At 46.0% G+C, this 115,343-nt stretch carries 78 protein-coding genes, 10 tRNA genes and 5 pseudogenes (1 of these 93 only partly in view); 58 read left to right on the forward strand and 35 right to left on the reverse strand.

Annotated elements, in window-relative coordinates; all coding sequences use genetic code 11:
- The 6 genes from PXH59_RS01155 to cysM form a co-directional block, all read left to right on the forward strand.
- Nucleotides 1–126 carry the 3' end of an RpoE-regulated lipoprotein gene (locus PXH59_RS01155; RefSeq protein ID WP_285809957.1) on the forward strand. Its footprint begins 450 nt before the window's first position, so only the last 126 of its 576 coding nucleotides appear in the window; its start codon lies off the left edge, out of view; it ends in the stop codon at nucleotides 124–126.
- 265 nt (nucleotides 127–391) lie between these two features.
- On the forward strand, nucleotides 392–1,429 hold the full coding sequence (locus PXH59_RS01160) for a sulfate ABC transporter substrate-binding protein (protein WP_285809958.1): 1,038 nt from the start codon (nucleotides 392–394) through the stop codon (nucleotides 1,427–1,429).
- Complete coding sequence (gene cysT / locus PXH59_RS01165) at nucleotides 1,429–2,259, forward strand: sulfate/thiosulfate ABC transporter permease CysT (protein ID WP_047767279.1); 831 nt, start codon at nucleotides 1,429–1,431, stop codon at nucleotides 2,257–2,259. The genes PXH59_RS01160 and cysT overlap by 1 nt, the downstream gene beginning before the upstream one ends.
- Nucleotides 2,259–3,104, forward strand: coding sequence for a sulfate/thiosulfate ABC transporter permease CysW (gene cysW, locus PXH59_RS01170; RefSeq protein WP_047767277.1), 846 nt, complete (start codon nucleotides 2,259–2,261; stop codon nucleotides 3,102–3,104). Before cysT ends, cysW begins: the two co-directional genes overlap by 1 nt.
- A 14-nt stretch (nucleotides 3,105–3,118) precedes the next feature.
- Nucleotides 3,119–4,207, forward strand: coding sequence for a sulfate/thiosulfate ABC transporter ATP-binding protein CysA (cysA, locus tag PXH59_RS01175; RefSeq protein ID WP_047767275.1), 1,089 nt, complete (start codon nucleotides 3,119–3,121; stop codon nucleotides 4,205–4,207).
- 132 nt (nucleotides 4,208–4,339) lie between these two features.
- Nucleotides 4,340–5,221: a cysteine synthase CysM gene (gene cysM, locus PXH59_RS01180; RefSeq protein ID WP_285809960.1), complete on the forward strand. Its 882-nt coding sequence runs from the start codon at nucleotides 4,340–4,342 to the stop codon at nucleotides 5,219–5,221.
- Nucleotides 5,222–5,370: 149 nt separating this feature from the next.
- Here cysM and crr read toward each other — a convergent pair whose 3' ends face one another.
- The 5 genes from crr to cysZ form a co-directional block, all read right to left on the reverse strand.
- Nucleotides 5,371–5,880 (reverse strand): PTS glucose transporter subunit IIA, encoded by a 510-nt coding sequence (gene crr / locus PXH59_RS01185; protein ID WP_047767273.1) that lies wholly within the window; start codon nucleotides 5,878–5,880, stop codon nucleotides 5,371–5,373.
- A gap of 45 nt (nucleotides 5,881–5,925) precedes the next feature.
- Nucleotides 5,926–7,653, reverse strand: a complete 1,728-nt coding sequence (gene ptsI / locus PXH59_RS01190; protein ID WP_285809961.1) for a phosphoenolpyruvate-protein phosphotransferase PtsI — start codon at nucleotides 7,651–7,653, stop codon at nucleotides 5,926–5,928.
- 125 nt (nucleotides 7,654–7,778) lie between these two features.
- Complete coding sequence (gene ptsH / locus PXH59_RS01195; protein WP_047767271.1) at nucleotides 7,779–8,036, reverse strand: phosphocarrier protein Hpr; 258 nt, start codon at nucleotides 8,034–8,036, stop codon at nucleotides 7,779–7,781.
- A 431-nt stretch (nucleotides 8,037–8,467) separates the two neighbouring features.
- Nucleotides 8,468–9,421 (reverse strand): cysteine synthase A, encoded by a 954-nt coding sequence (gene cysK / locus PXH59_RS01200; RefSeq protein WP_285809962.1) that lies wholly within the window; start codon nucleotides 9,419–9,421, stop codon nucleotides 8,468–8,470.
- Nucleotides 9,422–9,659: 238 nt separating this feature from the next.
- Nucleotides 9,660–10,436, reverse strand: coding sequence for a sulfate transporter CysZ (gene cysZ, locus PXH59_RS01205; RefSeq protein WP_285809964.1), 777 nt, complete (start codon nucleotides 10,434–10,436; stop codon nucleotides 9,660–9,662).
- 220 nt (nucleotides 10,437–10,656) lie between these two features.
- Between cysZ and zipA the strand changes: the two genes are divergently transcribed.
- From zipA to PXH59_RS01225, 4 genes are all read left to right on the forward strand, one after another.
- The gene (zipA, locus tag PXH59_RS01210) at nucleotides 10,657–11,586 is read left to right on the forward strand and encodes a cell division protein ZipA (RefSeq protein ID WP_047767265.1); all 930 of its coding nucleotides are present in this window, start codon (nucleotides 10,657–10,659) and stop codon (nucleotides 11,584–11,586) included.
- Nucleotides 11,587–11,647: 61 nt separating this feature from the next.
- A complete protein-coding gene (ligA, locus tag PXH59_RS01215; protein ID WP_285809966.1) occupies nucleotides 11,648–13,666 on the forward strand; it encodes an NAD-dependent DNA ligase LigA in 2,019 nt (672 codons plus the stop codon).
- Nucleotides 13,667–13,842: 176 nt separating this feature from the next.
- Nucleotides 13,843–15,033: a NupC/NupG family nucleoside CNT transporter gene (locus PXH59_RS01220; protein WP_285811842.1), complete on the forward strand. Its 1,191-nt coding sequence runs from the start codon at nucleotides 13,843–13,845 to the stop codon at nucleotides 15,031–15,033.
- A 95-nt stretch (nucleotides 15,034–15,128) separates the two neighbouring features.
- Complete coding sequence (locus tag PXH59_RS01225; RefSeq protein WP_285811843.1) at nucleotides 15,129–15,344, forward strand: DUF3820 family protein; 216 nt, start codon at nucleotides 15,129–15,131, stop codon at nucleotides 15,342–15,344.
- 29 nt (nucleotides 15,345–15,373) lie between these two features.
- Here PXH59_RS01225 and PXH59_RS01230 read toward each other — a convergent pair.
- From PXH59_RS01230 to gltX, 3 genes are all read right to left on the reverse strand, one after another.
- Nucleotides 15,374–15,449: transfer RNA gene (locus tag PXH59_RS01230), tRNA-Ala, on the reverse strand.
- A gap of 66 nt (nucleotides 15,450–15,515) precedes the next feature.
- Nucleotides 15,516–15,591, reverse strand: a tRNA-Ala gene (locus PXH59_RS01235).
- Between the two features lie 201 nt (nucleotides 15,592–15,792).
- Entirely contained in the window at nucleotides 15,793–17,208 is a 1,416-nt protein-coding gene (gene gltX / locus PXH59_RS01240; protein ID WP_285809967.1) for a glutamate--tRNA ligase, read from the reverse strand.
- 269 nt (nucleotides 17,209–17,477) lie between these two features.
- Here gltX and PXH59_RS01245 point away from each other — a divergent pair.
- The 8 genes from PXH59_RS01245 to PXH59_RS01280 all read left to right on the forward strand — a co-directional run bounded on the left by PXH59_RS01245 (nucleotide 17,478) and on the right by PXH59_RS01280 (nucleotide 18,533).
- Nucleotides 17,478–17,553 (forward strand) — tRNA-Val (locus tag PXH59_RS01245).
- A 34-nt stretch (nucleotides 17,554–17,587) separates the two neighbouring features.
- Nucleotides 17,588–17,663 (forward strand) — tRNA-Val (locus PXH59_RS01250).
- Nucleotides 17,664–17,708: 45 nt separating this feature from the next.
- Nucleotides 17,709–17,784: transfer RNA gene (locus PXH59_RS01255), tRNA-Val, on the forward strand.
- A gap of 46 nt (nucleotides 17,785–17,830) precedes the next feature.
- Nucleotides 17,831–17,906: transfer RNA gene (locus tag PXH59_RS01260), tRNA-Lys, on the forward strand.
- Nucleotides 17,907–17,936: 30 nt separating this feature from the next.
- Nucleotides 17,937–18,012, forward strand: a tRNA-Lys gene (locus PXH59_RS01265).
- Between the two features lie 30 nt (nucleotides 18,013–18,042).
- Nucleotides 18,043–18,118: transfer RNA gene (locus tag PXH59_RS01270), tRNA-Lys, on the forward strand.
- A 22-nt stretch (nucleotides 18,119–18,140) separates the two neighbouring features.
- Nucleotides 18,141–18,216: transfer RNA gene (locus PXH59_RS01275), tRNA-Val, on the forward strand.
- A gap of 131 nt (nucleotides 18,217–18,347) precedes the next feature.
- On the forward strand, nucleotides 18,348–18,533 hold the full coding sequence (locus tag PXH59_RS01280; RefSeq protein WP_285809968.1) for a hypothetical protein: 186 nt from the start codon (nucleotides 18,348–18,350) through the stop codon (nucleotides 18,531–18,533).
- 16 nt (nucleotides 18,534–18,549) lie between these two features.
- Here the strand turns inward: PXH59_RS01280 and PXH59_RS01285 are convergent, their stop codons facing one another.
- The 4 genes from PXH59_RS01285 to PXH59_RS01300 all read right to left on the reverse strand — a co-directional run bounded on the left by PXH59_RS01285 (nucleotide 18,550) and on the right by PXH59_RS01300 (nucleotide 21,823).
- Nucleotides 18,550–18,921, reverse strand: coding sequence for a YkgJ family cysteine cluster protein (locus tag PXH59_RS01285; RefSeq protein WP_285809969.1), 372 nt, complete (start codon nucleotides 18,919–18,921; stop codon nucleotides 18,550–18,552).
- 174 nt (nucleotides 18,922–19,095) lie between these two features.
- Nucleotides 19,096–20,043 (reverse strand): glycosyltransferase family 9 protein, encoded by a 948-nt coding sequence (locus PXH59_RS01290; protein ID WP_285809971.1) that lies wholly within the window; start codon nucleotides 20,041–20,043, stop codon nucleotides 19,096–19,098.
- A 568-nt stretch (nucleotides 20,044–20,611) separates the two neighbouring features.
- Nucleotides 20,612–20,764, reverse strand: a complete 153-nt coding sequence (locus PXH59_RS01295) for a hypothetical protein (protein WP_285809972.1) — start codon at nucleotides 20,762–20,764, stop codon at nucleotides 20,612–20,614.
- Nucleotides 20,765–21,241: 477 nt separating this feature from the next.
- Nucleotides 21,242–21,823, reverse strand: a complete 582-nt coding sequence (locus PXH59_RS01300) for a Fic family protein (protein WP_434223392.1) — start codon at nucleotides 21,821–21,823, stop codon at nucleotides 21,242–21,244.
- A gap of 60 nt (nucleotides 21,824–21,883) precedes the next feature.
- Here PXH59_RS01300 and PXH59_RS01305 point away from each other — a divergent pair, with 60 nt between their 5' ends.
- Nucleotides 21,884–22,207, forward strand: coding sequence for an IS630 transposase-related protein (locus tag PXH59_RS01305; RefSeq protein WP_285808283.1), 324 nt, complete (start codon nucleotides 21,884–21,886; stop codon nucleotides 22,205–22,207).
- 99 nt (nucleotides 22,208–22,306) lie between these two features.
- Nucleotides 22,307–23,013, forward strand: a protein-coding gene (locus PXH59_RS01310; protein ID WP_285808308.1) for an IS1 family transposase whose coding sequence is annotated in 2 segments (ribosomal slippage) — nucleotides 22,307–22,556 and nucleotides 22,556–23,013 — 708 coding nt in all. Because the reading frame shifts where the segments join, the coding sequence is not laid out codon by codon here.
- A gap of 488 nt (nucleotides 23,014–23,501) precedes the next feature.
- Here PXH59_RS01310 and PXH59_RS01315 read toward each other — a convergent pair.
- The 4 genes and pseudogenes from PXH59_RS01315 to PXH59_RS01330 form a co-directional block, all read right to left on the reverse strand.
- Nucleotides 23,502–23,600, reverse strand: a pseudogene (locus PXH59_RS01315) (integrase); the annotation flags it as partial.
- 22 nt (nucleotides 23,601–23,622) lie between these two features.
- Nucleotides 23,623–24,329 (reverse strand): IS1 family transposase gene (locus PXH59_RS01320; RefSeq protein ID WP_285808308.1). Its coding sequence is split into 2 segments (ribosomal slippage): nucleotides 23,623–24,080 and nucleotides 24,080–24,329, totalling 708 coding nucleotides; the frame shifts between segments, so codons are not numbered across the junction.
- A gap of 41 nt (nucleotides 24,330–24,370) precedes the next feature.
- On the reverse strand, nucleotides 24,371–25,471 hold the full coding sequence (locus tag PXH59_RS01325) for a tyrosine-type recombinase/integrase (protein ID WP_285809974.1): 1,101 nt from the start codon (nucleotides 25,469–25,471) through the stop codon (nucleotides 24,371–24,373).
- A 164-nt stretch (nucleotides 25,472–25,635) separates the two neighbouring features.
- Nucleotides 25,636–25,710, reverse strand: a tRNA-Arg gene (locus tag PXH59_RS01330).
- Nucleotides 25,711–25,894: 184 nt separating this feature from the next.
- Between PXH59_RS01330 and mlaA the strand changes: the two are divergent.
- A pseudogene (mlaA, locus tag PXH59_RS01335) lies at nucleotides 25,895–26,648 on the forward strand (phospholipid-binding lipoprotein MlaA).
- A 61-nt stretch (nucleotides 26,649–26,709) separates the two neighbouring features.
- On the opposite strand, the gene fadL reads toward mlaA, so the two are convergent.
- Complete coding sequence (fadL, locus tag PXH59_RS01340) at nucleotides 26,710–28,068, reverse strand: long-chain fatty acid transporter FadL (protein WP_285809976.1); 1,359 nt, start codon at nucleotides 28,066–28,068, stop codon at nucleotides 26,710–26,712.
- 369 nt (nucleotides 28,069–28,437) lie between these two features.
- On the opposite strand from fadL, the gene PXH59_RS01345 reads away from it, so the two are divergent.
- The 4 genes from PXH59_RS01345 to sixA all read left to right on the forward strand — a co-directional run bounded on the left by PXH59_RS01345 (nucleotide 28,438) and on the right by sixA (nucleotide 33,141).
- On the forward strand, nucleotides 28,438–28,734 hold the full coding sequence (locus PXH59_RS01345) for a YfcZ/YiiS family protein (protein ID WP_285809977.1): 297 nt from the start codon (nucleotides 28,438–28,440) through the stop codon (nucleotides 28,732–28,734).
- 290 nt (nucleotides 28,735–29,024) lie between these two features.
- The gene (fadI, locus tag PXH59_RS01350; protein ID WP_047767023.1) at nucleotides 29,025–30,335 is read left to right on the forward strand and encodes an acetyl-CoA C-acyltransferase FadI; all 1,311 of its coding nucleotides are present in this window, start codon (nucleotides 29,025–29,027) and stop codon (nucleotides 30,333–30,335) included.
- Nucleotides 30,335–32,509: a fatty acid oxidation complex subunit alpha FadJ gene (gene fadJ / locus PXH59_RS01355; protein ID WP_285809978.1), complete on the forward strand. Its 2,175-nt coding sequence runs from the start codon at nucleotides 30,335–30,337 to the stop codon at nucleotides 32,507–32,509. Before fadI ends, fadJ begins: the two co-directional genes overlap by 1 nt.
- A gap of 149 nt (nucleotides 32,510–32,658) precedes the next feature.
- Nucleotides 32,659–33,141 carry a phosphohistidine phosphatase SixA gene (gene sixA / locus PXH59_RS01360; RefSeq protein WP_047767027.1) on the forward strand — a complete coding sequence of 161 codons (483 nt, stop codon included), beginning with the start codon at nucleotides 32,659–32,661 and terminating at the stop codon, nucleotides 33,139–33,141.
- A 46-nt stretch (nucleotides 33,142–33,187) separates the two neighbouring features.
- Here sixA and smrB read toward each other — a convergent pair whose 3' ends face one another.
- Nucleotides 33,188–33,730, reverse strand: coding sequence for an endonuclease SmrB (gene smrB, locus PXH59_RS01365; RefSeq protein ID WP_285809979.1), 543 nt, complete (start codon nucleotides 33,728–33,730; stop codon nucleotides 33,188–33,190).
- A gap of 182 nt (nucleotides 33,731–33,912) precedes the next feature.
- Between smrB and hutI the strand changes: the two genes are divergently transcribed.
- The 11 genes and pseudogenes from hutI (at nucleotide 33,913) to PXH59_RS01420 (ending at nucleotide 46,190) form a co-directional block, all read left to right on the forward strand.
- Entirely contained in the window at nucleotides 33,913–35,181 is a 1,269-nt protein-coding gene (hutI, locus tag PXH59_RS01370) for an imidazolonepropionase (protein WP_285809981.1), read from the forward strand.
- Between the two features lie 19 nt (nucleotides 35,182–35,200).
- Nucleotides 35,201–36,160: a formimidoylglutamase gene (gene hutG, locus PXH59_RS01375; RefSeq protein ID WP_285809982.1), complete on the forward strand. Its 960-nt coding sequence runs from the start codon at nucleotides 35,201–35,203 to the stop codon at nucleotides 36,158–36,160.
- A 36-nt stretch (nucleotides 36,161–36,196) separates the two neighbouring features.
- Nucleotides 36,197–36,928 carry a histidine utilization transcriptional repressor HutC gene (gene hutC / locus PXH59_RS01380; protein WP_285809985.1) on the forward strand — a complete coding sequence of 244 codons (732 nt, stop codon included), beginning with the start codon at nucleotides 36,197–36,199 and terminating at the stop codon, nucleotides 36,926–36,928.
- 305 nt (nucleotides 36,929–37,233) lie between these two features.
- Entirely contained in the window at nucleotides 37,234–38,928 is a 1,695-nt protein-coding gene (gene hutU / locus PXH59_RS01385; RefSeq protein WP_285809986.1) for a urocanate hydratase, read from the forward strand.
- Nucleotides 38,929–38,942: 14 nt separating this feature from the next.
- Nucleotides 38,943–40,475, forward strand: a complete 1,533-nt coding sequence (gene hutH, locus PXH59_RS01390; RefSeq protein WP_285809987.1) for a histidine ammonia-lyase — start codon at nucleotides 38,943–38,945, stop codon at nucleotides 40,473–40,475.
- A 92-nt stretch (nucleotides 40,476–40,567) separates the two neighbouring features.
- The gene (locus PXH59_RS01395; RefSeq protein WP_285809989.1) at nucleotides 40,568–41,926 is read left to right on the forward strand and encodes an amino acid permease; all 1,359 of its coding nucleotides are present in this window, start codon (nucleotides 40,568–40,570) and stop codon (nucleotides 41,924–41,926) included.
- A gap of 167 nt (nucleotides 41,927–42,093) precedes the next feature.
- Entirely contained in the window at nucleotides 42,094–43,029 is a 936-nt protein-coding gene (prmB, locus tag PXH59_RS01400; RefSeq protein WP_285809990.1) for a 50S ribosomal protein L3 N(5)-glutamine methyltransferase, read from the forward strand.
- Between the two features lie 316 nt (nucleotides 43,030–43,345).
- Nucleotides 43,346–44,431, forward strand: coding sequence for a chorismate synthase (gene aroC, locus PXH59_RS01405; RefSeq protein ID WP_047767133.1), 1,086 nt, complete (start codon nucleotides 43,346–43,348; stop codon nucleotides 44,429–44,431).
- Nucleotides 44,432–44,517: 86 nt separating this feature from the next.
- Nucleotides 44,518–45,319: pseudogene (locus PXH59_RS01410) on the forward strand (sulfite exporter TauE/SafE family protein).
- Between the two features lie 21 nt (nucleotides 45,320–45,340).
- A complete protein-coding gene (locus tag PXH59_RS01415; protein WP_285809991.1) occupies nucleotides 45,341–45,892 on the forward strand; it encodes an elongation factor P hydroxylase in 552 nt (183 codons plus the stop codon).
- A 22-nt stretch (nucleotides 45,893–45,914) separates the two neighbouring features.
- Entirely contained in the window at nucleotides 45,915–46,190 is a 276-nt protein-coding gene (locus tag PXH59_RS01420) for a YfcL family protein (protein ID WP_047767135.1), read from the forward strand.
- A gap of 310 nt (nucleotides 46,191–46,500) precedes the next feature.
- Here PXH59_RS01420 and mnmC read toward each other — a convergent pair whose 3' ends face one another.
- Nucleotides 46,501–48,549, reverse strand: coding sequence for a bifunctional tRNA (5-methylaminomethyl-2-thiouridine)(34)-methyltransferase MnmC2/FAD-dependent 5-carboxymethylaminomethyl-2-thiouridine(34) oxidoreductase MnmC1 (gene mnmC / locus PXH59_RS01425; RefSeq protein ID WP_285809992.1), 2,049 nt, complete (start codon nucleotides 48,547–48,549; stop codon nucleotides 46,501–46,503).
- A gap of 204 nt (nucleotides 48,550–48,753) precedes the next feature.
- On the opposite strand from mnmC, the gene fabB reads away from it, so the two are divergent.
- A complete protein-coding gene (fabB, locus tag PXH59_RS01430; RefSeq protein ID WP_285809993.1) occupies nucleotides 48,754–49,968 on the forward strand; it encodes a beta-ketoacyl-ACP synthase I in 1,215 nt (404 codons plus the stop codon).
- A 60-nt stretch (nucleotides 49,969–50,028) separates the two neighbouring features.
- On the opposite strand, the gene PXH59_RS01435 is transcribed toward fabB, so the two are convergent.
- Genes PXH59_RS01435 through PXH59_RS01445 form a run of 3 tightly spaced genes read right to left on the reverse strand, consistent with a single transcriptional unit; the run spans nucleotide 50,029 to nucleotide 52,967 of the window.
- Nucleotides 50,029–51,537, reverse strand: coding sequence for a tripartite tricarboxylate transporter permease (locus tag PXH59_RS01435; RefSeq protein WP_285809994.1), 1,509 nt, complete (start codon nucleotides 51,535–51,537; stop codon nucleotides 50,029–50,031).
- Between the two features lie 10 nt (nucleotides 51,538–51,547).
- Nucleotides 51,548–51,979, reverse strand: a complete 432-nt coding sequence (locus PXH59_RS01440) for a tripartite tricarboxylate transporter TctB family protein (protein ID WP_285809995.1) — start codon at nucleotides 51,977–51,979, stop codon at nucleotides 51,548–51,550.
- Nucleotides 51,980–51,992: 13 nt separating this feature from the next.
- Entirely contained in the window at nucleotides 51,993–52,967 is a 975-nt protein-coding gene (locus tag PXH59_RS01445; protein ID WP_434223334.1) for a Bug family tripartite tricarboxylate transporter substrate binding protein, read from the reverse strand.
- 284 nt (nucleotides 52,968–53,251) lie between these two features.
- Here PXH59_RS01445 and tctD point away from each other — a divergent pair, with 284 nt between their 5' ends.
- A complete protein-coding gene (tctD, locus tag PXH59_RS01450; protein ID WP_285809996.1) occupies nucleotides 53,252–53,917 on the forward strand; it encodes a transcriptional regulator TctD in 666 nt (221 codons plus the stop codon).
- Complete coding sequence (locus tag PXH59_RS01455; RefSeq protein ID WP_285809997.1) at nucleotides 53,917–55,350, forward strand: sensor histidine kinase; 1,434 nt, start codon at nucleotides 53,917–53,919, stop codon at nucleotides 55,348–55,350. Before tctD ends, PXH59_RS01455 begins: the two co-directional genes overlap by 1 nt.
- Here the strand turns inward: PXH59_RS01455 and PXH59_RS01460 are convergent.
- Together PXH59_RS01460 and PXH59_RS01465 are read right to left on the reverse strand one after the other, a co-directional pair.
- Nucleotides 55,300–56,115 carry a DMT family transporter gene (locus tag PXH59_RS01460; protein ID WP_285809998.1) on the reverse strand — a complete coding sequence of 272 codons (816 nt, stop codon included), beginning with the start codon at nucleotides 56,113–56,115 and terminating at the stop codon, nucleotides 55,300–55,302. The two genes, PXH59_RS01455 and PXH59_RS01460, sit on opposite strands and share 51 nt — an antisense overlap.
- Nucleotides 56,116–56,126: 11 nt before the next feature.
- Nucleotides 56,127–56,833 (reverse strand): IS1 family transposase gene (locus tag PXH59_RS01465; protein WP_285808308.1). Its coding sequence is split into 2 segments (ribosomal slippage): nucleotides 56,127–56,584 and nucleotides 56,584–56,833, totalling 708 coding nucleotides; the frame shifts between segments, so codons are not numbered across the junction.
- A 243-nt stretch (nucleotides 56,834–57,076) separates the two neighbouring features.
- Here PXH59_RS01465 and pdxB point away from each other — a divergent pair.
- The 10 genes and pseudogenes from pdxB (at nucleotide 57,077) to PXH59_RS01515 (ending at nucleotide 66,714) form a co-directional block, all read left to right on the forward strand.
- Complete coding sequence (gene pdxB, locus PXH59_RS01470; RefSeq protein WP_285809999.1) at nucleotides 57,077–58,204, forward strand: 4-phosphoerythronate dehydrogenase PdxB; 1,128 nt, start codon at nucleotides 57,077–57,079, stop codon at nucleotides 58,202–58,204.
- Between the two features lie 54 nt (nucleotides 58,205–58,258).
- Nucleotides 58,259–59,269, forward strand: coding sequence for an aspartate-semialdehyde dehydrogenase (locus tag PXH59_RS01475; protein WP_285810000.1), 1,011 nt, complete (start codon nucleotides 58,259–58,261; stop codon nucleotides 59,267–59,269).
- On the forward strand, nucleotides 59,269–60,108 hold the full coding sequence (gene truA / locus PXH59_RS01480) for a tRNA pseudouridine(38-40) synthase TruA (protein WP_285810001.1): 840 nt from the start codon (nucleotides 59,269–59,271) through the stop codon (nucleotides 60,106–60,108). The genes PXH59_RS01475 and truA overlap by 1 nt, the downstream gene beginning before the upstream one ends.
- Before the next feature lie 46 nt (nucleotides 60,109–60,154).
- On the forward strand, nucleotides 60,155–60,853 hold the full coding sequence (locus PXH59_RS01485; RefSeq protein WP_285810002.1) for a DedA family protein: 699 nt from the start codon (nucleotides 60,155–60,157) through the stop codon (nucleotides 60,851–60,853).
- A gap of 128 nt (nucleotides 60,854–60,981) precedes the next feature.
- Nucleotides 60,982–61,929: an acetyl-CoA carboxylase, carboxyltransferase subunit beta gene (gene accD, locus PXH59_RS01490; RefSeq protein ID WP_047767072.1), complete on the forward strand. Its 948-nt coding sequence runs from the start codon at nucleotides 60,982–60,984 to the stop codon at nucleotides 61,927–61,929.
- Nucleotides 61,922–63,220, forward strand: a complete 1,299-nt coding sequence (gene folC, locus PXH59_RS01495) for a bifunctional tetrahydrofolate synthase/dihydrofolate synthase (RefSeq protein ID WP_285810003.1) — start codon at nucleotides 61,922–61,924, stop codon at nucleotides 63,218–63,220. Before accD ends, folC begins: the two co-directional genes overlap by 8 nt.
- Nucleotides 63,210–63,897 (forward strand): annotated as a pseudogene (gene dedD / locus PXH59_RS01500) (cell division protein DedD). The gene folC and the pseudogene dedD overlap by 11 nt, the downstream one beginning before the upstream one ends.
- A gap of 141 nt (nucleotides 63,898–64,038) precedes the next feature.
- Nucleotides 64,039–64,527 carry a colicin V production protein gene (gene cvpA / locus PXH59_RS01505; RefSeq protein ID WP_047767079.1) on the forward strand — a complete coding sequence of 163 codons (489 nt, stop codon included), beginning with the start codon at nucleotides 64,039–64,041 and terminating at the stop codon, nucleotides 64,525–64,527.
- Nucleotides 64,528–64,559: 32 nt separating this feature from the next.
- Nucleotides 64,560–66,078 (forward strand): annotated as a pseudogene (gene purF / locus PXH59_RS01510) (amidophosphoribosyltransferase).
- 45 nt (nucleotides 66,079–66,123) lie between these two features.
- Nucleotides 66,124–66,714 (forward strand): UbiX family flavin prenyltransferase, encoded by a 591-nt coding sequence (locus tag PXH59_RS01515; protein WP_047767082.1) that lies wholly within the window; start codon nucleotides 66,124–66,126, stop codon nucleotides 66,712–66,714.
- Between the two features lie 64 nt (nucleotides 66,715–66,778).
- Here the strand turns inward: PXH59_RS01515 and PXH59_RS01520 are convergent, their stop codons facing one another.
- The gene (locus tag PXH59_RS01520) at nucleotides 66,779–67,699 is read right to left on the reverse strand and encodes a TIGR01777 family oxidoreductase (protein WP_285810005.1); all 921 of its coding nucleotides are present in this window, start codon (nucleotides 67,697–67,699) and stop codon (nucleotides 66,779–66,781) included.
- A gap of 148 nt (nucleotides 67,700–67,847) precedes the next feature.
- A complete protein-coding gene (locus tag PXH59_RS01525) occupies nucleotides 67,848–68,468 on the reverse strand; it encodes a glutathione binding-like protein (protein WP_285810006.1) in 621 nt (206 codons plus the stop codon).
- Between the two features lie 124 nt (nucleotides 68,469–68,592).
- Here PXH59_RS01525 and yfcD point away from each other — a divergent pair, with 124 nt between their 5' ends.
- Nucleotides 68,593–69,111, forward strand: a complete 519-nt coding sequence (yfcD, locus tag PXH59_RS01530; protein ID WP_285810007.1) for an NUDIX hydrolase YfcD — start codon at nucleotides 68,593–68,595, stop codon at nucleotides 69,109–69,111.
- 160 nt (nucleotides 69,112–69,271) lie between these two features.
- Here yfcD and PXH59_RS01535 read toward each other — a convergent pair whose 3' ends face one another.
- The 5 genes from PXH59_RS01535 to PXH59_RS01555 form a co-directional block, all read right to left on the reverse strand.
- Nucleotides 69,272–80,041, reverse strand: coding sequence for a non-ribosomal peptide synthetase (locus PXH59_RS01535; protein WP_285810008.1), 10,770 nt, complete (start codon nucleotides 80,039–80,041; stop codon nucleotides 69,272–69,274).
- 4 nt (nucleotides 80,042–80,045) lie between these two features.
- Nucleotides 80,046–90,014, reverse strand: a complete 9,969-nt coding sequence (locus PXH59_RS01540; RefSeq protein WP_285810009.1) for a non-ribosomal peptide synthetase — start codon at nucleotides 90,012–90,014, stop codon at nucleotides 80,046–80,048.
- A 36-nt stretch (nucleotides 90,015–90,050) separates the two neighbouring features.
- Entirely contained in the window at nucleotides 90,051–93,290 is a 3,240-nt protein-coding gene (locus tag PXH59_RS01545; RefSeq protein WP_285810010.1) for a non-ribosomal peptide synthetase, read from the reverse strand.
- A gap of 453 nt (nucleotides 93,291–93,743) precedes the next feature.
- On the reverse strand, nucleotides 93,744–95,378 hold the full coding sequence (locus PXH59_RS01550) for a cyclic peptide export ABC transporter (protein ID WP_285810011.1): 1,635 nt from the start codon (nucleotides 95,376–95,378) through the stop codon (nucleotides 93,744–93,746).
- Nucleotides 95,379–96,214: 836 nt separating this feature from the next.
- On the reverse strand, nucleotides 96,215–98,950 hold the full coding sequence (locus PXH59_RS01555; protein ID WP_285810012.1) for an alpha-L-rhamnosidase: 2,736 nt from the start codon (nucleotides 98,948–98,950) through the stop codon (nucleotides 96,215–96,217).
- 659 nt (nucleotides 98,951–99,609) lie between these two features.
- On the opposite strand from PXH59_RS01555, the gene PXH59_RS01560 reads away from it, so the two are divergent.
- The 5 genes from PXH59_RS01560 (at nucleotide 99,610) to astE (ending at nucleotide 105,870) form a co-directional block, all read left to right on the forward strand.
- Nucleotides 99,610–100,821, forward strand: coding sequence for an aspartate aminotransferase family protein (locus tag PXH59_RS01560; protein ID WP_285810013.1), 1,212 nt, complete (start codon nucleotides 99,610–99,612; stop codon nucleotides 100,819–100,821).
- 23 nt (nucleotides 100,822–100,844) lie between these two features.
- Nucleotides 100,845–101,873: an arginine N-succinyltransferase gene (gene astA, locus PXH59_RS01565; protein WP_285811845.1), complete on the forward strand. Its 1,029-nt coding sequence runs from the start codon at nucleotides 100,845–100,847 to the stop codon at nucleotides 101,871–101,873.
- A gap of 90 nt (nucleotides 101,874–101,963) precedes the next feature.
- Nucleotides 101,964–103,484, forward strand: coding sequence for a succinylglutamate-semialdehyde dehydrogenase (gene astD, locus PXH59_RS01570; protein ID WP_285810014.1), 1,521 nt, complete (start codon nucleotides 101,964–101,966; stop codon nucleotides 103,482–103,484).
- Nucleotides 103,471–104,814 (forward strand): N-succinylarginine dihydrolase, encoded by a 1,344-nt coding sequence (gene astB / locus PXH59_RS01575; protein ID WP_285810015.1) that lies wholly within the window; start codon nucleotides 103,471–103,473, stop codon nucleotides 104,812–104,814. Before astD ends, astB begins: the two co-directional genes overlap by 14 nt.
- A gap of 12 nt (nucleotides 104,815–104,826) precedes the next feature.
- Nucleotides 104,827–105,870: a succinylglutamate desuccinylase gene (gene astE, locus PXH59_RS01580; RefSeq protein ID WP_285810016.1), complete on the forward strand. Its 1,044-nt coding sequence runs from the start codon at nucleotides 104,827–104,829 to the stop codon at nucleotides 105,868–105,870.
- Between the two features lie 164 nt (nucleotides 105,871–106,034).
- Here the strand turns inward: astE and pta are convergent, their stop codons facing one another.
- Both pta and ackA read right to left on the reverse strand, forming a co-directional pair.
- Nucleotides 106,035–108,179, reverse strand: a complete 2,145-nt coding sequence (pta, locus tag PXH59_RS01585) for a phosphate acetyltransferase (protein ID WP_285810017.1) — start codon at nucleotides 108,177–108,179, stop codon at nucleotides 106,035–106,037.
- Nucleotides 108,180–108,279: 100 nt separating this feature from the next.
- Nucleotides 108,280–109,482 (reverse strand): acetate kinase, encoded by a 1,203-nt coding sequence (gene ackA / locus PXH59_RS01590; RefSeq protein ID WP_285810018.1) that lies wholly within the window; start codon nucleotides 109,480–109,482, stop codon nucleotides 108,280–108,282.
- A 263-nt stretch (nucleotides 109,483–109,745) separates the two neighbouring features.
- Between ackA and yfbV the strand changes: the two genes are divergently transcribed.
- The 3 genes from yfbV to PXH59_RS01605 all read left to right on the forward strand — a co-directional run bounded on the left by yfbV (nucleotide 109,746) and on the right by PXH59_RS01605 (nucleotide 113,024).
- Nucleotides 109,746–110,201, forward strand: coding sequence for a terminus macrodomain insulation protein YfbV (gene yfbV / locus PXH59_RS01595; protein ID WP_285810019.1), 456 nt, complete (start codon nucleotides 109,746–109,748; stop codon nucleotides 110,199–110,201).
- Between the two features lie 77 nt (nucleotides 110,202–110,278).
- Nucleotides 110,279–110,938: a sugar phosphatase gene (locus PXH59_RS01600; protein ID WP_285810020.1), complete on the forward strand. Its 660-nt coding sequence runs from the start codon at nucleotides 110,279–110,281 to the stop codon at nucleotides 110,936–110,938.
- A gap of 256 nt (nucleotides 110,939–111,194) precedes the next feature.
- Nucleotides 111,195–113,024 (forward strand): SLC13 family permease, encoded by a 1,830-nt coding sequence (locus PXH59_RS01605; RefSeq protein WP_285810021.1) that lies wholly within the window; start codon nucleotides 111,195–111,197, stop codon nucleotides 113,022–113,024.
- A 61-nt stretch (nucleotides 113,025–113,085) separates the two neighbouring features.
- Here PXH59_RS01605 and yfbR read toward each other — a convergent pair whose 3' ends face one another.
- Together yfbR and PXH59_RS01615 are read right to left on the reverse strand one after the other, a co-directional pair.
- A complete protein-coding gene (gene yfbR, locus PXH59_RS01610; protein ID WP_285810022.1) occupies nucleotides 113,086–113,667 on the reverse strand; it encodes a 5'-deoxynucleotidase in 582 nt (193 codons plus the stop codon).
- Between the two features lie 227 nt (nucleotides 113,668–113,894).
- Nucleotides 113,895–115,109 carry a pyridoxal phosphate-dependent aminotransferase gene (locus PXH59_RS01615; protein ID WP_047769425.1) on the reverse strand — a complete coding sequence of 405 codons (1,215 nt, stop codon included), beginning with the start codon at nucleotides 115,107–115,109 and terminating at the stop codon, nucleotides 113,895–113,897.
- Nucleotides 115,110–115,343 lie beyond the last annotated feature (234 nt).

Consider the following 115,343-nt stretch of genomic DNA (forward strand, 5'->3'; position numbering starts at 1 on the left):
ACCGCTCCACAAAGTCAGCATGTCAGCTATGTTTTTACCGGAATTTGGGAAGGCCCTGAAGGATTAATGCCTTCAGATGATGTTTTGAAGGGCTGGAAAGTTTCGCGTATTATTTGGAAATCCTGATAAACACCTATAAATAGCGTTATATCAAGTAAAAAATCTTTTAATCCACTTGCATGATGAGGGCAGCGTGCCAGAGTTCAAACCGTTTTAGTTACTTGAAAAGCGGCTGGCACCTGTAACCTGATATTTTCTACATCTTATCGTTTTTCATCATTTCTCATAAAAATTCGGTATATAAAACAGTAGCCAGTAAACTACCCTGTTATAAAGATTCTGGATACAGTAGAGAAATTGTTGTCAAATAGCGTGCTGAGTAAGGTGTTGGATGAAAATAGTGGCAATAAAAAATAAATTATTAAACGGAGTGACTAGCTTGTTGTTTTTTGCCTGTCTCAACGTTTATAGCTCTAGCGCCTTGGCTGTTGAGTTGCTGAATAGTTCTTACGATATCGGGCGAGAATTATTCTTGAGCTTGAATCCGAAATTTGAAAAACAATGGAATGAACAGAACCCGCAGGATAAGTTGACCATTAAGCAGTCCCATGCCGGTTCATCTAAACAAGCATTGGCCATTTTGCATGGATTGCGGGCGGATGTTGTCACTTATAACCAAGTCACAGATATTCAGATCTTGCACGATCGCGGCAATCTTATTCCCGTCAATTGGCAGCAGCGTTTGCCGAATAACAGTTCTCCATATTATTCCACTATGGCGTTTCTGGTACATAAAGGTAACCCCAAACATATCCAATCTTGGGAAGACTTGGTGCGAAATGATGTGAAATTAGTTTTCCCCAATCCAAAAACGTCAGGTAATGGACGCTATACCTATTTGGCTGCATGGGGCGCTTTTCAGCAAAAAAATCCGCATGATCCTGCTAAAGTGCGCCAACTGATGCAGCACTTTTTACAGAATGTAGCGGTGTTTGATACCGGAGGCCGTGGGGCAACAACTTCCTTTATTGAACGGGGTATAGGGGACGTACTGATTAGCTTCGAATCTGAGGTCAATAACATTCGTAAACAGTATGGAGAAGATAATTACCGGGTCATTGTACCGCCGGTCAATATTTTGGCTGAATTCCCGGTGACCTGGGTGGATAAGAGTGTGCAGAAAAAAGGTACGGAAGCGGTTGCCAAAGCGTATTTAAATTATCTGTATAGCCCGTCAGCCCAGCAAATCATAGCCAGTTTTAGTTATCGTGTGATTGATCAAAATGTGATGAAAGCCCAGCAATCCCGTTTTCCTGTCACCAAACTGTTTCGCCTCGAAGAACAATTCGGTAGCTGGTCTCAAGTGATGAAAACTCACTTTAATACTGGCGGTACGCTTGATCAGTTATTGAAAGAAGGGCGCAAATAATGTGGGTATTTAGCAAACGTGTCTTGCCCGGATTTGGGCTGAGTTTAGGCTGTAGTCTGTTTTATGTCTGCCTTATCCTGCTATTGCCATTAAGCGCATTGGTCGTACAGCTTTCCAGTATGACATGGGAACAATATTGGCAAGTCATCGCTAACCCGCAGGTTGTTGCCGCTTATCAGGTGACACTGTTGGCCGCAGCGGTTGCCAGTTTATTCAATATGGTTTTTGGCATGTTGATGGCCTGGATATTAACGCGCTATCAATTTCCCGGACGTAGTTTATTAGATGGTTTGATGGATTTGCCGTTTGCTTTACCGACGGCAGTTGCGGGTTTAACGCTAGCGACACTCTTTTCTGCAACAGGGTGGTATGGGGCCTGGCTTGGTCATTTCGATATCAAAGTCGCCAATACCTGGCTGGGGATTGCGCTCGCAATGGCATTCACTAGCCTGCCGTTTGTTGTGCGTACTGTTCAGCCTGTGCTTGAAGAATTAGGCCCTGAATATGAGGAAGCAGCACAGACATTGGGAGCAAGCCGTTGGCAGACTTTTCGGCGGGTTATATTACCAGAGGTTTCACCTGCATTGATTGCCGGAACTGTGCTCTCTTTTACGCGTAGCCTGGGAGAATTTGGTGCCGTGATTTTCATTGCAGGCAATATTGCCTGGCAGACCGAAGTTGCCTCCCTGATGATCTTTGTCCGCCTGCAAGAATTTGATTATCCGGCGGCTAGTGCGATCGCTTCAGTCATCCTCGCAGCGTCGTTATTACTGCTGTTTAGCGTCAATATCTTGCAAAGCCGTTTTGGTAAACGGATAGGGGGACATTAATGACTGAATTTTCCGCATACACAGTGGCACAACGCCCCGCTATAAATTGGGGAAAATGGTTACTGATCGGCACTGGTGTACTTTTTTCCCTTCTGCTGTTGGTCATACCGATAGCATGGATTTTCTTGACCGCCTTTTCCAAAGGAATCGACATAGTTGCCCAGAATCTTTTCGATCCCGATATGCTGCACGCTATCTGGTTAACAGTGATGATTGCGCTTATCACCGTCCCCCTTAATTTAGTTTTTGGTGTGATGACGGCGTGGTTAGTGACTCGTTTCCAATTCCCCGGCAGGCAATTATTGCTGACATTAATTGATATTCCGTTTGCGATTTCGCCGGTTGTGGCTGGATTACTTTATCTGCTGTTTTATGGTGCGAATGGCTGGTTAGGAAGCTGGCTTGGGAATTATGACATCCAATTGATGTTTTCATGGCCTGGTATGGTATTGGTGACCGTGTTTGTGACATGTCCGTTTGTTGTCCGTGAATTGGTGCCGGTGATGTTGAGTCAGGGTAATCAGGAGGATGAAGCTGCCATATTGTTGGGTGCCTCTGGCTGGAAGATGTTCTGGCGCGTGACCTTGCCAAATATTCGTTGGGCATTGTTATATGGCGTCGTTTTGACCAATGCGCGGGCGATTGGGGAGTTTGGGGCTGTGTCTGTGGTATCGGGGGCAATTCGCGGTGAAACCTATACGCTGCCTTTGCAGGTTGAGCTGTTGTATCAAGATTACAACACGGTTGGCGCATTTACGGCTGCGGCCTTATTAGCGGTGATGGCGATTATTACTCTGATTGTCAAAAGTGCATTGCAATGGCGTTTAAGCCGCCAGCACGGGTAGGTTAGGAGCGGGATATGAGTATTGAAATCAATCAAATCAGTAAATCTTTTGGTCTATCTCAGATACTGAATGACATTTCACTGGATATCGAATCTGGGGAGATGGTCGCCCTGCTTGGTCCATCGGGTTCTGGCAAGACGACATTGTTGAGGATCATCGCAGGGCTGGAGCAGCAGAGTGCGGGCCAATTGAAATTCCACGGCCAGGATGTCAGCCGACTACATGCAAAAGATCGGCGTGTTGGGTTTGTATTCCAGCACTATGCCTTATTTCGCCATATGACGGTATTTGATAACGTGGCTTTTGGCCTGACGGTTCTTGCTCGTCGTCAGCGTCCCGGTGCTGAGGCGTTGCGTAGTAAGGTCATGGCATTGCTGGATATGGTGCAACTTGCCCATTTGGCAGAACGTTATCCGTCGCAACTTTCTGGTGGACAAAAACAGCGTGTAGCATTAGCAAGGGCATTGGCGGTTGAGCCACAGATCCTCTTATTGGATGAGCCTTTTGGTGCATTAGATGCTCAGGTTCGCATGGAGTTGCGTCGTTGGTTGCGCCAGCTGCATGAAGAATTGAAGTTTACCAGCGTATTTGTCACCCATGATCAGGAAGAGGCAATGGAGGTGGCTGACAGGGTGGTACTTATGAATCAAGGGCGCATTGAGCAGGTTGGTACTCCCCAGCAAGTATGGCATGAACCGGAGAGCCGATTCGTGCTTGAATTTATGGGGGAAATAAACAAACTGAATGGTGAAATTAAAGGTTCCCAACTCCGTATTGGCGGGAAAATTTTTCCATTGAATATCACACCGCTGCATCAAGGACGTGTTGATGTTTTTTTCCGACCCTGGGATATGATGCTGAGTGCCAGGCAAACACCGGCTTGCCCTTTGCCGGTACAAATCGTGGAAGTCAGCCCTCGCGGTCATTTTTTCCTGTTATCAGTGCAGCCGATAGGGTGGGGGGATGAATACCTGTCGGTGATTTGGCAGGATAATTCATCCATACCCGTTAGAGGAAATCACTATTTTATTGGGGGCACGGGTGCCCGCTTGTATGCGGGGAATTTACCCTTAAAAGTGTTGAGATTTGCTGAATCAGCCTGATTTAATTTACCTTTATATTGAATCCCTATTTTCCGTCATGCAAGGAAGTAGGGATTTTTTGCTTAATGTCTTGCTACAGTTTCCTTAATATGATTATTTGCTTATCCATTCTCATACGAACTAGGTAATGCTGTGGCAAGCTTGGAAGAATTTATAGGTAATACACCGCTGGTAAAATTACAGCGAATGACAGAAGGCATTGACGCTGAGATTTGGGTGAAGCTGGAAGGTAATAACCCGGCAGGTTCCGTAAAAGACAGGGCTGCGCTTTCGATGATCCTGCAAGCGGAATTGCGTGGGGAAATCGTCCCGGGTGATGTTTTGATTGAAGCAACGAGTGGTAATACCGGTATTGCACTGGCGATGATCGCGGCGGTAAAAGGATATCGCCTAAAATTATTGATGCCTGAAAATATGAGCGTTGAGAGACAGGCATCAATGCGGGCTTACGGTGCTGGGTTAATTTTAGTCAGTAAAGAATTGGGAATGGAAGGTGCGCGGGATTTGGCGCAAGAAATGGAGAAAAATGGGGAAGGAAAAGTTCTGGACCAATTTAATAATACGGATAATTCACTGGCTCATTTTAATACGACTGGCCCGGAAATTTGGCTGCAAACACAGGGGCGGATCACGCACTTTGTTTCCAGTATGGGAACGACAGGCACGATTACGGGGGTAAGCCGCTATTTGAAATCTCAGTCTGACAGAGTGAAAGTGACCGGATTACAACCTGCGGAAGAGAGTCATATTCCTGGTATTCGTCGTTGGACTCCAGCGTATATGCCCGGAATTTACCAGAAAGCGCTGGTGGATCAGGTCCTGGATATCACCCAAACGGAAGCGGAAGAGACTATGCGTTTGTTGGCGCAAAAGGAAGGTATTTTCTGTGGTGTCAGTTCTGGTGGGGCAGTCTCTGGGGCATTACGTATTGCTGCCGAAAACCCTGGTGCCGTCATTGTTGCGATTATTTGTGATCGTGGTGACAGGTACTTGTCTACAGGGGTATTTAATTAACCTTTTATCATTCGTAAAAAATCGTCCTGTTTTATCAGACACCCTGAACTGACTAGCCTGATAAAGCAGTGACGATTTACGAACAGTTCATCAATTAAAATGAATCGGTTAACAGAAAAAGAGGCACATATCCCGCAATGATTTTTCTGTTACTTTTTGATTCGCATGATGACTGACTCACCTACGACTACGGAGCCATTGACTTTCGTTAACTCTTTAATTTCATCCATGTTAGAAATAACCACAGGAGTTAAGGTTGATTTAGCTCTTTCTTCCAGAAATGCCAGATCAAACTCTAAAACCAAATCCCCTTTTTGTACCCGTTGACCTTCTTCGGCAATGCGTTTAAAACCTTCACCTTTCAGTTCAACGGTATCAATGCCAAAATGGACGAACAGCTCAATGCCACTATCAGATTCGATAGAAAAAGCATGATTAGTTTCGAAGATCTTACCAATGGTGCCATCAACAGGAGCGACAATTTTATTGCCGGTTGGTTTAATCGCGATACCATCACCGACGATTTTTTCGGCAAAAACAACATCTGGAACATCTTCGATGTTGACTATTTCACCTGACAATGGCGCGATAATTTCAATACTGCCACTATTTTTTTTATCGTCTGAAACCAGAGATTTCAATTTATCAAGCAGACCCATGAATCTTCTCCTAATTGTTTAATGGGACCGTATTCTGGCTAATTTTTAGCAGAGTGTTTTTTCTCTGGTAAAGGTGTCAACCAAATCCATCAATTCCTTTGCTGTTGGCTGAGTCAAGGCCTGCTCTGCCAGTGCTTTTGCATCATCATAATTAGTATTACGGATGATCTTTTTAATGCGTGGAATTGATATTGCACTCATGCTGAACTCATCCAACCCCATGCCCAGGAGCAACAGCGTGGCGCGTTCATCACCGGCAAGCTCTCCACACATGCCTGTCCATTTACCTTCGGCGTGTGAGGCATCAATAACCTGCTTGATTAAGCTCAGCACAGCTGGTGACATTGGGTTGTAGAGATGAGAAATCAGCTCATTACCACGGTCTACCGCAAGAGTATACTGAGTTAGATCGTTTGTCCCAATACTAAAAAAGTCAACCTCTTTTGCAAGATGATGAGCCATGGTTGCAGCAGCAGGCGTTTCCACCATGATGCCTACTTCAATCGATTCATCAAATGCTTTGTTTTCATTGCGTAATTGCTCTTTGAGTAACGTAAGCTCAACTTTCAATTCCCGAATTTCTTCAACTGAAATAATCATTGGGAACATAATGCGCAGTTTACCAAATGCAGAAGCTCTCAGGATAGCACGTAATTGAGAATGTAAGATCTCTTTACGGTCAAGGCAAATACGGATCGCGCGCCAGCCAAGGAATGGGTTCTCTTCTTTTGGCAGATTCATGTAAGGTAAGTCTTTATCGCCACCAATATCCATTGTACGAATAATGACGGCTTGATTACCAACAGCTTCTGCAACTGCTTTATAAGCTTCAAACTGTTCGTTTTCGGTTGGCAGAGAATCACGATCCATAAACAGAAATTCAGTACGGTATAAACCAATACCTTCGGCACCATTGCGTTCAGCGCCAGCAATGTCACGCACCGTACCGATATTGGCGCAAACCTCAACTTGGTGACCATCCAATGTGATGGCAGGTAAGTCTTTCAGCTTCGCCAGTTCGGTTTTTTCTGTCAGATACTCACTTTTCGCCGTTTTCAGTTTCTCGATTTCAGTATCAGATGGGTTCACATAAATGTGATTATTGACGGCATCCAGAATCAGGTAGCTGTCATTTTGGATTTGCTTGGTTGCATTGGTTGTGCCAACAATCGCCGGTAATTCCAGAGAGCGGGCCATAATGGAAGTGTGAGACGTTCGGCCACCAAGGTCAGTGATGAAACCTAATACCTTGTCCAGATTAAGTTGTGCGGTTTCTGATGGGGTCAGGTCACTGGCAACCAAGATGACTTCTTCTTCAATGGAACCTAAGTCGATAATTGGCATATCCAGAATATTTCTCAGTAAGCGCTTACCAATATCACGGACATCGGCGGCTCGCTCTTTCAAATATTCATCATCCAGTTCTTCCAGCGCATTGGCCTGATCTTCAATAACGGAATGAACGGCTGCATCTGCTGTTAACAGATTTTTTTTAATCAGTGTGATAATTTCCTGCTCTAGCTCTTCATCTTCCAGCAACATAATATGGCCTTCGAAGATTTCAGCCTTTTCTGCACCCAGATTTTTTTCGGCTGTTTCTCTAATGATCTCTAATTGTGCGGAAGATTTGTCACGGCCTTGCTTAAAGCGGGAAATTTCTTGTTCAACTTGTTCAGGAATAATTTTTTTATGATTGATAATGATGGGATCTTCTTTCAGTAATAACGCTTTACCGAAAGCAATGCCTGGTGATACTAAAATACCTGAAATCATATTATATGACCTTGACTGCGGGTGATTACCTTTCATTAAGACTTAGGGAAGACCCTAAATATCCCCAGATTTTATTGGCCTGGGGATAAACTGAATGGAATAGATTGGCTTAATTGAACGGACGATTATTCCAATTCACCCATTAATTTAACTAAATGTTCAACAGCCTGTTGTTCATCTTCGCCTTCAGCAGAAATCGTTACGACTGTACCTTGAGTCAATCCCAGCGTTTGTAATTTGAACAGGCTTTTTGCGCTGGCAGACTTGCCTCCAGAAGTCAGAGTAATGTCCGAAGCAAAGCCTTTTGCTTCTTTGACAAATTGTGCCGCAGGGCGAGTGTGGAGGCCATTGGGTGCAGTAATAGTAACTTCTTGCTGGAACATAGTATTTCCTCAATAACTTAAATATTCGTTGATAAGCCACAGAGAATTCCATTGGATATAGCTGAATTCTCTGTGGCTTATACGACCGTTAAAATGATAATGAAGTAAAGTGTATTCCCTTCGCTTTTCAAGTTATTGCGTGGTTAATTTTAACTTGAAATTTAGTGGGATTATAATAATCATTATCAAAAAATTAACATACTTGATGTACTCAATTGTTGATTTGGTGTTAATACACGCTATTCGAAGAATGCTTTAATTGAATAACGTCTGGTTGGCGATTAATTTCGTGCATCAAAATAATTACTGGTTAAATACTAAAGCTACCTGAATAAATCATCTAGGAAAGTTTTAAACTTTGATCTGATGCACAAAAAAGCACCCTGGAGGTGCCTTTTTGTCAATGTAGTGAAAAATTCTAAGTATAATTTTTACTCACTGAGTAAGTCAGCAAACAGGGCTGTACTGAGATAACGTTCAGCTGATGAAGGCAAAATCACCACGATGTTTTTGTCTTTGTAGGCTTCTTCTTGCGCTATTTTGACAGCCGCTGCAACAGCGGCCCCTGAAGAAATACCGGCAAGAATTCCTTCTTTTTCAGTAACTTCTCGTGCAACTTGCATCGCTTCTTCATTGCTGATTTTAAATACACGGTCAACTAATGTTAAATCTAAGTTATCAGGAATGAAACCAGCACCAATTCCCTGAATTTTATGTGGGCCTGGTTTAAGTTCTTCACCCGCCAATTTTTGGCTGATAACAGGTGAACTTTCGGGTTCTACCGCAACGATAGTAACGTGTTTGCCCTGCGTATTTTTTAAGTAACGGGCAACCCCCGTGATTGTGCCGCCAGTTCCTACGCCAGCAACAAAAACGTCTACATTACCATCGGTATCTTCCCAAATTTCAGGGCCAGTGGTTTTTTCATGAATTTCCGGGTTGGCAGGATTACTGAATTGTTGCAGAAGGATATAATGGTCAGGATTGCTGTCACGGATTTCGTTGGCTTTCTCAATCGCGCCTTTCATGCCTTTTGCACCTTCGGTCAGCACCAAATTTGCGCCGAGTACTTTCAGCAATTTACGCCGTTCAAGGCTCATTGTTTCAGGCATGGTCAGTGTCAGCTTATAACCACGAGCCGCGGCAACATAGGCAAGTGCAATCCCTGTATTACCACTGGTTGGCTCGATAAGTTCTTTATCTTTGGTCAGAATGCCACGTTTTTCAGCATCCCAAATCATATTGGCACCAATGCGGCATTTGACACTAAAACTGGGGTTACGGGATTCTACTTTTGCCAAAATGCGGCCATTTGCGAAATTTTTTAAACGTACTAGCGGAGTGTGACCAATAGTCAACGAATTATCTTCATAAATTTTGCTCATTGTTCGATTGCCCCTAACATACCGTAAATACTGATTAACCATACGCTAACATCCTATTTATGGAAATAAGGTTTCAGTCTATTCTTATTATATAAAAGAATAATTGATGGTCATTTTATATTCTTCTGATTATTTAAGATTGGCATGAATTTTTAAACAAAGCCCTCTGATATGCTTATAATTTGTCAGGGGCTTTGTTTGATGTAGTAGGCAGAAAAGTAGTCAACAGGCGGCTAAATTAGTTTGCTGATGTGCGATTCAGGGCATGTTGAGCATGGTAGCGATCAACCCACATCGCAGTAGCTCCACAAACCGCAACGGGCATGATAAACAGGTTCACAAGCGGGATCATAGTCAGAATGCTGACTGCTGCGCCGAATTGCAGGTTCTTTATTTTATTTTGGCGTAACGTATTACGCATGGTGGTAAAACTGACTTTATGGTTATCAAACGGATAATCACAATATTGGATTGTCAGCATCCAGGCACTGAAAATAAACCAAAGGAGGGGAGCGACGGTTTGGCCTATTCCTGGAATGAAGTAAAGTAACAGTAGGATAAATGCACGCGGAATATAGTAAAGAATTTTCACGCCTTCGCGTTTCAAAATACGGGGCGTGTCTTTGAGTAAGTCAATAACGCCAGTATCAGGTGTCGGAATGCCTGTTAAGTCAGCCTCCAGTTTTTCTGCCAGCAAGCCGTTGAATGGTGAAGCGATAAAATTCGCCAGTGTACTGAAAAAATAAGTAAAAAACAGCAGGATAGAGATAACTGCAATTGGCCAAATTAAATAGCTTAACCATTGCATCCAGTCTGGTATTTTATCGAGAGTCCATTGTATCCAGTCACCCAGTTTATGGTATAGCCACCAAAATGAACCCCCCAGCAATAAGATGTTAGCCAATAAAGGTAATAAAACGAATCTCTTAATGCCAGGACGGGTTATTAGTTGCCAACCTTGGGCAATATAGTGAAATCCACTCGCATGTTTTGGCAATTTTGTCGAATTCGTCATATTTTCTTATTCTCTCTTAGATGATTGAGACGGTATGATATAGGCAGGATTTTCTACTGACCAGTCGTTTTATGAGTAAAAAACATCCGAAAAAACAGAGAAATTCTCTCATTATGGTAAGAAAAGTATGTAGAGACTTGCACTTGTCCTATTTGACAAATACTCTTATCTAAAGAATATTCCGCCGTGATGGCAATTAATTTAAACAACAGAGATAGCAATGATGCAGGATTTGCGTCTGATATTAATCGTTGTTGGTGCGATAGCCATAATAGCTTTGCTATTACATGGGTTGTGGACCAGCCGTAAAGAGCGTTCATCACTCTTTCGTGATCGCCCAGTTAAACGTCATAAACAGGGGCAGCAGGAAGAGCAAAAGGATGATGATGGCGATGAACAGTTTGATAATATGCCAAAATCGAATGTTCAGGAGTCGGCCAAACCGCAGACTGAACATCGTGTAGAGCCGGTTATCGAACGTCATGCGTCAGAATCGTCGGCCATAGTGCCTGATGATGGTACTGATCCTTTACTTGCCAGGCATCAATCTGATGCTTCTACAGTCAAGGTGAAAGATGTCGATGATCAACAGGAAGAACCACAACTTGGCTTGTTTGATCCGATTGAACCCGTTGCATCGAAAGAGGCCAGGGTAGCAGACTCTGATGTTGTGGAAGGGCAGCCAAAAGCAGCGAAAAATGAAGCACAGTCTAAATCTGAACAGACTAAAAAAGAGACCGTGTTGGTGTTGCATGTGGCCGCTCATCATGGGCAGGAGCTGAATGGTGAAGTACTGTTCCAAAGCGTTTTACAGGCAGGCTTCCGGTTTGGTGAGATGAATATTTTTCATCGCCATCTAAACCCATCGGGTAGCGGTGCTGTGTTATTCAGTTTAGCTAACATGGTAAAACCTGGTTCGTTTGACCCAGACCAAATGGTCGATTTCACTACTCCTGGCGTTTCCATATTTATGCTTGTGCCTTCATATGGTGATTCCCATCAGAATTTTAAACTGATGTTACAGGCGGCACAGCGCATCGCTGCTGATGTGGGAGGTATAGTTCTGGATGGTGAACGCAAATTGCTGACACCACAGATGATCGAACTCTATAAGGCGCGTATCCGTGATACGCTCAATGTCAGTGAATAACCCCTCTTTTTTAGTATCAAGCCCCCGCTAGTCGGGGGTTTTTCATCTCTGGTGGTAAGTCATGGAAAATATTATCCAAAAAATCAATGAATTAAAAACAACATTACGTCATCACGAATATTTGTATCATGTTATGGATGCGCCAGAGATCCCTGATGCAGAATATGATCGTCTGATGAGAGAATTAAAAGCGCTGGAAGAGCAGCATCCAGAACAGGTGACTGCGGATTCTCCTACCCAGCGAGTGGGAGCAGCACCGTTAACGGCGTTTGAGCAGGTACGCCATGAGATCCCTATGTTGTCTCTGGACAACGTATTTGATGAAGAGAGCTATCTGGCATTTGACAAACGCGTTCGTGATCGTCTGAAAGATGGCCAGGATTTGGTGTTTTGTTGTGAGCTAAAACTTGATGGTTTGGCGGTCAGTTTGCTGTATGAAAATGGGGAATTGGTACAAGCTGCGACTCGTGGCGATGGGACAACGGGGGAGAATATTACCGCCAACGTCCGTACTATTTGTGCCATTCCTTTGCGTTTGAAAGGGGATAATATTCCCGCCCGCGTCGAAATCCGTGGTGAAGTCTTTATGAAACAAGCCGGGTTTGAAAGATTCAATGAAGAAGCGCGTCGTACAGGAAATAAAGTCTTCGCCAATCCCCGCAATGCGGCGGCTGGATCATTGCGCCAGCTCGACCCCCGCATTACTGCCAGGCGTCCACTGACTTTCTATTGCTATGGGGTTGGTGTGCTGGAAGGCGGAGAGTTACCAGCAAGTCACTATGAACGCCTGATGCAATTCAAGCGGTGGGGACTGCCTGTCAATGACAACGTGAAGTTATGCCAGGGCACTCAACGGGTGATGGATTTTTACCGTGACATTGAGCAGAAGCGGCCGACACTAGGCTTTGATATTGATGGAATTGTCGTCAAGGTTGATTCCCTCGAATTACAGGAAAGGTTGGGCTTTGTTGCCCGAGCGCCACGTTGGGCGACGGCTTTCAAGTTTCCGGCTCAAGAGCAGATGACTGTCATCCGTGATGTCGAGTTTCAGGTAGGGCGTACTGGCGCCATTACGCCGGTTGCTCGTCTGGAGCCTGTATTGGTGGCAGGTGTTACGGTGAGTAATGCCACGCTGCATAATGCAGATGAAATTGAACGTCTGGGACTGCGTATTGGTGATACGGTGATTATTCGTCGTGCCGGAGATGTTATCCCGCAAGTCGTGGGCGTTGTTTATGAAAACAGGCCAGCAGAAACTCAGGAAGTGATTTTTCCCGCACATTGTCCGGTTTGTGGCTCCGATATAGAGCGTGTCGAAGGTGAAGCAGTCGCTCGTTGTACAGGAGGCTTGTTCTGCGCAGCGCAGCGCAAAGAGGCACTGAAACATTTTGTTTCCCGTCGTGCTATGGATGTTGATGGCATGGGCGAAAAAATTATTGAGCAGCTTGTGGATAAAGAGTATGTCAAAACGCCAGCTGAACTTTTCCGACTGACAGCCGGGAAACTAACAGGTCTTGAGCGAATGGGACCTAAATCTGCGCAAAATATCATTAATGCCTTGGAGAAAGCGAAGAAAACCACTTTTGCACGCTTTATTTACTCTTTGGGTATTCGTGAAGTTGGCGAAGCGACAGCCGCCAACCTGGTTGCCCATTTTGGCACGTTAGAAAAATTACGTGCAGCGGACATGGAGGCACTGATTGCGGTGCAAGATGTGGGAAGTGTTGTTGCCCGCCATGTTGTGAATTTCTTTAATGAGCCACACAATCAGGTGGTGATTGATGATCTGGTTAACAATATTGGTATTCATTGGGAATCGACTGAAAGCCTGAACTTTGATGAAGTCGATAGTCCATTTGCTGGCAAGACAGTCGTATTGACGGGTTCACTGAACCGTTTATCCCGAGACGAAGCTAAAGATAAGCTGACAGCTTTAGGCGCAAAAGTGACAGGAAGCGTGTCTAAGAAAACAGATCTGGTTATTGCAGGTGAAGCTGCGGGTTCCAAATTAGCTAAGGCTAATGAGCTGGGAATTTACGTTATTGATGAAGAGGAAATGCTCCGTTTATTAGGTGAATAATATGTCTTCTATTTAGGGAGGTGATTATTAAAGTGTGATCGGGTTAGCTAAATAGAGATATGTAACCACCTAAATAGTAAATTGGTGCGACAGTAATCAAAATTTACTATCATGTGTTGCATAAAATACAGATGTAAATTTGCACAGAATCGTGTTTGGAGTTCTTCTTTATGGCTATATCTCATGTTTTACATTTTTTACTCGCATTAGTGGTCATTGGCGGCCTGGCAGTTTTGGCAAGTAATAACCGGAAGAATATTAAGATTCGTTATATTATTCAGTTGCTGATAATCGAACTCTTTCTGGCCTGGTTCTTCCTGAATTCTAACGTCGGTTTGAAAGTCGTTAAAGGATTTGACGATTTATTTGTCCATCTATTGTCTTATGCAGAGAAAGGGACCAGTTTTGTTTTTGGTGGCATGATAGAAGCGAATCTGGCTTTTTTCTTCCTGAATGTATTGTGTCCTATCATTTTTATCTCCGCCCTGATTGGTATTTTGCAACACATCAAAGTACTACCCATTGTCATTCGTGTAATAGGTACAGTGCTGTCTAAAATTAACGGCATGGGTAAACTGGAATCATTTAATGCGGTCAGTTCATTGATTCTGGGGCAATCAGAGAATTTTATTGCTTATAAAAATGTGCTGGGCAAAATGTCTGAGCGTCGGATGTATACGATGGCGGCAACGGCAATGTCTACCGTATCTATGGCTATCGTCGGTGCTTACATGACGATGCTGGATGCAAAATATGTGGTTGCGGCACTGATCCTCAACATGTTCAGCACTTTTATCATCTTATCTCTCATCAATCCTTACTCTGTTGAGAATGAAGAAGATATCCATATGAGCAACCTCCACGAAGGGCAAAGTTTCTTTGAAATGCTGGGCGATTATATTCTGGCGGGTTTCAAGGTTGCTTTGATTGTCACTGCGATGTTGATCGGTTTTATTGCCTTGATTGCAGGAATTAATGCAATTTTCCATCTGGTATTTGGTATTACTTTCCAGGAGTGTATGGGATATGTGTTTTATCCGTTTGCATGGATCATTGGTATTCCAAGTGATGAAGCGCTGAAAGTCGGCAGTATCATGGCAACCAAGTTAGTTTCTAACGAATTTGTGGCGATGCAGAGCCTGCAAGGGATGTCTGCTCAACTAAGTGAACATTCGAAAGGTATTCTGTCCGTATTTTTGGTTTCTTTCGCTAACTTCAGTTCCATTGGGATTATTTCTGGTGCTGTGAAAGGGCTGGATGAACAACAAGGTAATGCTGTTGCGCGCTTTGGCTTGAAATTGCTGTTTGGTTCAACGCTGGTGAGTTTCCTGTCCGCAGCAATTACCGGACTGATTTTGAGCGTCTAATCTGTTTCATTGGATTTGATAAAAAAACAATCGAAAGTGGCATCCTGGCAGATGCCACTTTTTTATATTCATAATGAGATAATAAGGCTGATATGATGAACAAAGAAAACTTGTTGGCAATAGCCAATACAGCTATGCCATTTGGTAAATACAAAGGGCGAATGCTAATTGATTTGCCGGAAGAGTATTTACTTTGGTTTGCCCGCAAGGGGGAGTTCCCACAGGGAAAACTGGGAAAGTTGATGGAAATGACGCTTGCAATAAAAATTGAAGGATTGGGCGGGTTGGTAAAACCGTTGAAAAATCCCTGAAAACTTACGTCTTCAGGGATTGAGAATTTTGGTGGAGCTAAGCGGGATCGAACCGCTGACCTCTTGCATGCCATGCAAGCGCTCTCCCAGCTGAGCTATAGCCCCACAAATAGGGTTCAGGTTTTGAATACCAGATACCGATTACTCTGATGAATAAGTAAGATAGGTATTTGGTGGAGCTAAGCGGGATCGAACCGCTGACCTCTTGCATGCCATGCAAGCGCTCTCCCAGCTGAGCTATAGCCCCAAATCAAAATCCTGTAGAACGGGGCGAATCATATGAAAACCGGAGAACTCTGTCAATGAATTCATTAATCTTCTCCGTGTAAGCGCTGAAAAAGCCGCCAATGACCCGTTTTGAGGACAAAAATCAAGGCACTGTAATAAGTTGAGTGCCTTGATTATTCACGCTACGTTATGACGTAACATCGGTAAATGATTATTTATTTTATTGCGCTTCACGCTGGGCAATATAAGCCAGAGCCTGATCAATACGAGCTAATGAACGTGCCTGGTTAACTGCATGGATTGTTACATCAACGCTTGGAGACTGACCCGCACCTGTAACAGCAACACGCAGTGGCATACCGACTTTACCCATGCCAACGTCCAGTTCGTCAGCCGTCGCCTGAATAGCGTGATGGATATTCTCAGGGGTCCATTCGGTAATAGCGGCCAGTTTCGCCCGGGCAACGTCTAATGGCTGGCGAGCAACCGGGCGCAGATGTTTTTTCGCCGCATCTGCATCAAATTCGGCAAATTCTTCATAGAAATAACGGCAAGATTCAGCCATTTCTTTCAGCGTCTTACAGCGCTCACCTAACAGTTTGATCAAATCAACCAGTTCTGGACCCGTGCGAGTATCAATACCTTGCTGTTCAATATGCCAGGCTAAATGTACAGCAACTTTTTCTGCTGGCAGGGTATTGATGTAGTGATGGTTCAACCATTGCAGTTTTTCCGTATTGAATGCACTGGCAGATTTACTGATGGCATCAAGGCTGAACAGTGCAGTCATCTCTTCAATGCTGAAAATTTCCTGATCGCCATGTGACCAGCCCAGACGAACCAGATAGTTCAACAGGGCTTCTGGCAGATAACCATCATCACGGTATTGCATTACGCTGACAGCGCCGTGGCGCTTGGACAGTTTTTTACCATCGTCGCCGAGGATCATAGAAACATGGGCATATTCCGGGACAGGTGCGCCAAGCGCTTTCAGGATATTGATCTGACGTGGGGTATTGTTGATATGATCTTCACCACGAATAACATGGGTAATTTCCATATCCCAATCATCAATGACCACACAGAAGTTATAAGTTGGTGAGCCGTCGGTACGGCGAATGATCAAATCGTCCAGTTCCTGGTTACTGAATTCAATCGGGCCACGAATACTGTCATTAAAAACGACAGAACCTTCTTGTGGGTTGCGGAAACGCACAACATGTGGCTCATCGTGACTGTGCTGGCACTCGTTATCACAGCATTTTCCGTCATAACGTGGCTTTTCACCATTAGCCATCTGAGTTTCACGCAATTGTTCCAAACGCTCTTTAGAGCAATAGCAGCGGTAAGCAGTACCTTGCTCTAACATTTCGTCAATAACCTGGTTATAACGGTCGAAACGTTTGGTCTGGTAATAAGGGCCTTCATCCCAATTCAGATTTAACCAGTTCATCCCGTCCATAATTGCATCGATGGCTTCTTGGGTAGAACGTTCCAGATCGGTATCTTCGATGCGAAGAACAAATTCCCCTTTATTGTGGCGACTGTATAACCAGGAATAAAGAGCAGTACGCGCACCACCAACATGCAGATAGCCAGTAGGACTTGGTGCAAAACGGGTTTTAATTTTACTCATCAGGAATTGCCTTAATTACGTTTCTCTTTATTAGAGAGCGTGTTGGATGATTGAAGTAACAACAGTGGGGGGTATTTTATCACTGCACTTCAATTCCTCAATGGCGTTAACGGCAGGTTATTGAGAAAAGCTAAAATAACCCATCTGAATGATACCATAACGTGATTACAATTATTTCATTCTGTTTAATTTTACGACGAACGATTGTTTTAGTGATAAAAAGCGTTGACTCACTTCGAACTATCCCTATAATGCGACTCCATCACGACGGGCGATTAGCTCAGTTGGTAGAGCATCTCCCTTACAAGGAGGGGGTCATCAGTTCGAATCTGGTATCGCCCACCATATTTCTCGTAGTGATAAAAATGATTTTATGATTGGGCGATTAGCTCAGTTGGTAGAGCATCTCCCTTACAAGGAGGGGGTCATCAGTTCGAATCTGGTATCGCCCACCAATCATAAATCAGTGGTATTGATGTCGTTAATAGTCATCGTGAAGTGGGCGATTAGCTCAGTTGGTAGAGCATCTCCCTTACAAGGAGGGGGTCATCAGTTCGAATCTGGTATCGCCCACCACTTCATCGGGTTGTTTCGTCTCCAGTATCACATTGATATTTAGAATGGGTCGTTAGCTCAGTCGGTAGAGCAGTTGACTTTTAATCAATTGGTCGCAGGTTCGAATCCTGCACGACCCACCATTCAAATATCAAAATCAAAATTATCTAATTGGGTCGTTAGCTCAGTCGGTAGAGCAGTTGACTTTTAATCAATTGGTCGCAGGTTCGAATCCTGCACGACCCACCATTTAGATATCAAAATCAGAATTACCTAATTGGGTCGTTAGCTCAGTCGGTAGAGCAGTTGACTTTTAATCAATTGGTCGCAGGTTCGAATCCTGCACGACCCACCATTTAGGTAGCAGGATATGAAGTGGGCGATTAGCTCAGTTGGTAGAGCATCTCCCTTACAAGGAGGGGGTCATCAGTTCGAATCTGGTATCGCCCACCACTTCGTCCAGCACTTCCTATCAGGCACTACACGATAAACCCGCCAAACCCGCCACGAAAATTCCTGACCCGGTACTCATCGCGGATATCCAAAATTTTCTCGATGATTATCAATGGAAAAGCGCAAAACGCTTGGATGTTTCGCAGTCGGCTATGCATTACGCCCTGAAACGACAGCGCTGTTTTGGTACACACGACGGGCACGCTAAAGGCCGTATTAACGTCATTGGGGCTATTCTCGAAAAGACCCTCGTCACCTTAAGTTTATTTACGGGGAACATTCATAATGCCGGTATTTTTCATGCGTGGATGACGTAAATCAAACGAGTATCAACTATGTTTGAGGTTTTGGCAAAGGGGGAAGGTCATAAGCAGCTCTGGCGCGCTCACAACTTTCATTATAATCTCCCGTTTCCCAGGCTTGGGGAAATTCTCTGCAAGGGGAGGGCCTTTTATCATAAATAGAACAGGAAACCGACTTACCAATTTCACCACATAAATTGATACATCGAGGGTGAGGTTCATTGGTGCCTTTCATACAGCGTCTGAAATCATTTAATTTTTCGGTCATAGATACGGGAACTGTGCCGCCACCATCCTCAGCTTCAGCCCAATAAAATGAAACACGAAAATACGCACAGCAAGCTCCGCAATTAATACAGGGATTGTCTTGTAACTTGGATTGAGATATTAACGTTTTACTCATACCCGATGTCACTATCTGATGTTTAAGACCTATACTTAGGAAAAATAACCTTTCCGCAAAAGCCCGTTTCCCAATGGAAATCGAGCCTTCTTAAAAATAAATTATGTTGCCAAATTATGTCTATTTTCAAGATAAATTTATATCTTTTGGATACAATTGAAATTATTTAATAGTTTACTCTTTTAGCAAAGAAAATATTGCGGGGTAAACTTTACCTAAATCAATATTGTTGACATTTTCAGGGTGATACAATGTGATGGTTGTATCTTTTGTAGCCAGTGGTGCCCAATTTTCCGGTCTTGTTACACCATAAAAGGCAACAAGCTTTTTCTGTAGCGCGGCGGCCAAATGACAAATACCACCATCACCGACAACAATGAGTGTCATGCTGTTCAATAAAGTTAAAAAAGAATCCAGAGAATCGGATACTACAACTTCACTATTTTTTCCTATACGTGATTTTAAATCTTCAGCTAAAGGAGTGTCATGCTTATACGAAGAAATAAAAAATTTTGTATCTGGGTAATTTTCCAGGATTTTATTTGCAATTAAAGTGAGGCGTTCATTATTAATAAGACTGTATTTTCTATTGTTAGATATAGAAAATAAAATCATGGGAGTCTGCTGTTCAATAGATTGAAAAGTATTTTTAAATTCGATGTAAGGAAAAGTCTCAGGAGATAATTTACTCTCATTAGGTGAAAATGTACGTAACACTTTTAATGCCTGATGGTAACCATTGACTTGCTCCTGTTTCACTGGATAGTTAACTAACTTTGCATGCCAGTGCTTATCTGTAACAACAGCATAGCGTCTTTTCGCCCCTAATAGCCATAAGAATAGATTATTTAGCTTCATAGGTGTAGGTTTGGCTGATATAGCAATCTCAAAATTCTTTCGACGAAATGCTAATGCAGTTTTGATAATAGATAGGTATTTATTGCCTCTAGGGAGGATGTGGATCTTGATTTCAGGGCACAAATAATAAGCGAGTTCAGTATTGCCAGAATCTATAAATAAGTTGATCTCTGCGTTAGGGTAAGTTTTTTGTAAAAACTTTATTAATGGCTGAGTACAAATGAGATCACCCAGTCCATTTCGACGTAGTATGGCTATTTTCATAGGGTATTGTCAGAATTAAAACTTCTACCATTTAAAGTTGATTTCATTATATACCAACTCAACTTCAAGATGCGTATTATATTTCCCCGCGCAGCGGGGAAATATAAGGCCTCGCGTCGTCTTGCGGATTGCAACTTGAAGTTTATCGGGTATATAGGTTATTTGATCCACAAAATCAATGCGGCGATTGATTTTGACTGTACTTGTGATGCCGTTGCCGTAAAAACACTCAAGTTTGTTAATTTTTAATTTCTTTCACTACAGTTCCTGACTGCCTTTAAGTAAAAGAACGAATAAGCAGAATGAAAGATCAAGCTTGTGACTAGATATCAATGAGTTACCACCTAAGCCTGAATTTGGGCTTTGCACTGTTAAAAGGTGTTGTGATTTCCTCTATACCCAAGATGGGATATCACAATTTGTGATGGTCAAAATCTTGACCATCTACAGCAACCATTGGGATTTGAACGCCATTTTAACCCTTTGATATGCCATAATTCCTGCATAGTACAGGTATTCCGGTTCTGAGCAGGAATTATGGCATATCAAAGGGTTATCTGAATACAGCTTAGGAGAAAAGTTTGATCTCTGGGTTGGGTTTTACCAGTACGTTTGCTTTTACGCTGTATGGCTGGCTTAAATCGTTAAACTTGGTTTCTGCGGGAAGCCTATCCATCAGATACAGTGCGCAATCTTTGCCATAGGGAATAACCTGTAACATATGCCGTTTTGTCAGCAGGGTTTAATGCCAAGTTCTGAACGGCTGTACTCTTCCTGTTGGATCTTGCGTAGCATCCATTTGCTGACGCGTCAGTAAGATAGCCTTGTTATCGATTTTCATACTTACACCTTTGGCGCTGATAATTTATACAGCTATAATATTGCAATAAATGCAATAAATGCAATAAATGCAATAAATGCAATATATCAAACAAATGATGCAAATAATGGAATATTATCAATTCGTCTAATTAGGAACATGCAAGGAACGGCAACACTCTGAGACGCCGCCGTTTAGCAGGGATTTAATGAAAGGAGATTGAGGAGTGAGTTATTAATATGGGGCCTATTCTCATGAGGTAAAGCCCCTGTGATGATGCTGGAAACATGAGGGTAAGATACTGGCAAATCATTTCATTTTTGATGCATGAATCCAGCCTTACTTCTCACGGCAGGAGGAGTAAGAAAAAGCATCCTACTATTTTGATATCTTATTTAGCCTACTACGTAGATCTGCGGGGGCAATATAATGAGTTGTTCGTCTTATTTTTATAGGAAGAAATATATTCATTGCCTCAAGTTCTCTGAGTAATTTTCTGGCTGTATTTTCACTAACATCATATACATTTTGAACTGATTTTACTTTAAATAATCTTCCGGGTTCTTTTACACCTTTTTTGATTAAATCTTTTTGAATGAAGTTTAGATTGCTTTTATACTTTGAATTTTCCAATACATCGACAATTTCATAAAATTCTTTTGTTTTTACTTTTAAATACTCTTGTAATTCATCAAATGCATTTAGAATAATATTCACATTAAAATCGATAAAATAAGTTAGATCCCCATAATCTTTTTGAACATAAAGATATGACATACCATAGTCTTTAGCATGCGCCTTGATAACCTTACTTATTGAAATATATTCAAAAATATCATATCCGTTCTTTAGCATATACCAATAAAATATTGCCCTTGCAGTTCTGCCATTCCCATCTCTGAATGCGTGTTCATACCCCATCATAAAATGAAGAATAATCGCTTTTATTACTGGAGGTATAGCAAAATCATACTAATATGTCATAATATCCAAATCCAAAATGACAAGGCATAAAGTGAAATGGGTTACAGTCTAGATTTTCGAAAAAGAGTACTGGCATACAAAGATAAGCATTCGTTGACTTTCGAACAAACGAGTGCCCATTTTGAGATTTCTATTCGTACCCTGTTCCGGTGGAGTCATAAAATAGAACCTTGCATGACGCGTGATAAGCCTCCCATGAAAATTCCTGATGAGGTGCTCATCGCGGATGTCCAAAATTTTCCTGATGACTATCAATGGGAAAGAGCAAAGCGCTTAGGGGTCTCACAATCGGCGATTCATTACGCGTTGAAACGGCTTCGCCTCACTCATAAAAAAAACCTTAAAACATCCTCGCGCTGATCCTCAGCTTCGTCAGGCGTTTGTCGAGCGCATCAGCGGTCATGCTCCCAATCATTAGATTGTTGTAGTAAACTCCCCACTTTTTATTACTGGTGAGATATGGCTAAAGTTGATGTGGTTTGTCGTTACTGTCACAAAGCGGAAGAGGTCAAAGGGCATGGAAAAGGAAGCAGCGGACATCAGCGTTATCACTGTTATGCCTGCCGTAAAACCTTTCAACTGAATTACACCTACCAAGCCTGCAAACCCGGAATGAAAGATCAGATTGTGGATATGGCTGCGAATAATGGCGGTATCAGAGACACCGCTCGTGTCCTGAAGGTGGGTATCAACACCGTTCTTCGTACCCTAAAAAACTCGAACCCAGACAGGTAACTACACTGCCGCTGGCCGCAAATAATATTCATATTATCTGCGAAATTGATGAACAATGGTCTTTTGTCGGTAACAAGAAGAATCAGCGCTGGCTTTGGTATGCCTGGGAACCGGAGCAAAAGCAAATAATCGCGCACGTATTGGGGGATCGCAGCAGGAAAACACTGAGCAAATTGCTGGCACTTCTGGCTCCTTTCGAAATTCAATTTTTCTGTACCGATAATTATGCCGTTTACGATTGCCTTTCTGAGGAAAAACACTTTAGAGGGAAGAAATTTACTCAACGTATCGAAAGAACCAATCTGACCTTACGTACTCGCATCAAGAGACTGAATCGGAAAACGATCTGTTATTCCAAATCCGAAGAAATGCATGACAAAGTGATAGGCACTTTCATTGAGCGTGAATACTATCTTCCAAAGGTTATCTAACTATTGGGTGCATGACCCGTACGCGTTTAATTCCTTGATTCTATTAATCTCTGCCCCTGTGCCGGAAATAAGCAAAATCAACGAGTTAGCTAAAGGTGGGATATCTCACCTTTAATTCAGCACGCTTCTGTTTCAAACGGAGGGATGAATTAACTATAGGGGTTCCTTGAGGTTGAGGAGGCTCTGATTTCAGAGGCTCACCTCTTTAAGAGGTTTGGTTTGAGCGCCGAAAATATCGGTATGCAAACTGGTGATCATTGGTTCCGACGAAATTCGTCGTTAGTCACTGAGTCACATTAAGTAACCCTGTGAGTGTAAAAGGTATGGTGGAAATCACCATACCTAAAGGTGAGATATCCCGCCTTGAAGATGGTCAAGATTTTGACCATGATTCAGATTTGAGCCATCTACGGCAACTATAGGGATTTCCTCTATAGTTGATTACTATGAAAGTCAAAGGGTAGATTGCTGTGCTATGGTGATAGTCGTTACCACCTTATTCCTGATATCCTATCAATGTAGTCAGCGAACCACTGCATCATTTCGCGGCGTTGGTCTAAATACTGTGCATGGTTATAGACGCCTCTGGTTTGGTCATGCACCCAATAGTTAGATAACCTTTGGAAGATAGTATTCACGCTCAATGAAAGTGCCTATCACTTTGTCATGCATTTCTTCGGATTTGGAATAACAGATCGTTTTCCGATTCAGTCTCTTGATGCGAGTACGTAAGGTCAGATTGGTTCTTTCGATACGTTGAGTAAATTTCTTCCCTCTAAAGTGTTTTTCCTCAGAAAGGCAATCGTAAACGGCATAATTATCGGTACAGAAAAATTGAATTTCGAAAGGAGCCAGAAGTGCCAGCAATTTGCTCAGTGTTTTCCTGCTGCGATCCCCCAATACGTGCGCGATTATTTGCTTTTGCTCCGGTTCCCAGGCATACCAAAGCCAGCGCTGATTCTTCTTGTTACCGACAAAAGACCATTGTTCATCAATTTCGCAGATAATATGAATATTATTTGCGGCCAGCGGCAGTGTAGTTACCTGTCTGGGTTCGAGTTTTTTAGGGTACGAAGAACGGTGTTGATACCCACCTTCAGGACACGAGCGGTGTCTCTGATACCGCCATTATTCGCAGCCATATCCACAATCTGATCTTTCATTCCGGGTTTGCAGGCTTGGTAGGTGTAATTCAGTTGAAAGGTTTTACGGCAGGCATAACAGTGATAACGCTGATGTCCGCTGCTTCCTTTTCCATGCCCTTTGACCTCTTCCGCTTTGTGACAGTAACGACAAACCACATCAACTTTAGCCATATCTCACCAGTAATAAAAAGTGGGGAGTTTACTACAACAATCTAATGATTGGAAGCATGACCTCTGGTTTTATTACCAACAACATGAGCTAGCTGTTTCTCAATCACATCATGATTAAATTCATGCTCATTCAATATGGTGCTGAACTGGTGGCGGAATCCATGACCGCTAGCTAGACCGTCATAGCCTATTCTCCGGATAACTAGCAGGACGGCGTTTTCGCTGATAGATTTTTTCCGGTCATTTCTACCTGGGAAGACAAAATCGGAAACACTGGAGGTTATAGGCTTCAAGTGCTGGAGCAATTTAACAACCTGATCGGACATCGGGACTATATGTAGCTGACGCCCCTTCATTACAGATGGATCGATAGTAATAAGTCGATTATCAAAATCAACGTTCTTCCATAACATACTGCGCATTTCTATTGTTCGCAGGGCGGTATATTGCAGAACTTGAGTGGCCGTTTTAGATATGACACTGCCAGAATATGATGCCAGTGCCTGATTAAATGCGGGGATCTTGTCTATGGTGAGAAATGGGTAATGCTCTTTTCTGTATCCAGTCATGGCATCGGCCAAATCTGGAGCGGGATTGTATTTCGCTCTGCCCGTCACTACCGCGTATCTGAAAACCTCTCCGCACCTTCGGCGTGCTTTGCTGGCTCTCTCCATGGCTCCGCGATCTTCGAATAACCGAATAACTTTAAGTAGAACTAAAGGTTCTATCTCTTCCATGGTCATGTGTCCAATAATAGGCAAAATATCATTTTCGAACATTGATATCATTTCCTTAGTATAACTCTCAGACCAAAATCCACTTTTGAATTCATGCCATTCTTTAAATATGTCAGCAAACGTGTCTGGAGATTCATTATCTTTCTGTTTTGGTGCTACCGGAGCCAGATCTCCGCCATTAGCAAGGACAGACTTAGCCTCAGCATGTTTTAATCGAGCGGTAACTAGTGGGACTTCTGGATACGTACCAATGACATAAGTTTGCTCTTTCCCATTTTTACGATACCTAAAACGCCAAATTTTACTTCCTGTTTTCGATACAAAAAGAAATAAACCTCCTCCATCAGCAAGGCGATAGGCTTTGTCTTTAGGTTTAGCTGACTCAATCTGCTTTATCGTTAACATGTGGGCATCCTAAGTAGGTATATGAACCGATGCCCGCAAATATGCCCACACTTTACTGGTGTAGTCAAGTTATATAGGGTAACAGCAGGTAACGCCAAATTTTTATTTAAGTGAGTTTTTTTATAAGGTTAGGTTATGCTAGGTGATGCGGGGTAACTTGATTCTGGCGTCCCCTGCAGGAATCGAACCTGCAACTAGCCCTTAGGAGGGGCTTGTTATATCCGTTTCACTAAGGGGACAGCGGAGCGCAGTATACCTGTTTTTCTTGTCAGAGATAAGGCATAACGAACTGTTTGCCTATATAATCACCACTCTTTTTTATTACCATTAATGAAAGATTGGCAGTATATTTTACATATTGGGTGCAATAGCTGGTGTACAGCACGATAATTGATATCTAAAAATAATTATATGGAGAACAATATGAAGTATCGTCTGAGCGGGGTTGCTCTTACAGCCGTCTTACTTATGGGATGTGCCAGTTCATCAAATACGATAGAGCAGGGGCGTTCTGATCCGCTGGAAGGGTTTAACCGTGTTATGTTCAACTTTAATTATGATGTTCTCGACCCATATGTACTGCGTCCTGTTGCTGTAGCCTGGCGTAATTATGTGCCGATGCCTGCACGAAATGGCATTGGTAATTTTATGAGCAACCTCGAAGAGCCAGCCAGTATGGTGAACAGTTTCTTGCGTGGTGATGTTCATGAAGGTGCAAAACACTTCAACCGTTTCTTTTTGAACACCTTGTTGGGAATGGGAGGGCTTATTGATGTTGCTTCCATGGCAAACCCCAAACTGGCAAAAGAAGATCCGGTGCGTTTTGGTAGCACATTGGGATACTATAACGTGGGGTATGGTCCGTATGCTGTTCTGCCCGGTTACGGTAGTTTTACATTGCGTGATGAAGGCGGTAACTTGGCGGATATGACTTATCCCATATTGAGTTATTTCACGGGTTGGATGTCGGTAGGCAAGTGGGTTTTCCAAGGTATAGAAACCCGTGCCCGCTTGCTGGATTCTGATGGCCTGTTAAAGAACTCTTCAGATCCTTATTTGATGATGCGCGATGCTTACTTCCAACGCCACGATTTTATGGCCAATGGCGGCATACTGGCGCCGGAAAAAAAATCCTAATGCGGCAAGTATTCAAGATGAATTGGATTCTATAGATTAGTTCGGACTTATAATCAAAAAAGGATAGCGGGCGCTATCCTTTTTGGGGTTACGGTATGTAGTTAGAACGTATAGTTAAAGTTTATACCATACAACCATGCGGTTCCTTTGGAATCGAATTCATATGATGAATTGAAAGGAGCAGGCGCGTCCTCTTGCAGTTTTTCGCTAACATGTACTTTTTTACCGCGCATATAGGAAACACCAACATCTACAGAAGCATCTTTATTGAATGCATAAGTGGTTCCTAAGCTAAACCAAAAACGATCTTGATCCGGAATGGAGATAGAACGATTTTTGGCGGGTACAGGGCTTTCATCAAAAGCGATACCGGTACGGAATGTCCAGTTATCGTCATAGTAGTAAGTTGTACCTAGTGAGATACGGTAAGCATCGCGGAAACCTTCGTGTTTGTGGAATAAGGTATTGCCGGAATCTTTGTTTTTACCACGTAATTCTTTAAATTCGCTCCAGCCTGTATACAGGAAGCTATAGTGAATTGCCCATTGTGGTGCAACGCGGTTATAGCCTGAGAATTCCCACATATCCGGTAAATTCAGATCCAATGTTCCTTTGATGGTATTACCCCCAAGGCCATTTATGCCAGGAAATCCGAGCGCCGGGTTAGCAGGAATATTAGGCAGTTCATTGCTGTAATCGCCTTTTTTAAACTTCACTTTAACTTTTGAACGGTAAGTTAAGCTATAACGATTATTTTCATCAAATTGGTACAAAAGGCCTGCATTCCAGCCATAACCCCAATCTTTGCCTTCCAAACGGGCACCTTCGGTAGTTGAAGGGATGTTAACCTTAGATTTTGGGTTAATTTTGTGAATCATTCCTGTTAATGCTGGCCCGACTTCGCCCATATGACGAACAATTTCAGCATCGGCATAAATAGCATTAACACCTAAGCCAAAGCTGAATTGATTATTAAATTTGTAAGCGCCACTCAGATTAAAGTTCACAGTCTTGAGCGATGTTTTTCCACCAATGGGACCAGCAGAATAATTATTACTGAAGTTGGTAGACAAGCCAAAGTTAGAAGTCGCAGAGGCGCCAATATACCACTGATCATTAATTGGAGCGATAAAATGCAGGTTTGGGATCCATGCATGTGGTGCGATGTTTTTAGCATTTGTGCTCTGACGCGTAACAGGTGACTTCCCGGTAATATCAACATCTGGGTTGACATACACCAGACCACCAGAAAATGACGGGCGATCAAATAAGGTCATGGCCGCAGGGTTACGGCTGCCTACGGAAGCGTTGTCTGCAACAGCACCTGCCCCAGAAAATGCACGGCCTAGTCCTGATGATGAATATTCATTCAATTGAAAACCAGCAGCACCAGCGTTGGATGAGAGAATGGCAACCGCCATTGCTAATGCTGAACGTGTAAATAGGTTTTTCTGGTCCATAACCAAACCTCATTGTCTAATTATTATTAACATGCCACTCAAGTAGCTGAGAGCGCGGGATTGTAGAGTCGATTTGTCGCAATGACAACAATGACAATAATGACAAATCAGACCAGTGCACGAAGTATAGGCTTGATAATAGAATATGTTGCAAGAATGTTTTCTAAATACAACTAAAATGATTCTTAAATTGGGACTTACTTAACAAAAAACAGACAACTTACGTTAATGAAGTGTAAACGGGTTTCTGTTGACGTGGTCAGATCAATAAACAGTGAGATAAATGGCTTCAAACAGCGTAAGTGCTGGTTATCGGTAGTCAGGAAAACGTAGAATTATCAGCAAGTTTTTTAGCCGGAGTAACTTTAAATGTCTGATGCGATTAACCGCTGTAATGCCGAAGAGACGGCAGCTTGCTGCTGTGTTGATGTGGGAACCGTTATTGATAATGAAGACCGCACCGCTTCTTATCAGTGTATTTTTGCGAGTGAACAAGACGCCGAAGTCATGCTTAATATGTTGATCAAAAAGGCAAAATCAGTGGAATCCGATCCCTGTGTTATACGCCATAGTATCGAAGCGGTTGACGGTGGAATGCAATTATCTGTGGACTTTACCTTTAGCTGCCAAGCGGAAGCCCTCATCTTTCAGTTAGGCTTGCGTTAATTCACTCTGAACAATGGTTTTCTCATTGTTTTGTCATGCCAATCAGTGAGAAAATCACTTGTAATCGATTGTAAATCATTGCCTTCTCTTTGTACTCCTGTCGCACATTCTTCGTTTAAGTTGTATAAATTATAATAATTTAAAGTTGAGTTTGTTCTCATTTTTCGTTTATTCCTATTTGCTATTTTCCAACATTGCGTTAACAATGCATCATCAGGTCTGACCTCTTATGGGGTGAGTAAATATTTTTAATCAATTGATTTAGTTAATAATAATGATTAGGAGTTGCTATGGGTCGTTCTTCAACAAAAGTAATACCGCAAAAGGAACGTGTCGCTATTGTCAGCGGGTTGCGCATTCCTTTTGCGAAACAGGCAACTTTCTACCACGGTATTCCGGCTGTTGACTTAGGAAAGGCTGTTGTAAGCGAGCTGGTCATTAGGAGCGGTTTGTCGCCTGAGAAGATCGACCAATTGGTTTTTGGACAGGTGGTTCAAATGCCGGAAGCACCGAATATTGCAAGGGAGATTGTTTTGGGGGCAGGCTTAAGTGTAAATACTGATGCCTATAGTGTTTCCCGCGCCTGTGCGACGAGTTTTCAGGCAATTGCAAATGTGGCTGAAAGTATTATGGCAGGGACAGTCAATATAGGGATCGCCGGAGGTGCGGATTCTTCATCCGTTTTGCCCATCGGAGTGACTAAGTCACTGGCGCGCACGTTAGTTGACATGAACAAAGCCAAGAGCCTCTCTCAACGATTCAAATTACTCAGCCGATTGAAACTCCGTGATTTATTGCCTGTATCCCCTGCCGTTGCTGAATATTCTACAGGGTTGAGAATGGGGGATACCGCTGAACAGATGGCAAAAACGTATCATATCAGTCGTGAAGATCAGGATGCACTTGCGCATCGCTCCCACGTATTAGCCGCTAAAGCCTGGGAGCAAGGGCTTTTGCAAAAGGAAATGATATCGGCATATTTCCCGCCATACAGTAAGACATTGGCAGAAGATAACAATATCAGAAAAAACTCCACCTTAGCTTCTTATGCCAAATTGCGCCCGGCTTTTGATCGTAAATATGGCACAGTTACCGCAGCAAACAGTACACCATTGACTGATGGTGCAGCGGCAGTAATGTTAATGCGTGAATCGGTTGCCAAAGAACTCGGTATGGTTCCATTGGGGTATTTACGCAGTTATGCATTTTCTGCCATTGATGTTTGGCAGGACATGTTACTGGGACCGTCCTATGCAACCCCGCTGGCACTGGATCGTGCGGGTATCACCCTGAATGAGCTTACTCTTATCGACATGCATGAAGCATTTGCTGCCCAAACATTAACGAATTTAAACATGTTTGCCAGTGAGAAATTTGCCCGTGAAAAGTTAGGGCGTTCTCAGGCAATAGGTGAAGTGGATATGGATAAATTCAATGTATTGGGTGGATCAATTGCTTATGGGCATCCCTTCGCGGCGACAGGCGCCAGAATGGTTACCCAGACGTTGAATGAATTGCATCGCCGTGGTGGTGGTCTTGGGTTAACAACAGCTTGTGCCGCGGGTGGTTTGGGTGCAGCAATGGTATTGGAGGTAGAATAATGGCTCAGGCTGAAAAAGAAACGGTTATGTCAGCAGCAATGCAACCGGAGCAATCGGTATTTCGTTTTTCTGTCAGGGACGACAAGGTGGGAATTATCACCATTGATGTACCCGGAGAGAAAGTCAACACACTGAAAGCTGAATTTGTTGAACAGTTCCTGATCATGTTTGAAAAAGCGCAACAAGTTTCAAACTTGAAAGGGCTAGTTATTGTATCCGGCAAGGCAGATACCTTCATTGCTGGTGCTGATATTAGCATGATAGCTCACTGCCAATCTCAGGAAGAAGCGACAGCATTGGCTGAAAAAGGTCAAAAACTGTTTGCGCAGATTGCCAGTTACCCTTTACCGATTGTGGCCGCGATCCATGGCACATGTTTAGGTGGTGGGCTGGAGTTGGCATTGGCTTGTCATGCGCGAATCTGTTCTTTGGATGAGAAAACCCGTCTTGGTTTGCCGGAAGTTCAGCTTGGGTTATTACCCGGTTCAGGCGGAACGCAAAGATTGCCTCGTTTGATTGGTGTCAGTGCTGCGTTAGACATCATATTGACCGGCCGTCAGCTTAAAGCAAAACAGGCGCAACGGCTGGGCGTTGTGGATGACGCCGTTCCTTTAGATATCTTGCTGGATGTTGCTGTGCAGTATGTTAAAAAAGGCATCGTGAAACGTAAGCCATTGGCATGGTCACAGCGCATACTGGCAAGTGCATTAGGCAGGCCGTTGTTATTCCAGATGGTTCATAAAAAAACGCGCGAAAAAACTCGTGGCCATTATCCCGCACCAGAAAAAATCATCAATGTGATTCGTGCCGGCCTGGAAAAAGGCTCTGAGAAAGGTTTTCAGCTTGAAGCCAGGGCGTTTGGTGAACTGGCGATGACACAAGAATCAGAAGCATTGCGGAGTCTGTTTTTTGCTTCTACAACGTTGAAGAATGAAACTGGCTCTTCAGAACCGCCCGCCGAAATCAGACATGTGGGGATTTTGGGGGGCGGCCTGATGGGGGGCGGTATTGCCAATGTGACCGTGACGCGAGGAAATTTGCCTGCTCGCATTAAAGATATTAATGAAAAAGGCATTAATCAGGCCTTGAAATATACCTGGGATCTCCTTTCTAAGCGGGTAAAACAGCGTCGGTTGCAATCAAGTGAGCGTTCTCGTCAGATGTCTCTATTGACAGGAACGACCGATTACAGTGGGTTTAAGCAAGCTGATATTGTGGTTGAAGCGGTATTTGAAGATTTAGTCCTGAAACGCAAAATGGTTGCAGAGATTGAAGAGAATACAAAACCCGAAACCATTTTTGCGTCTAACACTTCTTCATTGCCAATCCATAAGATCGCTGAAGCGGCGACTCGGCCAGCGCAGGTGATCGGTCTTCACTATTTCAGTCCGGTAGACAAAATGCCGCTGGTGGAAGTCATTCCACATGAGGGAACGAGTGAAAAAACGATCGCCACTGCCGTAGCGTTAGCCAAGAAACAGGGAAAAACAGCGATTGTAGTCGGGGATAAAGCGGGTTTTTATGTGAACCGAATTCTAACACCTTACATTAATGAGGCAGGTTATTGTTTATTGGAAGGTGAGCCGGTTGAACATATCGATAATGCTTTGCTGAATTTTGGTTTTCCTATTGGTCCCATCAATCTGCTGGATGAAGTTGGCATAGATGTGGGTACTAAAATCATCCCTATTTTAGTAGAAGAATTAGGCAGTCGATTTGCGGCACCAGAGATTTTGGCTGCAATTTTGCAAGATGACCGAAAGGGCAGGAAGAATGGCCGCGGTTTCTATTTATATACGAGTAGAAAATTATATACGAGTAGAAAAAAATCCAAAGAAGTGGATGCTTCGATTTATTCCTTATTAAAGATCAAACCCGCGATAAAGATGTTGCCTGCTGACATTGCCCAGCGTTGTGTGATGCTCATGCTCAATGAAGCCGTGCGTTGTTTGGATGAGGGGATTATCAGAAGTCCACGTGATGGTGATATTGGTGCTGTATTTGGCATTGGGTTCCCACCGTTCCTGGGCGGGCCATTCCGTTATATTGATAAGCTTGGCAGTGACAAAGTTGTAGAAATTTTACGTCGTCTGGAGACGCAATATGGCGAAAGATTTACGCCCTGTGAGGGTTTAATTCGGATGGCAGAACAGAAAAAGAAATTTCACGTATAGCTTGAATTTCATTGGTTAAAACAGTCAGGTCGGCTCTTGTCATTAAGGGCCGATTTTTTATAGGAAATAATTAATTGTTTATTCATGGTTTGAAAAGCTAAAGTGTGGGTTATTTTGAGACAGATTCACAATTAACTTAACGGTGGATTATGTACGTTTTTATTATGCGTCATGGTGATGCTGCTTTGAATGCCATCAGTGATGCAGCGCGGGAACTGACCTCCAGAGGATATCAAGAATCACAGCAAATGGCTCATGGGCTTTCGCAACAATCGCCTGACATCGACTGTGTTCTGGTCAGTCCTTATATCCGGGCAGAACAAACATTGAAGGCGGTACGAGAAAACCTGGTGCTTCCCGACAATGAAGAAATACTGGCTGAGTTAACGCCATCGGGAGATGTAATGTTGGTTGCCAGCTACTTGCACGTTTTGTCAACGCAAGGGTATCAATCTGTATTGATAGTTTCTCATTTACCGTTGGTCGGCTATTTGGTGTCTGAGCTTTGTCCGGGGCAAACTCCGCCGATGTTTGCGACATCCAGCATTGCTTGTGTCGAGTTGGATCACCAAACGGAAAAAGGGTGTCTGTTATGGCAAACATCCCCTGCACAATTAGCGGCGAAATCCTGACCAGACACCTTAATTCTTAGGCAATTTAATTAAAGAGAAAAACAAGTTAGCGCTGCGTAAATTCATCCATCTCTACCAAAATGAGTAACGCAGCGCTCCCTCCCCACGTTTTGGGCGCTTGATGGAAGGCAATAATATCAGGATGTTGGGCAAGCCATAGCGGGGCTTGTTGTTTGAGAATATGTTTACCATGTCCATGCATAACGCAGGCACAATAGACATGCTCTCGACGGCAGGCAGCGATTAATGCCCCCATTTCTTGTTTGGCCTGTAACTGAGTCAGCCCATGTAAATCCAGAAACAGTTCAGGGGAATAATCGCCACGTCGCAATTTCTTTAATTCATAATGGCTGGCATCTTCCCGAATGTAGCGGGTCGGGCCTTCCATATCCAAATTTGGCTGGAATTCATCGGAAAAATAATAACTGGCATCAGCTTGCTCTTGCTTCAAGCGTTCAGGGGCAATACGGTTAATTTTTTTTCTCTTCGGGGGATGGGAAACCGTATCTTGTGCAATGCGCCGGGTTCCCGTGACAGACGTCCTGAATAGGCTGATGTCTTCTGTGTTTAATTGATATTTTTTCTTCATTACACGTTCATTTACTCACAACTTTTAGCAAGTGTACCTGATTTTTTGTGATTTTTCCTGATAGTTATCATTTAAAGTAACAACATGTTCACAAAATAATTTGACAATGATGTCTGGTTATAAAATAAATGTATATACAACATGAGTTCTGATACAAACAACAAAAATAACAGGATAGTACAATGTCGATTGAACTAAGAGACACTGATGTCATATGGCGCAATGCCAAACTTGCCACAATGGATCCTGCAATTAAAGACATGGCTGGTGAAAGCAATTATGGCATGTTAGAGCAGCATGACCTTATTGTGCGGGGCGAAAAAATCTTAGCGATTGTGCCGACAGATAGCGTCCCCGCCAACCAATGTAAGGTCATTGACGCAGAGCAGCGCCTGATCACCCCTGGCTTAATCGATTGCCACACTCACTTAGTTTTTGGCGGTAATAGAGCCTCTGAGTGGGAACAGCGCCTGAATGGGGTTTCTTATGAAGAAATGAGTGCCAAAGGGGGAGGGATTAATTCGACAGTGAATGCCACCCGCAACAGTTCAGCTCAACAGTTGGAAAGTGTCTCCCAGAAACGTCTCAATGCACTGATGGCCGAAGGCGTGACAACGATTGAGATGAAATCCGGTTATGGGCTGGATCTGATAAATGAAGAGAAACAGTTAAATGTCGTGCGGGCATTGGCACAGAAAAATCCCATCGAAATTAGCCCGACATTACTTTCTGCCCATGCCGTCCCACCTGAATATAAACATGATCCTGATGCCTATATTGATTTAGTGTGTGGCTCCATCCTGCCTACTCTTTGGCAAAAACAGTTATTCGAAGCTGTAGATGTATTTTGTGAAACGGTTGGTTTCAATCTGGAACAGACCAAACGCCTTTTTGCAACCGCAAAGCGCCTGAATATCCCCGTAAAAGGTCATGTTGAGCAACTTTCCAATTTGGGCGGAAGTGAACTGGTTGCTGAATATCAAGGTTTATCAGTGGATCACATTGAGCATTTGGATGAAAAAGGAATTGAGGCTCTCAGTCGTAGTGGAACCGTGGCTGTGTTACTGCCGGGAGCATTTTACTTCCTGAAAGAAACTCAACGTCCCCCGATTGCATTATTGCGCCAATATGGCGTTCCAATGGCTATTTCGACAGATTTTAATCCCGGCACGAGTCCTTTTGCCTCTTTGCGTCTGATGATGAATATGGCTTGCGTACAATTTGGTTTGACACCGGAAGAAGTATGGCAGGGAGTCACCATTCACGCAGCCAGCGCACTGGGACGAGCGGGTAGTCACGGTCAATTAGCTGCGGGTTTTACGGCAGACTTTGTCGTTTGGGATGCCCGGGATCCGGTGGATATCTTATATGAACTGGGACATAACCCGTTGGTTTATCGTATTTATCATGGTGAAATGACGCATCGTGATGACTTAAATGGCTTTAATTAATGGTGGTGAGGGAAAAAATATGAATTTATGGCATCCAGCATCAGAAAATAGTTGGCAGGGGCGTAATGATCTTGCAGAAGCCAATAATGCCTTACGGATATTCCAGACAATAAAGCAGCCCACCAGTTTCTCCCCAGCTGAATTTCCTCACCACATTGCGCTATTGGGATTTGAATGCGATGAAGGTGTTAAGCTGAATCAGGGGCGTCCGGGAGCAAAACTGGGAGCAGAATATCTGCGCCAATCGCTGGCAAATCTGGCGAGCTATGACGGCCATGATAGGTTAGTGGATTTGGGAAATATTCGCGCTGATTCAGGCGAACTGAGTGAAGCCCAGCAGGCGCTCAGTGATGCTGTCTATGAATGCCAGCAGCATAATATGAAAACGCTGATTTTTGGTGGTGGGCATGAAACGGCTTTTGCACATGGGATGGGAATTTACCGTGCGTTCCCGGAGCAGCGAGTTGGTATCATCAATTTTGATGCCCATTTGGATCTGCGCCATTCACCGCAGCCTACATCAGGCACTCCATTTCGGCAACTTGCGCATTACTGCCAGCAACACCAGCGTCCATTTAATTACAGTTGTGTTGGCGCCAGCCTGGCATCAAATACCCAGGCATTACTGGATGAAGCCAATCATCTTGATGTCACGATTATTTGGGATACCCACTGTGTTGAATCCCTGTTGGATAAGGTACAGCAGCAATTACAAGATATCATTAATCAGGTTGATATCATTTATATGACTATCGACTTGGATGTGCTGCCAATTTGGCAAATGCCGGCCGTTTCTGCGCCTGCGGCATTGGGAGTTCCGCTGGCGCGTTTATTGCCATTGGTTCAACTCATCTGTCAGAGCAAAAAATTGCAGGCCGTGGATTTAGTGGAGCTTAACCCTTTGTATGATATTCAGGGAATGGGGGGGAAAGCGGCCGCTCGCCTTGCCTGGCAGTTGGTGCACTGGTGGAATAACTAACGGGTGGGGAGCGTAAAAAGTGAGAAGGAAGGGACAGTGACAGACGACTTACCAGATACCTATGCCAAACCGGTGCCCTTGTATGCAAAAGTCAAACAAGCGATTATTGAAAAGATCTATACAGGGAAATGGAAACCGCATGATCGGGTTCCTTCGGAAGCGGAATTAGTCAAACAATTTAGCTGTAGTCGTATGACGGCTAATCGGGCATTGAGGGAGTTAATGGCAGAAGGTTTCCTATTTCGTTTGCAGGGGGTGGGATCGTTTGTCTCTGAGCCAAAAGGACAATCTGCGTTATTTGAAATTCACAGTATCGCAGATGAAATTGCTTCCCGCTCTAACCGACATAGTTGCAAGGTGCTGAAACTCGCTGAAGTGACCGCCAATATCACTCAGGCTGTGGAGTTCAGTATTGCAGCAGGGGCACCTCTCTACCATTCCATCATTTTGCATTATGAAAATGAGATACCTGTGCAAATTGAAGATCGCTATGTCAATGTTCAGGCGGCACCGGAATATTTGCGGCAAGATTTTCGGCAACAAACCGCCCATGATTATTTATCTCAGGTAGCGCCATTAACCGAAGGGGAGCATATTGTTGAAGCTGTGGCGGGAGATGCCCTTTCTTGTCGGTTATTACAAATTGAAGCAAGCACACCTTGTTTATTAATTAGCCGCCGAACCTGGTCGAAAGCGTTTATTGTTTCCAGTGCCAGATTATTGTTTCCTGGTCATCGATATAAATTAAAAGGGCGGTTTAATTCATAGTCTTCCTGTAAGTTATAAAAAATTACGCTACAAAAACCTCTTTTTCCTTATTGGGAGGGAGAGGTTTTCCATTAATTATTGTGACAATAATGTAAAATCAATGTGATATTAAACACAAAACCAGTAAAAATATCTCCCCGTTTATTACGAAATAAATCAATATCATCTTATTGATTTTTATCACAAATAGTGTTGTGCTCCGCATCATCAACTTTATCTGTGTCACATTTTTGCCTATTGAATATACATGTATATACAACTATAAAATTAACAAAATTCACAAAAATGAAATAGGAAAAAAAACCGTGACGACGCAAAATAATAAATTCAGCAACGTAACCATCCGCTCTCCCAGGGGGCCACAACTCACAGCAAAAAGCTGGCTAACCGAAGCACCACTTCGTATGCTCATGAATAATCTTGATCCCGATGTGGCGGAAAATCCCTGCGAATTGGTAGTTTATGGTGGCATTGGCCGTGCCGCCAGAAACTGGGAATGCTATGAAAAAATCGTTGAAACCTTAAAAAATCTGGACAATGACGAAACCCTGTTGGTGCAATCAGGTAAACCGGTGGGGGTGTTTAAAACACATGAAAATGCCCCGCGTGTATTAATTGCCAACTCGAATTTGGTGCCCCATTGGGCAACATGGGAACATTTTAACGAGCTGGATGCCAAAGGGCTGGCTATGTATGGTCAGATGACCGCCGGTAGCTGGATTTACATTGGAAGTCAGGGCATTGTACAGGGAACTTACGAAACGTTTGTCGAAGCAGGCCGCCAACACTACAACGGCAACTTGACCGGCCGCTGGATATTGACGGCAGGCCTGGGAGGGATGGGAGGAGCACAGCCACTGGCTGCAACATTGGCTGGTGCCTCTTCATTAACCATAGAGTGCCAACAAAGCCGCCTTGATTTTCGTTTGCGTACCAAATATGTGGATGAACAGGCCGTTGATCTGGATGATGCTTTGGCGCGTATTGAGCGTTATACCCGGGAAGGTAAAGCCATCTCAATCGCATTATGTGGTAACGCTTCAGAAATCTTACCTGAGTTAGTACGCCGTGGTGTACGTCCTGATATGGTGACAGACCAAACCAGCTCCCATGATCCATTACATGGTTATTTGCCAGCTGGTTGGACATGGGACGAATATTGTCGTCGGGCTGAAAGTGAGCCAGAAATGGTGATCCGGGCGGCAAAAGCGTCAATGGCCGCACATGTTGAAGCCATGCTGGCTTTCCAGAAACAAGGTGTGCCTACCTTCGATTATGGCAATAATATCCGCCAAATGGCGAAAGAATCGGGTGTTGAAAACGCCTTTGATTTTCCCGGATTTGTTCCTGCTTACATTCGCCCTCTGTTCTGTCGCGGTATAGGACCTTTCCGTTGGGTGGCACTTTCCGGTGATCCTGAGGATATTTATAAAACCGATGCCAAGGTAAAAGAGCTGCTGCCGAATGATGACCATTTACACCGCTGGCTAGATATGGCGAGAGCGCGCATCAGTTTTCAGGGCTTGCCTGCCCGTATTTGTTGGGTGGGATTGGGCGATCGCGCCAAATTAGGCTTGGCATTCAATGAAATGGTTCGCCGTGGGGAGCTTTCTGCACCAATCGTCATTGGTCGTGACCATCTGGATTCCGGCTCGGTCGCCAGCCCTAATCGTGAAACTGAAGCCATGCAAGATGGTTCTGACGCAGTGTCTGACTGGCCATTGCTGAATGCCTTACTGAATACTGCCAGTGGTGCGACGTGGGTTTCCTTGCATCATGGCGGTGGCGTTGGTATGGGATTCTCTCAGCATTCCGGCATGGTCATTGTTTGTGATGGAACGGATGAAGCGGCTGCACGTATTGCCCGCGTCTTACACAATGATCCGGCAACCGGCGTTATGCGCCATGCGGATGCGGGCTATGAATTGGCTATCCAGTGTGCGAAAGAACAGGAACTAAACCTGCCAATGTTAAACCTGCCAGTGGCTGATGCAAAATAAGGAGCGTTGTTAAAATGAAAAACATTACTATTCATCCGGGAAAAATGACACTTGAAGAACTACGTCATGTTTATCAGCACCCTGTTCAGATTCGTCTGGACGAACAGTGCGTTCCGGCCATTGAGAGCAGTGTCGCTTGTGTGAATCGCATTATCAGTGAAAATAAAACCGCGTATGGTATCAATACCGGTTTTGGCTTGCTGGCGAATACCCGTATTGCAGAGCAGGATTTAGAAGAGTTGCAGCGTTCTATCGTGTTGTCACATGCGGCGGGCGTGGGTGAGCCTCTGCCGGATGAAATTGTCCGATTGATTATGGTGTTGAAAATTAATAGCCTTGCCCGTGGTTATTCCGGCATTCGTCCGGCCGTGATTCAGGGATTGATTGCCCTGGTCAACGCTGAAGTGTATCCCTGTATTCCAGGCAAAGGTTCAGTAGGGGCTTCCGGTGATCTGGCACCATTAGCGCATATGAGCTTGTTATTGTTGGGAGAAGGTCAGGCCCGTTATCGTGGCGAATGGCTCCCGGCAAAAGTGGCACTGGAAAAAGCAGGACTTGAGCCGATGTGTCTTGTCGCAAAAGAAGGATTGGCACTGCTCAACGGTACACAAGTTTCGACCGCCTTTGCCTTAAAAGGGCTATTTGCCGCCGACGATTTACTCGCCTCAGCGATTGTTTGCGGCACCTTGTCTGTTGAAGCCGCTCTTGGCTCCCGTAAACCTTTTGATGCTCGTATTCATGAAGTCCGTGGACAGAAAGGTCAGATTGATGTGGCCGCCCTTTACCGTCTGGTATTGGAAGAACAAAGTGAGATTTCTGCCTCTCATCAAAACTGCCCGAAAGTTCAGGATCCTTATTCGTTGCGTTGCCAGCCACAGGTGATGGGGGCCTGTTTAACCCAAATCCGCCATGCGGCTGATGTCATTATGGTTGAAGCCAATGCCGTTTCTGATAATCCCCTGGTCTTTACCGAAGAAGATGAGGTGATTTCTGGTGGTAATTTCCACGCTGAACCGGTTGCTATGGCAGCGGATAATCTGGCTATTGCTTTGGCAGAAATCGGTTCATTGTCAGAACGCCGCATTGCTTTGCTGATGGATAGCAATATGTCGCAGTTACCGCCATTCTTGGTCGAAAACAGCGGAGTTAACTCCGGTTTCATGATTGCGCAGGTGACGGCGGCGGCGCTGGCAAGTGAGAACAAGGCACTGGCACATCCTTCGAGTGTCGATAGTCTGCCAACGTCTGCCAATCAAGAAGATCACGTTTCAATGGCACCTGCCGCAGGCCGTCGCTTATGGGAAATGGCAGATAATGTGCGCGGTATTTTAGCGATAGAATGGTTGACGGCTTGCCAGGGCATAGATTTTCGTCATGGTTTGGAAAGTAGTCCGATATTGGAAAAAGCCCGCCATATTCTCCGCGATAAAGTTGCACATTATGATAAAGACCGCTTTTTCGCCCCGGATATTGATGTAGCAATCCAGTTGTTGGCCGAGCAGCAACTTTCTGCCTTGTTGCCTGCCGGAAGTATCTTAGAAAATTAAGTAAAAACACATCGTATAAGGCCGGATTTTATCCGGCCTTATCGTAGTATTTATCTTTTCCAATCTAATAATAAAAGACACAAGGATAAATCATGCAAAGCATCTCACAACTCAAGCGAGGGTTGAGCGTTCGCCACATTCGATTTATGGCACTGGGTTCGGCAATTGGTACAGGTCTTTTCTATGGTTCGGCAGGTGCCATTAAAGCCGCAGGGCCAGCGGTATTGCTGGCTTATGCAATGGGGGGTGCCGCCGTTTTTATGGTCATGCGGGCTTTGGGGGAAATGGCGGTTCATCGCTCTGCACCAGGCTCTTTCTCTTACTATGCCACTCATTACTTAGGGCCATTGGCGGGTTTTCTGACCGGATGGACTTATGTCTTTGAAATGCTGGTTGTTTGTCTTGCTGATGTCACCGCATTTGGTATCTACATGAAGCTCTGGTTTCCCCATGTTGACCAGTGGATTTGGGTACTTGGCATTGTCTTTTTTATTGGTGCCATCAACCTGTGTAATGTCAAAGTATTTGGTGAAATGGAGTTTTGGCTGTCTATCATCAAGGTTGTTGCAATTATCGCTATGATCGTCGGCGGTTTTGCCATCATGATGTATGGGTTTGGTCAGGCGTCTGAGCATGCCACAGGCCTGTCGAACTTATGGGATCATGGCGGATTTATGCCAAACGGCCTCGCGGGAGTCATTGCTTCGCTCACCGTCGTTATGTTTGCTTTTGGTGGTATTGAAGTCATCGGCATTACTGCCAGTGAAGCTAAAAACCCGGAAAAATCCATTCCGCGTGCAATTAATGCGGTTCCGTTGCGTATCTTACTGTTCTATGTCCTTACGCTGTTTGTTTTGATGTGCATTTATCCGTGGAATCAAGTGGGACAAAATGGCAGCCCGTTTGTCCAGATATTTTCCAGTCTGGGCATTGATTCCGCCGCCAATATTTTAAATGTTGTCGTCATTACCGCCGCCATTTCCGCGATTAACAGTGATATTTTTGGCGCAGGACGGATGATGTATGGCATGGCACAAGAAAAACAGGCACCTGCCTCGTTTACTCAACTGACTAAAAACGGTGTACCGTGGGTAACAGTGCTGGTGATGTCAGGGATCTTGCTGGTGGGCGTGCTTTTAAATTATTTATTGCCGGAAAAAATTTTTATCATCATTGCGTCTATTGCAACATTTGCAACCGTCTGGGTATGGCTGATGATTTTGCTGTCACAATATATCATGCGTCGAAAAATGCCGGCAGAAGAGGCCAGACAGCTCAAATTCCCCGTGCCTTTCTGGCCTGTCGCACCGGCTTTGACTATTGCTTTTATGGCCTTTGTTATTGCGGTATTAGGTTATTTCCCCAATACCCGCATCGCCTTGTACGTTGGGATAGTATGGATAGCATTATTGACCATAAGCTATTACCTATGGGCGAAAAAGAATAAATAATCACCAGATAACCTAAACATGCCACCCTGCCTGTGTAGGGTGGTTTCGTATTATCACTCTCCTTTTCAATTCCTAAGATAATTCATCTATTCAGAAAGCTGATTTGTGTCCGGGAACGTGGCAAACTAACGAGTTGATATATCTTTTTTGTTGTTTGGAGGTGTTTTTTGGATAAGATTTTAGTCGATGAGGCTGTTGCAGAGCTGCGTACCATTTTAGATATGTTGCGTTGGTCTACCAGCCGTTTTAGCGAATCGGATATCTATTGTGGACATACGGCATGTAATCCGTGGGATGAGGCTTTGCAATTAATTCTCCCCTCATTGCGTTTGCCTATGGATGTCCCTGATTCAATGCTGGCTTCACGCCTGACATCAACAGAGCGCAAACGCATCGTGGAACTTGTCTTGCGTCGTATTAATGAACGTGTTCCTGTTGCTTATTTGATAAATCGCGCTTGGTTCTGTGGTCATGAATTTTATGTCGATGAGCGAGTTTTGATTCCACGTTCACTGATTAGAGATGTGATTGAAAACCATTTTGAAGGATTTATCTCACGTCAGCCATCGACAATTTTGGATCTTTGTACAGGAAGCGGTTGTATTGCAATTGCTTGTGCCCATGCCTTCCCAGAAGCCGAAGTTGATGCTGTTGATATTTCTCCTGATGCTTTGGAAGTTGCAGAAATAAATATAGAAAATCATAAGCTTTCTCACCGTGTCATCCCGATTCGTTCAAATCTATTTCATGATATACCATCGATGAAATACGACATCATTGTGACTAATCCTCCTTATGTCGATGAAGAAGATATGAGTGATTTTCCTCAGGAATACGATCATGAACCTGAATTAGCCTTGGCAGCAGGTATTGACGGGTTGGATTTGGTTCGTCGTATTCTGGCAACTGCCCCGGATTTCCTTTCAGAAGAGGGAATACTGGTATGTGAAGTAGGTAACAGTATGGTACACCTGATTGAGCAATACCCGGAAGTACCCTTCAAATGGCTGACATTCGAACATGATTATGGTGATGGTGTTTTCGTACTGACTCGTCAGCAGCTTGTTGAATATCACGAATATTTCCAGCCATTCAAAGACTGATATTTTTTTCATTCATCTAATGGTTAAAACGGCTATTTCATATAAATTGTATCTATACCAGTCCAACTTCAGGATGCGTGTTATATTTCCCCGCGCAGTGGGGAAATATAAGGCTCCGCGTCGTCTTGCGGATTATAACTTGACGTTTATCGCGTATATATCCAGTGGATTTCGAGTCGTAGCTGGCAATATTGTTGCTCGAAAAAGTAAGGATAAAAGGCAAATAAAATTACTGAAATAAGATAGGTTTTAATCATTGGGTGAGTTATTGTTATTCGATCTCATTGGTAACGCAAATAATGATGGCAGGGTAGGAATGGCAGGAAATAGTATTGGGCAGTTTTTTCGTGTCACCACATTTGGTGAATCTCACGGGATCGCACTGGGATGCATTGTCGATGGTGTTCCACCGGGCATTGCTATCACAGAAGCTGACTTACAAATCGACCTGGACAGGCGTCGTCCGGGAACGTCCCGTTATACGACACAACGTCGTGAACCCGATCAAGTTCGCATTCTTTCCGGTGTTTTTAACGGCGTGACAACAGGCACCAGCATTGGTCTGATGATTGAGAACACCGATCAGCGTTCACAAGATTACAGTGCAATTAACGATGTTTTCCGTCCGGGCCATGCTGACTATACCTACGAACAGAAATACGGGTTGCGTGATTACCGTGGCGGGGGGCGTTCATCTGCCCGTGAAACCGCCATGCGCGTTGCAGCAGGGGCAATTGCTAAAAAATATCTGTTGGAAAAACACGGCATTCTTATTCGTGCTTGCCTCACTCAGATGGGCGATATTCATTGTGAACTGAAAGATTGGGAGCAGGTTGAACAGAACCCTTTTTTCTGTCCGGATGCAAGTAAGCTAACTCAGCTTGATGAATTACTCCGCACATTGAAAAAAGAGGGGAATTCTATCGGTGCGAAAGTCAGTGTAATTGCTGAAAACGTACCGGCCGGATTGGGAGAGCCGGTTTTTGACCGTTTGGATGCAGACATCGCTCATGCTTTGATGAGCATTAACGCGGTCAAAGGTGTTGAAATTGGTGATGGTTTCGGTGTGATCAATTTACGTGGCAGCGAAAACCGCGATGAAATGACGACGCAGGGGTTTACCAGTAATCATGCTGGCGGCATTTTAGGCGGAATTAGCAGTAGTCAGCCAATTATTGCACATATCGCGTTGAAACCGACATCCAGCATTATGGTGCCAGGCAGGACTATCAATCGTCAGGGAGAGGAAGTGGATATGGTAACTCGTGGCCGCCACGATCCTTGTGTTGGTATTCGTGCCGTACCTATTGCAGAAGCCATGATGGCGATTGTGCTGATGGATCACTTACTGCGCCAGCGGGCACAGTGTGCCGATGTAATACCATCGCTTCCGCGCTGGTAATTCGGGAAGAGACACCTGATATCCACTTCGGCTGGTGCTGAAAGGTATCATGAGAATAGGCAAGCAGTTTTCTGGTGAAATGCATAATGGAATGGTCATTATTGGGACCGGAAATTTACGGTTTTCTCTTTTTGGTTGCGATGGTGGCGGGGTTTATCGATTCTATTGCAGGAGGCGGTGGATTATTAACCATTCCTGCGTTGCTATCGATGGGGGTTTCTCCTGTCCAGGCACTGGCAACAAGTAAGTTACAGGCTATAGGCAGCTCTTTCTCTGCCAGCCTTTATTTTATCCGCCGTGGTGTAGTGGATTTGCGTTCCCAGCGTTTTGCTATCTTCATGACGATAATTGGCGCGATGTTGGGAGCTTTGCTGGTTCAATTTGTGTCACCGGATTTTCTGCGTTATTTATTGCCGGCATTAGTGATTATTATCGGCCTTTATTTCCTCTTAGTACCAAATATTGGAGCAGAAGATAGGCAACGTCGTCTTGGCCCAATGGCATTTGGTTGCCTTGCCGGATGTGGTATTGGCTTCTATGATGGCGTGTTTGGGCCGGGAACAGGATCTTTTTTTCGCACTCTCTTATGTCATGCTTTGTGGCTACAATTTGGCGAAAGCGACGGCCCATGCCAAGGTACTGAACTTGGCATCTAACATCGGAGCTTTGGGATTCTTTGTGCTTGGTGGACAGATCTTATGGCTGGCGGGCGTTGTGATGTTGGTAGGCCAGATAATCGGTGCGCGATTAGGGGCGAGTTTGGTGTTGAGCAAAGGGAAGAAACTCATTCGCCCGCTGTTGGTGACAATTTCCTTTTTGATGAGCATCAAACTTCTTTATGATCAGCACGGAGATACCATCCGTTCTTGGCTGGCATTTTATTTTTGATTTAGGATCTGGCATTAATACATGACCGCACATCATTATCAACAACTGATTGAAATTTTTGATAATTGCTTTAGCAATGACTATAACACCCGTCTGATAAAAGGTGATGGTGAGCCGATTTATCGGCCTGTAGATGATGAAGTTAACTATAACCGGATAGTGTTCGCCCACGGTTTTTACGCCAGTGGATTACATGAAATTTCTCATTGGTGCATTGCGGGTGAAGAGCGTCGCAAACTGATCGATTTTGGTTATTGGTATTGCCCTGATGGGCGTGATGCTCAAACTCAGGGAGAGTTTGAAAAAGTGGAGATTAAACCACAGTCGCTGGAGTGGTTATTTTGTGTAGCGGCGGGATTTCCCTTTAATGTCAGTTGTGACAACCTTGAAGGCGATTTTGAGCCGGATCGCCTTACTTTTCAGCGGAAAGTGCATGCGCAAGTCATGCAATACCTTGAAAATGGGATACCAGCACGAGCAGCACGCTTTATTCAGGGTCTGCAATCGTTTTACAATACGCCACCATTAAAAGCAGGGCATTTTCCTTACCCGGAAGATCTCTTTGCTAACTGAAATTGATTTTGAGGAAAAAATGATGCTCGCAGAGTTTGAAACACGTATTCTGGCGCAAATTGATGATAGGGTTGAACATGCCAGTGATGATGACTTATTTGCTGGTGGTTACCTCCGCGGGCACCTGACATTAGCTGTTGCTGAATTAGAGGAAGAAGGCGCGAATACGATTGAACAGCTCCATCAACGTGTTGAAGAAAGCATCTACAAAGCCATTAAAGTGGGAGAACTGACTCCCCCTGATCAGGTTTTGGTTTTGGCAACTTGGCAAAAACTGCTGGATGGCGCAAAAGACTAATTACTTGATATAGAAATAACTTTATTTAGGGCTATGCATATAGCCCTTTATTTTTTGCTTGAATTGAGTAACTCTCCATCTTCAATTACAAAAATATTCGTAGTGCATCTCAATAATGAGAATAAATAGTGATAATTAAATCTTTATTGATCGTTTTATAGTAAATATAACGCGCATCTTGAAGTTGGATGGGTATATATATCAAAAAATATCAACTTTAAATGAGGAGCTACCCAATAAAATAGTGGCTCGAACCGGAGCTTGCATCAGACATAATTTTTCCATGCCTGATGCAACAGAATAAACGGCTTCAAGGTTTTTCTGTTTTTACTGCTTTGCCGCGTAATAGCTTCCTAACCCAAAAGCGATTTGGGTGTGAAGCCGCTAATGTCTCGTCATCAAGCGGCAGAGGTTCACCGAAAATTTGGCTGGCTAATAATTCTGCACTTAACGGAGCGGAACATAATCCCCGTGAACCCAACGCGCCAAGAATAAATAAATCTGGGTAACAAGGAGATTCTTCAATCATTTTAGTAGTGTTTATTTGCAGAGATAAATTTGCATATTTATCCATAAGTTCACTGAAAGCAGGAACATTCCCGACCATTGGCATATGATCTCGAATGACACAGCGGATACCCTGGCGAGACTTCTCTTCTGAAATGTCAACTTCCTGTGGCCAATCAACATCTGGGAAACATTTTAATAAACGATCTCGGTTTTCTTGTTGCTCGATAGAAGAATACAGTGTATCCAACTGATTACGTTGATAACTGGCACCGATACAGTGATATTGGTTATTAGGATTAACAGGCGTCATGTAGCCATCGTAGCACAGTACGCTTTTCAATTGGCTCAGGCTATCTGTAGTTGGAATATGGCTAACTTGACCGCGAACAGCGGTTACAGGGAGTTTTTTAGTCTGTTCAAATTGTGGCAGACAGTGACCATTGGCAATAATGACAACGTTGTGATCCTTGCATTGCAGGTTTTCCTTATGTTCAATCTGCAATTGCCAGCCATTTTCACTCTGAATGAGCTGAGTTATTTTATGATTAACATAAACCTGCATTCCACGTTGTTCAGCCAGTTTAATTACTGCTTGAGTCAGTTGTGCGGGGTATAACCAACCTCCTTGTGGATAGTGAATGCCATCATAATTCACATCTATTCCACTGGCATGGCTTAATTGGTTACGGTTCATACCGAGGGCTATTTCTTCTGGCCACGTTGTCCGTAGCATTTTGCTAATTTTCTTCGCGCTTTTTTCATCATAAGCTAGTTGGCTGACACCACACCATTGATGGTCAAACGATACATTTTCGTCAATTAATTGATCGTACTGACGGCGGGCAAAAGTAAATGCTGATGTAAAGAAGCGTTCTAATGGATCGGCATTACCATTCAGTAAGGGATAAATGGCCCCTTGTTGATTGCCGGATGCATTTTGGGCCGGTTGTGCATCCTGGCAATATAGTGTGACTTTGGCACCACGGCGCACTAGGGCAAGTGCAGTAAGTGCGCTGGCAATACCCCCACCAATGATGGCAATATCATCGGTACAGGTAGCGGCTTTGCGAGAAAACCAGGGTTCATAAGGTAAGTGAAGTGGGCCACCTGATGACGATAGCGTACCGGTCAACATCTCTCTTTTACGCCCAAAACCTTTAACCTTAGTGACATTAAAGCCTGCGGCTTGCAATCCTCGGCGGACTATTCCGGCGGAGGTAAAGGTGGCAAACGTACCCTCAGGACGACAAAATTTTGCCATTGCAGCGAACAACTGTTCGCTCCACATTTGTGGATTTTTTGCTGGCGCAAAACCATCTAAAAACCAGGCATCCACTTTCTCTGTCAGGCCTGAACTTATTTTCGGTAATAGATCATTTACATCCCCAAACCAAAGATCCAGAGTGATAGCGCCATTATCGAGAATTAATCTATGGCAGCCCGCCAGTGCCAAGGGCCATTGTTGGCATAATTGCGCAGAAAATGCCTTAAATTCTGGCCAACGCCGGTGTGCTGTTTTCAGGTCAGATGGTTTTAATGGGTATTTTTCAAAACTGATATAATGCAGCCGTTTTAATGCAGATTCAGGATATTGTTGTTTAAAATGGGAGAAAGCTCGCCAAAGTGTCAGGAAATTCAATCCAGTACCGAATCCCGTTTCTGCAATAACACATTCTGGACGGGAGTGTGTATTAAAACGTTGAGGAAAATGATTACCTTTCAAAAATACATATAATGTTTCTTCCAAGCCATCTTGATTTGAAAAATAAACATCATCAAACTGCTCTGAAATGGGGGTGCCCTGCTCATTCCAGCTTAGGGTTGCGTTGCTGATAGCGCTGTTTTTCACAATAATGCCTGTACTGTTGATAACAATAATAGGTGGATTTTAACGGTCTTCGTTTAGTTGCACCACCCATGACAAAGCTTTAACGTTGAGTCAAGATCAATTTTTCTTTGAATTTTTAACCTGATCGGACTTGTTCGGCTTACAAGTGTAAGCTAAAGTGCAGGTGAATAAATCCCGCAGGTAAACATATTGATGAGGTAAGTAATGAAACGTGCAGTGATCACCGGTCTGGGTATTGTTTCCAGTATTGGTAATAACCAGAAAGAGGTGTTGGGATCTCTGAAAGAGGGCCGTTCCGGGATAACTTTCTCAGAAAAATTTAAAGAAATGGGCATGCGCAGCCATGTTTGGGGAAATGTAAAACTGGATACCGCTGGTTTGATTGACCGCAAAACTTTACGTTTCATGAGTGACGCATCGATTTATGCTTATCTGGCAATGGATGAGGCAATTAAAGATTCCGGCCTGTCCGATGAACAAGTTTCTAACCTGCGTACTGGATTAGTTGTCGGTTCAGGAGGAGGCTCTCCCTATAACCAAGTCGCAGGTTCAGATGGTATGCGTGCCCGTGGGTTGCGTGGCGTTGGGCCTTATATGGTCACTCGGGCAATGGCTTCCGGTGTATCAGCGTGTTTGGCAACACCGTTTAAGATCAAGGGAGTCAACTACTCCATCAGTTCTGCCTGTTCAACCTCTGCACATTGCATCGGTCATGCCGTTGAATTAATCCAACTCGGTAAGCAAGATATTATTTTTGCCGGTGGTGGTGAAGAATTAAGCTGGGAAATGGCTTGTGAATTTGATGCAATGGGGGCACTGTCCACTAAATATAATGAAACACCAGAACAAGCCTCCCGTACTTATGATCAGAACCGCGATGGCTTCGTGATCGCGGGTGGTGGCGGTATTGTGGTGGTTGAAGAGTTAGAGCACGCCTTAGCCCGTGGTGCGCATATTTATGCTGAAATTATCGGTTACGGGGCAAATTCAGATGGCGCAGATATGGTCGCTCCTTCTGGAGAAGGCGCTGTGCGTTGTATGAAGATAGCATTAGATGGTGTTGAAGGTGGAATCGATTACATCAATACCCACGGAACTTCGACACCAGTTGGTGATTTGAAAGAGTTGGAAGCTATTAGAGAAGTTTTTGGTGACAATACACCTGCCATTTCCGCCACTAAAGCGATGACAGGGCATTCGTTGGGTGCAGCTGGTGCTCATGAAGCGATTTATAGCCTGTTGATGTTGGAGCATGGCATTATTGCACCAAGCATTAATATTGAAAACCTGGATGAAAAAGCACAGGGCATGAATATTATTACTGAACCCACCAAACGCGAGCTAAGGACAGTGATGTCCAATAGCTTCGGGTTCGGTGGTACAAATGCATCTCTGGTGATGCGCAAGTATTCAAACTGATTTTTTAAGTAATAAAAAATTTACAGCCAATCCATTGATTATGTGGATTGGCTATTTTTATTAAGGCGCCGCTATTTTATGGCGGCGTTTATTAATGATGCGCAGAATGGGCGGAATAACAATGACCAATACCGCCAGAATCAGCAAAACTTGTGTGATAGTACTACTCCATAAGATCTCAAAAGCTCCATTGCTGATTGATAGTGCCCGTCGTAGGTTTTGTTCCAGCATTTCGCCTAAGACGAAACCTAAAATCAGTGGTGACATTGGGAAATTCATTTTTCGCAGTATGTAGCCGAAAACGCCTAACCCGACCATCAACATAAGGTCAAAAGTGGTACTGTGGATGGCATATACTCCCACGGCGGAAACGATGGCTATTGAAGGAACCAAAAACCACATTGGGATACTCAACATACGGGTAAATAGCCCAATCATCGGGATGTTCATGATCAGTAACAAAATATTGGCGATCAACAAAGCAGCAATAAGCCCCCAGACAATATCAGGTTGCTCGGTGAACATGGTAGGACCGGGAGTGATGTTATAAAGTGTCAAAGCGCCCAGCATCACAGCGGTTGTACCTGAACCGGGGACACCGAGAGTCAGCATAGGAATAAATGAACCACAGGCTGATGCGTTATTGGCGGCCTCCGGTGCAGCGACACCGCGGATATCACCTTTACCAAATGAATCACTGTTACCACTGATCCGTTTTTCTGTCATGTAGGTTATTGCACTGGCGATTGTCGCCCCTGCACCGGGTAATATTCCCACAAAAAAGCCAATCACTGATGAGCGTAAGGTTGGTCCTGCACACGCTGCCGCTTCTTTCCGATTGAATAGCAAACGCCCTGTCTGGCGAATGACTTTTTGCCCCGCAGAAGTACTCTCCAGCATCAATAAAATTTCACTGACGGAAAATAGCCCAATGACGACAACAATAAATTGAATACCATCGGAGAGGTGCACGTTATTAAAGGTGAAACGATAAACGCCGGTATTAGCATCAACGCCCACGGTTGCTAAGGCCAAACCGATTAAGGCGGCAAGGAGTGATTTTATGGGATTTTGACTCATCATGCTGCCGAGGCAAGCAATGGCAAATACCATGAGTGCAAAGTACTCAGCAGGCCCGAATGCTAAAGACCACTGTGCTAAAAGTGGAGCAAATAAAATGATACCCATGATAGCCAAAAGTGAACCACAAAACGAACTCACAGCAGAGATAGAGAGTGCAACCCCCGCGCGTCCCTGTTTTGCCATCGGGTAACCATCAAGCGTTGTCATAATGGCAGCGGCATCTCCCGGTACATTCAGTAATATTGAAGAGATACGGCCGCCATACTCACAACCAATGTAGACAGTTGCTAATAAAATCAGGGCAGATTCAGCGGGTAATTTTAACGCAAAAGCCAATGGCAGCAAAATAGCCACCCCATTTATGGGACCAAGACCAGGCAGTAACCCAACAACAGTCCCGATAAAACAGCCGATTAATGCAATGACCAGGTTTTTAGGTACTAATGCGACTTCAAAACCATGGAGCAGATATATCCAAGTATCCATTGTTGTCTCCTTAGCTGAACCAACTGCCGACGGGCAGGGTGACCTCTAACAAATGATCAAAGGCAAAAAAGAGCGAAATACCGAGAAATACACCAGAAAAAATCGCTGTAAGGAGCGTGGCGTTAAAGAGTCGTGCCACACTGATAGTCAATAACGTGGTTGCGAGTGGAAAACCTAACCACTCAAATGACCATGCATAAATGGTTAGTGTGGCAATCAACAAAACTAAGCGACGTAACACGTGTGGTGTCGGCCAGTAAACAGGGTCAGGTTTTTTAAACAGCAACAGTAAAGCACAGAGTGCCATCAATGAAATAATAGCAATTGGAAATGGACGAGGACCCAGAGGTTCATAGCTATATTCACTATGGATACCCCATCCAGTCACCAACCCGATTCCACATAGCACCAGCCATACAGTAGCAAAGATACGATCGCTCATGATGCTATCCCTGTTATTTTGCTAAACCAAAGGATTTGGCCATTTCATGGTATTGAATAACTTGTTTTTTCACATAGTCATCCAGCTCTTTGCCCGTCATATTAAATTCAAATAACCCGCGCAGTTCACGTTGTTTTTTGAATTCGTTAGTTTGTTGGAGTTGTTTAAAGGTATCTACCCACCATTGATATTGTTCATCAGAAACTTTGGGTCCCATATAAAAACCGCGAATAATTGGCCAAACAAGGTCATAACCCTGTTCTTTTGCTGTTGGAATTTTTGCTAGATCGCCGTCTAAGCGTTTATCGGCATAAACAGCAAGTATGCGAATTTTATCGCCACTAAGATAAGGTAATGTTTCACTGAGATCACCGGATACGACTTGGATATGATTACCCAACAGGGCAGTGATAGGTTCGCCACCCCCTTCAAACGCGACATAGCGCATTTTGCGGGGATCAACTCCCACCTTTTTGGCCAGTAATGCGGTTTTCATCCAGTCTTGACTACCGATGGAAGCACCTGCGCCAAACACAATACTATCAGGCGCTTTTTTAAACGCCGCCAGCAAATCTGTCAGCGTCTTGTAAGGCGAGTCATTGCGCACAGCAATCATGCCGTAGTCTGTGCCGACACTGGCGAGCCAGCGTACATCATTGACGTTGTAGCGACCAAATTTGCCTTGTGCAAGATTCAATAAGGAACCGCCGGAAAAGGCAACGACAGTACCGGGTTCCGCAGGCCGTTGAGCAATAATGGCATTATAAGCAACCGCGCCGACACCGCCGGGCATAAATGTCACCCGCATGGGAGAATCGATAGTTTTAGTTTCTAACAGTGAAATTTGGATGAGTTTGCAGGTTAAATCAAAGCCTCCGCCAGGTTTGGCGGGTGCAATACATTCGGTTCTATTGGGAGCAGGAGTTGCAAAAGCGCAGGCACAAATAAACAGGCTTGCAGCGGTTAATAATGTTTTAAAAGTTCTCATTTTTATTCCTCACATAGCACCAGTAAAGGAGATGAATGACAAATTTCTGGTGCATGTTCATTTATAGAAATGAAACCTTTCAATTACCTTTCATTAACAACAAAAGTTGTCTGGATGTGATTTCAATCGCTTAATTTGCGTAGTGTTTTACATGATTTTGTTAATTAATTGTTTGCATTAATGTTTTTTGTTAACCCCTAAGCAATTGCTAAATCTTAATATTGCAATTATGTGATATCTCCGCTTTATTTCTCTGGTTAATTTTTGACAATAGGTATTATTCAATGCGGCTATTATTGGTTGAAGATCACTCAGAATTATCACATTGGTTACAGAAAGCATTGAATAATGCTGGGTTTGTGGTGGATCTGGCGCAAGATGGTATTGTGGCAGATCAGCTTTTGCAGACTGAAAATTATGCGTTGTTGATTCTGGATGTGGCCTTACCCAGATTAGATGGTTTGTCTCTGTTATCACGGCTGCGTAAGCGTGGTCAAAACTTACCCGTGTTGTTATTGACGGCTAAAACAGAGGTTACGGATCGTGTAAAAGGATTGAATTCCGGTGCCGATGATTACCTGACTAAGCCTTTTGATTTTCAGGAATTGGAAGCCCGTATTCGTGCATTGTTACGCCGTAGTTCAGCTATACCACAAGAAGCACAGAAATTTGGTTCATTAGCTTATGAAGGCGAAGGGTATTTTGTACTGAACAATGTACTGCTGGCACTGACACCCAGAGAATTGTCTGTTTTAACAACACTATTTTATCGTCGGGGGCGTCCGGTCTCTAAACAGCAACTGTTTGAGCAAGTGTTTTCTCTATCGGATGAGGCAAATCCACAAAGCATAGAGCTATATGTTCATCGGTTGCGGAAAAAATTAATCAACAGTGATGTAGAAATCAGGACATTACGTGGATTGGGGTATCGATTGGAGCGGCTGGCATAATGAAGTATCTGAAAGTACCGCGATCGTTATTCCACCAATTATTGCTGTTTCTGGGCGTCCCTTTACTATTACTGGGTTGTGTTTCTGTTTATAGCCAGTATATCGGTGTGAAAAATGCGGCTATGCTGGCTTATGACAGAACACTGCTTGCCTCAGCAAGAACAGTCGCTGAACGTTTGACTGTCAGAGAGCAAAATTTGCTCGTTGATGTACCTTATGTTGTTTTGGACAGTTTCGAACGCAATACAAATGATCGCCTGTACTATCAGGTCATATCGCCGAAAGGCAAGACGATTTCCGGTTATGACGACCTCCCGCGAATACCGCAGAACGTCCAGCGTTCACCCTTGTATACGGCACTGGCTTATTTTTATGATGCGGAATATCAGGGGCAGCCTATACGTGTAGTGGGGTTATACCAACCCGTTAATGAAGGCAACATAATGGGGATGGCGTTGATATTGGTGGCGGAAACTGTATCTTCCCGCCAATATATGGCTCAACAGTTACTGTTGTCTTCGCTGGTTAATCAGGGGACGGTCGTATTGTTGACATTACTCCTTGCTTACATTCTGCTCAGGCTCCTGCTGAAACCGTTGCGGAAGCTTTCAGGCATTATGAGCCTCCGTTCTGCTAATGATCTAACACCATTACCAAATATTTTACCGTGGTCCGAACTTGTTCCCTTACTGCACTCGCTTAACCGATATATTGGGCGGTTGGGTTTAATGGTTGAACGCCAGGAGCGATTCAGTGCGGATGCTTCTCATCAACTGAGAACCCCTTTAGCGGTATTGAAAACACAAGTTGCGGTAGCACGTGGCAACCCGGCTTCAGAACAGCGGGATAGCATACTGACGGCAATTGATAAGAGTTTGGATAATATGATCTTGCTGACTGATCGTCTGCTGCAACTTTCACAACTTAGAGTGCATGAAAAAGAGGCAATACAAAATTATCAGCCGGTCAATATCGTGGCGCTGTTGCAACAAGTCTGCTTTTCTCGCTTACAGCAGGCAGAAAGCAAAAACATTGACTTAGGTTACGAAGGGGAAGATGCCTTAGGGATCAGAGGCGATCCGCTATTGTTAGCCGAAATGTGCGCTAACTTGCTGGACAATGCCATCAAATATACCCCGCAAATGGGAGTGGTGACGGGAAGGGTGAGCATCATGCCAGATAAAAAACACGTTTGCCTTGAGATCGATGATTCAGGGTCGGGTATCGCCCAGGAAGATATTCGTCAATCGCTAATGGCATTTAACCGTTTGGACAACGCAGCCGGGCTGGAGGGGGCAGGATTAGGGCTGACTATTGTTAAAGAAATTTGCCAGTATCACCGTGCCACTCTCCAGCTTTTACCCAGTGAGGTATTGGGGGGATTATTGGTAAGAATTGTGTTCAGGCTTTCTGCGTGTGAGCGGGATGCGTAACTGTTGCGCAAGTATCACTCCCGCTAACACAATGCCACCCCCAATTAAGTGGTAACTGTGCATTTCCTCATGAAGAGCCACGATAGCAATGATGGCAGTAAATACAGGTGCCAGGTTCATAAAAATAGACGTCATATTTGCGCCAATGCGGGTGACACCTTGTATCCACAAATAGGGCGCAAGAATGGAAGCGGGAATGCCAGCAAACAGAACAAGGGAAAGATTATCGGCTGTTAACTGAACATTGTCCGTTATCATAAAATTAGGCAGAAGCAATAAAACGCCAAACCCAATTTGTACATAGAGTGATTGCCAGTTGGGTAATGGAATTGCCCAGCGTTTGGTTAAAACCCCATATAAGGCATAAGAAGCGGCGGCAATAAACATCATCACTTCCCCAATCCCCAGGCCATGTTGCAATAAGGAAGCGGGTTCCCCTTTGCTGACCAGCCACACAAGGCCAAACAGAGATAACACGGTGCCGAGAGTGATACCAACAGTGGGGGTAACCCGTAAGGCAAAGATACTGATAATGACGGTTAATAAGGGTATCAAGGAAGTGAAAATGCCGATGATTGTCGCGCTGACGGTGTGAGCGGCATAATAGGCCAGGCTTTGGTTAAGTACCATACCCAGAGAACCCAAAATCAGTAGCTTCCACCAATATTGGACAACGATTTTCCGCTGCTTTAGGGCTGGCAATAAGAGAAAAGGCGTCAGGGCCAGAAAGGCAATAAACCAGCGGTAGAAAGAAATTGCGGTCATGCACCCAATAGTTAGATAACCTTTGGAAGATAGTATTCACGCTCAATGAAAGTGCCTATCACTTTGTCATGCATTTCTTCGGATTTGGAATAACAGATCGTTTTCCGATTCAGTCTCTTGATGCGAGTACGTAAGGTCAGATTGGTTCTTTCGATACGTTGAGTAAATTTCTTCCCTCTAAAGTGTTTTTCCTCAGAAAGGCAATCGTAAACGGCATAATTATCGGTACAGAAAAATTGAATTTCGAAAGGAGCCAGAAGTGCCAGCAATTTGCTCAGTGTTTTCCTGCTGCGATCCCCCAATACGTGCGCGATTATTTGCTTTTGCTCCGGTTCCCAGGCATACCAAAGCCAGCGCTGATTCTTCTTGTTACCGACAAAAGACCATTGTTCATCAATTTCGCAGATAATATGAATATTATTTGCGGCCAGCGGCAGTGTAGTTACCTGTCTGGGTTCGAGTTTTTTAGGGTACGAAGAACGGTGTTGATACCCACCTTCAGGACACGAGCGGTGTCTCTGATACCGCCATTATTCGCAGCCATATCCACAATCTGATCTTTCATTCCGGGTTTGCAGGCTTGGTAGGTGTAATTCAGTTGAAAGGTTTTACGGCAGGCATAACAGTGATAACGCTGATGTCCGCTGCTTCCTTTTCCATGCCCTTTGACCTCTTCCGCTTTGTGACAGTAACGACAAACCACATCAACTTTAGCCATATCTCACCAGTAATAAAAAGTGGGGAGTTTACTACAACAATCTAATGGTTGGGAGCATGACCGAAATATAAGGCCTCGCGTCGTCTTGCGGATTGCAACCTGAAGTTCATCGAGTATAAGGGCATATAGGTTTTCTGTGAATATAGCTTTTCTGTGAATATAGGTTTTCTGTGAATATAGGTTTTATGCAGATAAAATGGCAGAATAGTGGATCACGCCCATTTAAGCCACTGGATGAGAAAAGTGAAAATCTTAGTTGATGAAAATATGCCTTATGCTGAACAGCTCTTCCAGCAATTAGGTGAAGTGCAGGCAATTCCAGGACGCCCGGTGCCTGAAGGAATTTTGGAACATGCCGATGCCTTTATGGTTCGATCTGTCACTAAAGTCAATAAATCGTTGTTGCAAGGCAGTTCGGTGAAATTTGTCGGAACTGCCACTGCGGGAATGGATCATGTTGATCAGCAATGGTTATCTCAGGCAGGGATTGGTTTTTCCGCCGCCCCTGGATGTAACGCCATTGCCGTGGTTGAGTATGTCTTCTCGGCATTGATGCTATTGGCTGAACGAGATCAATTTCAGCTGAAAGACAAGACTGTCGGTATTGTCGGTGTTGGTAATGTCGGGGGGCGTTTAGCTGATCGGCTGGCGGCTTTGGGCGTGAAGACGTTACTGTGCGATCCTCCTCGGGCAGATCGGGGTGATGAAGGGGCGTTTTGGCCGTTAGAAAAATTGGTGCAAGAAGCGGATATTCTGACTTTCCATACACCACTTAATCACTCTGGCCCATACCAGACGTATCATTTGGCTGATGCAGAATTACTTTCTGCATTACCGGATAACCGTATTTTAATTAATGCCAGCCGTGGCGAGGTGGTTGATAATCAAGCGTTACTTTCCGCGCTGCAAAATGGCAAAAAGTTACGCACAGTGCTTGATGTTTGGGAGCCAGAGCCTAACCTTTCTCTACCCCTGTTAGCGTTAGTGGATATTGCGACTCCACATATTGCTGGTTATACCCTGGAAGGCAAAGCACGGGGTACAACTCAGGTTTTTGAGGCCTATTGTGAGTTCCTGGGGCAACCTCGCAAGACAGCGTTGGCTGATCTGTTGCCGACACCTGATTTCAGTCAGGTCACAGTACGGGGGGATGTGACACAAAGTCTCCTCAAGCGTTTGATGCATTTAGTGTATGATGTGCGCCGTGATGATGCACCTTTACGTCAGGTTGCGGATCAACAAGGTGCTTTTGATCGATTACGCAAATACTATCCAGAACGGCGGGAATGGTCTTCCCTGACCGTGCATTGTGACTCAGAAGAGAGTGCTCAATTACTGTCCAAAATTGGATTTAACGCAAAAGTCATTTAATACAGGCAGGAATCCCTGTCTGTCAGCAAAATAAAAGAAGTGGAGAAAACCAACATGTCAGAAGGTTGGAGTATTGCGCTTTTGGGTGCAACGGGCGCAGTAGGTGAAGCGATATTGGCGTTATTACAGGAACGTCAATTTCCGGTTGGTGAACTGCATCTTCTTGCCAGTGAGCAAAGTGCTGGAAAGATCCAGCGTTTTAACGGAAAAAACATCACAGTTCGTGATGTGGCAGAATTTGACTGGTCACAGGTACAACTCGCCTTTTTTGCCGCTACGATGGAAATAACGGCACAACATATTGAAAAAGCAACAGAATCTGGCTGTCTGGTGATTGATAGCAGCGGCTTATTTACAGCAGAACCCGATGTGCCTCTGGTTGTTCCTGGCGTTAACCCGTATGCATTGGCTGAATATCGTAACCGTAATATCATTGCGGTGGCAGATAGCTCAACGAGTCAGGTTCTGACAGCCATCAAACCATTAATCGATGCGGCAGGCATTGCCCGTTTACATTTGACCAACATATTGCCGGTTTCTGTTCATGGTAAAGCCGCTATTGATGAACTGGCAGGTCAGAGTGCCCGCTTATTGAATGGCATTCCACCAGATGAAGGCTATTTCAGCAAACAACTGGCTTTCAATTTACTGCCTTTGCTGCCAGATGCAGAAGGTGTGGTGCGTGAAGAGTGCCGTATTGTCGATCAGGTTCGCAAGGTATTGCAGGATGAAGGATTGCCGGTTTCTGTCAGTTGCGTCCAATCCTCCGTTTTTTATGGCATTGCGCAAATGGTGAGTGTGGAAACACTGCGTCCGGTTGGTATCGAAGAAGCTCGTGGTGAGTTTGAACGCTTTGAAGAAATTCGGGTTTCAGAAGAGGGAGATTACCCGACGCCGGTAACGGATGCTTCGGGCAGCGATAGTTTGAGCATAGGTTGTCTGCGCAATGATTATGGTCTGCCAGAGATGCTGCAATTCTGGTCAGTTGCCGATAATATCCGTTTCGGCGGTGCCTTGATGGCGGTTGAAATCGCCGAGAAACTGATGCAGGAGCAATTTTACTGATGTCTGATACAGAGCTGAGTCAGTCTGTGCCAGAGGCAAAAAAAGTAAAAATTGCACTGGGGATTGAATATGACGGCAGTCGATATTATGGTTGGCAGCGTCAGCAAGAAGTGAAAAGTGTGCAGGAGTGTCTGGAAAAAGCCCTGTCGAAAGTCTCGAATGAGCCGATTTCAGTTTTTTGTGCGGGCAGAACGGATGCGGGAGTACACGCAACTGGGCAGGTTGTGCATTTTGAAACCTCAGCCCAACGTAAAGATGCAGCCTGGACAATGGGGGTCAATACCCATTTGCCACCGGATATTGCAGTACGTTGGGTTAAAACGGTGGATGATGAGTTCCATGCCCGTTTCAGTGCTACCGCTCGTCGTTATCGCTATGTGATTTTCAACCATCGTTATCGTCCGGCGGTATTGGCGCACGGCGTCACGCATTTTCATTATCCATTGGATGAGAAAAAAATGCATGAAGCGGCACAAAGCTTGTTGGGCGAAAATGATTTTACCTCTTTCCGGGCAGTGCAGTGCCAATCCAATTCACCGTGGCGCAATATGATGCATATTAACGTGAGTCGGCACGGGCACTATATTGTCGTGGACATTAAGGCGAATGCTTTCGTGCATCACATGGTACGCAATATCGTTGGCAGCTTGCTGGAGATTGGTTGTGGTCACCGGGATATTGGCTGGATGGCTGAATTATTGGCACTGAAAGACAGGACAAAAGCGGCCGCCACTGCCAAGGCTGAAGGCTTATATTTAGTCGCTGTGGATTATCCTGAGCGTTTTGGTTTACCTGAACCCATCATGGGACCCCTGTTTCTGGCAAATCATTTAATTTGACGTTTTTGAATGGTGGCAGGGATGTTCGGTCATCACGAGGAATATTATGGAGTTTTTGACTCATTTTGTTGATTTTGCGAAATTCATTGTCGATTTTATTTTACACATTGATGCCCATTTAGCTGAATTGGTGGCCCTTTATGGTGATTGGGTTTATGGCATCCTATTTCTGATTATATTTTGTGAAACAGGTTTAGTGGTCACGCCATTTTTGCCCGGGGATTCCTTGCTGTTCGTGGCTGGCGCACTCTCGGCATTAGATTCCAATGATCTGAATGTACACATCATGGTGGCTTTGATGCTGACGGCCGCGATTATTGGTGACGCTATAAACTATACCATTGGCAGAGTTTTTGGTGAGAAATTATTTACCAACCCAAATTCAAAGATTTTTCGCCGTAGTTATTTAGATAAAACCCATGAATTTTATGAAAAACATGGCGGAAAAGCCATAATTTTGGCTCGGTTTGTGCCAATTATTAGAACGTTTGCCCCGTTTGTTGCCGGAATGGGGAAAATGTCTTACCGCCACTTTGCTGCTTATAATGTCATCGGTGCATTTATCTGGGTGCTATTATTCACTTATGCCGGTTATTTCTTTGGTGATATGCCTGTTATACAGCAGAATCTGAAATTATTGATTGTTGCTATTATTTTTATTTCTATTCTGCCAGGCATCATCGAAATTTGGCGTCATCGTCGCGCTGCATCGAAAAAAGCAACAGGCAGTGCAGTAGATAAATAGACGATAGATAAATCGACAACCGTAAACAGGTTTGAGCAGTTTTTTATCCACACTGCAATGGCATTGTGGTTTAATGGCACGTAAAACAAAAGCTGGCAGCAGCCAGATTCAGACGGAAAGGTTCATTAATGAGCTGGATTGAAAAGATTCTAAACAAAAGCAAAATCATACAAACTCGTAAGGCAAGTATCCCTGAAGGAGTTTGGACAAAATGCGACAGTTGCAGTCAAGTACTTTATCGTGCTGAATTAGAGCGTAACCTTGAAGTGTGTCCAAAATGTGGCCACCACATGCGCATTTCAGCCCGTAAGCGATTGCATTCATTTTTGGATGAAGGCACTGGCACAGAATTAGGCAGTGAACTGGAACCGAAAGATATCCTGAAATTCCGCGATACCAAAAAATACAAAGATCGCTTAGTCGCTGCCCAGAAGCAGACGCAAGAAAAAGATGCAATTATCGTCATGAAAGGTAAGCTGCATGATATGCCCGTTGTGGCTGGTGCCTTTGAGTTCAATTTTATGGCCGGTTCAATGGGTTCTGTGGTTGGTGCGCGTTTTGTGCGTGCCGTTGAACAGGCGCTGGAAGACAACTGTCCATTTGTCTGTTTTACCACCAGTGGTGGCGCTCGTATGCAGGAAGCATTGATGTCACTGATGCAGATGGCAAAAACCAGTGCGGCGCTGGCAAAAATGCAACATCGTGGTTTGCCTTATATCTGTGTGTTGACCCACCCGACAATGGGGGGGGTAACGGCAAGTCTGGGGATGCTGGGTGATATCAATATCGCTGAACCTAAGGCATTGGTTGGCTTTGCTGGTCCTCGTGTCATCGAGCAGACAGTGCGTGAAAAATTGCCGGAAGGTTTCCAGCGCAGTGAATTCCTGCTGGAGAAAGGTGCGATTGATATGATCGTACGTCGTCCAGAGATGCGCGATAAAGTTGCCAGCCTGCTTGCCATGTTGACCCACAAACCTCATCCGGGCACAAAAGCAGAGCCAGTAGAAGCAATCGTTGTTGATTCTGCTGATGTCGAAGCTGATATAAACATCACTCCTAATAAAGAAGATGTCTGATATTTCACAAATTCCTCAAGCCACGTCGTCACTCATGACGTGGCTTTCCTATCTGGAAAACCTACATACCAAAGCCATTGATATGGGGCTTGAACGTGTGGGTCAACTGGGCCGCCAGTTAGGTTTATTGAAACCGGCTCCAAAAGTTATCACGGTATCAGGCACCAATGGCAAGGGAACCACCTGCCATGCCCTGGAATCTGTTTTTCTGGCCGCCGGGCTTAACGTCGGCGTGTACAGTTCCCCGCATTTAGTACGCTACACCGAAAGGGTGCGTATTCAGGGGAAAGAACCCGCAGAACAAGATTTCTGCCGTGTATTTGCCGCGATTGAAGCGCAGCGTGGCGACATCTCATTAACCTATTTTGAATATGGCACATTGGCAGCCTTACAGCTTTTTGAAGAAGCTGCTCTTGATGTTGTGATTTTGGAAGTCGGGCTGGGTGGTCGTTTGGATGCCACCAATATTGTTGATGCCGATATTGCCGCAATCACCAGTATTGCACTGGATCATACGGATTGGTTGGGAGCCGATCGTGAACACATTGGCCGTGAAAAAGCGGGCATTTTCCGCCGTGGACATTTTGCGGTGGTGGGTGAACCTGAGATGCCTCACTCAATTGCTGAAGTTGCGGATGAATTGGGGGCTAAACTCTTTCGCCGTGGCGTTGACTGGCATTTCTCACAGCAAGAAAATAGCTGGAACTGGCGAAGCGATAAGCAACAATTCAATGAGTTACCTTTACCGAATTTGCCGTTAGCAAATGCTGCAACTGCAATGGGGGTGATCGATTGCTTATTGCAGCAGGATGACAAAGTCAGCCGGGCCATTGATGAACAAGCAATCCATGCAGGGCTAAGAAATGCGCAATTACCGGGGCGTTTCCAAATTGTCAGGGAAAATCCGCTGGTCATTTTGGATGTGGCTCATAATCCACATGCTGCGGGCTATCTGGTGCAAAAACTGGCAGAATGGACTCGTTCTCCAGACAGTAAGATCCGGGGAGTGGTTGGCATGTTGGGAGATAAAGACATAGCAGGGACACTTGCCTGTCTTTCTCAACAAATTGATGAATGGTATTGCGCATCATTGCATGAACTGAGGGGAGCAGAAGCCGATGTACTGGCTGGACATCTTGTGCAGGCGAGGACATTCCCCGAAGTAAAAACAGCCTGGCAGCAGGCAATGGAAGACGCATCAGTGCAAGATATTATCGTGGTTTGTGGCTCTTTCCACACTGTTGCACATGTCATGGAAGCACTGGAGGAGGGCAAGGAAAGTGGCCAGTAAATTCCAAAATCGCTTGGTTGGCACCATTGTTCTCGTTGCATTGGGTGTCATTGTCCTGCCTATGATTTTTGATGGCGATAAGAAATATAACGAAGATCAATTTGCTTCAATTCCTTTGGTGCCAAAACCGGGCGATGAAGAGGATATTGACGCGATCCCACCCTTGACACAAAACATGCCGTCTACACCGCCTGAGGGTGCTGCGGAAGCAATGCAATCACAGGAGCAAGAGCCAGATATAGATATGTTGTCCCGTCTATCGCCTTCAGAGCCAATAACAGCACCTCCTGTCACGCAAGATCCTAAAACAGGGGGGGCAACCTGAGTCATCTTCTCAACCGAAAGCGGCAACTAAACCACAGGTTAAACCGGAACCTCGTATTGAAAGCCAGCCAGAAACCAAACCTAAACCGAAGCCAACCGAGCAAGCCCCTCAGGCAACGGCATATGTTGTTCAGCTTGGCGCGTTAAAAAATGCGGGTAAGGTTGACGAAATAGTGGCAAGGCTGCGTCTTTCCGGGCATCAGGTATATACAGTGCCTTCTTCTCCGGCACAGGGACAGTTAACCCGGATCTATGTCGGGCCGAATGCATCAAGGCAGGCACTGGAATCTATTTTGTCCGAATTAAGAGAACTTACGGGATTACAAGGGCAGATCAAAAATTATAAGCCATAATCTGATTGGCACAGCAAATGCGGTTTGTTTACCTGCCGGAAATTATTTTCAGTAGCGTGATGAATCTACTACGCAAACGTTTTCGTTTTCTGTTAGAATGCGCCCGACCTGAATGTCGGGGGCCTGTTTTTGGATTAAAATATGGTCTGGATTGATTATACGATCATTGCCATCATTGGTTTCTCGGCACTGGTTAGCTTGATTCGGGGTTTTGTTCGCGAAGCGCTCTCCCTGATGACGTGGGGCTGTGCTTTCTTTGTTGCAAGCCACTTCTATACTTATTTGGCGGCTTATTTTACCCGCCTTGAGGATGAACTGGTGCGCAATGGGATAGCGATTGCTATCTTATTTATTGCAACACTGATTATTGGCGCGGTAGTAAACTATGTCATTGGTTCACTTGTTCAGCGAACGGGCCTGTCAGGCACTGATCGGGTTTTGGGGATCTGCTTTGGCGCCTTGCGTGGTGTCTTGGTGGTGTCTGCCATTCTGTTTATTGCAGACTCTTTCACGCCACTGCCCAAAAGCCAGGATTGGCAACAATCACAACTGATCCCACAGTTTAGTCAAATTATCAGGTGGTTTTTTGACTACCTACAAAGTGCGTCGAGTTTCCTGCCGGAGAGATAACGCTCTCCGCTTGGCTGATGAGGAAAGGCTACATGTGCGGTATTGTCGGTATCGTCGGTTTTACACCGGTTAACCAGTCGATTTATGATGCATTGACGGTGCTTCAGCACCGTGGACAAGATGCAGCAGGTATTGCAACTATTGATGGTAACAATGAGTTTCGTTTACGTAAGGCTAATGGTTTGGTCAAAGATGTGTTTGAAACACGGCACATGTTACGTTTACAGGGAACCGTCGGCATTGGACATGTCCGTTATCCTACGGCGGGCAGTTCCAGTGCATCTGAAGCGCAGCCCTTTTATGTGAATTCTCCTTTTGGTATAACGTTGGCACATAACGGCAATCTGACAAACGCACATGAATTGAAAAAAAATGCTGTTTGAAAATGCCCGCCGTCATGTCAACACCACCTCAGATTCTGAAATTCTACTGAATATTTTTGCCAATGAATTAGCCCAGTTTCCCCATTTCCCCTTAGCGCCTGATGATATTTTCTCGGCAGTCGCAAAAATGCACAAAAAAATTCGTGGCGCTTATGCTTGTGTTGCCATGATTATCGGGCATGGAGTGGTGGCTTTTCGTGATCCACATGGCATTCGTCCTCTGGTGCTGGGAAAGAAAACACTGGAAGAGGGTCGCCATGAATACATGGTGGCATCGGAAAGTGTGGCGCTGGATACATTGGGTTTTGAGTTCCTGCGAGATGTGGCTTCCGGGGAAGCGATTTATATCACTGAAAACGGGCAACTGTTTACTCGCCAGTGTGCAGAAAATCCGTCATTAACACCTTGTTTGTTCGAATTTGTCTATTTCGCTCGCCCGGATTCCTTTATTGACAAGATTTCGGTCTATAACGCCCGGTTGCGGATGGGACGGACATTAGGGGAAAAAATTGCCCGTGAATGGGAAGATTTACAGATTGATGTCGTTATTCCCGTACCGGAAACCTCTTGTGATATCGCCCTGGAAATCGCCCATATTCTGGATAAACCCTATCGTCAGGGATTTGTCAAAAACCGTTATGTAGGGCGTACCTTTATCATGCCTGGTCAGCAGGAGCGTCGTAAATCCGTTCGTCGTAAACTGAATGCTAATCGCGCTGAATTCCGGGGTAAAAATGTTTTGCTGGTGGATGATTCCATCGTGCGTGGAACCACGTCTGAACAGATTGTTGAACTGGCGCGTGAAGCGGGAGCCAAGAAAGTCTATTTTGCTTCGGCGGCACCGGAAGTTCGCTTCCCGAATGTTTATGGTATTGATATGCCGAATGCCAATGAACTGATTGCTCACGGCCGGGAAGTGGATGAAATTCGTCAAATTATTGGTGCTGATGCCCTGATATACCAAAACCTCCACGATCTTGTCCAGGCTGTCCGGGAAGAAAACCCGGATATTGAAAAATTCGAATGCTCCGTATTCGATGGTATCTATGTCACGAAAGACATTGACCAGTGTTACCTCGACTATCTGGAAAACCTGCGCAAAGATGATGCCATGAAAGTGCGTGGCCAGAGCGAAATAGAGGATCTGGAAATATATAATGAAGGATAATATTGTTATTATCATGCAGTTATAGCCAGAATCTCAGAGGAAAACATGAAAAAATTGATTGTCGGGCTGACCGGCGCGAGTGGTGCGATTTATGGTGTCAGGTTGCTGCAAGTTTTGCGGCCAATAGAAGGCATTGAAACGCATTTAGTGATCAGTCCATCAGCCCGGCAGACTCTGGCATTGGAGACGGACTATACGTTGCGGGATGTACAGACTTTGGCCGACGTTGTACATGACAATCGTGATATTGCCGCCTCCATTTCCTCTGGCTCTTTTAAGACATTGGGGATGGTGATTTTGCCTTGCTCCATAAAAACCCTATCAGGAATTGTGCATAGTTACACTGACGGCTTAATTACCCGTGCCGCAGATGTTGTTTTGAAAGAGAAGCGCAAGCTAGTGCTGGGGGTGAGGGAAACGCCCTTGCACTTGGGGCACCTGAGATTAATGACGCAGGCCGCGGAAATTGGGGCGGTGATCATGCCACCGGTTCCGGCATTTTATCATCGTCCTGAACATATTCAGGGTATCATCGACCAGACGGTTAACCGTGTGCTTGATCAATTTGATATTGACTTGCCAGAAGATCTGTTTAGCCGTTGGCAGGGCGTTAAGCCCATTGGATATGGCATGTAAGTTGAGTCAATATGCTGTTGTGAAGAGACCACAACAGCATATCGTTTATTGCCTGATATTTTGTTCAGGCTACACCAGCGTTGTCCTTTTCCTCTATTACATCTTGTAAGGCTTCTTCCAGTTGAAAATAACGGAAACCAAATCCGGCTTCTTCCAGTCTTTTGGGAATGGCTTGTTGACCCCCTAAGACTAACTCAGCGGCTTCTCCCATCATGACTTTTAACACAAAGGCAGGAATGCGCATAAAAGCAGGACGATGTAATACCGTTGCGAGTGTGGCACTAAACAGCTCATTATGAACAGGGTAAGGAGATGTCATATTAAAGGGACCATAGAGATCAGGTGATACCAGCAGGTAATAAAGGCCATTGACCATGTCATCAATGTGTATCCACGGCATATACTGCTTGCCAGTGCCGATCGCTCCCCCTAAACCTAACCGGAACAGTGGCAACATTTTTTGCAGAGCGCCCCCTTTGGGAGCCAAGACAATGCCTGTACGCAGCAAACAGACACGGGTTTTATCACTTTGAGCCTGTAGGGCAAGCTGCTCCCACCGTTCACAAAGCTGATGGGCAAATTCATTGTGAGGAAGATCGTTTTCGGTAACGACTGCTTGTCCCTGATCGCCATAATAGCCAACGGCTGAACCGGAAATAAAGACAGATGGCGGAGATTCACTGGCCTTGATTAGCTTGCTCAATTGTTCCGTGAGCTGCCAGCGGCCTTGACACAGTTTCTCTTTTTGTTTCAATGTCCATCGTTTATTGATAATAGGCTCGCCAGCAAGATTGATAACAGCATCAAAGCCGTTGAGATGGTGTTGGTCATTTAACGTTGTCCAACATTCAACGCGATCAGAAAACAGAGAATACACCTTTTGTGGTGAACGACTCAAAATGGTGATGGAATGGGAGAGCGACATCAACTGGCAGGTCAAGCGATGACCAATTAACCCTGTGCCCCCCGTAATTAAGATACGCATAGCCACCCCCTGTAACAAAAGATCATTGTACATTGGACTATAACAAGGGATGACTTAATCGGCAGCGAAATATGCTGCTATCTGTTACCACTATCAAGTTTTATGGTGCAAAATCTCGCCATCAGATGAATTTATTACATATCTGGAGTTAAGCTTCCTTATAGGCTGCTTGTGTCGCAGGACGCCGGCTTATCTTATCCAGCCATTGAGCAACCGCCGGATAATCCTGTAGGTCGATTTTTTGGTATTCATGACATTTCGCCCACGGATAAGTGGCAATATCTGCGATACTATATTCGTCTCCGCCGAGATAAGCCGTTTTTTCCAGTTGGGTGTTTAACACCTTGTATAAACGTTTTGATTCTTCCACATAACGATTAATGGCATAGGGGACAACTTCTGGCGCGTAGCGGTTGAAATGGTGATTTTGACCGAGCATTGGGCCAAAGCCGGCAACTTGCCAAAACAGCCATTGCAATTGTTCGGTACGTTCACGCAACTCTTTGCTTAATAGCTGGCCTGTTTTGTTTGCCAGATAAAGTAAAATGGCCCCTGATTCAAAGACAGTGACAGGCTCTCCCCCATCGGCGGGTTGATGATCGACAATAGCCGGGATCTTATTATTGGGTGAAATGGTGAGAAATTCAGGTTTGAACTGTTCGCCAGTGCTGATATTGATGGGATAGATAGTGTAAGGAATGCCGGCTTCTTCAAGAAAAAGGGTGATTTTGTAGCCATTTGGGGTTGGAGCATAGTATAGATCTATCATATAACCTCCAGCGATAATAACTTTCTGAAAAATGTAACGATGTTACCTTACCATCGTTTGTTTATAAATGTTATAAACTTACTGCAAAAAGTAACAGGCAACTGATTGATAAAGGGTTTTTAGAATGATGCAAGAAAAATCAGCAAATATTGAATGGATTGACATCGTTAATGAAAGCAATGAAGTCATTGCACAATCGACTCGCCAGCAGATGAGAGCGCAGAACTTGAGGCATCGTGCGACTTATATTGTCGTGCATGATGGTATGGGCAAAATTCTGATTCAGCATCGTACAGAAACGAAAGACTTTTATCCGGGAAAATTAGATGCCACGGCGGGAGGGGTTGTTATGGCGGGAGAAACGTTGCTTGAGGCTGCCCGCCGGGAGGCAGAGGAAGAGCTGGGGATTGCCGGTGTTCCTTTTGCCGAACATGGTGTTTTTTATTATGAAGAGGACATTTGTCGTATATGGGGTGGTTTGTTCAGTTGTGTTAGTCATGGGCCATTTGCATTGCAGGAAGAAGAAGTTGCTGCTGTTTACTGGCTGACGCCGGAAGAGATCACGGCCCGTTGTGATGAATTCACGCAGGATTCCTTGAAAGCGCTCTCCTTATGGTTAAAGCGTAACCATCAAGTAGAATAGTTTTCACTATCATTGAGAATTATTTGTTACGGAAATGAGGGTATTTCATTGATATTAAATCCTAATTTAAACTAGGAGTATGTATATTTATAATACATACTCCTTGTTTTATAAAATTTAATGATTGAACCTTATCTTTAATATTGATAAATGATGCTCTTTAAATTTGTAATTCAGTTATGGCCGATGCTAATCCTTGAACGAAAGGCTGACGCATAATGGTGATGTGATCACCAGATAACGTCTCGGAGATAACTTCCCCGGTTACCCGCGTTTTCCATCCATCAATAATGCTTTCGGCAGAGATATGTTGTTCTTCATACTCCTGGTTATCGCTGGCCAGAAACAGGTGGAGTCTCCCTGAATAGCGTTCCTGCGGTTGATAAGTCGCCAAAGATTGGGTCTTGAAGACATGTAAATAAGCAGCGATTTCCTTAGATTCAAGTTGAGGAGGTAAGAGTTCCTCTTCAATTAAACGAAGTCGCAAGTTATCGAATTGCTCTTCTTCTGTCATGAATTGGAATTGTTCTTCAGTAAAGTTTTCCTCTGCCCCCGCCAATGCAGCAAGCACATTGCCAAACTCGGCCAGCCAGCGGCTATTGGACCATTCTGATTCGCGCCTTTGGGTTAAACCCTCTGGCGGGGATTCACTATCGACTAAAGCCAGTAAGCCAATGCTTTCACCCTGTTGGACGAGTTGGCGGGCCATTTCGAATGCGAGCCAGCCTCCGAAAGAGTGCCCAGCTAAATAATAAGGGCCATTGGGTTGAACTTTCTTAAGAAAGTCGATCATAACGCTGGCCATTGCCTCAAGGCCGTTCACCTCAAGGTATGCTGGAGGATCGCTGCGTCCATCTAACTCAGGTGATTGCATACCCCAAACGGAATAAGTCCCTTCCAATGCTGTGGCCAATTCCCGCAAATAGAGCACATGTCCTCCGGCACCGGGCGCAAAGAACAGCGGTGTTGCTTTGATGTTCCGTGACAGGCTGACCATAGAGCCAACATGGATATTATCGTGATCTTCAATGGCCCGGGCTTGTTCTTTGATAGTGGTAAACGACATCAGGCTCGCCATCATATTCTGCTGAAGCCCTAGTTTTTCTATTGCTAAGGCGCTGGCTTTCAAAATAAGCAGTGAATGGCCTCCTAACTCAAAGAAATGGTCATGACGGCTGACACGCTCTAAACCAAGTAGATCTTGCCAAATCTGAGCCAGAGTTATTTCAACCTCACCTTGAGGGGCCTCATAATCACGCGCTACGATGGCAGATTGATCGGGAGCAGGGAATGCCTGACGGTCGATTTTGCCGTTAGCGGTAAGCGGGAAAGCGTCAAGAATGACAAATGCACTGGGTAGCATAAACTCGGCAAGTTGTTGAGCAAGCTGCTGACGCAGTTCACCGGGAACCAAGTTTGCACCGGATTCAGGCTGAACATAGGCGATAAGACGTTTATCATCATGGGTTATTTCTCTAACCAAAACAATGGCTTCCTGCACGCCCTGACATTGCGCCAGCCGAGTTTCAATTTCCCCCGGTTCAATGCGGAAGCCCCGGATCTTGACCTGAAAATCATTGCGCCCCAGATATTCAATCGCGCCATCGGGCAGCCAGCGGCCCAGATCGCCGGTTTTATACATACGGGCATCGGGCTGTTCACTAAACGGATCTGCCACAAATTTCTCTGCGGTTAAATCCGGGCGATTGAGATAACCCCGCGCCACCCCTGCGCCACCGATATGGATCTCACCACTGACGCCAATAGGCACCGGTCGGCCGTGCGGATCAAGAATATAAATACGGCTATTGGGCAGCGGATAACCAATCGGGATAACGTCCGTCATTTCAGGCGAATCTTGACCGTTATCAGTGAGGGTTAAGGTGGTGGCAATCACCGTCGTTTCGGTAGGGCCATAAGAGTTAATCCAGCGGCAGGATTGGGTATCTGGTATAGACTGCCAACTCAGCAAATGGCGCAGTTCCGCTTTTTCACCACCGACGATAACGGTGTGCAGGTATTGGCCGAAACCACTGCGCCCCGCCATCATTTCCTGTACCCAGTGATGCCAGAAGGCGGTGGGCATATCCATGATAGTGATTTTCTGCTCATTTAGCAGATCGACAAATTCTGCATCCGGTACACGGATATGGGCAGGACGCAGAACCAGAGTGGCACCGGATGCGAGGGTAGGGAAAATATCGGATACCGAAGTATCAAAGGCGATGGTCGCAAATTGCAGGATACGATCCCCTAATTGTGGCTCGCTGGTCTGGTGCTGGACATGGATAAAGTTCACCACATTGCGGTGCTCCAGCATCACGCCTTTGGGCTGTCCGGTGGAGCCGGAGGTATAGATAATATAGGCCAGATGGTGCGGTTGAAGCTGAACATCAGGATTATGAACCGGCTGGTTTGCCACGTGATCCCGGTGGCTTTCATCATCCAGCAACCAGACGGGGATGTCTGATACTGGCAACAGTCCCTGCAAATGTTGTTGGGTCAGCAATAACACCGGTTGGCTATCCGACAGCTGATAAGCCAGGCGTTCGGCGGGGTATTCCGGGTCGAGCGGTACATAGCCGGCCCCCGCTTTAAGGATCGCGTACAAACCAATAATCAAATCCAGACTGCGGTCAACACAGATAGCGATGCGATCATCAGGGCGCACGCCAGAAGCGATCAGCTGGTGAGCCAGTTGGTTAGCATGGCGGTTTAGCTCTGCATAACTCAGTTCACTCTCGCCAAAGACCAACGCAAGCGCATCCGGTGTGCGCGCTGCCTGTTGTTCAAACAGTTGGTGAATTAAGGCGTCTTGCGGATAGGTGACTACGGTATCGTTAAATGTTTCCAGTAGTTGAGTACGTTCGGCCAGTGGCAGGATATCGATAGCGTGGATAGGTTGCTCCGGCGCATATTGCAGAGCGGCTACAATGCCTTCCAACGCTGTCTTCATATAGGCATTAATGCGCACCGGATTAATTTGCTGGCTGCATTGGGTAGTCAGCGCAAATCCATCATCAAAATCATCGACATCCAGCGATAAGGGGTAATTGCTGCGCTCTTCACTGTCCAGCTCCTGAATACCGTCCCAGGCCGGTGAACCGGATTGCTCCTCGTTACGCGGGCTGTGGCGGAAATTAAGCAGGCTGTTAAACAGCGGCAATGAGGCTGGCACACCGCTGCACCGCTGGGCAATCGCCAATGGGGTCTGTTCATGATCCAGCAATTCACTCAAGCGCTGGTAGGTTTCCTGTACCGCCTGTTTTACGGTACGGGCCTGTAATTGAATACGGACTGGCAGGGTATTGATAAACATCCCCAGCACCTGAGAGGCACCTATACCGCCCTGTAATCGGCCCAACAGAACAGTACCGAATACCACATCTTCACGGCCACAGCATTGTGCCAATACCTGTGCCCAGGCCACATGGAACAGTACAGCCGGACTGATACCCAACTGGCGGGTGCAATCCCGGAGCTGTTGTGCCAGTTCATCATCTAACGTGACGATATCTTCCACGATTTTAGCGTGCTTATCGCGGCTGTTCCCCTGCACATCCAGTAACCCGAACGGCAGAGTCGGTGCTTCCACGTCGCCCAGTAACTGCTGGAAATAAGCCTGATGCACTTCAACCGGCACCTGACGGGTCTGGGCAATAAAATTGCGGTAAGGCAACGGGGCAGGCAGAGACGCTTCTTCACCCAGGATCAGCGCCTGCACTTCGCTGAAAATGATTTCCAGTGACAGATGGTCACAGACCAGATGGTGGTGCAACAGACTCAGCCACCATAAATCGGCGTCGGGATCCTGAGCGATATAGGCGGCCAATAATGGTGCCTGCGTAATATCTAACCGTATGCTGTCCGGATCGGTCAGACGCCGGAGCTGGCTTTCAGCACTTTCTCCCGCGGATAACGTCAGCTCTGTGATCGGCAGGGGCGCATGACGGCAGACCACCTGCACGGGAATGGGGAGTTCCTGCCAGTGGAAGGCACTGCGTTGAATATCGTGCCGGTCAATCACCCGCTGCAACGCCTGCAAGAAACTCTCCAGCCGTGTCCGGCTGTCAAAGTGCATCAGAATATTTTCAAGGTAAGTGTCACCGGTTTCTGCCAGTAAATGGTGGAACAGAATGCCTTCCTGCAAGGGGCCAAGCGGGTAAATATCCTGAATATTGGCGACACCGCCCGGGACACGGTCAACAATCTGGTCAATTTGGGGCTGGGTTAAGGTTACCAGTGGCAGCATAGCCGGCGTAATGTGCGGACTGTCTTCGCGGATCAGGTTAGGCGGAATAGCTATTGCCTGCGCATCTTGCTCACTCTTCTGATGTAAGCGGGCGCTCATGGCTGCCAGCGTGGGGGCTGCGAAGACCGCGCTGACCGCCAGAGACAGCCCTTGCTGACGTAACTGTTCGATCAGGCTGACTACCAGCAATGAATGGCCGCCCAGTTCGAAGAAGTTGTCATGACGCCCGACCTGTTCCCGTGCCAGAATCGATTGCCAGACGGCCGCCAGTTTCTGTTCGGTTTCGCCCTGTGGTGCTTCGTATTCACGGCTGACAATAGCGTGCTGATCCGGCACCGGCAGCGCTTTACGATCCAGTTTACCGTTGGCAGACAACGGGAAGGCATCCAGCATCACAAAGGCAGCAGGCAGCATATATTCCATCAGGCGGGCACGGAGTTGTTCACGCAAATCGGCCGGTTTTAATGTGATGCCGGTTTTGGGGATCACATAGGCAATTAAGCGCTTGTCACCGGTTGCTTCTTCACGGGCGATCACCACGGCATCGCGGACGCCCTCGCAAGCCACCAGTTGGGTTTCAATTTCCCCCGGTTCAATGCGGAAGCCCCGGATCTTGACCTGAAAATCATTGCGCCCTAAATATTCAATCGCGCCATCGGGTAGCCAGCGCCCCAGATCGCCGGTTTTATACATACGGGCATCGGGCTGTGTGCTAAACGGATCCGCCACAAATTTCTCTGCGGTTAAATCCGGGCGATTGAGGTAACCCCGCGCCACCCCTGCGCCACCGATATGGATCTCACCACTGACGCCAATAGGCACCGGCCGCCCGTGCGTATCCAGAATATAAATACGGCTATTGGGCAGCGGATAACCAATCGGGATAACACCGTTGAGATGCAGTGGGCTTTGGTGATCCAATTTCAGTGTGGTGGCAATTACCGTACTTTCCGTTGGGCCATAAGAGTTAATCCAGCGGCAGGATTGGGTTTCCGGATGAGACAGCCAGCTAATCAAATGGCGGTACTCCGCTTTTTCACCGCCCACAATAAGGGTATGCAGAGATGGGCTGAAACCACTGCGCCCTGCCATCATCTCCTGTACCCACAAGTGCCAGAAGGCGGTGGGCATATCCATAATGGTGATTTGCTGTTCACGCAGGAAGGTGACAAAAGTCATATCCGGTATCCGAATATGAGGTGGGCGCAGAACCAGAGTGGCACCGGCGGCCAGAGTAGGGAAAATATCGGATACCGAAGTATCAAAGGCAATGGTCGCAAATTGCAGGATACGATCCCCCGCCTGGGGTTCGCTGGTCTGGTGCTGGGCATGGATAAAGCTCACCACATTGCGGTGCTCCAGCATCACGCCTTTGGGCTGTCCGGTGGAGCCGGAAGTATAGATGATGTAGGCCAGATGGTGCGGTTGAAGCTGAACATCAGGATTATGAACCGGCTGGTTTGCCACGTGATCCCGGTGGGCTTCATCATCCAGCAACCAGACGGGGATGTCTGATACTGGCAACAGTCCCTGCAAATGTTGTTGGGTCAGCAATAACACCGGCTGGCTATCCGACAGTTGATATGCCAGGCGTTCGACGGGGTATTCCGGGTCGAGCGGCACATAGCCGGCTCCCGCTTTAAGGATCGCGTACAAACCAATAATCAAATCCAGACTACGATCAACACAGATTGCCACGCGATCATCGGGGCGTACGCCAGAAGCGATCAGCTGGTGAGCCAGTTGGTTAGCGTGGCGATTCAGTGCCGCATAACTCAGTTCATTCTCATCAAAGACCAATGCAATTGCATCCGGTGTGCGTGCTGCCTGTTGTTCAAACAGTTGGTGGATTAGGGCGTCTTGCGGATAGGTGACTACGTTATCGTTAAAGGTTTCCAGTAACTGAGTGCGCTCAGTTAGTGACAGGATGTCGATTGACTCAATGGCTTGTTCAGGCGCATATTGCAACGCGGCCACAATCCTTTCTAACGCTGTCTTCATATAGGCATTAATGCGCACCGGATTAATTTGCGAGCTGCATTGTGCGGTGAGTGCAAATCCGTCATCAAAATCGTCCACATCCAGTGATAAGGGGTAGTTACTGCGCTCTTCACCCTCGATCTCGTCAATACCTTCCCAGGCCATTGCAGCCACTTGTTCATCTTCGCGTGGGCTATGACGAAAATTAAGCAGGCTGTTAAACAGTGGCAATGGTGCCTGAATACCACTGCAACGTTGGGCAACCGCCAGAGGTGCCTGCTCATGTTCCAGTAGTGCGGTTAACTGCTGATAAGTTTCTTGTACTGCCTGCTTGACGGTACGTGCCTGTAACTTAACGCGAATAGGTAAGGTATTAATAAACATCCCCAGCACTTCGGCGGCACCCATCCCGCCCTGTAACCGTCCCAACAGAACAGTACCAAATACGACATCATTCCGACCACTGCATCGCGCCAGCACCTGTGCCCAGGCCACATGAAACAGTACGGCCGCGCTCATCCCCAATTGACGGGCGCAATTACGGAGATTTTGGGCCAGCTGGCTATCCAGCGTGAGAACGTTTTCCACTATCTCATTGAGACCGCCACCTTGTACGTCAAGCAGCCCGAACGGCAGAGTAGGTTCTTCCACATCACCCAATAATTCGCGGAAGTAGTTCTGATGAACCTCCAAAGGTACATTGCGGATCTGCGCGATAAAGTTTCGGTAAGGCAGTGGTGTAAGTAACTCTTCACTGTCCCCCAAAAGCAGGGTTTGTATTTCACTGAATATCATATCCAGTGATATGTGATCACACACTAAGTGGTGATACAACAAGGAGAGTAGCCATTGATCGGAGGCGGGATCTTTGGCTATATGAGCAGCTAACAGAGGTGCTTTAGTCATATCCATCCGTATTGCACGGGGATCGGTGAGGCGGCGTAGCTGGGTTTCTGGGGCTTCCTCTGCCGATAGCCTGAGTTCAATGATTGGCAGTGGTGCATGGCGATAGACGATTTGTACTGGTTTAAGAAGCGCTTTCCAGTAAACGGCGCTGCGCAGGATATCGTGCCGGTCAATTACCCGCTGCAACGCCTGCAAGAAACTCTCCAGCCGTGTCCGGCTGTCGAAAATCATCAAATGGTTGTCCAGATAGAGATCACCTTCCGTTTCCAGCAAATGGTGGAACAGAATACCTTCCTGCAACGGTCCCAGTGGATAAATGTCCTGGACGTTGGAGATACCGCCTGTTACATGGGAAACAATCTGATCTATCTGGTCTTGGGTCAATGCCACCAGCGGTAGCATATCTGGCGTAATGACGGAACTGTCTTCTCGAATCAGGTTAGGCGGTACGTCCTGTAGAGGCGTGGATTGAGTATTATTGTGACGAATTAGGGTGCTCATAGCTGCCAGCGTGGGAGCAGAGAAGACCGCGTTGACATCCAAAGACAGGTCGTGAAGACGAAGTTGCTCTATCAAATTGACCACGAGCAGGGAATGCCCGCCCAGCTCAAAGAAATTGTCTTGCCGCCCAACGTGTTCCACATGCAACAGGGATTGCCAGATTGCGGCCAGAGTTTGTTCAGCTTCGCCTTGTGGCACTTCATATTCACGGCTGACAATAGCGCTCCGATCCGGCACCGGCAGGGCGTTGCGATCCAGTTTGCCGTTGGCGGACAGCGGGAAAGCGTCCAGCATCACAAAGGCACCGGGTAGCATATGCTCCATCAATCGGGTGCTTAGTTGCTTGCGTAATTCAGCCGGACTGAGTGTCATACCGGTTTTGGGGATCACATAGGCGATTAAACGCTTGTCACCGCTTTCTTCTTCACGGGCAATCACCACAGCATCGCGGACGCCGTCGCAAGCCACCAGTTGGGTTTCAATTTCCCCCGGTTCAATGCGGAAGCCCCGGCTCTTGACCTGAAAATCATTGCGCCCCAGATATTCAATCGCGCCATCGGGTAGCCAGCGGCCCAGATCGCCGGTCTTGTACATACGGGCATCGGGCTGTGTGCTAAACGGATCCGCCACAAATTTCTCTGCGGTTAAATCCGGGCGATTGAGATAACCCCGCGCCACCCCTGCGCCACCGATATGGATCTCACCACTGACGCCAATAGGCACCGGTCGTCCGTGCGGATCCAGAATATAAATACGGCTATTGGGCAGTGGATAGCCAATCGGGATAACACCGTTGAGATGCAGTGGGCTTTGGTGATCCAATTTCAGTGTGGTGGCAATTACCGTAGTTTCCGTTGGGCCATAAGAGTTAATCCAGCGGCAGGATTGGGTTTCCTGATGAGACAGCCAGCTAATCAAATGGCGGTACTCCGCTTTTTCACCGCCCACAATAAGGGTATGCAGAGATGGGCTGAAACCACTGCGCCCTGCCATCATCTCCTGTACCCACAAGTGCCAGAAGGCCGTTGGCATATCCATAATGGTGATTTGCTGTTCACGCAGGAAAGTGACAAAAGTCATATCCGGTATCCGAATATGAGGTGGGCGCAAAACCAGAGTGGCACCGGATGCGAGGGTGGGGAAAATATCGGATACCGAAGTATCAAAGGCGATGGTCGCAAATTGCAGGATACGATCCCCTAATTGTGGCTCGCTGGTCTGGTGCTGGGCATGGATAAAGTTCACCACATTGCGGTGCTCCAGCATCACGCCTTTGGGCTGTCCGGTGGAGCCGGAGGTATAGATGATGTAGGCCAGATGGTGCGGTTGAAGCTGAACATCAGGATTATGAACCGGCTGGTTTGCCACGTGATTTCGGTGGCTTTCATCATCCAGCAACCAGACGGGCATGTCTGATATTGGCAACAGCCCCTGCAAATGTTGTTGGGTCAGCAATAACACCGGCTGGCTATCCGACAGTTGATAGGCCAGGCGTTCGGCGGGGTATTCGGGATCGAGCGGCACATAGCCTGCCCCCGCTTTAAGGATCGCGTACAAACCAATAATCAAATCCAGACTACGGTCAACACAGATTGCCACGCGATCATCAGGGCGCACGCCAGAAGCGATCAGCTGGTAAGCCAGTTGGTTAGCGTGGCGGTTTAGCTCTGCATAACTCAGTTCACTCTCGCCAAACACTAATGCGGTAGCGTCAGGGGTTTGTTCCACCTGTTGTTCAAACAGTTGGTGGATCAATAACGTTTGTGGATATGGAAAGGCCGTATCATTGAATTCATCTAATACTTGAGTGCATTGGTATGGTTGCAATAGGGGTAAACTTTCCACTGGTTGCGAATCATCTTTAACCATCGCGGTCAGCAGGGTTTGCAGGTAACTGGCGATACGTTCAACGCTGGCAGGGTCAAACAGATCACTGGAATATTCCAGGCCACCCACTAAGCCCTTTTCGGTATCATTTATCGAGAGAGACAGATCGAAATGCGCACTGCTTTCGGTTAGATTGATTTCACTAATGGTGATATCCGGCAAGGTGATATTCTGCTGTCCAGGGGTATTATCCACTGACATCATCACCTGAAAAATCGGGCTATGACTGAGGCTGCGGGGTGGTTTTAGTATTTCTACCAACTGTTCGAATGGCAGATCTTGATGGGCGTAGGCATTCAGTGCATGAGCCTTAACCCTGGCGAGCAGAGCGCTGACTGTTGGATTGTCATTTATTTGAATGCGCAGGGCCAGCGTGTTAACAAAAAAGCCAATCAGCGGCTCTAATTCGCTATATTGCCGGTTAGCGACCGGTGTGCCAATCACCAGATCTTTCTGCCCGCTCAGACGGGAAAGCAAAGTTGCCCATCCCGCCATCAGGGTCATGAATAATGTTGTGCCGTGGCGCTGGCTAAGGTTTCTTAATCCGGCACTTAATTCCGGTGACAGAGTAATATCAACATACCCTCCGGCATAACTCTGTTGCTCTGGGCGTGGCCTGTCTGTCGGTAGTTCTAAAAGTGCAGGCGCACCCTGTAACGCATCGCGCCAGAAATTCACCTGTTTTTCCAATATTTCTCCCTGTAGCCACTCTCTTTGCCACAGGGCATAGTCAGCATATTGAAGTGTCAATGCGGGCAGGGGATCACCACGCCCTTCGCTGAACGCTTGATAAAGCGTGGAAAGTTCGTGCATCAGGATGTTAAGAGACCAACCATCGGAAATAATATGATGCTGGGTTAATAACAGGATATGTTCATTTGCCGCCAGTCGCAGCAAGCGCCCCCTGATGAGGGGGCCTTGTGCAAAGTCAAATGGCTGGCTGGTTTCACGCCGAACTATCTCTTCGATGGTAATTTGTTGCTCTTGCGCAGGCAGATGACGGAGTTCTTCCACGGCCAAAGAGAAGCCGCTCTCTGATTTACCAATAATTTGCAGGGCTTGGCCTCCGACCATATTGATAGTCGTGCGCAGAATTTCATGCCGAGCAACAATTCGGCTTAATGCTGCTTGCAGGGCCTCTAAATTCAGAAACCCTTGCAGACGCAGACCACCTGGCATGTGATAGGCCGTTTGGGCGGCGGGATCTAACTGCGCCAGAAGCCATAAGCGTTGTTGTGCCCAGGAGAGGGGAAGCGTTTGCTGATCCGCGTTTCTCGGGATAATGTGCCTTTTTTCTCCGATCTGCTTTTTTTCCCCACTCTGACGGTTTTCAATGCGTTCTTTAATTTTTTTCTGGAGTACCGCTTGTCTTAATTCAAGCAGGCTTAGTTCTTTGTGACTCATTTAATTAATTATCTCCATTTAGCAGGGCACGCAGTTCATCTTCGGACAAGTTTTCCAATTCTTTTTGCAGCAATTCGATATCTTCTTGTGCGAAAAAGGTTTCGACCTGTCTTGATGCGATAAGCCCGGCGAGTTCAGAAAGTTCTGGATGGGTAAATATGTCTTGAATGGACACTTCAAGATGGAAGACATCACGTAATCTTGCCATGAGCTGAATGATTGATAGGGAATTTCCACCCAGATCAAAGAAGCTGTCATGGCGTCCTATCTGTTCTAACCCCAATAAAGTCTGTAGGATAGCGGCAATTTGCTGTTCGATTTCACCCTGGGGTGCTTCGTATTCACGGCTGGCGATGGCTGAACGATCTGGCGCTGGCAGGGCTTTGCGATCTAATTTGCCGCTTCCGGTTAGCGGGAAGGCTTCCAGCACAATAAACGCGCCAGGCACCATATAACTCGCCAGACGGTGATTCAGTTGTTCACGCAGCCTATTGGCATCTGGTGTGAAACCGGATTGTGGAATGACATAGGCCACCAGACGTTTGTCGCCGGTTTCTTCTTCACGGGCGATGACTACCGCATCCCTGACGCCTTCACAGCTAGCCAGCTGTGCTTCAATTTCCCCCAGTTCAATGCGAAAGCCGCGTATCTTGATTTGAAAATCGTTGCGTCCCAGATATTCAATCATGCCGTTTGGCAACCAGCGTCCTAAGTCACCGGTTTTGTACATGCGCGTATTTGGCTGTGCGCTGAATGGATCGGCAACAAATTTCTCCGCCGTCATCTCCGGCTTATTCAGATAACCCCGCGCGACACCTGAACCAGCGATGTGAATTTCACCACTGACACCAATAGGCACCGGTTGACCGAGGGTATCCAAAATATAGATACGGGTATTGGGCAATGGGCGGCCAATCGGAATATTGTCATTGAGATATGGGACTTGCGGGTTATCTCTCGCCCGTTTATCCACGGTCAATGTTGTGGCAATCACCGTTGCCTCAGTCGGGCCATAGGAGTTAATCCAGCGGCAGGATTGCGTTTCCGGGTGAGACAGCCAGTTGATTAAATGTCGATGTTCTGCTTTCTCACCGCCGACAATAAGGGTATGCAGATAGGGGCTGAAACCACTGCGCCCCGCCATCATCTCCTGTACCCAGTGATGCCAGAAGGCGGTAGGCATATCCATGATGGTGATCTTCTGTTCGCGCAGGAAGGCGACAAATGTCGCATCCGGTACTCTGATATGAGGTGGACGCAGAACCAGAGTAGCACCGGATGCCAGCGTCGGGAAAATATCCGATACCGAGGTATCAAATGCGATGGTGGCAAATTGCAGGATGCGATCACCCGATTTAGGTTCGCTGGTCTTATGTTGCGCATGAATAAAGTTCACCACATTGCGGTGTTCCAGCATCACGCCTTTGGGTTGTCCGGTAGAGCCGGAAGTATAGATAATATAGGCCAGATGGTGCGGTTGAAGCCCCATTCGGCGGATATCAGGGTTATAAATCGGTTGTTGTGCTACCGCGTTACGGTGGTCATCATCATCCAGCAACAGGGTGGGAATATCCTGCGCCGGCAAATGTACCTGTAAATGGCGCTGAGTCAACAACCAGACTGGTTTACTGTCTGATAATTGATAAGCCAGCCGTTCTGCGGGGTATTCTGGATCGAGCGGAATATAACCAGCACCCGCTTTCAGGATACCGTACATACCGATAATCATATCCAGACTACGATCGACACAGAGAGCAATGCGATCATCGGGGCGTACACCGGATGCAATCAGATGATGAGCCAGTTGATTGGCATGGTAGTTCAGTTCGGCATAGCTCAATTGGCTTGCACCAAACACCAGTGCGGTGGCATCAGGTGTCCGTTCCACTTGCTGTTCAAACAGTGGGTGGATTAAAACCTCGGGCGGAAGATCGACGGCAGTATCGTTAAAGGTTTCCAATACCTGAATACGCTCTTCTGGCGGGAGGATATCGAGTGATTCAATTTTCTGCTCCGGTGCGTGTTGCAGGGCTGCAATAATGCCTCGCAAGGCGATATCCATATAGGCGTTGATATGCGCCGGATCAATCTGCTGATAGCACTGTGCGGTCAGTGCAAATCCATCATCAAAATCATCGATATCCAGTGACAGTGGATAGTTACTGCGTTCTTCACCACTGAGTATCTGCACACCTTCCCATGCCAACGATGCAGATTGAGATTGATTACGTGGGCTATGGCGGAAGTTCAGCAGGCTGTTAAACAACGGTAATGGGGCCTGGATGCCACTGCAACGCTGGGCAACGGCCAATGATGCTTGTTCGTGATCGAGCAATTCACTGAGTTGTCGCTGGGTTTCCCGGACTGCCTGCTTAACGGTACGCTCCTGTAACCGAATACGGACAGGCAGGGTATTGATAAACATACCCAATACTTCGGAAGCGCCGATTCCGCCCTGTAAGCGTCCCAGCAGGACCGTGCCAAACACCACATCGCTTCGCCCACTGCATCGGGCTAATACGTGTGCCCATGCGACATGGAACAGCACTGCGGCACTCATGCCGAGTTGCCGGGCGCAGTTACGCAGGTTGTGGGCGAGTTCGCTATCCAGTGTGAGGATATGCTCTACGATTTTATTGCGCTTTGTTTCTTTGGGGTCGTCAAGTAATCCAAAGGGCAGAGTTGGCTCTTCAACATCCCCAAGTTGCTCGCGGAAATAGGTTTGATGGACTTCCTGCGGCACGCTACGGGCTTGGGCGATAAAATTACGGTAAGGCAGGGGAACCGGCAGGGTGTCATTTTCTCCCAGGATCAGTGCGTTAATCTCATTAAAGATCATGCCCAATGAAATGTGGTCGCAAACTAAATGGTGATGTAATAAGGAGAGCAGCCACTGCCCAGATTCAGGATCCCGGGCGATATGTGCCGCCAGAAGTGGGGCTTTGGTGATTTCCATTCGCACCGTGTGTGGGTCAGTGAGATGACGTAATTGCGCTTCTGTTAACAACACGTGTTCAATAATCGGCAGCGGTGCCCGACGATAAACAATCTGAACAGGTTCGGGCAATTCTTGCCAATGCACCGCACTGCGCAGAATATCGTGCCGATCAATGACTTGTTGCAGTACCTGTAAGAACGTATCTAGACGTGCCCGGCTGTCGAACGCCATAAGCTGATTATCCAGATAGATATCGCCTTCGGTTTCCAGCAAATGATGGAACAGGATACCGGCCTGTAATGGCCCAAGCGGGTAGATATCCTGAATATTGGCGATACCGCCGGGAACGAGGTGGACAATCTCCTCGATCTGGTTTTGTGTCAACTCCACCAGTGGCAGCATGTCTGGGGTAAGAGTCTGGCTGTCTTCGTGGATCAGGTTTGGCGGAATAGCCAGTTCGGTGCTACTACGCGTGCTATTTTGATTTAAACGAGCGCTCATGGCAGCCAGTGTTGGTGCCGAGAAGACGGTACTGACATCAAGGAATAGGTCATGCTGGCGTAATTCTTCGATCAGATTAACGACTAACAAAGAATGTCCACCCAGCTCAAAGAAATTGTCATGGCGTCCCACTTGCTCAAGGCGTAGCAGGGATTGCCAAACTGCCGCCAGAATTTGCTCCGTTTCTCCTTGTGGCGCTTCATATTCACGGCTGACAATGGCAGAGTGGTCCGGTGCTGGCAGGGCTTTGCGATCCAGCTTGCCATTGGCAGTTAGCGGGAACGCATCCAGCATAACAAAGGCATTGGGGAGCATATGTTCCATCAAACTGACGCTCAATTGTTCACGCAGATAGGCAGGGTTGAGGAGAACGCCTGATTGTGGAATGAGGTAAGCAACCAGACGCTTATCCCCCTTTTCCTCTTCACGAGCAATCACCACGGCATCACTGACGCTTTCGCAGGCGGCTAGTTGTGCTTCAATTTCCCCTAGTTCAATGCGGAAACCGCGTAGCTTGACCTGAAAATCGTTGCGCCCCAGATATTCAATCGTGCCATTGGGCAACCAGCGCCCCAGATCGCCGGTTTTATACATACGGGCATCTGTTTGTTCACTAAAGGGATCAGGAATAAATTTCTCTGTGGTTAAATCGGGTTGATTGAGATAACCACGGGCAACGCCTGCGCCACCAAGATGAATTTCGCCACTCACCCCAATCGGCACCGGCTGACCCCGGGTATCCAGGATATAAACGCGGGTATTAGGCAGTGGATAACCAATCGGGATAACACTTTCGAAGTGCGGTGGATGTTGGTGATCCAGCTTTAATGTCGTGGCAATCACCGTTGCCTCAGTCGGGCCATAGGAGTTAATCCAGCGGCAGGATTGGGTTTCCGGGTGAGACAGCCAGCTGATTAAATGACGGTACTCCGCTTTTTCACCGCCGACAATAAGGGTGTGCAGATAGGGGCTGAAACCACTGCGTCCGGCCATCATCTCCTGTACCCACAGGTGCCAGAAAGCCGTGGGCATATCCATAATGGTGATCTTCTGTTCGCGCAGGAAAGCAACGAAGGTTGCATCCGGTATGCGGATATGAGGCGGTCGCAGAACCAGTGTTGCACCGGCTGCCAGCGTCGGGAAAATATCGGATACCGAGGTATCAAAGGCGATGGTGGCAAATTGCAGGATGCGATCACCCGGTTTAGGTTCGCTGGTCTTATGTTGCGCATGGATAAAGTTCACTACATTGCGGTGCTCCAGCATCACCCCTTTAGGTTGTCCGGTGGAGCCGGAGGTATAGATGATATAAGCCAGATGATGCGGTTGCAGCCCCATTTGGCGGAGATCAGGGTTATGGCTGGGTTGCTGTGCTACCGCATTACGGTGGTCATCATCATCCAACAACAGAGTGGGAATGTCCTGCGCCGGCAAATGTGCCTGTAAATGGCGCTGAGTCAACAACCAGACTGGCTTACTGTCTGATAATTGATAAGCCAGCCGTTCTGCGGGGTATTCTGGATCGAGCGGCACATAGCCGGCCCCCGCTTTCAGGATACCGTACATACCGATAATCATATCCAGACTACGATCGGCACAGAGAGCAATGCGATCATCGGGGCGTACACCAGATGCAATCAGATGATGAGCCAGCTGGTTAGCATGACGATTTAATGCGGCGTAACTCAGTTGACTATCACCAAACACTAATGCAATCGCATCAGGTGTTTGTTCCGCTTGTTGCTCGAACAGTTGGTGGATCAACCTATCTTGCGGATAGACCAGATTGGTATTATTGAAATCCACCAATAATTGCCTGCGTTGTTGCGTTTGCAGCAACGGCAAATCGTGTATCCGCAGAGGATCATCAGCAACCATCGCGGTTAATAGGGTTTGCAGATAGCTTGCCAGCCGTTCAATGCTGGCTCGATCAAACAGATCACTGGCATATTCCAATTCACCGATTACCCCATTTTCGGTATCGTTCATGGAAAGTGACAGATCGAAATGGGTGCTTCTGCGGGTTAATGGCAGTTCACCCAGCTCTAAATTGGGTAATTCAAGAGATTGCTGGATCGGTGTGTTATCCAGCGCGAGCATGACCTGAAATATCGGGCTATAACTTAAGCTACGTGGCGGTTGCAGCGCTTCGACCAGTTGTTCAAAGGGTAAGTCCTGATGTACATAGGCTGCCAGTGCATGGGCTTTGACTTGTGCCAATAATGCGCCAACGGTGGGGTTATCCTCCAGTTTCACCCTGAGTGCCAGCGTATTGGCAAAGAAACCGATCAACGGTTCTAATTCACGGTGCTGTCGGTTAGCGATCGGCGTTCCGATAACAACATCTTGTTGACCACTGATGCGGGCAAGCAATATTGACCATGCTGCCAGTAATGTCATGAATAATGTGGCACCATGGCGCTGGCTCAATGCCTTTAAGCCATCACTTAATGCAGGTGAAAGGGAGAATGCCACGTGATCACCACGGTAGCGCTGAACCGCAGGGCGTGGCCTGTCTGTCGGCAGTTCCAGTAACGCAGGGGCACCTTGCAGCGCTTCTCGCCAGAAACTGACCTGTTTTTCCAGCACGTCACCCTGTAGCCATTGTCGCTGCCAGAGAGCATAGTCAGCATATTGTATTGTCAGTGCAGGCAGTGGATCGCGTTGTTCCTGAATGAAAGCACGGTAGAGGGTGGTGAATTCATATATCAGGATGTTCAATGACCAGCCATCCGAAATCATGTGGTGCTGAGTCAACAACAGAACATGTTCATCACTGGCGAGTTTTAACAATTGTCCACGAATTAATGGTTCCAGAGCAAAATCAAAGGGATGGTGAGTTTCAAATTGAGCGGCGGCATCAATAGCCGCCTGTTTTTCTGTCTCAGTTGATTGACTGACATCTTTAATGGTCAACGTGAAGCCCCGCTCCGCTCCGGCAATTACTTGCCGGGCGATACCATCCTCCATGTTGATCGTTGTGCGCAGAATTTCATGGCGGGCAACGATCCTATCCAGAGCCGCTTGCAGCGCATTCAGGTTTAGCTGGCCTTGCAGACGCAACCCGCCAGAGATGTGATATGCCGTTTGGGCGGCAGGATCTAACTGCGCCAGGAACCACAGGCGTTGTTGTGCCCAGGAGAGAGGCAGAACTTGTTGTCGGTCGGCGGGGAGTATCACCGGTTGTGTGGCATGCGGTGCTGGTTGATTGGCGGTATCCAACGATTGGGCCAAATCGGACAAAATTGGATGGGTGAATAGATCTTGCAAGTCCACTTTGCTGTTGAAAATCTGGCGTAAGCGGGTAGCCATCTGCACTGTCAGCAAAGAGTGCCCACCCAATTCAAAGAAATTATCGTGACGTCCTACTTGCTCCAGCCCCAGCAGGGATTGCCAGACCTCCGCCAGTTTCCGCTCAATTTCCCCTTGAGGGGCTTCGTATTCACGGCTGGCGATTGCAGTACGATCCGGTGCTGGCAAGGCCTTGCGATCTAATTTACCACTGCCGGTCAGTGGGAATGCTTCCAGTATGACAAATGCACTGGGGATCATGTGCTCCATCAGATGGATGCTCAATTGTTCACGCAGATGGGAAGGGGTGAGCGTAACATCAGGTTGTGGTATCAGGTAGGCAACCAGACGCTTGTCGCCAGCCGTTTCTTCACGGGCAATGACCACCACATCTTTAACGCCGTCACAAGTTGCCAATTGCGCTTCGATTTCGCCTAATTCAATACGGAAGCCACGCAGTTTGACCTGAAAATCATTGCGGCCTGAATATTCAATGTTACCGTCCGGTAGCCAGCGCCCCAGATCGCCGCTTTTATACAGGCGTGCATTGGCTTCTTTACTGAATGGATCGGGCACAAAGCGTTCTGCCGTCAGTTCCGGTCGGTTTAAGTAACCACGGGCGACACCGGCACCGCCGATATAAATCTCCCCGCTGACACCGATGGGTACGGGGTGGCCGAAAGGATCGAGAATATAAATACGGGAATTGGCATTGGGGCGGCCAATAGGAATGTTGTTTACAATCTCGGTGGAGGCGCCACCCGTTAGGATCAGTGACGTTACGATAACGGTGGTTTCCGTTGGGCCATAGGTGTTGATCCAACGGCAGCATTGCGTTTCGGGCAATGATTGCCAATCTACCCAATGGCGGTATTCTGCTTTCTCTCCACCGACTATAACCGTATGCAGGTCAGGACTGAAACCTGTACGATCGGCTTTCATCTCCTGTACCCATTGGTGCCAGAACGCCGTCGGCAGATCCATAATGGTGATCTTCTGCTGCCGTAAAAAATCAATAAATTCCGTATCCGGCACACGGATATGGGCAGGACGCAGGACTAAAGTCGCCCCCGCAGCCAGTGTCGGGAAAATATCTGATACCGAGGTATCGAATGCCACGGTCGCAAATTGCAGAATGCGATCCCCGGGTTGGGGATGGCTGATTTGATGTTGAGCATGAATAAAGTTGACGACATTACGGTGTTCCAGCATCACCCCTTTAGGCAATCCGGTCGAACCGGAGGTGTAGATAATATAGGCCAGATGATGTGGCAGAAGCCCTGATTGGCGGGCATCAGGATTGTGGGTTGGCTGTTGCGCCACAACATTTAGATAATTTTCATCATCCAGCAACCAGACCGGCACCTCCGTCGGCGGTAAACTTGCCTGTAACTGTTTTTGCGTCAGCAATAACGTTGGTGTGCTGTCTGATAACTGGTATGTCAATCGTTCGGCAGGATATTCTGGATCGAACGGAACGTAACCTGCTCCTGCTTTGAGAATGCCCAACATGCCCATGATCATATCCGGGCTGCGCCCGACGCACAGAGCCACGCGGTCGTCTGGGCGTATGCCAAAGGCAATCAGGCTGTGTGCCAGTTGGTTGGCACGCTGGTTCAGTTCGGCATAACTCAGTTGCGTATCTTGATACACCAGAGCAATAGCATCAGGCATCGACTCTGCGTGTTGTTCAAAGAGCTGGTGGATCAATTTATCCTGTGGGCAGGTGAGGGCTGTGTCATTAAAATCCACCAACAATTGTTGGCGCTGTTGGGGGGTGATCAGCGGTAGTTCAGCCACACGCTGGCTATCATCAGTCACCATTGCCGCCAGTAAGGTGTTTAAATGGCTGACCATACGCTCAATCGTGGCGTGGTCGAACAGATCACGGGCATATTCCAGATCACCCACTAACCCCTTTTCAGTTTCATCCAGCGTTAATGTCAGGTCAAAGTAAGCACTATCCCTGATTAATGGCCGCTCATCCAATACCAATCCCGGCAGGTCGAAATGCCGTTGTCCCGGCGTATTATTGGTTGCCAGCATAACCTGAAAAATTGGGCTATGGCTCAGGATGCGCGGAGGCTGCAAAATCTCGACCAGTTGTTCGAAGGGCAGGTCTTGATGGGCAAATGCATTGATTGCTTGTTCTTTTACTTGTGCCAGAAGTTCATTGACACTCGGGTTATCATGCAATTGCACACGTAATGCTAATGTATTGGCAAAAAAGCCGATTAAAGGGGCTAATTCAGGTTGTTGACGATTAGCAATGGGCGTACCAATCACAATATCATCCTGACCACTGAGGCGGCCGAGCAATGTAGCCCATCCCGCCAGTAACGTCATAAATAGGGTTGTTCCGTGGCGTTGGCTGAGTTCTTTTAAACCAGTCTGCAATGCAGGAGGCAGAGCAATATTAACGCGTCCGCCAATATAGCTTTGCTTCACAGGGCGCGGACGGTCAGTGGGGACTTCCAGAAGTGCGGGTGCACCTTGCAGGGCGTTACGCCAGAATTCGACCTGTTTTTCCAGCCCTTTTCCCTGCAACTCATTTTTCTGCCAGAGAACATAATCAGCATACTGAATGGTCAGGGCGGGCATTGGATCAGGCTGCCCTTGACGGAATGCACGATAAAGAGCGGACAGTTCTTGCATAAAGAGACTGACTGACCAGCCATCAGAGATAATATGGTGCTGAGTTAACAGCAGAATATGCTGATCTTCTGCCAGTTTTAGCAAACGTCCCCGTGCTAATGGACCATTAACAAAATCAAAGGGGTGGTTTGCCTCAAGACAGGCGATTTTTTCAATGGCCGCTTGCTGTTCTGATGTCGTTCCCTGTTCTGAATATAGCTGGCTGAAATCTTCTTGTATCAGCGGAAAACCACAATCTGCATCATGGATAATTTGCTGTGCTTCGTCTTCTGCCGTCATGATCGTGGTACGGAGAATTTCATGGCGCGCCACAATACGATCCAGAGCTGCTTGCAAGGCATTCAGATTCAGTTTGCCCTTTAGATTCAACCCCACTGACATATGGTATGCCGTTTGTGCAGCAGGATCTAATTGAGCAAGGAACCATAAACGTTGTTGTGTCCAGGATAATGGCACGCCGTTATCACGCGATTGAACTGTGATTGTTGTTTTTTTCGTCGATTGGCGGGTTAGTTTTGCTGATGTGGCTAACTCAAGTAGTCTTCTGCGTTCCGCTAAGGGTAAAGATGAAAGCTCGTTATTATTCATTGGATTATCACCACTTAAAACAAAGTAAATTAAAATCTAATTCATTGATTTATAAATATCTTGTAGGGATTCTGAATCAAATTGCCCTAATAGAGAGTCGATAATGCATTCTTCAAGTTGACAGAGGGTTGGGTGGGAAAACAGTTGATGAATAGATAATTCAACATCAAATGTTTGTTTTATTTGCGACTGTAGCTGTAGTACTAGCAGGGAATGTCCGCCCAATTCAAAGAAGTTGTCATAGCGGCTTATCCGATCCAGTCCCAATAACACTTGCCAAATGACGGCCAACTGCTCTTCCGTTTCGCCTTCTGGAGCCGCATATTCACGACTTGACATGGCCGCATGATCGGGAGCAGGCAGGGCCTTGCGATCGAGTTTGCCATTCGGGGAGAGAGGAAACGCCTCCATCACCACAAAGGCAGTCGGTATCATGTAATCGGCGAGAGTTCGGCTTAATTGCTCACGCAGTTGAGTAATGCCCGGTTTGCTATCCTGATTTGGGATTAAATAGGCAACCAGCCGCTTGTCATGGGTTCCATTTTCACGGGCAACAACCACCGCTTCACGAATGCCTGCACACTGGGTCAGACAGGTTTCAATTTCACCTAGCTCAATACGTAATCCGCGAATTTTGACTTGAAAATCATTGCGTCCCAGATAGGCGATACTGCCATCCGGTAGCCAACGTCCCAGATCGCCGGTTTTATACAGACGAGCATCAGGTCCGGCATTGAATGGGTCGTTAATAAAACGTTCAGCGGTCAATTCAGGCAGGTTCAAATAACCACGGGCAACACCCACTCCACCGATATAAATTTCCCCCGCCATACCTATTGGAACGACTTCTCCGTGGGGATCGAGAATATAGATTCGGATATTGGCAATAGGATACCCAATCGGCACCTGCCCGATATAGCGACCCGGAACACACTGCCAGGCCGTGACATCAATGGCTGCCTCCGTGGGACCATATAAATTATGCAGTTCGCTGTGAGGCAAGTGGGACAGACAGTGTTGTTGCAAGGCATAAGGCAGTGCTTCCCCACTACATAAAATCTGGCGCAGGGAAAGGCAGCGTCCGGCCGGAATATCATGAAGAAAACTTTGCAGCATGGAAGGCACAAAGTGGATCGTCGTGATTTGACGGCTTTCTATCTCTTCCAATAAATAGTGCGGTTCTTTGTGACCGCCGGGGCGAGCCATCACTAATTGGCCCCCAACCATCAGGGGAAGGAAGAATTCCCAAACAGAAACATCAAAACTGAACGGCGTTTTTTGTAAAACGCGATCTCGCGGGGTTAATTGATAAGTATCCTGCGCCCAGAGCAAACGGTTAACCACACTGCGGTGCTCATTCATCACGCCTTTGGGGAGTCCGGTTGAGCCAGAGGTATAGAGGACATAGGCCAGATGACGCGATGTCAGCCCTAAATAAGAGGCTTCCAGGTTATCATCATCCTGACGGGCAAGATTGGCCTGAACGGTGGGATTATCTAAAAACCAGACCGGCATTTCGGTCACGGGCAATTGTTCTTGCAAGCCATGATGGGTCAGCAGAACCACAGGTTCGCTGTCTGACAGGATATAAGCGAGCCTGTCTGTGGGATATTCCGGATCGAGGGGCACATAAGCCGCCCCCGCTTTCAAAATCCCCAGCAAACTAATGACCATATCCAAACTACGTACCATGCAAATGGCGACGCGATCATCTGGATGAATTCCTGCAGCGACAAGAGCGTGAGCTAGCTGGTTAGCCCGCTGATTCAATTCCATATAACTGAGTTGCGTATTCCCGTACAGCAGTGCAATGGCAGTTGGGTTGCGTGCGGCTTGTTGCTCAACAAATTGATGGATTAAGGCGTGTTGCGGGAAGGGATTATCCGTATTGTTAAAATCATGAAGGAGTTGCTGACGTGCCTGTTCATCCATCAATGGTAAACGATCAATTGTCTGTTGTTCGTCGTCTACCATCGCTTCCAGCAGAGTCAAGAGGTTCTGCATAAGCTGGGAGATGAATGCGGCATCAAATATTGCAGTGTCATAATAAAAGGTATAGCCGATATGATCACCGGCTTCTAAGACATTTATCATCAATGGAACGGGGACATCGGCATAGAGAGGATAGGGGAAGGGCCGCAACTCTGCATTTCCCCACTGTACCGTGACATTGTCATCTTCCGCCATCCAGAGGGTGGTGAGATCACCCGTATATCTGGCTTTCTGGAATATCATGACCGTCTGGAATACGGGGTGAACGTCTGCATTGCGTTGCAGTTTCAGTTGTTCCAGTATCCTGGAAAACGGATATTTCTGGTTTTCAATCCCCTGTCGGATGGTCTTCGTCGCTTGAGTGATATGTTCCTGTACGGTCATATCCCCGTTTATCTGGCAGCGTAAAGCCACCGGATTGATAAATTCGCCGACTAATTTTCCCCAACGAGCACGGCCTCTTCCCGGCAAAATAGAACCGATAATGACATCATCGACTTCGGTATAACGGCTCAGAAGAATTTGGTAGGCAGCCAGAAAAACAGCAAACAGGCTGTTATCATATTTTAGCGCCAATGCTTGCAGCTTACGCGTCAGTGACTTGTTAATGATTTTCTTTAACGATATTTTTCCTGTGGCGGGCAAGGTGCTGTTTTTCGGTGGCCATTGCAATACGGCTAAATCGCCTGACAGGGTGTTTTGCCAGAATTGTTGTTGTTTTTTGGCGCTGGCACTTTTCAGCCATTGTTGTTGCCATTCCACATAATCGTGGAAACTATTTTCTGGTGCGGGTTCCAGGGGGGTTGCAGAAAGCAGAGCATCAAGTTCATCTAACAGTATCCAATAAGACCAGCCATCAACGGCCAGATGATCAAAGGTCAAGACCATGACGCTTTCTTGTGGATTGCGTTGATACCAACTGGCATAAACCCGCAGCGGTTCGGTGAGATCAAACCTATGCCAGCAATCCTCCTGAACACGCTGTTTAAGCGTTTCTTCGCTAAGATATTGGGCATCATGTATTGTCAGTGTGATGTTAGCGCTGTTTGCGATGCAATAGCCTAATTCGCCGGGGTATAGTCCAAAACTTGCCCGCAGCATCGGGTGTCTTTGTACCAGTTTATTGAGAGCTTCTTCTAAACACGTAGCCGTTAATCCTTTAATGTGAGCGCAAAATGCACTATTATTTTGACCGCGTTTATCCGGGGCAATTTGATATTGAAACCAGCGGCTGCGTTGAGCTTCTGATAAAGGGAATGATTTCAATTTTTCAGGGTAATTCATTCTATAGCTCCCTTTTTATGGGTACATTAAAAATAAAAACATGAGAACTGATAAAACAAGAAATCACACTTGGGTTTACACAATAAAAAGAGCTGACCATTCTAATAAAAAAGAACAGTCTTATTTTTATCTTTATTTAATCTCTTCTTGTCGCTGAGAAGATTATGTTTATTACAAAATTAGATAATTTCACATTAAATAATCCTATTGCACATTTCTAATAGTTTTTTTCTAATGTGTCTAATTTTATTAGATACCAATCCAACTTCAATATAAGGCCTCGCGTCGTCTTGCGGATTACAACTTGAAGTTTATCGAGTATAGGTATTATGTGATAAATTTTATTGCCATTGGTGATTTTTTTGTTCACTTTGTTGCTCAAGCTTTTTTGGGGGTATAAAGTGAAATAAGAGCCTGTTTTATCAGGCTCTTTGCAATAAGCTTTATTTCATTTTATTGAATGTCATGGTCCTTATGATCAACTTCTTTAATATGACCATCCTCTAATTTAATAATGCGGTCAGCTATATTAAAGTAAGCATCATCATGACTAATAACCAGGACAGTTTTACCTCTGGCTTTTAATTCTGGCAGAAGTTCAGTATAGAATAAGCGTTTAAATACAGGGTCCTGATCGGCTGCCCACTCATCAAACAGATAAATAGGACGATCTTCCAGATAAGCTGAAACTAAAGCCAGTCGTTTCCGTTGACCTGCGGAAAGATTTGTGGTGGAAAATTCGCCATCAACGATTTTAACTTTGTGTGCCATGTTTAATGCTGCAATATAATGTGTTGCTTTTTCGGTGACATTCGCATCGCTGTTGAGTAACTGCTCAAACAGATGGTAATCAGAAAAAACGGCCGCAAAATGCTGGCGATAATGTTCATTATTCGCTGATGTTACTTGCACACCATTTAATGAGATAGTACCGGATTCTTGCTCAAACAGGCCAACAAGCAACATGGCGAGCGTTGTTTTCCCACTGCCATTCCCACCGACGATAAAAACAATTTCGCCTTGCGATATTTTCAAACTTAATGGACCGAGTGCAAACTGGCGATCTTCTTTATCTGTTGTGTAATGGTGGACAACCTCTTTCAGTTCAATCTCGATGGCTTGTTGCTTGCTAAATGGATTCGTGCCTTCAATGTGTACCGCCAGGGCTTCATCCAGTTGGCTGTCAAGACGCCGCATTTTATTCAATGAAACTTCCGCTTCTCTCAGCTCTGGAATTGCTCCAATAACTTCACTGATTGGGCCTGATAAGAAAAGAACAAGCAGCGATACAGTCACCAATGTTGCTGGTTCCTGGGGAAGCCAAATCGGGACAACAAAAATAATAATACCAATCATGGCATAAAATGTAACAGAACTGGCATTAAGCACCCAGGCATAGCTGGAGTTCGCTTTAACACAGATCTCCTGGAATACTTTGGCGGCAGGCGCAATCACTTTGCTAATGAAAAGATGACCTTTTTGTTTATTGAGTTGCAGCTCTTTACTACCATCAATCAGGCTTTGGAAATTAAGGTATATTTTATCTATTTGATCACGCATATCTGTCATTAATTGTAATGGATATTTTTCCCACAGATAAAACACATACATTCCGATAAGGCTGAGTGCCGCTAAAATGAGAAACAGTTGCCAGGACATCCAGGCCAAATAACTAAAACAGGCGATGATTAGGGTGATATTACCAAAAACGGAGGGGGCCAACATAAAGGAATGTACAAAAACATCGACATCTTTTGTTAAAACCGCCAATAAACCGTGCCGCCCAAGTTTATGCAGTTTTTGGAGTGGTGCCCGCAAAATTTTATTACTTAAACTTAGGCGTAATGAAAAAACCGTGGATTGGGCTAAGTGAGATAATGTAATTTCTGACACGGTTTTAGTAATAAAAAAAATAAAACAGATGCCAAAAAAGCTCCAAAGAAATGTAATCAGGTTAATCTCTTCTGTGACGCCTTGACTGATCATCCCGACTATCGAAGCACCGGCAAACCCACTAATTAATGCGCTTATTGTCGATACCAACAGTAATACCCAAGATTGACGATATAAATAAGCTATTAGAGTCATAAAAAAGCCATTGTCGAAGGTTATAATTAATATGAAAATTCATCTATACCAATCCAACTTCAAGATGCATGTTATATTTCCCCGCGCAGCGGGGAAATATAAGGCCTCGCGTCGTTTTGCGGATTTCAACTTGAAGTTTATCGAGTATATCTGCTTACTCAATCCACTATAGTTATTTTTTTCTTATAAAACTGCAAGTGTGATTTATAATATGGCGATATTAATAAATATCATCGTGATAAAGATTATTCTTAATGTGAATGGTAACTATACGTGATTACATAGATGGATTATTTGGTCGTGTATTCAATCCGTTGCGTGAACTTTTTCCCGATGAGCTGAATGTTGATGCCCTGCATCGCCTTTACCGTGTTTTTTGACGAGTTCAGTTTGCTGACAAAATCAACATGTTATTTCAATCGTCGCCATTTAGTCCCTCTGAAAAAAGAGCGATCATGCACAATCATCAACGGGTTGGATATGTGACCGGAACTTTTACAAGAAAATGATTTTCATATCCAACGCATTAAATTACACCCAAAGCGTCTTCGCCAATTATCTGGATTCATCTAACCGCAACGATGAAGTCGTAATCCACCGCTTTTGCTACATGATGAACAATAAACTAAGAGAAAATACGTCCGATTTGCAAGGTGCATCCGTGCAGCTTAACGTCAATAACCTCATCATGTCGCCTCCTGCTGTGGAAAAAAAACGCGCTTCTACTGCTATGACTGCAGCATGTTTTCCACGGCCAGTTATCGCTGATAACAACGGGTATCCGGCACCGCTGGCGGCTCGCTCTCATGTTGCCGTCGGTATATTCTGTTCGCTGTTTATTCCCCAGACCTGCTACTGGTATCCAAAGAGAAACGGTAACTTCCCGACCCGATTTCCAGACGATTTCTACGCCCTGAAATGTCGGGGTGGATCATGTCTTCGGGTATATTATTACCGTCAAGCTTCCAGTCTCCCTGTGTTTCCGGCAGCTCTGCCTCTGCGATACAATTTGGCGGAATTTTCACATCCCACAAAAGACAATCTTTATCAAATCGCCAATGGCTCACTATCTCACCGACATGAGCGCGGTACGACGCTTTGCAAAAACCGATCTTACGGTTTGTGAGTGGCCGTAAACGAAACTTCCTGCCAGCGGAACCCGGTACAATTTCGATACCCGCCACGCGGGCAAATAGGAATTCCCCGACTGCACCGAGCGCATAGTGATTTAGCGAATTCATGTTAGCACTTTGGAAGCCGTTTTCTGGTGTCCAGCCGTCCCAACGCTCCCAGATGGTTGTCGCACCATTGCGAATAGTGAAACCCCACGAGGGGAAAGTCTCTTTCATAAGCAAATCATATGCAATGTCGGCGTGACCATACTCGGCAAGAACGGGACAGATAAGACGGATCCCATGAATACCGGTCTGAACATGACCTCCTGTTTCCTCAATGGTGCGCAACAGATGCGAAATCGCTCTCACGCGGGTGGGTTCATCCAGCAATGTGTAACTGATCGCCATCAGATACGCAGTCTGTGTATCGCTTTCCAGCACGCCATCATCAGACACAAAAGCTTTTTGGAATGCGTGGCAAATTTCACGATGCATCGCCGTAAAACGCGCCTCATCCTGCCGTCTGTTCAACAGCCTGGCTGTACATGTCATGATATCGGCCATATGTGCCCAGTAGGCGGTGCTGAATAGAGGTTTCGATGTCGTTTTGCCAAGGCAAAGCCAATCTCCCCAATTGCTGAACAGAGCCTTGCAACGGATATAGCTGGGATTGTTTCGCTCAATGAAATCCATCCAGCGAACCATACCACCATAATTGCGCGCTAAAATATCCACGTCACCAAACTGCTCGTAAATTCGCCAGGGCAGAATGACGCCCGCGTCTCCCCACCCTGGTGCACCGCGCGGCGGCAGGGGTGCAAAACGGGTATAAACAATCGAAGGCGCAACGTCTGGAAAGACACCATCATTCGTCTGTGCATCCGTAATGTCCAATAGCCACTTATCGAAAAACGAGGATGTGTCCAAATTATAGGCCGCCGTATTGAAGAAAACCTGAGCGTCACCCAGCCAGCCCATCCGTTCGTCACGCTGGGGACAATCAGTGGGAACGGATAAAAAATTATTGCGCTGTGTCCAAACAATATTGGATTGAAGTTGATTGAGCATCGGGCTACCGCTGGTGAACGATCCTGCAATCGGCAGATCGGAATGAACAGCAATGCCGGTTAAATTTATCTTTGCCACGTCAAAATTCTCAGGTGCCGACAGCGCGATATATCGATAGCCATGAACGGTAAATCTGGGTTCAAAAACCTGTTGCCCGCCCTTTGAGATATAAATGTCCGTAGCTTGCGCAGAACGGAGATTGGCTGTGTACAACGTGCCGTCAGGTTGCAGTGCTTCACCGTGGCGCAATACGAAAACGGCATCGTGCGGCGCGTCCAGTTCCATTCTGGTAATTCCGGCAATATTCTGGCCTATATCGAATATAAATTCGCCATTCTTTGTCTTATGCAAAAGCCTTGCTGCAAATTGAGATGTCTTCCGAATTGGACAGCTACGCGCTGCATTAAGCACCGGCGGCTGCGGTAAAACGTCCAGGGTTTGCGAATTCCACCAGTCTTGATCGTCAAAATCAGGGCAATCCCAACCTTGCTGTTCCAACCGTGCGTCATATTTTTCTCCAATCAATAGGTCAGAATAAATTATTGCTTCGTTGGCGCATTTCCATTGCGGATCCGTGACGATAAAATTGACGTTATTGTCTTTATCCTCGATATGTAATTGACAGAGAAAAGCCGGACGAGAACCGTAATGACTGCCGGCACGTTTGTGATTAAGGGCAACACGCCCACAATACCATCCCTCTCCCACAATCGCGCCAAGCACGTTGTGTCCCTCACACAGCAGGCTGGTGACGTCATAACTTTGATATTCAATACGTTTATGAAAGTCGGTCCAGCCAGGGGCCAACACTTGATCTCCCACACGCTGACCATTGATGCGAAATTCGTAAAGACCCAGTGCAGTAACATAGGCTGTTGCCCGTTTTATGGGGGTGGACAGCACGAACTCCCGCCGATGGTAATCTGCGGGTAGGGCGGAATATGGGTTATCATACGGTGTGTCTTGAGGTGGGGTACGCCCGTCAGGGGGAAAGAATGAGCGCGTGATCCAACCGGCTTTCCAATCGGAGGGATCCATAAGACCGGTAAACAACATCGCCGGATCAGCAAATTTGGACACGGCACCGGTTTCATCCCAGACCTGTACTGACCAATACAAGACTTGATCGGATTTCAGTACCTTGCCTGCATAGGGAACCAGCACGGAATCAGTTGCTTCGATCCGTCCACTATCCCAAAGTTCTCCCACTCCATTCGCCACCGCTTTTTTGTCGGTGCCAACGATAATACGGTAAGCAGTCTGTCTTCTGTTTCGCCCTGTACCTGCCAGCCCCCATGTGAAGCGTGGCTGATAGGTATTGAGTCCCTGAGGTAAGAACAGGTGTTCGCATCTAAGATCGATTGGATAAAAAACAAGTTGACTGAACAATGGGGCGTCTCCTTTAAACGCTTTTGTTTATTGCACGGCAGGGAACATGGCATCCATTCATTGCCGGCCATCCGCTTACGTTTGGCCGGAGCATCCCTGAGTGAAACCACTTCGCACCCATACTTGGTTTTATCTTGTATGTTCATCGGCCGAAGTCGCCCTGAGCATTCACATTCATTAAAAATGGGTACAAAAATTTATAACAAATTGATTTTAAATAGTAATATTGTTTACTAGGATAAAAATCACTAATTGCAAATACATTTTTAAATTTATGGGTATAACTTATAACCATTATTTTGAATAATTATTAAACAGAAAGACATCATTTCCGCTGTCCTCAATTCCATTCCTCTTTTTATTTATTTTTTATGCATAAATAATGCATAAATTGAAAATAAAAGCATTTTTATAAATTGTGAAAAACATCATAAAGTAAATTAATTGTAATTTTATTGTATTGACTTTGTTAAATCTCAAAGGGATTATGAGGGCAATTCACGATCAAAACAGATAAAAAGGAATCCTGTAATAATGTCATTGGGAGCTTCTCGAAACAGTGAATTTTTAACTTGAATAAGATCAATTATTAAAAGTTAAATTTAATGATATATAAAATTGCTCTTATTTTTATACCTTAATCATTTGAGGAAAAACAAATGCCGAACATGATTCAAAGAAATTGGTTTGACCAGTATATGGTTCCCTGTTTTTCGCCGGCAGATTTTATCCCGGTTGTCGCCAAAGGCTCGCGTGTCTGGGATCAGAGTGGTAAAGAATATATTGATTTTGCCGGTGGAATTGCGGTGAATTCACTTGGACATGCCAATGATGAATTAAAGAATGCATTAAATGTTCAAATGGAGAATATGTGGCATATCGGAAATGGCTATACCAATGAACCTGTTTTAAAACTGGCGAAAGCTCTGGTTGAAAATACATTTGCCGATAAAGTTTTTTTCTGTAATTCCGGGGCGGAAGCGAATGAAGCCGCATTAAAAATTGCCAGAAAATATGCGCTGGATAAATATGGAAATCATAAGAACGAAATTATTTCATTTGAGAATTCCTTCCACGGCAGAACATTATTTACTGTGACTGTCGGAGGGCAACCTAAATATTCTCAAGATTTTGCGCCATTGCCGCAGCAAATTACTCACCTGCCCTTTAACGATATTGATGCTATCAAGGCTCATATATCGGAAAAAACCTGCGCTGTGATTGTTGAACCGATCATTGGGGAAGGCGGGGTGATCCCTGCCGAGCCGGCATTTTTAAAAGTATTGCGGGAGTTATGTGATCAACATCAAGCGTTGCTGATTTTTGACGAAATCCAAACGGGTATAGGCCGCACCGGGTATTTGTATGCCTACGAGGGGGTTGGGGTAGAGCCGGATATCTTGACCAGTGCCAAAGGGCTGGGTGGAGGATTCCCGATAGGTGCCATGCTGGTCAGGCAACATATTGCAGAGGCTTTCCAACCAGGATCACACGGCACAACATTTGGCGGAAATCCGCTGGCGGCAGCTGTTGCTAACAAAGTTGTCGAGTTGGTGAACCAACCGGTGTTTCTTGCCGGGGTGCAAGAGCGTCACCATGAATTTATGAGGCGGATGTCCGAGATTAATCAACGTTATCAGGTATTCAGTGAGTTGCGTGGCAAGGGGTTATTGCTAGGGGCAGAGTTGGTTGAAAAATATCAGGGCAAGGCGAAAACCCTGATTAATATCGCTGCGGAAGAGGGATTGATTGCTTTGATAGCCGGCCCTAATGTGTTGCGTTTTGCGCCTGCGTTAAATATCGAACAGCAGGATATCAATGACGGTTTCATCCGCCTTGAAAACGCCCTCAAGCGATTTGTTCAGGAATAAAGCCGATTTGAGGTGATATCATGATGCTATTTAGATCCGTTCAATATGAAGATTTGGGGGATATCCTCAATCTTTCGTCCCGTGCAGGAATTGGCCTGACGACCTTACCCAATAATCAGGAACATCTGACGTCACGGATTTCACGCAGTATTGATTCTTTCAACGATGCAAAGGGACGAGCACAACAAGGATTTTTATTTACCCTGGAAGATACGGAAAAGCATCGTGTTGTTGGTGTGAGTGCACTGGAAGTTGCTGTTGGGCTGGAGGAACCTTTTTACAATTTTCGCGTACACCGATCAGTGCGGGCGTCCCGAGAATTGGGTGTTTATAACACATTTGAAACGCTGATTGTCGGGCAGGATTATACCGGATGCACTGAATTGTGTACGTTGTTCCTTGATCCCGATTACCACGGGGGAGGCAATGGTGTTTTTCTTTCCAGAAGCCGCTTTTTGTTTATTGCCGCCTTTAGGCATTTGTTCTCGAAACATATTTTTGCCGAAATGCGTGGTATTACGGATCAACAGGGCGAATCGCCATTTTGGAATGCGCTGGGGAAACATTTCTTCAATGTCTCCTTTGCGGAAGCTGATTACCTGACCGGCATTGGTTCCAAAACGTTTATTGCAGAGTTGATGCCATTTCACCCCATTTATGTCCCCTTGTTGCCCGAAGAAGCGCGCCAGACTATTGGTCAGGTACATGAAAATACGCTGCCTGCCCGCGCTATTCTGGAAAAAGAGGGTTTTGCTTATCACGATGCGGTCGATATTTTTGATGCGGGCGCCATCCTGGATGCTGAGATTGATAATGTACGCACTGTCAAAGCCAGCCGGCTTGTGCATGTTAAAAGATGCGATCAGGTTTCCCGATCACCGGACGGTGTACAATGCATTGTCTCGAACCTGAATTTTCAGGCGTTTAAAGCACTCCTTTTATCTGTTTCTGAATCTCTGGATAGCGATGAATTGTGGCTTACCTCCGCCGAAATGGAGGTGCTGCATGTGGATGATGGCGATCCGGTACGCTTCGCTTCTCTTTTCTCTTAGCTGTTTTCACAATTAGCTGTTTTCACAATTAACTGTTTTCACAATGAACAGCTTTGTCATTAAGCGCTGTTGCAATTGAGGAATGTCACAATGAATCATCAAGCAAATTACATTGGCGGTGAGTGGATAGCAGGGCAAGGTCTGCCTGTCGTTAAATATTCTCCTGTCGATCAACAGATTTTATGGCAGGCGAATGGCGCTTCTGTCCATCAGGTTGATGAAGCCTGCCAGACTGCCCGCAAAGCATTTCCTGCATGGTCTGGATTGGCGGTTGAAAAACGGATTGCGATTATTCAGATATTTGCTGATTTGCTGACCCAAGAAAAAGACACGATTGCCCAAGTGATCAGTGAGGAAACCAGTAAGCCTTTGTGGGAAACACGGATCGAAGTCCAATCTATGATAGGCAAAATAGCCATTTCAATTGAAGCATGGGAACAGCGAACGGGGTATTCCGAAACACCGATGCCAGACGGAAAAGCGATATTACAGCATCGTCCCCACGGCGTGATGGCTATCTTCGGTCCCTATAATTTTCCGGGGCATTTACCGAATGGACATATTGTCCCTGCGCTCATTGCCGGTAATACATTGGTGTTCAAACCCAGTGAATTAACGCCGATGACGGCGGAGAAAACCGTGGAATTGTGGATTCAGGCGGGATTGCCTGTTGGGGTGCTGAATTTGGTGCAGGGGGGCAAAGAGACCGGCGGGGCTTTGCTGGATAATCGTGAAATTGATGGAGTGCTGTTTACCGGTAGTGCGGCAACGGGATTTCATTTCCATCGTCTATTGGCCGGTCAGCCAGAAAAAATGCTGGCTCTGGAGATGGGCGGCAACAATGCCCTGATTGTGGACGATTATGATGATATTGACGCTGCGGTTTACACGCTTATCCAATCGGCATTTATTTCCGCAGGGCAGCGCTGTACTTGTGCCCGGCGGTTGCTGGTGAAGCAAGGGGAGAAGGGCGATGCGTTGATCCAACGGTTAGTTGGTGTGGCAGGCCAGATTGTGCCCGGCCATTGGAATGCTGATCCTCAGCCTTTTATCGGTGGGGTCATCTCTTTGGCGGCGGCGGAAAGTTTGCTGCAAGCTCAAACCAAGTTGCTGGATTTAGGGGGAAGCGCTTTGCTCACCTTAACGCAGCCTGATCCGCATGCGACCTTTATGACACCCGGCATCATTGATCTCACCACTATCTCCAGCAACAAAGATATTCCTGATGAAGAATATTTTGGCCCGCTGTTGACCGTGAAACGCTATACCACTTTTGATGAAGCCATTTCAATGGCAAATGACACCCGATTTGGGCTGGCAACCGGGCTAATCTCTCCTGACGCCAGCCTGTTTGAGAGGCTACAGCAAGAAGCGAGAGCGGGGATCGTGAACTGGAATAAGCCGCTGACAGGCGCATCCAGCAAGGCACCGTTTGGGGGGATTGGGGCATCCGGTAATCACCGTCCCAGCGCTTATTATGCTGCGGATTATTGTGCCTGGCCGATGGCTTCCCTGACGGCTGAAAGTTTGGTTTTGCCTGAAACACCAGCACCAGGGCTTAATTTTTTCATCAATCAATCGGATGTCAGAGGTGGTTATGTCAGGAGTTGAAGCAAATTTTGATGGTTTGGTGGGAATGACACACCATTACGCCGGACTGTCAACGGGTAATGAAGCCTCCATCAATCATCAGGGAAAAGAATCCAATCCTCGCAAAGCCGCACTTCAGGGATTGATGAAAATGAAGGCGTTGTCTGATATGGGGTTAGTTCAGGGGGTTTTGCCTCCGCAACAGCGTCCTGACCTGCCTGCATTGCGCCAGCTAGGGTTTACCGGCAGTGATGAACAGGTATTAAATAAAGCCGCACAATATTCTCCGTTATTACTGTCTAACCTCAGTTCCGCCTCTTCCATGTGGACGGCAAATGCGGCAACGGTTTCCCCTTCATCAGACAGTGCGGATCAACGTGTCCATTTCACGGTAGCAAATTTAAATAACAAGTTGCATCGTTCGCTGGAAAGCACCGTGACTTCACGTGCTCTGAAAGCCACTTTTTCTGATCAAAGCTATTTTGCTCACCATGATCCTCTGCCACAACATGCGGATTGGGGGGATGAAGGCGCGGCAAACCATAATCGTTTTTGTGGCGAATATGATCAAGCCGGCGTGCAGTTATTTGTCTATGGACGCAAGGCATTGCAGGAAGGAATTGCACCTAAGCGCTATCCCGCCCGACAGACACTGGAAGCCAGTCAGGCGATTGCTCGCCTGCATCAGCTTGCAGAACCCGGAACCGTATTTGCCCAGCAAAATCCCGCAGCCATTGATAGTGGTGTGTTTCATAACGATGTTATCGCAGTGAGCAACCGTAATGTTTTTTTTCATCACCAGCAGGCTTTTTTAAATCAGCAATCAGTATTGGCTGAATTGAGGGAAAAAATGGTTCGGCGTGGGCACAACTTGGTGGCGATTGAAGTGCCTACGGAGCAAGTCACCCTTCAGGACGCGGTCGAATCTTACTTGTTTAACAGCCAGTTGTTGAGCCAGCCGGATGGCGACATGATGCTGATTTTGCCGCAAGAGTGCCGCCAAAATCACAATGTCTCAGCTTATTTGCAAGCGTTGGTAGCGAAAGGACATTCTCCCATTAAGAAGCTCCATTTTTTTGACTTGCGGGAAAGTATGCGCAATGGCGGTGGGCCGGCTTGTTTGCGACTCAGAGTGGTGTTGAACGAACAAGAGTTGGCGGCGGTAAATCCAGCGACCCTGATGACACCAGAACTGTATCAACGGCTGACCACATGGGTTGAACGCCATTATCGGGATTCCCTGTATGTCGCCGATCTCGCTGATCCACAGTTATTGAGGGAAACTTATTCTGCCCTTGATGAACTGACACAGATCCTCAAATTGGGTTCGATTTATGCGTTTCAGAATTGATCGGGAGATGAAATGGATTTACTGACTTTATTGTTTGAAAACAAAATCGAAAATCACGTGTGTTTTCCGCCAACGATTCAGTCATCATGGTTGGCGGAAGGGGTATTACAGCTATTACCGCAAAGATCGCCACAAGTACAACTCTCATCCTCGCAAGAAAACTTTGCCGATGCGTTGATTATTTCCGCCGGAATTCATGGTAATGAAACGGCACCTGTGGAAATGCTTATCCAGTTATTGTCACAACTGGCGCAGGGAAAATTGCCATTGCAACATAATCTCCTGCTGATATTTGGCAACTTATCCGCCATGCATGCCGGGCAACGGTATATTGATCATGATCTCAACCGTATGTTTGGTGGTCGTTATCAAAATTTTCCTTTGGGGAATGAATCGAAGCGTGCGAGGGTGCTGGAATCTGTTATCCGGCAATTTTTCAGTGAACCGGCGGTGATGGCGTCAACGAAATATCGGCACTTCGATCTTCACACCGCAATCCGAGGTTCTTGCCACGAACAGTTCGCCCTGTTGCCCTATCAGGCGCGTGAATATGCGGCGGATTTTTTACAATGGCTGGAACAGAGCGATCTTGATGCGTTGGTATTTCATAACTCAGTCGGGGGAACGTTCAGTCACTTTACCAGCGAGCATTTCAACGTAGATAGCTGCACGTTGGAAATCGGTAAGGCGCTGCCTTTTGGACAAAATGATCTGGCAAGGTTCAGCAATATAACCACTGCCTTGCAGGATTTGCTCGCCGGTTTGCCTTCCGGCAGACGGGCTAAACCGGCGCTTGAACGCTATCGTGTGGTTGATGCCATTATCAAACAACATGCTAGCTTTCAGCTCAATATCCCGGAGGAGACGAAAAACTTTACTGAACTACCGTCAGGTTTTGAAATCGCCCGCCAGCAACATCAATCGTGGAAGATTGAATCTCCGGCAAACTTTATTTTGTTTCCTAATGCCCATGTTGCTGTTGGGCTACGGGCAGGGCTGTTGTTAGAGAAATTAACCTCATCAACTCATAAAACAGCAAGCCGTAGAGGTGATTGATGACGGGAAATAACTCACTTTAAGAGAACTTAGCCAGATCCTGAATACCATGAAAAATGCCTTTCTGGCATCGGTTTCATCATAACAAAGATGAGGAATTTTATTATAAAAAATAGCCCTATGCTAACAGCGTAGGGCTATCTCATGTTTATGCAGCGAGAAAATTACGCGTTTTCTTGCTGAGTTGCCTGAATTGCAGTCAGTGCAACGGTATAAACGATATCATCAACCAGTGCGCCACGGGACAGGTCGTTAACGGGTTTGCGCATGCCTTGCAGCATTGGCCCGATAGAGACCAGATCGGCTGAACGCTGTACCGCTTTGTAAGTGGTATTACCGGTGTTCAGGTCTGGGAAGATGAACACGGTTGCCTGTCCTGCAACCGGTGAGTTCGGTGCCTTGGATTTCGCTACATCTGCCATGATAGCTGCGTCGTACTGTAATGGGCCGTCAATGATCAGGTCTGGGCGTTTTTCCTGTGCTAAACGGGTTGCTTCACGCACTTTTTCAACGTCGCTGCCTGCACCAGAGTTACCGGTGGAGTAAGAGATCATCGCAACGCGAGGCTCAATACCGAATGCTTTCGCAGAATCCGCAGATTGGATTGCGATTTCGGACAGTTGTTCTGCGGTTGGGTCTGGATTGATCGCACAATCACCGTAAACCAGCACTTGTTCTGGCAGCAACATAAAGAAGACAGAAGAAACCAGAGAGCTATTGGGTGCCGTTTTGATTAACTGCAATGGCGGGCGAATGGTGTTTGCTGTGGTATGCACTGCACCGGAAACCAGACCGTCAACTTCGCCTTGTTCCAGCATCATGGTGCCCAGAACGACGTTGTCTTCCAGTTGTTCGCGGGCAACAACTTCGGTCATGCCTTTGTTCTTGCGCAGTTCAACCAGACGTGGCACATAGCGTTCACGTACTGACGCAGGGTTAACAAGCTCAATACCTGCGCCCAGTTCAACGCCTTGAGCCGCCGCTACACGCCGGATCTCTTCTGGATCGCCCAGCAGGATACATTCTGCAATGCCACGTTCAGCACAGATGGCCGCTGCTTTGACAGTACGTGGTTCGTCGCCTTCCGGCAGAACGATACGCTTGCCAGCCTGACGAGCCAGTTCGGTCAACTGATAGCGGAATGCCGGCGGAGACAGCAGGTTTGGACGCTCTGATGCAGCCGCCAGAGAATCGATCCACTCGTTGCTGATATGTTGTGCAACGTAGTTTTGCACTTTTTCGATGCGCTCATGGTCATCGGCGGGAACTTCCAGACTGAAACTTTGCAGGTTCAGGGAAGTCTGCCATGTATTGGTCTTCACAGTGAAAACGGGCAGGCCGGTGTTGAATGCACGTTCGCACAGTTCACGGATAGAATCATCAATTGAGTAACCACCGGTCAGCAACACGGCACCAATTTCAACGCCATTCATGGCTGCCAGACATGCCGTGATCAGTACGTCAGGGCGGTCAGCCGAAGTCACCAGCAGAGAACCCGGGCGGAAGTATTCCAGCATGTTAGGAATGCTGCGGGCACAGAAAGTCACGGACTTGATGCGACGGCTTTCGATGGCACCTTCATTGATGATGCTAGCTTTCAGGTGCTTAGCCATATCAATTGCACGGGTAGCGATCAGGTCAAAACTCCACGGGATACAACCGAGAATAGGCAGTGGACTGTTTTTGAAGATAGTTTTGGGATCGACGTTGGTAATCGTCGCTTTGGTTGATTCGTCAAAGATCTCGGATAAATCCGGGCGAGTACGACCTTGGTCATCAACCGGGGCATTCAGTTTATTGACGATAACACCGATAATATTTTGGTTCTTGCTGCCACCGTATTCAGCACGGCTCAGTTCAATTCTTTCTTTCAGTTGCTCTGGGCTGTTAGTACCCAGGGCTGTCACGAACACGATTTCTGCGTTCAGTGTTTTGGCGATTTCATAGTTCAGGGATTGGGCAAACGGGTGTTTGCGGGTCGGAACCAAACCTTCGAGCAGAACCACTTCCGCATCTTTGGCGTTTTCGTGGTAACGCGCCACGATCTCTTCCATTAATACGTCTTTTTTGTTAGTGGTCAGCAGTGACTCCACATACGCCATATCCAGAGGTTCAGCAGCATGGATGCTGGAGTGTGAACGGATAATGGAAGTGGTTTGATCCTGAGAACCAGTGTGACGTGGCTGTGCGATAGGTTTGAAAACGCTCAGACGAACGCCTTTTTGCTCCATGGAGCGAATAACACCCAGGCTGACACTGGTTAAACCAACGCTGGTGTCAGTAGGAATTAACATAATTGTACGGGACACGGAAACCTCTTTAACGGTTGCTCGTCAGTCAATAAATGTGACTCAGTGTGATATCTTCGTGAAAACCGCCAACAATGCCGGCGGTTCTAAAATCATCTGATTATGCGGTCAGACGTGCTGAATCCTGAGCAATCACCAATTCTTCATTGGTTGGGATAACCAGCGCAGGGCGGCTGTTATCTGTCGTGATAACGCCTGATTTGCCAAAGCGGGCAGCAAGGTTACGCTCGTGATCATATTCAAAGCCCAGCAGTGCCACTTTCTTCATGGTCAGTTCACGAACCAGCGCGGAGTTTTCACCGATGCCACCCGTGAAGATAATGGCGTCCAGACGACCTTCCATCAATGCGCTGTATGCACCGATGTATTTAGCCAGACGGTGGCAGTAAACATCCATAGCACGTTTTGCGTCAGCTTTGGTTTCGTAGTTGTCTTCTACATAACGGCAATCGCTGGTGACTTCGGTCAGACCTAAGAAACCAGACTCTTTGGTCAGCAGGGTGTTGATCTGAGCAATGCTCATACCCATTGCATCGTGCAGGTGGAATACGATAGCGGGATCGATATCACCACTGCGGGTTCCCATGACCAGACCTTCCAGCGGGGTCAGGCCCATAGAAGTATCAACACACTGGCCGTTGACAATGGCAGAAACAGAACCACCGTTGCCCAGGTGGCAAGTGATGACATTCAGTGTTTCAACGGGTTTGTTCAGCATCTTGGCTGCTTCACGGGAAACATAGAAATGGCTGGTACCATGTGCACCGTAACGACGGATGCCATGCTCTTTGTACAGGTTGTAAGGCAGTGCGTACAGGTAGGCTTCTTCAGGCATGGTCTGGTGGAATGCGGTATCAAATACGGCGATATTTTTCTCAAGCAGATGAGGGAACGCTTTTTTCGCTTCAGCAATACCGATCAGGTGAGCCGGGTTGTGCAGTGGTGCAAATGGAATAGCCGCTTCAATGCCTGCGATAACTTCATCGGTGATAACCACGGAAGAAGTGAACTTCTCACCACCATGAACAATACGGTGACCGATGGCTGAGATTTGTGCAGAGAGTTCTGGCTTTTCAGCCAGGAGAGTATTAACAATGAAGTTCAGTGCTTCGCTGTGTGCTGCGCCGGCACCTAAGGCAGCTTCGTTTTTCGCACCATCCATTTTCCATTTAATACGGGCTTCAGGCAGGCCAAAGCACTCGGCTAAACCAGAAAGATATTCTTCACCATTGGCAGGATCGATGATAGCGAATTTCAGGGAGGAGCTACCGCAATTAAGAACCAGTACCAGCTTACTTGACATGGAAATACCTATTATCTTGTTGTGATCTAATCTTAAATAAGAACAATGTTAAAAATAAAATAATTTGTTAACAAACCGAACCCAATTGTTGCGAAAAAGGGCAAAATTCCTGTTTTGCTACTGCAACAACATAAAAGTCTGTGTAGGATACCGTTTGCTAGCAATAAAGACAAAATATACTTAATAGGATTAATACTACAAAAAAGATTTTATCTTTTGTAGGGATTTTTTAAAAACTATACCTTTAATTGATTGAGGTCATGATGAACACGACACCGCCTGTTAGCCAGGGTTGGTTCAAGCGTATGCAATTAGGACAGCAATATTTGAAAACCTGGCCATTGGAAAAGCAACTTGCGCCGGTTTTTCCTGAGAATCGTGTGATTAAGGCGACTCGCTTTGGTATTCGGTTTATGCCGCCATTGGCAATTTTTACTTTGACATGGCAAATCGCTCTGGGGGGGCAATTGGGACCATCGGTGGCAACGGCACTGTTTGCCTGTAGTTTGCCATTACAGGGATTATGGTGGCTGGGAAAACGTGCGGCGACACCATTACCGGAAAAATTATTGCATTGGTTTTATGAAATTCGGGAAAAATTTGCTCAGGCAGGTATTGCAATGGCACCAATAGAACGTGTCCCGACCTACTTTTCATTGGCTGAATTGCTTAAACGGGCTTTTAAGCAATTGGACAACTCTTTTATTGATGATATTTAATCTATAGGAATTATGTGGAGTAAGTGTTTTATTATCACATAATGATTAACAAATAATGATATTTAAAGGAGTCGGATTTGGTTCTGAAATGTAGAGGTTTTTTATTCGATTTGGATGGTACGCTGATTGATTCATTGCCTGTGGTTGAGCGGGCCTGGATTCAGTTTGCCGATAAAATGGGTATCGATAGGGATGAAGTGCTGAACTATGTTCATGGCACGCCGGCGATATTATCTCTCCGGCATTTTATGCCAGATGCGAGTGAAGAGGAGATCGCCGGCACTTTCAAATGGATTGAAAAAATTGAAACAGAAGATACGGCAGACATTACAGCTTTACCGGGTGCTATCGCCCTGATTGATAAGCTGAATGCGCTGGATATTCCGTGGGCCATTGTGACATCGGGAACGGTTCCGCTTGCTTCTGCGCGTCATAAAGTAGCGGAATTACCGGAACCTGCTCATTGGGTGACGGCAGAGTCTGTTACAAATGGAAAACCAAATCCTGAGCCTTATTTGTTGGGGGCTGAGAAACTGGGATTATTGCCGGAGGAGTGTGTGGTGTTTGAAGACGCTGCTGCGGGGATCCATGCTGGGCTGGATGCGGGCTGTCAGGTTGTTGTGGTCCACGATTCCCCGGATATTCCACGCCGCGATGAAATCCAGTTGACAATTAATAATCTGGAAGATATTGAAATTGTTAAATCAGGCAGTTATGTCTCGATTTATACGCGATAAACGTCAAGTTGCAATCCGCAGGACGACGCGAGGCCTTATATTTCCCCGCTGCGCGGGGAAATATAACACGCATCTTGAAGTTGGATGGGTATATACCAGTTCCTTGATCAGAACGAGGGATTTTCTCTGAGAAACATGGCTTACTGACTTTGTTAACGTTTGTACCTGTAGGCTTTTGATAGATAGCCAGTCTGTTTATGAGCAGATTGGTCGTGCGGAGAGTCATATTTGAAAGGTATTGTTGATAGAGGCCAGATTGAATAGCGAACTGTTGTGGGTATTAACCCTGCTATTGATAGCCATTGTGCTTTTCACCACTAATAAAGTCAGAATGGATGTTGTGGCTTTATTGCTGATCATCGCATTTGTCTTGAGTGGCACACTGACGTTAAGTGAAGCTACTGTCGGTTTTAGTGATCCCAATGTGTTGTTGATTGCTGCCCTGTTTGTTATTGGCGAAGGGTTGGTGAGAACCGGGGTTGCTTATCAGATGGGCGACTGGCTGGTTCGTGTCGCGGGTAACAGTGAAACCAAGATGTTGGTTTGGTTAATGTTATCCGTTGCCGGACTGGGGGCATTCATGAGTTCTACGGGGGTTGTGGCAATATTTATCCCTGTTGTCCTGAGCGTGGCCGCCAGAATGAAAACCTCTCCGGGGCGATTGATGATGCCATTGGGCTTTGCCGGTTTGATCAGTGGCATGATGACTCTGGTGGCAACGCCACCCAATATGGTCGTTAATAGTGAGCTGGTGCGTGAAGGTCTGCGGGGGTTTGATTTCTTCTCCATTACACCAATCGGCATATTCGTGTTAATGGCTGGCGTGGTTTATATGTTAGTCGCGCGTCGCTGGCTAGGGGGAGCAAACCACCAGACAGCGGACGAGCGTTATCACCGGACATTTCGTGGTTTGATACGTGATTATAAATTGTCGGGTCGTGCTCGTCGTCTGACTATCCGTCAAGGTTCACCTCTGGTTGGACACACATTGGATGAATTAGGGCTGCGTGCCCGTTATGGTGCCAATGTCATTGGTATTGAACGTTGGCGTAAATTCCGTCGGGTGATGGTGGCTGCCACTGGAGATATGGAATTGCAGAGGCAGGATGTCTTGCTGGTGGATATGTCGGATAGTGATATTGATTTACGGGAATTTTGCCGTGAGCAGCAGCTAGAACCGATGGTATTGCGTGGGGAATATTTTTCCGGGCACTCGCGTAATGTTGGTATGGCTGAGGTTTCGGTGCTCCCTGAGTCCGAACTTTTGGGACAATCATTGCGTGATATGAAATTTCGCACCCGTTATGGTCTCAATGTCGTGGGGATCCGTCGCGGGGGAAAAGCGTTAGAAGGGAAGTTAGTGGATGAACCTTTGTTGCTCGGTGATACCCTGCTGTTAATTGGCGATTGGAAATTGATCATCGCGTTAAAAACAAAATCCCCTGATTTCATTGTGCTAAATCTGCCTGTTGAAGTAGAAAGTGCGGCTCCTGCTGCCTCACAGGCTCCTCATGCTTTATTCTGCCTTGCCCTGATGGTTGCCCTGATGCTGACCAATGAAATTCCGAATTTTATTGCCGCGTTAATTGCCTGCCTGCTCATGGGAAAATTCCGCTGTATTGATATGGAAAGTGCTTATCGTTCCATTCACTGGCCGAGCATTATTTTGATTGTTGGCATGATGCCTTTTGCGCTGGCATTGCAGAAGACGGGAGGCATTGATCTCATTGTCCGGGGATTGATGGATATCGCAGGTAATATGGGACCACGGGTGATGTTGGTGAGCCTGTTTGTACTTTGCGCCATGATAGGGTTGTTTATTTCCAATACTGCGACAGCCGTGCTCATGGCGCCGATTGCGATTGCGGCAGCGAATGAGATGGCTGTTTCTCCCTTGCCCTTTGCGATGATTATTGGTGTGGCGGCTTCGGCAGCATTTATGACACCGGTTTCATCTCCCGTTAATACATTAGTGTTAGGGCCGGGTGGGTATCAGTTTGCCGATTTCGTAAAACTTGGCGTACCTTTTACGTTAATTGTGATGGGGATTAGTGTTGCGGTGATCCCAATACTTTTTCCATTTTAATGTTTCTATCGGGCAGCTCCGTATGGCAGGGAGCTGCGTTATGATTAGAGTCGGATAATATCTATGAGCTGATTTCATCGAGGGAGAGGCTGAAACTCGGTACAAACACAGCAATAAAATAATCCATTTCTTCACTGCGACGTTCTGCCAGTGTCTTATCCAATCGTTTTTTAGCTTGATTGAATTCAGTATTGCCTGCTGAGAGTTCCTCCAGACATTTCAAGTAAGCACATAATGCATCAGCTTGCTTGATAATATGGATTTCTTCTTCACTATGGAGATGCTCATCCAGGATGGTGCGAAAATCATCCTGTAATTCAGTCGGTAACATATCCAATAATTTTTGTTGGGCTATTTTTTCTATTTTCTTATATTCATGGGCAATTTGGGGGTTGTAGTACTTAATGGGTGTCGGCAAATCCCCGGTGATGACTTCGCTGGCATCGTGATACATGGCCAACAGGGCGATCCGTTCAGGATTGACATTGCCGTTGCATTTACGGTTTTTGATGATTGCCAAAGCGTGTGCGACAAAAGCAACCTGCAAACTGTGTTCTGAAACATTTTCTGTGCGCACATTTCGCATAAGAGGCCAACGGCTAATTAATTTTAGGCGGGATAATTGGGCGAAAAAATGACTCATAATTTCCTCTTTGTAGCCGATTAATTTGTAGCAAAATTGTAGCGGAATAATATGATTAATTGTGAGCGGAGTATCAATAACTTGAAAAACGACGGGAATGTTCACTCGCGGAAAATTCATTTATGGAAAAATAGCGGTAAGTAAGAAATAAGTATTTATCTCAGAGAAAGGGCATCCCATTAATTTGTTAATATTAATGGGATTAGCTTTAATGGTAAAGGTTATGGTTATTGGCGGTAGTTACCGATAAACCGGGCAAATTTTTCAATTGCTATTTGTAAGTCAGCGACATGTGGCAGTGTAACAATGCGGAAATGGTCAGGATCTGGCCAGTTAAATGCGGTGCCCTGAACCAGTAAAACTTTTTCCTGTAATAAGAGATCGAGGACCATTTTTTGGTCATCATAAATATTGAAACGTTTGCTGTCTATTTTCGGGAACATATAGAGAGCACCCATAGGTTTCACACAGGAAATCCCTGGGATCTGGTTAATCAGCTCCCATGCACGGTTGCGCTGTTCATAGAGCCGGCCACCTGGGAAAATAAATTCACTGATGCTTTGATAACCACCTAATGCTGTTTGGATTGCGTGCTGCATTGGCACATTGGCACAAAGGCGCATTGATGCCAGCATTTCTAGTCCTTCAATATAATCCCTGGCCTGCTTTTTAGGGCCGTTCAGGATCATCCAGCCCTGACGGAAACCGGCAACGCGATAGGTTTTGGACAGACCATTAAAAGTAACGGTAAAGAGATCAGGTGCTAATGCTGCAATGGGGTGGTGCTGGGCATCATCGTAGAGGATTTTGTCGTAAATTTCGTCAGAAAAGATAATCAGATTATGCTGGCGGGCGATTTCTACTATTTCCAGCAACAACTCTTTGCTATAGACCGCGCCGGTTGGGTTATTCGGGTTAATAATAACGATACCACGAGTACGCGGGGTAATTTTACGGCGTATGTCGTCTAAGTCAGGAAACCAGCCCTGTTGCTCATCACATAGATAGTGGACGGCATTGCCGCTGGAAAGTGATACTGCCGCAGTCCAGAGAGGGTAGTCAGGCGCAGGAACCAACATTTCGTCGCCGGTATTCAGCAGGGCCTGCATGGATTGAACGATAAGTTCAGAAACACCATTACCGATAAAGATATCTTCAACGGTAACATCCAGCATATTTCTGGCTTGATAATGCTGCATGATGGCTTTACGCGCTGAATACAACCCTTTTGAATCAGAGTAACCCTGGGCTGTTGGCAGATTACGGATAACATCAACTAAAATTTCATCAGGCGCTTCAAATCCGAATGGTGCCGGATTACCAATGTTTAGTTTCAGTACCTTATTACCTTCTTCTTCGAGTCGTTTAGCTTCTTTAAGGGTATTCCCTCGAATGTCATAGCAGACATTATCTAATTTACTGGATTTATTAATGGAAAACATAGGGTGCCTCGACCTCTTTGGCGAAATGGATATTAACCCGGCATAAAAAGTGTGATGATCAATGTACTCTTCTCAGTCTGTATTTTGAAGAGGCTCTGATATCTTTGGTTAAAATGGTTGTTTTAAGAATAAATGAATCAGTTTGCTCTCTGAATTATTGTCTTTTATTGGTGTTTTATTTCAATCATATGTGTTAAATTGGAATTAAAATTTGCATAATGGCGAGTTTTTAGT

This window comes from Xenorhabdus bakwenae (assembly GCF_030272115.1).
Lineage (GTDB): Bacteria > Pseudomonadota > Gammaproteobacteria > Enterobacterales > Enterobacteriaceae > Xenorhabdus > Xenorhabdus bakwenae.

What these genes read in the sequence shown, in the direction of transcription:
- PXH59_RS01160 (WP_285809958.1), top strand. Translation starts at nt 392, where the DNA reads ATGAAAATAGTGGCAATAAAAAATAAATTATTAAACGGAGTGACTAGC.
- cysT (WP_047767279.1), top strand. Translation starts at nt 1,429, where the DNA reads ATGTGGGTATTTAGCAAACGTGTCTTGCCCGGATTTGGGCTGAGTTTA.
- cysW (WP_047767277.1), top strand. Translation starts at nt 2,259, where the DNA reads ATGACTGAATTTTCCGCATACACAGTGGCACAACGCCCCGCTATAAAT.
- cysA (WP_047767275.1), top strand. Translation starts at nt 3,119, where the DNA reads ATGAGTATTGAAATCAATCAAATCAGTAAATCTTTTGGTCTATCTCAG.
- crr (WP_047767273.1), bottom strand. Translation starts at nt 5,880, where the DNA reads ATGGGTCTGCTTGATAAATTGAAATCTCTGGTTTCAGACGATAAAAAA.
- ptsI (WP_285809961.1), bottom strand. Translation starts at nt 7,653, where the DNA reads ATGATTTCAGGTATTTTAGTATCACCAGGCATTGCTTTCGGTAAAGCG.
- ptsH (WP_047767271.1), bottom strand. Translation starts at nt 8,036, where the DNA reads ATGTTCCAGCAAGAAGTTACTATTACTGCACCCAATGGCCTCCACACT.
- cysK (WP_285809962.1), bottom strand. Translation starts at nt 9,421, where the DNA reads ATGAGCAAAATTTATGAAGATAATTCGTTGACTATTGGTCACACTCCG.
- cysZ (WP_285809964.1), bottom strand. Translation starts at nt 10,436, where the DNA reads ATGACGAATTCGACAAAATTGCCAAAACATGCGAGTGGATTTCACTAT.
- zipA (WP_047767265.1), top strand. Translation starts at nt 10,657, where the DNA reads ATGATGCAGGATTTGCGTCTGATATTAATCGTTGTTGGTGCGATAGCC.
- ligA (WP_285809966.1), top strand. Translation starts at nt 11,648, where the DNA reads ATGGAAAATATTATCCAAAAAATCAATGAATTAAAAACAACATTACGT.
- PXH59_RS01225 (WP_285811843.1), top strand. Translation starts at nt 15,129, where the DNA reads ATGAACAAAGAAAACTTGTTGGCAATAGCCAATACAGCTATGCCATTT.
- gltX (WP_285809967.1), bottom strand. Translation starts at nt 17,208, where the DNA reads ATGAGTAAAATTAAAACCCGTTTTGCACCAAGTCCTACTGGCTATCTG.
- PXH59_RS01285 (WP_285809969.1), bottom strand. Translation starts at nt 18,921, where the DNA reads ATGAGTAAAACGTTAATATCTCAATCCAAGTTACAAGACAATCCCTGT.
- PXH59_RS01290 (WP_285809971.1), bottom strand. Translation starts at nt 20,043, where the DNA reads ATGAAAATAGCCATACTACGTCGAAATGGACTGGGTGATCTCATTTGT.
- PXH59_RS01295 (WP_285809972.1), bottom strand. Translation starts at nt 20,764, where the DNA reads ATGTTACAGGTTATTCCCTATGGCAAAGATTGCGCACTGTATCTGATG.
- PXH59_RS01305 (WP_285808283.1), top strand. Translation starts at nt 21,884, where the DNA reads ATGGGTTACAGTCTAGATTTTCGAAAAAGAGTACTGGCATACAAAGAT.
- PXH59_RS01325 (WP_285809974.1), bottom strand. Translation starts at nt 25,471, where the DNA reads ATGTTAACGATAAAGCAGATTGAGTCAGCTAAACCTAAAGACAAAGCC.
- fadL (WP_285809976.1), bottom strand. Translation starts at nt 28,068, where the DNA reads ATGGACCAGAAAAACCTATTTACACGTTCAGCATTAGCAATGGCGGTT.
- PXH59_RS01345 (WP_285809977.1), top strand. Translation starts at nt 28,438, where the DNA reads ATGTCTGATGCGATTAACCGCTGTAATGCCGAAGAGACGGCAGCTTGC.
- fadI (WP_047767023.1), top strand. Translation starts at nt 29,025, where the DNA reads ATGGGTCGTTCTTCAACAAAAGTAATACCGCAAAAGGAACGTGTCGCT.
- fadJ (WP_285809978.1), top strand. Translation starts at nt 30,335, where the DNA reads ATGGCTCAGGCTGAAAAAGAAACGGTTATGTCAGCAGCAATGCAACCG.
- sixA (WP_047767027.1), top strand. Translation starts at nt 32,659, where the DNA reads ATGTACGTTTTTATTATGCGTCATGGTGATGCTGCTTTGAATGCCATC.
- smrB (WP_285809979.1), bottom strand. Translation starts at nt 33,730, where the DNA reads ATGAAGAAAAAATATCAATTAAACACAGAAGACATCAGCCTATTCAGG.
- hutI (WP_285809981.1), top strand. Translation starts at nt 33,913, where the DNA reads ATGTCGATTGAACTAAGAGACACTGATGTCATATGGCGCAATGCCAAA.
- hutG (WP_285809982.1), top strand. Translation starts at nt 35,201, where the DNA reads ATGAATTTATGGCATCCAGCATCAGAAAATAGTTGGCAGGGGCGTAAT.
- hutH (WP_285809987.1), top strand. Translation starts at nt 38,943, where the DNA reads ATGAAAAACATTACTATTCATCCGGGAAAAATGACACTTGAAGAACTA.
- PXH59_RS01395 (WP_285809989.1), top strand. Translation starts at nt 40,568, where the DNA reads ATGCAAAGCATCTCACAACTCAAGCGAGGGTTGAGCGTTCGCCACATT.
- aroC (WP_047767133.1), top strand. Translation starts at nt 43,346, where the DNA reads ATGGCAGGAAATAGTATTGGGCAGTTTTTTCGTGTCACCACATTTGGT.
- PXH59_RS01415 (WP_285809991.1), top strand. Translation starts at nt 45,341, where the DNA reads ATGACCGCACATCATTATCAACAACTGATTGAAATTTTTGATAATTGC.
- PXH59_RS01420 (WP_047767135.1), top strand. Translation starts at nt 45,915, where the DNA reads ATGCTCGCAGAGTTTGAAACACGTATTCTGGCGCAAATTGATGATAGG.
- fabB (WP_285809993.1), top strand. Translation starts at nt 48,754, where the DNA reads ATGAAACGTGCAGTGATCACCGGTCTGGGTATTGTTTCCAGTATTGGT.
- PXH59_RS01435 (WP_285809994.1), bottom strand. Translation starts at nt 51,537, where the DNA reads ATGGATACTTGGATATATCTGCTCCATGGTTTTGAAGTCGCATTAGTA.
- PXH59_RS01440 (WP_285809995.1), bottom strand. Translation starts at nt 51,979, where the DNA reads ATGAGCGATCGTATCTTTGCTACTGTATGGCTGGTGCTATGTGGAATC.
- PXH59_RS01445 (WP_434223334.1), bottom strand. Translation starts at nt 52,967, where the DNA reads ATGAGAACTTTTAAAACATTATTAACCGCTGCAAGCCTGTTTATTTGT.
- tctD (WP_285809996.1), top strand. Translation starts at nt 53,252, where the DNA reads ATGCGGCTATTATTGGTTGAAGATCACTCAGAATTATCACATTGGTTA.
- PXH59_RS01455 (WP_285809997.1), top strand. Translation starts at nt 53,917, where the DNA reads ATGAAGTATCTGAAAGTACCGCGATCGTTATTCCACCAATTATTGCTG.
- PXH59_RS01460 (WP_285809998.1), bottom strand. Translation starts at nt 56,115, where the DNA reads ATGACCGCAATTTCTTTCTACCGCTGGTTTATTGCCTTTCTGGCCCTG.
- PXH59_RS01475 (WP_285810000.1), top strand. Translation starts at nt 58,259, where the DNA reads ATGTCAGAAGGTTGGAGTATTGCGCTTTTGGGTGCAACGGGCGCAGTA.
- truA (WP_285810001.1), top strand. Translation starts at nt 59,269, where the DNA reads ATGTCTGATACAGAGCTGAGTCAGTCTGTGCCAGAGGCAAAAAAAGTA.
- PXH59_RS01485 (WP_285810002.1), top strand. Translation starts at nt 60,155, where the DNA reads ATGGAGTTTTTGACTCATTTTGTTGATTTTGCGAAATTCATTGTCGAT.
- accD (WP_047767072.1), top strand. Translation starts at nt 60,982, where the DNA reads ATGAGCTGGATTGAAAAGATTCTAAACAAAAGCAAAATCATACAAACT.
- folC (WP_285810003.1), top strand. Translation starts at nt 61,922, where the DNA reads ATGTCTGATATTTCACAAATTCCTCAAGCCACGTCGTCACTCATGACG.
- cvpA (WP_047767079.1), top strand. Translation starts at nt 64,039, where the DNA reads ATGGTCTGGATTGATTATACGATCATTGCCATCATTGGTTTCTCGGCA.
- PXH59_RS01515 (WP_047767082.1), top strand. Translation starts at nt 66,124, where the DNA reads ATGAAAAAATTGATTGTCGGGCTGACCGGCGCGAGTGGTGCGATTTAT.
- PXH59_RS01520 (WP_285810005.1), bottom strand. Translation starts at nt 67,699, where the DNA reads ATGCGTATCTTAATTACGGGGGGCACAGGGTTAATTGGTCATCGCTTG.
- PXH59_RS01525 (WP_285810006.1), bottom strand. Translation starts at nt 68,468, where the DNA reads ATGATAGATCTATACTATGCTCCAACCCCAAATGGCTACAAAATCACC.
- yfcD (WP_285810007.1), top strand. Translation starts at nt 68,593, where the DNA reads ATGATGCAAGAAAAATCAGCAAATATTGAATGGATTGACATCGTTAAT.
- PXH59_RS01535 (WP_285810008.1), bottom strand. Translation starts at nt 80,041, where the DNA reads ATGAGTCACAAAGAACTAAGCCTGCTTGAATTAAGACAAGCGGTACTC.
- PXH59_RS01540 (WP_285810009.1), bottom strand. Translation starts at nt 90,014, where the DNA reads ATGAATAATAACGAGCTTTCATCTTTACCCTTAGCGGAACGCAGAAGA.
- PXH59_RS01545 (WP_285810010.1), bottom strand. Translation starts at nt 93,290, where the DNA reads ATGAATTACCCTGAAAAATTGAAATCATTCCCTTTATCAGAAGCTCAA.
- PXH59_RS01550 (WP_285810011.1), bottom strand. Translation starts at nt 95,378, where the DNA reads ATGACTCTAATAGCTTATTTATATCGTCAATCTTGGGTATTACTGTTG.
- PXH59_RS01560 (WP_285810013.1), top strand. Translation starts at nt 99,610, where the DNA reads ATGCCGAACATGATTCAAAGAAATTGGTTTGACCAGTATATGGTTCCC.
- astA (WP_285811845.1), top strand. Translation starts at nt 100,845, where the DNA reads ATGCTATTTAGATCCGTTCAATATGAAGATTTGGGGGATATCCTCAAT.
- astD (WP_285810014.1), top strand. Translation starts at nt 101,964, where the DNA reads ATGAATCATCAAGCAAATTACATTGGCGGTGAGTGGATAGCAGGGCAA.
- astB (WP_285810015.1), top strand. Translation starts at nt 103,471, where the DNA reads ATGTCAGGAGTTGAAGCAAATTTTGATGGTTTGGTGGGAATGACACAC.
- astE (WP_285810016.1), top strand. Translation starts at nt 104,827, where the DNA reads ATGGATTTACTGACTTTATTGTTTGAAAACAAAATCGAAAATCACGTG.
- ackA (WP_285810018.1), bottom strand. Translation starts at nt 109,482, where the DNA reads ATGTCAAGTAAGCTGGTACTGGTTCTTAATTGCGGTAGCTCCTCCCTG.
- yfbV (WP_285810019.1), top strand. Translation starts at nt 109,746, where the DNA reads ATGAACACGACACCGCCTGTTAGCCAGGGTTGGTTCAAGCGTATGCAA.
- yfbR (WP_285810022.1), bottom strand. Translation starts at nt 113,667, where the DNA reads ATGAGTCATTTTTTCGCCCAATTATCCCGCCTAAAATTAATTAGCCGT.
- PXH59_RS01615 (WP_047769425.1), bottom strand. Translation starts at nt 115,109, where the DNA reads ATGTTTTCCATTAATAAATCCAGTAAATTAGATAATGTCTGCTATGAC.